The 88,611-nt window shown below is 31.9% G+C and carries 84 protein-coding genes, 2 tRNA genes and 1 pseudogene (1 of these 87 cut by a window edge); 44 read left to right on the top strand and 43 right to left on the bottom strand.

Annotated elements, in window-relative coordinates; genetic code table 11:
• From H526_RS0113720 to H526_RS0113695, 5 genes are all read left to right on the top strand, one after another.
• A partial coding sequence (locus tag H526_RS0113720; RefSeq protein ID WP_027393530.1) for an integrase core domain-containing protein occupies window positions 1–237 on the top strand: 237 nt, incomplete at its 5' end.
• Between the two features lie 191 nt (window positions 238–428).
• Window positions 429–998 carry an REP-associated tyrosine transposase gene (locus H526_RS0113715; protein ID WP_027393529.1) on the top strand — a complete coding sequence of 190 codons (570 nt, stop codon included), beginning with the start codon at window positions 429–431 and terminating at the stop codon, window positions 996–998.
• Between the two features lie 345 nt (window positions 999–1,343).
• Window positions 1,344–1,583, top strand: coding sequence for a DUF7660 family protein (locus H526_RS0113705; RefSeq protein WP_027393528.1), 240 nt, complete (start codon window positions 1,344–1,346; stop codon window positions 1,581–1,583).
• A gap of 19 nt (window positions 1,584–1,602) precedes the next feature.
• Complete coding sequence (locus H526_RS0113700; RefSeq protein ID WP_027393527.1) at window positions 1,603–2,055, top strand: hypothetical protein; 453 nt, start codon at window positions 1,603–1,605, stop codon at window positions 2,053–2,055.
• Between the two features lie 316 nt (window positions 2,056–2,371).
• Window positions 2,372–3,262 (top strand): hypothetical protein, encoded by an 891-nt coding sequence (locus tag H526_RS0113695; RefSeq protein WP_027393526.1) that lies wholly within the window; start codon window positions 2,372–2,374, stop codon window positions 3,260–3,262.
• A 79-nt stretch (window positions 3,263–3,341) separates the two neighbouring features.
• On the opposite strand, the gene H526_RS0113690 is transcribed toward H526_RS0113695, so the two are convergent.
• From H526_RS0113690 to H526_RS0113680, 3 genes are all read right to left on the bottom strand, one after another.
• Entirely contained in the window at window positions 3,342–5,525 is a 2,184-nt protein-coding gene (locus tag H526_RS0113690; protein ID WP_027393525.1) for a KAP family P-loop NTPase fold protein, read from the bottom strand.
• A 3-nt stretch (window positions 5,526–5,528) separates the two neighbouring features.
• On the bottom strand, window positions 5,529–7,190 hold the full coding sequence (locus H526_RS0113685) for a GmrSD restriction endonuclease domain-containing protein (protein WP_027393524.1): 1,662 nt from the start codon (window positions 7,188–7,190) through the stop codon (window positions 5,529–5,531).
• 153 nt (window positions 7,191–7,343) lie between these two features.
• Window positions 7,344–8,117, bottom strand: a complete 774-nt coding sequence (locus H526_RS0113680; RefSeq protein WP_027393523.1) for a hypothetical protein — start codon at window positions 8,115–8,117, stop codon at window positions 7,344–7,346.
• Window positions 8,118–8,456: 339 nt separating this feature from the next.
• On the opposite strand from H526_RS0113680, the gene H526_RS30910 reads away from it, so the two are divergent.
• From H526_RS30910 to H526_RS0113645, 7 genes are all read left to right on the top strand, one after another.
• Entirely contained in the window at window positions 8,457–8,762 is a 306-nt protein-coding gene (locus tag H526_RS30910) for a helix-turn-helix domain-containing protein (RefSeq protein ID WP_051336155.1), read from the top strand.
• Between the two features lie 34 nt (window positions 8,763–8,796).
• A complete protein-coding gene (locus H526_RS0113670; protein ID WP_027393522.1) occupies window positions 8,797–9,027 on the top strand; it encodes a helix-turn-helix domain-containing protein in 231 nt (76 codons plus the stop codon).
• A gap of 83 nt (window positions 9,028–9,110) precedes the next feature.
• Complete coding sequence (locus H526_RS0113665) at window positions 9,111–11,240, top strand: toprim domain-containing protein (protein WP_027393521.1); 2,130 nt, start codon at window positions 9,111–9,113, stop codon at window positions 11,238–11,240.
• A gap of 596 nt (window positions 11,241–11,836) precedes the next feature.
• Window positions 11,837–12,187: a hypothetical protein gene (locus tag H526_RS0113660; RefSeq protein ID WP_027393520.1), complete on the top strand. Its 351-nt coding sequence runs from the start codon at window positions 11,837–11,839 to the stop codon at window positions 12,185–12,187.
• 12 nt (window positions 12,188–12,199) lie between these two features.
• Window positions 12,200–12,448: a hypothetical protein gene (locus tag H526_RS0113655; protein ID WP_027393519.1), complete on the top strand. Its 249-nt coding sequence runs from the start codon at window positions 12,200–12,202 to the stop codon at window positions 12,446–12,448.
• Entirely contained in the window at window positions 12,432–12,635 is a 204-nt protein-coding gene (locus tag H526_RS0113650; protein WP_027393518.1) for a hypothetical protein, read from the top strand. Before H526_RS0113655 ends, H526_RS0113650 begins: the two co-directional genes overlap by 17 nt.
• Before the next feature lie 26 nt (window positions 12,636–12,661).
• Window positions 12,662–12,841: a hypothetical protein gene (locus tag H526_RS0113645; protein ID WP_027393517.1), complete on the top strand. Its 180-nt coding sequence runs from the start codon at window positions 12,662–12,664 to the stop codon at window positions 12,839–12,841.
• Between the two features lie 50 nt (window positions 12,842–12,891).
• On the opposite strand, the gene H526_RS0113640 is transcribed toward H526_RS0113645, so the two are convergent.
• From H526_RS0113640 to H526_RS0113615, 6 genes are all read right to left on the bottom strand, one after another.
• Entirely contained in the window at window positions 12,892–13,311 is a 420-nt protein-coding gene (locus tag H526_RS0113640; RefSeq protein WP_027393516.1) for an energy transducer TonB, read from the bottom strand.
• A gap of 6 nt (window positions 13,312–13,317) precedes the next feature.
• Complete coding sequence (locus H526_RS0113635) at window positions 13,318–13,614, bottom strand: hypothetical protein (protein WP_155839695.1); 297 nt, start codon at window positions 13,612–13,614, stop codon at window positions 13,318–13,320.
• 274 nt (window positions 13,615–13,888) lie between these two features.
• Window positions 13,889–18,154 (bottom strand): DUF6443 domain-containing protein, encoded by a 4,266-nt coding sequence (locus tag H526_RS0113630; protein ID WP_162144496.1) that lies wholly within the window; start codon window positions 18,152–18,154, stop codon window positions 13,889–13,891.
• A gap of 13 nt (window positions 18,155–18,167) precedes the next feature.
• The gene (locus tag H526_RS0113625; RefSeq protein ID WP_027393513.1) at window positions 18,168–21,512 is read right to left on the bottom strand and encodes an RHS repeat domain-containing protein; all 3,345 of its coding nucleotides are present in this window, start codon (window positions 21,510–21,512) and stop codon (window positions 18,168–18,170) included.
• 738 nt (window positions 21,513–22,250) lie between these two features.
• The gene (locus tag H526_RS0113620) at window positions 22,251–22,718 is read right to left on the bottom strand and encodes a hypothetical protein (protein WP_027393512.1); all 468 of its coding nucleotides are present in this window, start codon (window positions 22,716–22,718) and stop codon (window positions 22,251–22,253) included.
• A 28-nt stretch (window positions 22,719–22,746) separates the two neighbouring features.
• Window positions 22,747–23,142, bottom strand: a complete 396-nt coding sequence (locus H526_RS0113615) for a hypothetical protein (protein ID WP_035085566.1) — start codon at window positions 23,140–23,142, stop codon at window positions 22,747–22,749.
• 143 nt (window positions 23,143–23,285) lie between these two features.
• On the opposite strand from H526_RS0113615, the gene H526_RS30905 reads away from it, so the two are divergent.
• Window positions 23,286–23,768, top strand: coding sequence for a hypothetical protein (locus H526_RS30905; protein WP_051336154.1), 483 nt, complete (start codon window positions 23,286–23,288; stop codon window positions 23,766–23,768).
• 8 nt (window positions 23,769–23,776) lie between these two features.
• On the opposite strand, the gene H526_RS0113605 is transcribed toward H526_RS30905, so the two are convergent.
• Window positions 23,777–24,043 carry a hypothetical protein gene (locus H526_RS0113605; RefSeq protein ID WP_155839694.1) on the bottom strand — a complete coding sequence of 89 codons (267 nt, stop codon included), beginning with the start codon at window positions 24,041–24,043 and terminating at the stop codon, window positions 23,777–23,779.
• A 16-nt stretch (window positions 24,044–24,059) separates the two neighbouring features.
• Entirely contained in the window at window positions 24,060–24,575 is a 516-nt protein-coding gene (locus tag H526_RS0113600) for a hypothetical protein (RefSeq protein WP_035085564.1), read from the bottom strand.
• Window positions 24,576–25,160: 585 nt separating this feature from the next.
• Between H526_RS0113600 and H526_RS0113590 the strand changes: the two genes are divergently transcribed.
• The 3 genes and pseudogenes from H526_RS0113590 to H526_RS32655 form a co-directional block, all read left to right on the top strand.
• Window positions 25,161–25,367 (top strand): hypothetical protein, encoded by a 207-nt coding sequence (locus H526_RS0113590; protein WP_027393508.1) that lies wholly within the window; start codon window positions 25,161–25,163, stop codon window positions 25,365–25,367.
• Between the two features lie 249 nt (window positions 25,368–25,616).
• Window positions 25,617–25,811, top strand: a complete 195-nt coding sequence (locus tag H526_RS0113585) for a hypothetical protein (RefSeq protein WP_027393507.1) — start codon at window positions 25,617–25,619, stop codon at window positions 25,809–25,811.
• A 6-nt stretch (window positions 25,812–25,817) separates the two neighbouring features.
• Window positions 25,818–26,648: pseudogene (locus tag H526_RS32655) on the top strand (recombinase family protein); the annotation flags it as partial.
• Window positions 26,649–27,384: 736 nt separating this feature from the next.
• Here the strand turns inward: H526_RS32655 and H526_RS0113580 are convergent.
• From H526_RS0113580 to mutS, 3 genes are all read right to left on the bottom strand, one after another.
• Window positions 27,385–27,468, bottom strand: a tRNA-Leu gene (locus H526_RS0113580).
• Between the two features lie 17 nt (window positions 27,469–27,485).
• Window positions 27,486–27,557: transfer RNA gene (locus H526_RS0113575), tRNA-Gly, on the bottom strand.
• A gap of 96 nt (window positions 27,558–27,653) precedes the next feature.
• Window positions 27,654–30,245 carry a DNA mismatch repair protein MutS gene (gene mutS / locus H526_RS0113570; RefSeq protein ID WP_027393506.1) on the bottom strand — a complete coding sequence of 864 codons (2,592 nt, stop codon included), beginning with the start codon at window positions 30,243–30,245 and terminating at the stop codon, window positions 27,654–27,656.
• 290 nt (window positions 30,246–30,535) lie between these two features.
• Between mutS and H526_RS0113560 the strand changes: the two genes are divergently transcribed.
• Window positions 30,536–31,078, top strand: coding sequence for an RNA methyltransferase (locus H526_RS0113560; RefSeq protein ID WP_027393505.1), 543 nt, complete (start codon window positions 30,536–30,538; stop codon window positions 31,076–31,078).
• A gap of 18 nt (window positions 31,079–31,096) precedes the next feature.
• The gene (locus H526_RS0113555) at window positions 31,097–32,410 is read left to right on the top strand and encodes a dipeptidase (RefSeq protein ID WP_027393504.1); all 1,314 of its coding nucleotides are present in this window, start codon (window positions 31,097–31,099) and stop codon (window positions 32,408–32,410) included.
• 1 nt (window position 32,411) lies between these two features.
• Here H526_RS0113555 and folK read toward each other — a convergent pair whose 3' ends face one another.
• A complete protein-coding gene (gene folK, locus H526_RS0113550; RefSeq protein ID WP_027393503.1) occupies window positions 32,412–33,539 on the bottom strand; it encodes a 2-amino-4-hydroxy-6-hydroxymethyldihydropteridine diphosphokinase in 1,128 nt (375 codons plus the stop codon).
• Between the two features lie 110 nt (window positions 33,540–33,649).
• Between folK and H526_RS0113545 the strand changes: the two genes are divergently transcribed.
• From H526_RS0113545 to H526_RS0113500, 10 genes are all read left to right on the top strand, one after another.
• Window positions 33,650–34,357, top strand: coding sequence for a queuosine precursor transporter (locus H526_RS0113545; RefSeq protein WP_425387478.1), 708 nt, complete (start codon window positions 33,650–33,652; stop codon window positions 34,355–34,357).
• A 79-nt stretch (window positions 34,358–34,436) separates the two neighbouring features.
• Complete coding sequence (locus tag H526_RS0113540; RefSeq protein WP_035085561.1) at window positions 34,437–37,067, top strand: AsmA family protein; 2,631 nt, start codon at window positions 34,437–34,439, stop codon at window positions 37,065–37,067.
• A gap of 394 nt (window positions 37,068–37,461) precedes the next feature.
• Window positions 37,462–38,730 (top strand): hypothetical protein, encoded by a 1,269-nt coding sequence (locus H526_RS29155; protein ID WP_051336153.1) that lies wholly within the window; start codon window positions 37,462–37,464, stop codon window positions 38,728–38,730.
• A 130-nt stretch (window positions 38,731–38,860) separates the two neighbouring features.
• Window positions 38,861–39,205: a hypothetical protein gene (locus H526_RS29150; RefSeq protein WP_155839693.1), complete on the top strand. Its 345-nt coding sequence runs from the start codon at window positions 38,861–38,863 to the stop codon at window positions 39,203–39,205.
• Window positions 39,206–39,488: 283 nt separating this feature from the next.
• The gene (locus H526_RS0113525; RefSeq protein WP_027393500.1) at window positions 39,489–40,745 is read left to right on the top strand and encodes a hypothetical protein; all 1,257 of its coding nucleotides are present in this window, start codon (window positions 39,489–39,491) and stop codon (window positions 40,743–40,745) included.
• A 30-nt stretch (window positions 40,746–40,775) separates the two neighbouring features.
• Window positions 40,776–41,216, top strand: coding sequence for a hypothetical protein (locus H526_RS0113520; protein ID WP_027393499.1), 441 nt, complete (start codon window positions 40,776–40,778; stop codon window positions 41,214–41,216).
• 469 nt (window positions 41,217–41,685) lie between these two features.
• On the top strand, window positions 41,686–42,960 hold the full coding sequence (locus tag H526_RS29145) for a hypothetical protein (protein ID WP_051336151.1): 1,275 nt from the start codon (window positions 41,686–41,688) through the stop codon (window positions 42,958–42,960).
• An 86-nt stretch (window positions 42,961–43,046) separates the two neighbouring features.
• Window positions 43,047–43,493 (top strand): hypothetical protein, encoded by a 447-nt coding sequence (locus tag H526_RS0113510; RefSeq protein ID WP_027393498.1) that lies wholly within the window; start codon window positions 43,047–43,049, stop codon window positions 43,491–43,493.
• A gap of 119 nt (window positions 43,494–43,612) precedes the next feature.
• Window positions 43,613–44,245, top strand: a complete 633-nt coding sequence (locus tag H526_RS0113505; RefSeq protein WP_027393497.1) for a LysE family transporter — start codon at window positions 43,613–43,615, stop codon at window positions 44,243–44,245.
• Between the two features lie 97 nt (window positions 44,246–44,342).
• Window positions 44,343–45,797 carry a pyridoxal phosphate-dependent decarboxylase family protein gene (locus tag H526_RS0113500; RefSeq protein WP_027393496.1) on the top strand — a complete coding sequence of 485 codons (1,455 nt, stop codon included), beginning with the start codon at window positions 44,343–44,345 and terminating at the stop codon, window positions 45,795–45,797.
• Here the strand turns inward: H526_RS0113500 and H526_RS0113495 are convergent.
• Entirely contained in the window at window positions 45,794–46,588 is a 795-nt protein-coding gene (locus H526_RS0113495) for a DUF2797 domain-containing protein (RefSeq protein WP_027393495.1), read from the bottom strand. The two genes, H526_RS0113500 and H526_RS0113495, sit on opposite strands and share 4 nt — an antisense overlap.
• Window positions 46,589–46,713: 125 nt before the next feature.
• Between H526_RS0113495 and H526_RS0113490 the strand changes: the two genes are divergently transcribed.
• Together H526_RS0113490 and H526_RS0113485 are read left to right on the top strand one after the other, a co-directional pair.
• Complete coding sequence (locus H526_RS0113490; RefSeq protein WP_035085559.1) at window positions 46,714–48,246, top strand: GH3 auxin-responsive promoter family protein; 1,533 nt, start codon at window positions 46,714–46,716, stop codon at window positions 48,244–48,246.
• Between the two features lie 225 nt (window positions 48,247–48,471).
• Window positions 48,472–48,816, top strand: a complete 345-nt coding sequence (locus tag H526_RS0113485) for a hypothetical protein (protein ID WP_027393493.1) — start codon at window positions 48,472–48,474, stop codon at window positions 48,814–48,816.
• A gap of 90 nt (window positions 48,817–48,906) precedes the next feature.
• Here the strand turns inward: H526_RS0113485 and clpX are convergent, their stop codons facing one another.
• The 8 genes from clpX to H526_RS0113445 form a co-directional block, all read right to left on the bottom strand.
• Window positions 48,907–50,139, bottom strand: coding sequence for an ATP-dependent Clp protease ATP-binding subunit ClpX (gene clpX, locus H526_RS0113480; protein WP_027393492.1), 1,233 nt, complete (start codon window positions 50,137–50,139; stop codon window positions 48,907–48,909).
• A gap of 95 nt (window positions 50,140–50,234) precedes the next feature.
• Window positions 50,235–50,909, bottom strand: a complete 675-nt coding sequence (clpP, locus tag H526_RS0113475) for an ATP-dependent Clp endopeptidase proteolytic subunit ClpP (protein ID WP_027393491.1) — start codon at window positions 50,907–50,909, stop codon at window positions 50,235–50,237.
• 101 nt (window positions 50,910–51,010) lie between these two features.
• Window positions 51,011–52,333 carry a trigger factor gene (gene tig, locus H526_RS0113470; RefSeq protein ID WP_027393490.1) on the bottom strand — a complete coding sequence of 441 codons (1,323 nt, stop codon included), beginning with the start codon at window positions 52,331–52,333 and terminating at the stop codon, window positions 51,011–51,013.
• Between the two features lie 86 nt (window positions 52,334–52,419).
• Window positions 52,420–52,767 carry a phage holin family protein gene (locus tag H526_RS0113465; RefSeq protein ID WP_027393489.1) on the bottom strand — a complete coding sequence of 116 codons (348 nt, stop codon included), beginning with the start codon at window positions 52,765–52,767 and terminating at the stop codon, window positions 52,420–52,422.
• 110 nt (window positions 52,768–52,877) lie between these two features.
• On the bottom strand, window positions 52,878–54,419 hold the full coding sequence (locus H526_RS0113460; RefSeq protein WP_027393488.1) for an SGNH/GDSL hydrolase family protein: 1,542 nt from the start codon (window positions 54,417–54,419) through the stop codon (window positions 52,878–52,880).
• A gap of 7 nt (window positions 54,420–54,426) precedes the next feature.
• Window positions 54,427–55,680 (bottom strand): OmpP1/FadL family transporter, encoded by a 1,254-nt coding sequence (locus H526_RS0113455; protein ID WP_027393487.1) that lies wholly within the window; start codon window positions 55,678–55,680, stop codon window positions 54,427–54,429.
• A 111-nt stretch (window positions 55,681–55,791) separates the two neighbouring features.
• Entirely contained in the window at window positions 55,792–56,559 is a 768-nt protein-coding gene (locus tag H526_RS0113450) for an alpha/beta fold hydrolase (RefSeq protein ID WP_027393486.1), read from the bottom strand.
• A 3-nt stretch (window positions 56,560–56,562) separates the two neighbouring features.
• Entirely contained in the window at window positions 56,563–57,276 is a 714-nt protein-coding gene (locus tag H526_RS0113445; RefSeq protein ID WP_027393485.1) for a pyridoxine 5'-phosphate synthase, read from the bottom strand.
• 96 nt (window positions 57,277–57,372) lie between these two features.
• Between H526_RS0113445 and H526_RS0113440 the strand changes: the two genes are divergently transcribed.
• The 9 genes from H526_RS0113440 (at window position 57,373) to H526_RS0113400 (ending at window position 66,144) form a co-directional block, all read left to right on the top strand.
• Complete coding sequence (locus H526_RS0113440) at window positions 57,373–58,029, top strand: CBS domain-containing protein (protein WP_027393484.1); 657 nt, start codon at window positions 57,373–57,375, stop codon at window positions 58,027–58,029.
• A gap of 40 nt (window positions 58,030–58,069) precedes the next feature.
• Entirely contained in the window at window positions 58,070–58,954 is an 885-nt protein-coding gene (locus tag H526_RS0113435; protein ID WP_027393483.1) for an NAD kinase, read from the top strand.
• Window positions 58,955–59,054: 100 nt separating this feature from the next.
• Window positions 59,055–59,738, top strand: a complete 684-nt coding sequence (gene porG, locus H526_RS0113430) for a type IX secretion system protein PorG (protein ID WP_027393482.1) — start codon at window positions 59,055–59,057, stop codon at window positions 59,736–59,738.
• Between the two features lie 4 nt (window positions 59,739–59,742).
• The gene (locus H526_RS0113425; protein WP_027393481.1) at window positions 59,743–60,480 is read left to right on the top strand and encodes an undecaprenyl pyrophosphate synthase; all 738 of its coding nucleotides are present in this window, start codon (window positions 59,743–59,745) and stop codon (window positions 60,478–60,480) included.
• A 4-nt stretch (window positions 60,481–60,484) separates the two neighbouring features.
• Entirely contained in the window at window positions 60,485–63,112 is a 2,628-nt protein-coding gene (locus tag H526_RS0113420) for a BamA/OMP85 family outer membrane protein (protein WP_035085557.1), read from the top strand.
• 36 nt (window positions 63,113–63,148) lie between these two features.
• Complete coding sequence (locus tag H526_RS0113415) at window positions 63,149–64,006, top strand: OmpH/Skp family outer membrane protein (protein ID WP_027393479.1); 858 nt, start codon at window positions 63,149–63,151, stop codon at window positions 64,004–64,006.
• 43 nt (window positions 64,007–64,049) lie between these two features.
• Entirely contained in the window at window positions 64,050–64,559 is a 510-nt protein-coding gene (locus H526_RS0113410) for an OmpH/Skp family outer membrane protein (RefSeq protein ID WP_027393478.1), read from the top strand.
• An 88-nt stretch (window positions 64,560–64,647) separates the two neighbouring features.
• The gene (murI, locus tag H526_RS0113405) at window positions 64,648–65,436 is read left to right on the top strand and encodes a glutamate racemase (protein ID WP_027393477.1); all 789 of its coding nucleotides are present in this window, start codon (window positions 64,648–64,650) and stop codon (window positions 65,434–65,436) included.
• 180 nt (window positions 65,437–65,616) lie between these two features.
• On the top strand, window positions 65,617–66,144 hold the full coding sequence (locus H526_RS0113400) for a hypothetical protein (protein ID WP_027393476.1): 528 nt from the start codon (window positions 65,617–65,619) through the stop codon (window positions 66,142–66,144).
• Window positions 66,145–66,151: 7 nt separating this feature from the next.
• Here the strand turns inward: H526_RS0113400 and H526_RS0113395 are convergent, their stop codons facing one another.
• On the bottom strand, window positions 66,152–66,886 hold the full coding sequence (locus tag H526_RS0113395) for a LytR/AlgR family response regulator transcription factor (RefSeq protein WP_027393475.1): 735 nt from the start codon (window positions 66,884–66,886) through the stop codon (window positions 66,152–66,154).
• A gap of 35 nt (window positions 66,887–66,921) precedes the next feature.
• Entirely contained in the window at window positions 66,922–69,171 is a 2,250-nt protein-coding gene (locus tag H526_RS0113390) for a tetratricopeptide repeat-containing sensor histidine kinase (protein WP_245591210.1), read from the bottom strand.
• Between the two features lie 217 nt (window positions 69,172–69,388).
• Here H526_RS0113390 and H526_RS0113385 point away from each other — a divergent pair, with 217 nt between their 5' ends.
• On the top strand, window positions 69,389–70,564 hold the full coding sequence (locus tag H526_RS0113385; protein ID WP_027393473.1) for a vWA domain-containing protein: 1,176 nt from the start codon (window positions 69,389–69,391) through the stop codon (window positions 70,562–70,564).
• A gap of 5 nt (window positions 70,565–70,569) precedes the next feature.
• A complete protein-coding gene (locus tag H526_RS0113380) occupies window positions 70,570–71,082 on the top strand; it encodes a rhodanese-like domain-containing protein (RefSeq protein ID WP_081415624.1) in 513 nt (170 codons plus the stop codon).
• 54 nt (window positions 71,083–71,136) lie between these two features.
• Here H526_RS0113380 and H526_RS0113375 read toward each other — a convergent pair whose 3' ends face one another.
• Window positions 71,137–72,159, bottom strand: coding sequence for a PorP/SprF family type IX secretion system membrane protein (locus H526_RS0113375; protein WP_027393471.1), 1,023 nt, complete (start codon window positions 72,157–72,159; stop codon window positions 71,137–71,139).
• A gap of 247 nt (window positions 72,160–72,406) precedes the next feature.
• On the opposite strand from H526_RS0113375, the gene H526_RS0113370 reads away from it, so the two are divergent.
• The 3 genes from H526_RS0113370 (at window position 72,407) to H526_RS0113360 (ending at window position 74,771) form a co-directional block, all read left to right on the top strand.
• Window positions 72,407–73,312: a NifU family protein gene (locus H526_RS0113370; RefSeq protein WP_027393470.1), complete on the top strand. Its 906-nt coding sequence runs from the start codon at window positions 72,407–72,409 to the stop codon at window positions 73,310–73,312.
• A gap of 127 nt (window positions 73,313–73,439) precedes the next feature.
• Complete coding sequence (locus H526_RS0113365) at window positions 73,440–73,640, top strand: dodecin family protein (RefSeq protein WP_027393469.1); 201 nt, start codon at window positions 73,440–73,442, stop codon at window positions 73,638–73,640.
• Between the two features lie 459 nt (window positions 73,641–74,099).
• Entirely contained in the window at window positions 74,100–74,771 is a 672-nt protein-coding gene (locus H526_RS0113360; RefSeq protein ID WP_027393468.1) for a hypothetical protein, read from the top strand.
• 118 nt (window positions 74,772–74,889) lie between these two features.
• Here H526_RS0113360 and tsaB read toward each other — a convergent pair whose 3' ends face one another.
• From tsaB to H526_RS29140, 16 genes are all read right to left on the bottom strand, one after another.
• Window positions 74,890–75,549, bottom strand: coding sequence for a tRNA (adenosine(37)-N6)-threonylcarbamoyltransferase complex dimerization subunit type 1 TsaB (tsaB, locus tag H526_RS0113355; protein ID WP_027393467.1), 660 nt, complete (start codon window positions 75,547–75,549; stop codon window positions 74,890–74,892).
• A 41-nt stretch (window positions 75,550–75,590) separates the two neighbouring features.
• Window positions 75,591–76,871, bottom strand: a complete 1,281-nt coding sequence (locus tag H526_RS0113350; RefSeq protein ID WP_027393466.1) for an efflux RND transporter periplasmic adaptor subunit — start codon at window positions 76,869–76,871, stop codon at window positions 75,591–75,593.
• Between the two features lie 77 nt (window positions 76,872–76,948).
• The gene (locus tag H526_RS0113340; RefSeq protein ID WP_027393465.1) at window positions 76,949–78,400 is read right to left on the bottom strand and encodes a TolC family protein; all 1,452 of its coding nucleotides are present in this window, start codon (window positions 78,398–78,400) and stop codon (window positions 76,949–76,951) included.
• 126 nt (window positions 78,401–78,526) lie between these two features.
• A complete protein-coding gene (locus tag H526_RS0113335) occupies window positions 78,527–79,639 on the bottom strand; it encodes an efflux RND transporter periplasmic adaptor subunit (RefSeq protein ID WP_027393464.1) in 1,113 nt (370 codons plus the stop codon).
• 56 nt (window positions 79,640–79,695) lie between these two features.
• Complete coding sequence (locus H526_RS0113330) at window positions 79,696–80,961, bottom strand: ABC transporter permease (RefSeq protein ID WP_027393463.1); 1,266 nt, start codon at window positions 80,959–80,961, stop codon at window positions 79,696–79,698.
• A gap of 1 nt (window position 80,962) precedes the next feature.
• A complete protein-coding gene (locus tag H526_RS0113325; RefSeq protein WP_027393462.1) occupies window positions 80,963–82,210 on the bottom strand; it encodes an ABC transporter permease in 1,248 nt (415 codons plus the stop codon).
• Window positions 82,203–82,904 (bottom strand): ABC transporter ATP-binding protein, encoded by a 702-nt coding sequence (locus H526_RS0113320; protein WP_027393461.1) that lies wholly within the window; start codon window positions 82,902–82,904, stop codon window positions 82,203–82,205. Before H526_RS0113320 ends, H526_RS0113325 begins: the two co-directional genes overlap by 8 nt.
• Before the next feature lie 235 nt (window positions 82,905–83,139).
• Window positions 83,140–83,364 (bottom strand): hypothetical protein, encoded by a 225-nt coding sequence (locus H526_RS0113315; protein WP_027393460.1) that lies wholly within the window; start codon window positions 83,362–83,364, stop codon window positions 83,140–83,142.
• A 45-nt stretch (window positions 83,365–83,409) separates the two neighbouring features.
• Window positions 83,410–83,955, bottom strand: coding sequence for a DUF420 domain-containing protein (locus H526_RS0113310; protein ID WP_027393459.1), 546 nt, complete (start codon window positions 83,953–83,955; stop codon window positions 83,410–83,412).
• On the bottom strand, window positions 83,948–84,682 hold the full coding sequence (locus tag H526_RS0113305; protein WP_027393458.1) for an SCO family protein: 735 nt from the start codon (window positions 84,680–84,682) through the stop codon (window positions 83,948–83,950). Before H526_RS0113305 ends, H526_RS0113310 begins: the two co-directional genes overlap by 8 nt.
• 3 nt (window positions 84,683–84,685) lie before the next feature.
• On the bottom strand, window positions 84,686–85,339 hold the full coding sequence (locus H526_RS0113300; RefSeq protein WP_027393457.1) for a hypothetical protein: 654 nt from the start codon (window positions 85,337–85,339) through the stop codon (window positions 84,686–84,688).
• Window positions 85,340–85,449: 110 nt separating this feature from the next.
• The gene (locus H526_RS0113295; protein WP_027393456.1) at window positions 85,450–85,809 is read right to left on the bottom strand and encodes a cytochrome C oxidase subunit IV family protein; all 360 of its coding nucleotides are present in this window, start codon (window positions 85,807–85,809) and stop codon (window positions 85,450–85,452) included.
• Between the two features lie 27 nt (window positions 85,810–85,836).
• Window positions 85,837–86,820, bottom strand: coding sequence for a cytochrome c oxidase subunit 3 (locus H526_RS0113290; protein ID WP_027393455.1), 984 nt, complete (start codon window positions 86,818–86,820; stop codon window positions 85,837–85,839).
• Window positions 86,821–86,868: 48 nt separating this feature from the next.
• Window positions 86,869–87,450 (bottom strand): cytochrome c oxidase subunit 3, encoded by a 582-nt coding sequence (locus H526_RS0113285; protein WP_027393454.1) that lies wholly within the window; start codon window positions 87,448–87,450, stop codon window positions 86,869–86,871.
• Window positions 87,441–88,343, bottom strand: coding sequence for a heme o synthase (gene cyoE, locus H526_RS0113280; RefSeq protein WP_027393453.1), 903 nt, complete (start codon window positions 88,341–88,343; stop codon window positions 87,441–87,443). Before cyoE ends, H526_RS0113285 begins: the two co-directional genes overlap by 10 nt.
• 228 nt (window positions 88,344–88,571) lie before the next feature.
• Window positions 88,572–88,611, bottom strand: partial view of an energy transducer TonB gene (locus H526_RS29140; protein ID WP_027393452.1) — the final stretch only. Its footprint extends 704 nt past the window's final position; the window shows 40 of its 744 coding nt (coding positions 705–744); the start codon falls outside the window, past its right edge — the gene reads right to left on this strand; the stop codon is at window positions 88,572–88,574.

The raw sequence follows: 88,611 nt of genomic DNA, 5'->3' as shown, positions 1-88,611 counted from the left end.
GCAATAGCAGAAAGAGTGAATGGTATTATAAAGGAAGAATACCTAAACGATTATCAAGTAGAAAACATACAAGAAGCTACAGAATTATTAGAAACTGTCGTGAAGTTATATAATAACGAAAGACCACATATGAGTATAGGAAACCTTACCCCAAACCAAGTACATCAAAACAATATAAAAACTGAAAAACTATGGAAGAATTATTATATAAAAAATCCTATTATTGTAAACCAATAATAGGATTAAGAATAAGTTGTAAATCTATTTTAGGATTAATATAAAATATGTAAACTTTTTTTAGGACGAGACACCCCCGCTCCCGCTAGTCTGTGACTAGTGGCAATAACGATTGGCTAGTAAAATTAAATAATAAAAAGAGAAATCAAAAGCTACTATCATATTCTAGTAGCTTTTTGTATTTTGGTAAAATGAGTAGAAACTATAAATTTCATAATAAGTCGGGATTATATTTTGTGAGTTTTGCTACCGTTTATTGGATAGATGTTTTTACTAGAGAAAAATACCTATCTATTCTTACACAAAGTATTGATTATTGTAGAAAAGAAAAAAGTATGGAGGTATATGCATATTGTTTTATGCCCAGTCATATTCATTTAGTTTTTCGTTCTGGTAATAATGATCCTTCTGGGTTGATACGCGACTTTAAAAAATATACGGCCAAAAAAGTAATACAAGCTATAGAAGACAATCCACAAGAAAGCAGAAAAGAATGGTTGTTATGGATGTTCGAAAAAGCAGCTAAAAATAATGCTACAGTTACCAATAGACAATTCTGGCAGCAGCATAACAAACCTATAGAGCTATGGACGGATAAGGTGATACAGCAAAAAATAGATTATATCCATACTAATCCAGTAGAGTCTGGTTTTGTTCTTGATCCTGTAGATTGGAAATATAGCAGTGCCAAAAATTATCAGGATGATCATACTATTTTAGAAATTGATAGTGATGGTTTTCTGTTGGAATTAACTAAATAGGAACGCCACTAGTCACAGACCAGCGGGAGCGATGGGAATTTTTTTCCGTGTGAAATAGTAAACTTAAAGTTCAATAAATCGACAATTAAATAACTATAGATAAGATACTATGATAAAATTAAATCAGTTTTCAAATTTCGAAATAATTAATAAACAGTCTTCAAATAAAATTAAAGGTGGGAATCACGAAACTCGAAAATTTATTGAATTCCCTGGTATTCCAATTAATGAATCATCTTTTGAAACAAATGAAGGAGGGTGATTTTTAAATCCATAGTTGTATAAAGCAATGATTACTCGATAGAAACATAAACAAAGTTCAATAAAACAATAGAAACATACAGAATGATTAATATTCACACTAGAAAAGAATTTATTAATTTTCTAGAGGGCCTCTTAAAAGAGTATCAAGAACATCCAGAGAATTGGGAAAACCATAAGATGGAAGATTTTTTAGAAGCTATGATACGATATTCTGATGCTGTTCAGCAATATTATAAAAACACAAATCAAGGTATTAATGCAGATGTAGCCCAATGGAAAGTATTTGCAGATATTATCAAAGGAGCTTCTATATATGAATAATCAATATATTTAAAATAAGATGTTATCAAAACTACTAAAAAAGCCATATTTACTTTTCTGGGGTATTATTCCTTTATTATTGCTTCTTTCCTATTATGAAGCTGATCAAACATTGGATATAAATATTCATGACACTTATTATGTTTTTTCGCAACAACAATTAATGATTTTAGTAAGTATCCTTTTTGGCCTAACTGGTTTTATATATTGGTTGTTAGAACGTTTCAATTTTAAAACTGTAACCTTATTAAATCTCTTACATTTAATTTTTACGATTGGAATTATCTTGATAAATAGCATCCAAGAATTTTTAGTAGAATATTTTCTAGGCAAAAGCTACTATATGAACTCTCATGTTCCCAATTCATCCATTTGGCTCTTTATTTTGATTATCAGCATAGGACAAATCATTTTTGTAGTAAATATTTTTTTAGCTATTCTGAAAGGAAGGAGTTATACAACTAAAGTCTAGTAAACTGCCTATGTTGGGGTCTTCTGTTCTTGAAAGCCTTACCTAACTTACCGAAGTGCATTTCTCCCTAAATCGAGTAATCGATCTAACGATTTTTTTCAAAACAAGAAAGGCTTAAAAACAAAAAAGCCTTCAAAATCAAAAGATTAAGAAGGCTTTAAGTACTCGGGACGGGACAGATATCGAACTTTTTACCTGAAGATTGTGACCTAATACTACAACATTCTACTACACTAAGAAATGCCTGTTTTCTATGAAAAAATCATAGAAAACAGGCATTTCCTTTTTATCAATCATTCATCAAAATTCATCGATTATGAAAACTTATTTTAATCAACTTGACATACACACTAATCATATATTTGACTTTGAAACCGATTGCTATTTCATTGAGCCAATAGAATACGAGAAAAGACAAACTCGTAGAATTATTGTTCAACTTATCGAAAGATTAAACATTAAAATAATTTCTTCTGTAAAATCGACAGAATCCCCCGATAACATACACTTTAAAAATATTACTATTACATCAAAGCATACTGATTTTGATTATTGGTTCGCTTTAAAATTGAGACAATATCAAATGAGTCTAAAAAACATTCCTAAATTTCTAGATTACCATCTTTCAAAATCCTTCAATAATGACAAGAAGCACTTCAATGAATTTTTAAAGCTTACCCTTTTACAGTATCAAAAGATATTTTTCAACAAAAAAGTTTCAAAAATGGTTAAGAATTATCTTAATACTAACTTGGTTTCAATTAAACACACATTTCAAAATAACAAACCACGAAAGCCTAAAACTAATTACCAAACGTTGATTTTAAAAGGTTATCAAAATGATACTTCATTTATCAAAAACAACATAGTATATTTTGTGGATATATTGTATACTCTAAAAAAAGAGAACTTTATCCATAAGAAGACGTCTTTCGAAAGTTTTAAAAACATTTTCAAAGATCAACCTATTGAATCTTCAGATAGAATCAAATGGACTGGCACGATCAAGGAGCTACAGTGGTTTGTTAAATATCTGGTATATGATTCAAAAAAAGTAGTGGATCTCGATAAAGATATCTGGTTGGTCACAATGAGATGTTTTGTTAACAAAACTGGAGAAGAATTTACAGAATCCCAATTAAGAAATGCTTCAGGGAATAATATCACTCGTAAGCGATTACTGGAATCAATCTTGGTTACTATTTAAAAAATTACAGAGATTTTGAGAAAAATCTCGACGTAACTAGTTTTATACAAATACTACCATGAATATTAGTAAACAAAACTTATTTTTGCTGTAAAATTTCCAATGTTTCAATGTCATAATAACGATTCATAACAAAATTATCTTCATATGCCTTTAAGAATAAATTGACTACTTTATTTTCATCTTCATCAATTAGTAATCTATCAAAAGCATCGAACCGTTCTTTAATAGCTTGTTTATCTAGTCCAGATAAAAGCTGATTGTCGTTTAGCTGATATCCAATACTTGATTTACCTCCTCCAGCAATTGTAAAGTAACTACTTTTCATACATATCCAAATAAGTCGGACTAAATCTTTATCTTCAACAATAAAAGATGGAAAATGTTCATCATATAAATCACTAAAATACATTTTTGTGAATCTAAGTATTGAAAATAGTTCATCCTCTCCTAACCCTCCTTTATCTTCAACTTCTTCTAAAAAAACTGCCTTAATAGCTTCTTTACGAACCTCGTTAGCTTTCTCGATGAACGCGTTATCTTTATCTTCCCTATTATCTAAAAAAAGATCATTCCACATATGGTCTTGTCTTAATTCTCCTTTATCCTTTCTGTCTTTAGCTAGAATTAAACTATCGCTAGTGAAAAAAGAAGAGAAGCTGTAGTCTTTTTCTTGATCAGTAATATGTCTTAAAATCACTCTTTTTCTTTCAGAAACTTCGTAAAATCGTGATAACATTCTTGAGCAAAATCTTTGAACAGTCATAAAATCTGAATCAAAGGCAAAAATAGATTCTTTTGTATAAGTCAACGATTCCGAAAAAGTAAAACATCCAAACATTATTTCTTCTATTTGTGATATGTCTGATGACTTACTTTTAATTTCTATCCAACGTAAAAATTGAAATAATCTATCGTTATTATGAATCTCACTGAGAATTTCAACTTTTACCTCGGTATCTGTACTATTAATAAACTTATCGAAAATTGCTTCCTGGATATCCAGATTTCCAAGTTGCAAATTAAAGTATCTGTCAAAATAATTTTTATTGGCAACTCTCTTTCCCCTAATTAAATCTTCTTGTGATGTAGAACTAAAGAAATGACCATTCACTTCGAATAACCTACTTAACAGACCTTTAGTTGTAGGATCAAAACTTGTTCCTTCAATTACAGAATTTACTGTTTCTTCTTCAACATTATTGTTATTAAAACGATAAGTTTTTACTACAGAATCATCTTTTTTGTAGATTAATAGACCCTTATTTTCAATAATAAATTCATATGCTTTTGGATTAAAAATCCTTAAAGCTTCTACAATAAAAAACTCAGACACATTGAGATCATTGTACACAGAAGCAAATCTCAATTTTATACTATTAGTAAATCTATATATGTCGCGGATTGAGGAAAAAAACTCAACAAACAATTCTTCTTTTAAACTGTTAATCACTTCGGAGAGTGTCTGTTTTACATCACCATCAGAAAAAAGTTGCAACAAACTATCTGCAAAAATCCTTTTAATATTTTCATCTGATACAGCTGGCAATGTATAATCAACTTGTACAATCTTCTCAATATATTTTTCTCCGTGATCTCCAAATTGTTCATTTAAAGCAGCTGTTACAACATCACGATCATAAGCCAGTATGAAAATCGTGTTAGCAAAATTTCCATTTAGTTTTACCATTTGGAAAATATCAGTTATTTCTGAAGGCGTTAACCTGTCAATATCGTCTATAGTTATGTATAATTTAACACCCGCTTTGATTAGTAGGTTATCAACTTCCTTTTTTAATTCTGATAATTCCTTTTTCTTGCCAGCCCTCTTCTTAAAGATTCCTTTTAAAGCACTCACTAAAGTTCCTGCACCGCTATGGAAATTTTTTATCCAGTCAAAATATTCTAATATATCAGCTATCTTCTCAGATGCTTCTTTTAATAACGTCTTGTCATTTCCAAGTTTTACAAAAAGTTTAGAAAGGAAGATTTTTTGAAGCTCTTGTTGTCCAGAAAACATCCAAGGGTTAAAATGTAATGTTATAGCGTGCTTCTCTTGTTCCAATGAAATTCTCTCTACCTCTTGAACTATGAAATTTATTAATGTTGATTTACCTGTACCCCAAGTACCGTTAATTCCTAATACAATACTATCATTATTATTACCGAAGGAATTCACAAGACCTGAAGCTATTTGCGTAGCAAATGGAAATCTTCCAAGTTGATCATCTTCACTATTTATAAGTGGTAAATCCGTATGCATTCTTTAATCGTTTTCTAGATTGTCTATGTCTTGGTAAATCAATAATTCAGTTTTATCTGCTTCTTGCGGGATAATTCTTTTTGTAAGCTCTTTACTTATTCTGTTCAATCTTGAATTGAAAAATTGCTCATAATTGTCATTCCATATACCAAATCCATTTATATCATCAATAAGATGCGTATTCATTGTTTCATTTAATTGGGCATTACAATCTTTAAACTCATTCATATACCTAGAAGGAGCTTTAGCACGAATCTTATTCTTATTTAAATACCCATCTACAATAGTAATATTAGCTATATGATTATATAGCCAATATTCCCAATCGGGCTTATTTTTCTTCATGTAGGACTTAGGAAAAAAATGATGATAGTTTTTAGATGTTGCTATTTTAAGCCAACTATTATCAATGTTCACATCCAGATGGTTATCGAAAGATTTAGGCTTGAATATGGTATATAAACATAGAATTGCTTTTGTAAGAGATTTTCCAGTGCTGAAATAACCATTGTTCTTTATGAAATCAGGCGTAGTATTAATACTCCATTCATAACGAGGGTGTTTATTTTTTAGAATCTGGTCAATCTTATCTATGTCCTGCACCAACTTACCTTCCACAGCAGATGAATATCTAAACCCTAAAGAAACTCTCCAAAAAAAATCTTCTAGAAGTTTAAGTGTCTGCCCAGTAGGATTGATTGGATGATGATAAAAGAAATAACCAAAAGGAACAATTAATGCATTGTACGGTAATAATTTTGAAACAGGTATGCCGTAACTTCTGAAAAAATCTACAGCACCTTTAACACATTCAACCGCCTTATACCAAGTATCTATAAACTCTTCTTTGCCAAGCTTAAGTATTGTTTTTCGCTTACATTCTCTTTTAATTAATAAAGAAATTAGTTGTAAAATGCTTGAAGCTGATAGTGTATCGTATTTAGATTGTGCAAGCTCACTTCTAAGCCCTTGAAAACTTTCATAGAGATCAAATTCTCTATTTGGATCATAAGTTTTTGCAACCATAATCTCAAATAGCGTAAGATCCCGCCCTCCAACATTAAGTCTTGTAAAAACTTCTGTTGCAACATCTATTTCGGCTGCTTTCAAGTTAATTCCTTTAAATTGATAAGACTGTAATATCTCTCTATACTTATCAATTACATCATCATATTTTTCCGGAAAATCATTAAAAAAACGTCTTCCTTGATTCATTAAGTCTGTAAGTTTAACGAAACTGTATTCTTCCTTTTCAGCAATTTCTATAATTACAATTTCGTCATCGTCTTTTGCTTCTAAATCAATGTAGATATTAGAGAAATCCTCTTGTTTACCATTTTCGCGTATGATAATTTCTCCTTTTAAAGATGCAAAAAGGGATGTAATTCTTTGTTGACCGTCTAGAACATAATTTACAAATTCTCCCTTTTTCGGCTCCGGAAGTTCTATATTACCAATATCTCTTACTGCTCTTAAACGTTCATTCGTTCTCCAATATATCAAAGTCCCTATTGGGTAACCCTTTAAAATGCTGTCTATCAATTTCGCAGAAGAAGATAAATCCCATACAAAATGTCTCTGGAATTGAGGTATTTTAATTTGTCCTGTTTCTATTTCAGTTAGTAAGCTAGAATATTTTTTATCTCCATTTTCAATTATTGCCATAAGTTAATGATTCAATATCAATAAGAAAATTATTTTCAAAAAACATTAATAAATTTGAATTTTCCTCAAAATAAGAAAGTTATAAGAAATATTCGAAACAAATTATTCTTTTATTCAGAACCTAACAAAACCTGACCCGAAAATGAAGTTTAATCAAACAATCATATAATTGTTTTCAAAGTTTTCACTTGTAATAGATCTTTCAATCCTCATTTTTCGGATAAGAAGTATATTGTTTAAAACAAAAATATAATCCTCTAATAGTTTAGTATTTCTAATAGCCCTTTCTGAAAGAGATTTTTTAATCAAGAGGTTCCAGAATCCAGCTAAGAAAAAACCAAATAACATAATAATTAGAAGATACTGATATAGTTCTTTCAATACTTCAATTAATGATTGCTGTTGGTAATAATAAATCATCAGACCTATTGATATAAGATATATATTCTTAGCCAAAAATTCAAAAGCTTTTATCATATGGTATTCTGGAATTTTTTCATAGCGCTGTTTTTGAGTTTTCGCTATTTCCACAAGTTGTTGTAATACTTCTATCGAGAATATTTTATATTCTGGTATAATTCGTTTAACTCTATCATTCTCTAGCTCATCACAATTCCATTTATAAAATTCCCACGCAAATGGAAGTCCTTTACTTTTTAAACTTCTTCGAATGAAAAATAGGTCTAACAAATTAGCAATTAAAAAAGAAACCATTATTCCCATTACGGGTAAAACAAAAATTGGTTTTAACTCTAATAAGGCTAAAGCTACCCCTATCACCAAAAAACTTGCAAATGAGTAATAAAAAACATCATGTTGTTTTGAGTGACCAAGTCTTCCTTCAGATTTAACATATAACATTCTTGGAGTTAAGTTCTTTTTGAAATAGCTAAAGTCTTCGAAAAAGGTTTCTCTGGATTCTTTCATGGTTTTAAGGTTTACGTATTATAACAATATACGTAGGGTATTTTCCCAATTTGTTACATCAATGTTATCATAATTTCGGCGCTACACCAAGAAAATCAAGTAATTCATAGTACTATCCAATATAGTCACTCCACGCAGAGTGCTATATTTTCACAAACATTCAATTTGTTCTTTTCCTTGTAAACACTGAATTCACACTACATTCTTTCTACATATTCACTCTGCGCAGAGTACTATATTTTTTGTAAAACCTTGATTCTCTTCGTTGTTTTGAAACAGATATCTAATAAAACAAAGCATTGCGCAATGCTCATTATTAATTATTAAAATGACAAAATAATGAGTAATCTATCAAAACCATTATACTCACTAACATTAGAGGAGTATATACAATTAAACAGAAGAATCATTAGACAGCAATTACAAGAAGTGCTATCTAATGAAAAAGAGTCAACGCTTCATAAGGCCGAAAGAGATATCATCTTTATCGATGAAGCCTGCGAACTTACTGGATACAGTAAACCTACAATGTATTCTAAAATTAGTAGACTTGAAATCCCTGTACTTTCTAAAGGGAAGCCATTGACTTTTTCTAAACAAAGTTTGATTGAGTGGATACATCAAGGCAAGCCTAATGTTCGGTAACGGAAGTTAAATACAATCAAAATTTAGATAAAATATGAAAACATATATTAAGACAGAGACAGAGCTTATTAATCCTGATGCCGAATATTATAGCCTTAATGAAATCAGGAAGTTGTTCAATCCACCAGTTTCATATACAACTATATGGAGGTGGAGAGAAAATGGAATTCTAAAATTAACTCCTTACACATATGGCAATAAAATGTATTTCCATATAGATGAAGTCAATGAGGAGTTAAAAAGACATAAGCAATTAGAAAAATAGAAAAATGAGATGTCTTATCCATGTTCAGAATATAAAATAGAGCATCATAAGGCATCTCAAAAATTTAAAAATGAAAAAAAAAGATGAAAACAGATATATTAACAAAAGAAAATATCCTGAATAAAATAGATGTACAGGATGCTTTTAATCATTACCTACAACAGTATCATAATAAGGGCATTTTAGAACACGGAAAGCTTATTTCTAATCCTTTTCTTACTCGAAAACAAAAATCTCCTTCTTTCAATATTTATAAAACCAAAAACGGAGATTGGAGATATAAGGATTTTGCTACAAATGATGAGGGAGATATTTTTGATTTGGTCATGCGATTAAAGCGATGTGACTTTAGAGAAACTCTTATTATGATCAATCAAGATTTTAGTTTGAACCTTTCCTATAGCAACACTAAAATTGACTTTGAAATACAGCATAAAAAAGCGTGGCAACCTGAAGATTTAGAATATTGGTTGCCGTATGGAATCAAAGCTTCGATACTTAAACATTTTAGCGTATCTGCCTTACAAAATTATACTAGAATCAACACCCAAGGAAAGCGTATTTCTTTTAACGCTACTTCGCAAAACCCTATCTATGGGTATAAGATTTCTGGTGACTGTTACAAAATCTACTGTCCGCTTAATACTCGCTTTCGTTTTGCGTGGCTAGGCGACAAACCTGAAGCCTATATCTTTGGATACTCACAACTACCGAAAACAGGAGATCGAGTTTTCATTACTGGTGGTGAGAAAGATGTACTCTCGCTTTATAGTCGCAACGAGTCTGCAATTTGTTTTAATAGTGAAACAGCTAATCCGCCTTTAAAAATTATCGATAACCTAAAAGCTAGATTTACAGAAGTAATCGTTTTATACGATATCGATAATACGGGTATTAGTCAATCTATAAAATTATCAAACAACTATGGTTTACAGCGAATGATACTACCTGAAGGACTTATTAAAGATAAAGGAAAAGATATCTCAGATTTCTTTGCCCTTGGTCACACATTAGATCATCCTGAAGTTGTTACGGAAGCTCCAGTACCACAACAAGAAATTCAACTACTATCTACCAAAACCATTGCAAAAGACAACGACTATATGCCTTTATTATTAAAAACTCAAAAAGTACTTACCGAGCGCAAAGCAAAGCTCATTCATAAAGTACCGCCTTTACTCTTTCACAAAGATATAGGAATCGTATATCCAAGAACGATTAACGTAATCCAAGGAAAAGCAGGTGTTCACAAAAGTAGACTGGCAGAAACTATCTGTAGTTCCTTAATAAAAAAGGATACCTATGATATGGATCTGTTAAGCTTCAGAAAAAACACACAACAGGAGGTCACTATCTGTTATGTAGATACAGAACGTAACCTCACAGAACAATTCCCGTATGCCTTACAACAAATATTAAAAAAAGCTGGGTATCAGAGAGAAGATACTCCGGAGGATTTTGATTACATCTCATTACTTCAAGTTCCCAGAAAAGATCGCTTTTCTGCACTTACTGCTTATATAAAACGTGTCAAACAAATGTATACGGGTCATGTAGTGATCATATTAGATGTAATTACAGATTGTATACAGGATTTTAATAGATCAGGGGATAGTATGCAACTAATTGATTTAATGAACGACAGTATTAATTCTGAAGATGTTACTTTTCTGGCAGTTATTCACGAAAATCCTGGTAGTACAGATAAAGCTAGAGGTCATTTAGGCACAGAACTCCTCAATAAAGCAACTACAGCTATCCAGATTGGATTTGAAAAAGATAGTAATAGACGACCTACAGATTTGATTGTTTTGAATATTTTAAAGTTACGCGGAGGCAAACGACCTGAACCATTCTATATGAGATATTGTGAGCAAACGAATGGACTTGTAGAAGCTGATGAAGATTTTATAGATGAATCTGCCAGATCAAGAAGAACAAAAGCAGATATATTCGAAATTCAACAACAGATATCTAAGATGCTAAGAAGCTCCATTCAAAGTAGAACTTTAGTAGAAGAACTTGCTTCGTTTTTTGATTGTAGTGAACGAACGATTCGTGAACGCTTACAGGAGTGCATCGATAAAAGAATTCCTATAGCAAATGGAAAAGGCATTCCTTCGGTATTACAAAAGAAAAAAGAAGGTAAGGAAGTATTTTATAGCCTTATTCCCATACAAAGAGGTCAAAAACAAAAGACAATGCAATTATAGTAAAGTTACAATGGAAGTTAGAAATGCGCACATATATAGTATTTCTGGCTTCCATTGTTTTTAACTCATTGAATTTCAGTTGTTGTAATTTCAATCCTTAAAATCTCATTTTTCCTCTTTCCAACGTAAGATTTTTTCAAGAAAATGTATGTTATAGGCAAATTAAAATAGATTGACATAGATTAAGATTCATTGAACATAGATTATGTTACATAAATATATATTGGATGTAATAAAACTTGTGTTACCATAGGTTTGATGTAAATTAATATAGATTAATTTGGATAAAAATAGATTTTAAAACATAAAACACTGTAAACAATAAGTTTAACCAGCTTAAGTCTTGATTAAGCTTTATATTGGAAGATAGAAATCATAACTCACAATCAATCAATACATATATTTTTGATTTTCAACATCTTATACATTATGGAAATTGGAAACGCTATATAAGCGTACATTTCTGACTTCCATCAAATACTTCTCTTGTAGAATTCTTCTAAAATATAGTAATCAATATTAACTTAGATTAACTTGGTTTCACATATCTATTTTCAACGTTTTCTATCATTATTTTTATTTCAAAATATAATGATATGGATCAAATACAAGATAAGTTAACAGGAGAACCTTTTACTCCTACTCGTAGTGATCAGAAATTTGCCACCCGCGAAAATCAAATTCGGTATAATAATCTTAAGGCTCGAAAAAAAAGAAGGGCTAAAGCAGAAATCGATCGCACTCTTGATACGAATAGAAACATTCTTAAAAGACTTTTAGAGGAAAAAAAAGAAGTTGTTAAATCTCGTGATTATCTGTTGGGAGCAGGATTTCATTTTGGTATTAGCACTCATAAAATTGAAAAAAATGGTAAAACATGGAGCTGTGTTTATGAATATGCATTAATGGGTCTCAAAGATAACCGCCTCTTAATTACAAAAGCATAAGACTATCTTATTATGAAAAACCAAAATATCATAGACTGCTATAAGTTAGACCTTGTTAAAGATATTCCTGAAGAACTCAAATTAACTAAAAGCCATAGGAATGATCTTTTTTTAAAAAATCAAAGACTTAAAAGCATAATCTGGACATTAGGTATTAGTTTAGGATGCCTACTTGCCTACAACCTACTTAAAAATCATGGAAAGAAGCAGAAAGAACATCAGGGTAAATCCATCTCAAGAGAGAATGAAACAGAATATTAATACCATTAAAAAAATTACTAAAGAAAGTGAACCTTTCTTTAAAAAACCAATTGTAAAAACAGTCACTAACACCATCGTAATTGGTGGAACTATTTTTGGAGTGCTATACCTCTCTAAGTACTTCTTTAACGCCACTGCAAAAATGATACGATCATTTAAAGAAGTACGTGATGCTTGTAGAGAGTAAATTTATATTAGAAAAATCACTATAAAATGAATAAAATCTTAGGGAATACTCCTGAAAAAGATACTATCACAACTGTACTGAAAATTGTATCTGCTGTTTATCTTGTAATGAATACCATTAGATTAGGTATAGATTTACACGAAAAAATTATAAAAAAAAGCAAGCTAAATCAACACAATATTAACATAGCAAAAAAATTAAACTAGTTTTTGCAAATTTATACGCTTAAGGAAATAGTGTCAACGATGTCATTCACTTAATCAAAAGTTATGTAGTCAAGTATTACAACTTTAACTTGTTTCTTTTTATTAATGGCTGGTTTCCATTTAGGCATTAAACTTATTAGCCTTACTACTTCTTCATCATAATCAGTACCAATAGATTTAATTATTTTATAGTCATAAACTTCGCCTTTTTCATTTATATATAAATTGAAATATACAGACTTACTAGGAACTTCGAAATCCTTTACTTTAAATTGAGAATTGTTTTTGTAGAATTTAAATAATTCGGATTCTCCACCTTTAAATGTTGCTTTTTGATCTACGACTTCATTATTGTATGTCTTTACTTCATTTTTAGGTTTATTAAAAAAAATCTCCTGTTCCTGGTTTACCTGAGATGTACACGCTATATTGCATAAAACACAGACTATAATTAAAAGTATTCTTTTCATGAAAAGTTATTTTCTAAACTTATTAAAAGATCTAATTTTTTTCTTTTCTTCAATTAACCAAACAAAATAAATCAAACTTGGTATAGCTATTCCTATTGGTAATACAAATAAAGAATAAATACCTCCTTTATCTAAGTATTTTAAAAGAAAATTAGCAATAATAATTGTCCCAATAATCATACCAATTAAAAAGATCAAATTTAAAATACCATTTTCTGCAAACACATCGTTCAAGGAACGTTCTTGAGTTTTTAAACAATGCTTACAAGTCAAAATAAGTGGACTACCTTTTTCTTTAGCCAACTCCACTCGATCAGAAGCATAACTATTTATTTTATTGGATTTCGAGCAATATTTACAATAGATTCTTAATATCATTCTAACAACATGCTTAAATTTAGAAATTCAATATTTATACTTTATTATACAAAGTAATAATTCATTACAAATCTATACAAATAGAATCAGATCTCGCCTTCATATTTCTAATTTAAGATTCCTGATAATGTCTGTCCCTGAAATATTAATATACTAAAAATCCTAATACATTAATATTTCAAGACAAACATTTGTAAAATTAGTTACTTGTATTACTCTGAAGTCTTTTATAATCCTTCGATGCCTTTTGCAACCAATTCTTACCAGTATAAGTTCCTTTAGTAAGATTTAAAAAACTGTTCCAAGAATTCTTTATTACTTTAGCTTGAGCCTTACTCGTTGCATTCGAAACGGGTTTGCTTACAGACTTGCTTATAGAACCTGATTTGGAAGTTGTACTAGCAGATATTGACTTGAAAGCTGGTGCACTGCGAAGTGCTGATTTGGAAGAATTTCTTAAAACACTTCTAGCTGATGACTTAGATCCATCTAACGCGTCTCCCAAGGAAGAACCGTGCTTTCTTAGCGCATTATAACCTCTTTGGGCCACTCCTCTAGTCCCTCCATCCGGTGAAAAATAATGTTGAGCACCAAACCAGAATGCAGAATTAGTTCCCCATTGTCGTTCATATGCATCAACTGCAGTTTTACTATGGATAGGTTCAGCATTCCCTGAAGCTTCATTTTCTCTTATTTGCCCCCAAAATACGCCTCCTAATTCTTTTAATTGATGTCTTTTCTTGAGGTCTAATCCTGTATAATGATATCCTGATTTTGAATTATATCCTTCTGGTATATCGGAAGTAGCATCGTAACTAGATACAAAAACACTATTTTCAAGTTCGGTTACGTGAAATTCATTTCCAGTAACAGAAGCCATTCCTAAATTATCATTATTACTATTAGTAATCCCTACAAACTGGACTTCACTACCTCCAACATCACTTACCCAGGTTAACTGATTAGAATCAATATCATATAGCCAAACATCATTTCCATCAGGATCAATAAAATAGTTGGGATTGTTAAGAACATAATTGTAAGGACTCCATTCTAAATAGTCTTCACTCATATTATCGATATTCATCCACCTCCCTATAGATGAATCATAATTTCGAGCACCGAAGTCTAACCAATTTAATCCTAACTCATTTTGCTCTTCTTTGCCGCCAAATCCATACTTATGTTCTGATACAATAAGATCATTATATCCTTTATGACTCATACCAAAGGGATAATAATTCTTCTCCTGCATAATCTCGTGCGAATAGTCCTCATCACCATCTACGTCTACGTTGTTTCTAAGCACATCTATTTTTCCGTCCTTGTCCTTGTCTGAATACAGAACTCTTATGTTTCCGAGATGGTCTTTAAGCTGGTATACATAGTCAAAATCATACAAAATAAGGTTATCATTTTTATCTGTATAAAACAAAGGTTCGGTATATCCTTCGGCATGATTTGAAAATTTTAATTGGAAATTTTCATAAATATAACCACCATCATATTCAGTTGTAATTCCACCATCTCTTGGATTTGATAAAACGAACTTTTTTAGTTTGTTACCAGAAGCATCATACCAATATTGGATATACTTAGTGCCATTTTTATTAAAAGTTATCTTTTCAGGCAGATTTAAGTGATTATAGGAAATATTAAAAATCTCTTTGTTACGATCAATTATTAAATTTCCATTATCGTCATAAACATAATCATCATTAGTATTGACACCATCTTTAAAACCTTGTATTTTATAAACTGATGTGGTAGCATCTCTTACTTTTAAAAGCTTATTATTCTCATATGTATAGTAAAGCTCATCTATTAGTTGAGAGGAAGATCCTGTAGGTCTTCCATTCCTTGCTATCCTTCCGATATTTCCATTTTTATCGTAAGCAATACCCCAAACGCTATAGGAATCCTCTGTCATTAAATTATTACCTCTAGATCTATGTCCTCTGGTAATTCTATTTAATGCATCATAGTTATACGTATAAGATCGTTTTACATGGTCATTGGCTGTTCTCCATATAGTTTGTGATATATTTCCATTGTATAAGGAAGGTGCACTATAACTCCCTTCTACAGTATCATAATTAATTTTGAAGGTAAACAAATCGTTTCCAATCGCATTGACGTCATTAATATCTGTAAGCCATCCTCGCACATTGTACTTGTAGTCTACTATCTGCAATGGTGCTTGTTCAGCATTCCCTACTTTTTTACTTTCTAACTGTCCAAGGTCATCATATAAATTCTGAGTAATTAACTCTTCTGCTAAGTTATTGATTTGCTGTTTTTGGGTCAATAATCTCCCCATATGGTCATAAGAGAAAGTATTAACTGTAACAATAGGTAGATTATTATCCTTAACATGAGTTATTTTTGTCACCAAAGGTTTACCTGTAAAATCTAATTTAGTCTCAGTAATATCAACTGTTTTTAAATAAGTATTTGTACTATGCACATAAACTGGTCTTCTTTTCTCATCATAATAGGTTACTGTAGTAATCCAGTCATTAGTATCTAAAACTCTTACTTTAGATCCTGTATCTAAGCCCCTTATACTAGTACTTATATTTTGTCCATAAACAGATCCTGGATTAGGAGCATTATGGTCAAAAGTATAATCATCAAAATAATTTACAGTAAGAATCCTATCCATAAATCTTGGGATAGCATTGTTAGTATAATATATATTGGTACCAGCAACGGGGTTAGCACCAGTCTGTTTATCCTCATATTCTGAATAAAATGGATTGTTCGCAGAACCTTGTAAAGCTAATCGATCGCTATCATTTTTTATAATCCCTGTATAGGTTTCTCTACCAAAGGCATCGTATTTAGTGAAAAACCATTCTTTGACAGGTTTTAATCGCTGATTTGCATCCTGTGTTAAAACTGGTTGATCCGATTTATTATACACTATGTATTCCCATCCTTTACCGGGAATTTTCTTTTCTACTAATCTATTAAGGTAGTCATAGATATACTGATAGCAAAGTTCGTTTAACTCGTTAGTGTCTATACCATTACTAGTATCTACTTTAGGAGGAATTACATAAGTCAGATTCCCAAAATCATCATATACGTAATAAGTATCGTGAGGATCATTATTGTTAAAAGCTCTTTTTAAAACAACTCTTCCTAGCTTATCAGTATATTCTTCTGTAGTATTATTTTTATCATCTGTACTTTTCCAATTCTCATCTTTAGTAATGTTTACATACAATTCATTAGCTGAGTAATTCCTAACTTTAACTAAAGAAGGTTTTTCAGTATCCTCATTAGTGAAATTTACCTTAAAAAATATTACAGCGTCATCATTGTTATTGGGTCTTCTGTTAAATTTAATTGTATGATCGTTTCCACTAGATTCTGCAATCCAACTTAACCCTGGTGCAGCTTGCTTGAGAGGCTTATTTAAAGGGGAATCTTCAAAAATAGTTTCTGAATATGGGTTTGGGGTATTCTGATACTTTGGGGTATCATAAAAAGCATTCAACTCTATCAATGGATCAGTATATATTGCTCCATTTTGCGTCTGCTCCGAGGCATACGGTAAATATTCTTTAGTCTGTCTACCATGGTTGTCATACTCATAATGAGTAACGATGTCTTTAGGTTTAGAAACTTCGATGAGCTTAGCTATAGGCTCTAAATCATAATCTGTTTGTACTGCTATCGGATTCCAAAAGTATTGATGTGTATTTACATCGGTACTATAGAAGAAAAAACTTCGAAAAGAAGTATAATTATAATTAGATCTCCATTTAAAATCTACACCGTTTCTTACTCTATTTCCATTGATATCATACACACCACTCATCCCAGTATTATCTCCTACATAATTATGCGGATGTACAATTCCTACAATCAGATACCAAGTATCTAACTGTGGCAAATCTCCAGACCAGAAATAAGGATTATTATTAGCAGTTCCGTTCATATTATTTACATATCCGGGACCGTGATACGTAGTACCGTCTTGGGATCCGGTGCGCTTTACCCAAACGGTATATCGGTAAGTGACTGTATTATCAATAGGGATATTATCGGTATACCAACCTCCATCTCTATCGCTCCAAGAGTCATTACCACATTTCCATAACAGAGATTGTTCTCCGAAAGGATTTGTTCCTATCAACCTTTGATTATCTGATTCAGGACCATTCATATTAAACAGAGGAGTAGAACCTGTTCCTACTTTCCATTCATCCGTCCAATCTAAAACATTGGTGTTTTGCTGTTGTCCACTAGCTCTTACTGCAACAGATTGTTTGACTCGTCCTAATCCATCAAAATAATTAACTGAGATAATTTTGTCACTCTCCAGTACCTCTGATTGTTGCCCTTCTTGCACTTCTGTTTGATAGATTGTTGTTTTTACATAATTCTCCGTCTGTGTCTGTGCTCTTAATACTGTACATACTAATACAGCGATTACTAAAAATAAGTTTCTCATTTTCATTATTGTATTAGTTATTTATATAATTATAATCGTTCTCTGACAGTACATTTCCGTCCTGATCCTTTACTTGTTTCAATCTATTAAAATCATCATAATTGTAATAAACTGTATATCCCGTAGGATCGGTCATACTAGTTATTCCAACCAAGGGATCGTAGGTATAAGTGCTTATAATAGCTTTTGGCAAAGAAGCTCTAAGTTTATTTAAAGCGGCTCTCAGTTTACCTTCGTTTCCAATATTTCCAATTGTTCTATCATTATCTTTATTAGATGTTCCTTTCAGGTTAAGATTACCCATAAGTGGTATTACTTGATCGTAATTAGCATTTTCTATCTTGGCTATAGGATATGTGTCATTATAACCCCAAACATAGAATGTATGAGCTCCTTTTGGAGATGAGGAAGTTTCTAACAAGTGACCTGTTTCATCATATTTATAAAATATATCTCTATTAATAAAAGTCGTATCTGCTTTTGCAAACTGAGATGCTTTAACTACTACTTGATTAGTATTATTTTCATTTTCCTTGTAAAGGTGTCTGATTTTAGAAGTTTGTTTACTACCGTTATTCTCTACTATTAAAACTGGTTCCATTCGATTTAATAGTTTTAAATTATTTAATGCATCTTTTTCTGCATTCGATAAATCGTTTATTTGGTAGTCATCTAGAGGGTAATAAATCTTACTTCGCCTAACAACATTATCACTATTTATTATTTCGGTATCTGTCACTTGCATATGTTTATTACTATTTCTTTTATATGTCATAGTCTTCTCAGTATAATTATTTCCTAGCAAATCATATGTTCTAGTCTTGCTTTTCTTCAAATACGGAAACCAACTTTTAACTTCACCAATATCAATTGTATACTCAGGAAAATCACCAAAGAAAGTTCCAGTATTGATATCATACCTTGTCGTATAATCAGATACTCTCTTGACCTTTATTATATTGTTTCTATGCTGATTATGATTTGTAGGATTGTTTTCATATTCATTAAAAGTAAGAGAAACTATATCTCCATTTTTATTGTAGGTTGTTATACTAACTGGAAGTCCTCGTAAAGCGTCTTTAGGAATATGCATATTATCGTGATAAAGATCCGATCCGTTTTTATCACGTTGAGGATATTTAATTTTATTAGCTTCTTCATCTGGATAATCCTCTGGATTTCTGAATGTATAAACTATCTTTCCATTCCCTAATTCAGCAACCGTAACTTTATCATATCCCACAAGCCCCCCTTTAGTTCTTTCAAAAGGATACATATTATGAGAACTCCTTTTTACAAAAAGATGTCTATCCCAAACACTGGAAAATTTCCAATAAGTAAAATACGCATCTTGCTGAAAATGCCTCCACCAGTTTATATCTAAAAAATTAGTTGATCTACCAGAAGAAGCATTAATCTCGCCATAAGCATAATTTTTTATAATATCATTTTGAGAAGAAGAACTGTCATGAGTGATAGTTTTTGAAACTCTTAAACCTCCCATTGGGCGATTTAATCTATATTCCCTATCTCTATAAGTATTTATCTCGTAAAATATTTCTGAGTGACCACCGGTTGGATATATAATTTTTTTAAGCATTGCTGTTTTCATTCTCGTTTCATCTGGTTTTCGATTTGCTCCAGAAAATGAAACTCCGTTTCGTGAAGTCGCAGGAATTAAACTATTTATAGAATTATTATTATAATACCCCCAGTAATCCTGTTTAAAGGAGCCTCTTGAGGGTAGATTCAAAGATTCTTCATATTCAAATGAAAATCTTTTACTCTCAGATTCTGTAATAATCTCTTCAAAGCTTTCTAGCTTTAGTCTAGTACTTTTTTCTGCATTTATATAAGGCTGAGCAATAAAAGAATTATAGTTAAATTTAAAATTTTTTATTTGTTTGTTAAAATTATCGAAAACAATAATTCTATCTAAAGCCTTATTTTCTTTCATATCGATTCTTTCATTATCTGAAGGATAAAGTTCGACTTTTCCATTAGAAAACCTAATACGTTTTATATACTTTGGGTTTTCGATAGTTCTTAAAAAAGGATTCCAATAAGATTTACCTGATTTAGCAAAAGTATTATAAGCGGGGCTATTCGTTGGGAAACTTGTAAATGAAGTTGTAGTATTTTCTATTTGCTGTGGATTACAGGCATCTATATTGGTAAAAGAATCTGTAAAAGATTTAACGTATTCCATCCTTTGTTCCTGAAGATGATAATTTTCTATAGGACCCTGTGAGTCATATTCAAAATTGATTTCTTTATCATACTTTGTAGATTTCATCTTAGACACATACCAAGTATTTATAACTTTATTTTCAAGTCTAGAATTACATATAGTTCCTCCCGGGACTGGATTATAAGTAGGAGATATATCTCGGCGTTTGAATTGTTCTTTGGTTTCTCCTTCGAACCCCCAAATACTACAATGGTTTAAACCTAAGGAAGAATTTTTAGTGGTTTCTGTAAAACTTTCGGTATTGGGGAAAGTATAAACGACACCCTTATTAGATATGATTTCCCAACCAGAAGAATTTGCTAGCGGTCCAATAGCTGGTCTTATCACTACATCTGTACTTCCCTCAAGAATTATAGGATTGCCTGTTCTGTCAAGAATAAAAGAACCAAAAGCTGTAGGAGTGGAATAATGAAATACATCTGGCTCCGTGTCTCTATGCTTATTCCAAAATGTTTGACCACTTCTTCCATCACTCGCTATAATCTTATCAACAAGTTGCATTTGGCAATATTCACCACAGTTTTCTAAATTTCCATTCTGTTCCTGTTGTAAATCGCAACTAAACAAATCATTATTGACAATCATGTCTACATAGTCATCCATAATTAATGTTCCTCCAGTATTGCCTAAAGGAATTTCATTATTAAAATTTTCAACGTCAATTAGACCGTAAAATCTTCCAAAATTTTGATAGTATACATTACCTTGTTCACTAATTGCCGTAATAGGTTCGTCAGGATTTCCTCTTACTTCTCTTCTGATATAACCTACTCCATTAAGTTGCCATCCGAGACCAACCCAACTAGCATCTTCTTCTACTAGTATTCCATCTTTCTTATAGTCTAAGAATAAATTAACACTTAAATCGGCTGATTTAATAGTATAAACAGGTATGCTTACATCAACCATACCTGTGTATAAATCAACAAGTTCTGTATTAGAATAGTTCGAAAATCCTCCGGTAGAAGGATTTGATAAAAAGCCTTTTGTGTTATCAACTCCAGGTAAGGCAGAAAAAGACTCTTGAGATTTTGCTGTATTAATTAGTAACAAATAGAACAAGGCAAATATGCTTGTCCTCAGTATTTTGTTAATTGGGTTTTTCATAATTAATGGTTTTTGAATAAAAGTTATATGATTTTTAAGATTCAGTTATTTTGAGTTTAGGCAGTTCTATTCCAGGCTTTCCAAAAGCTATTTTTTTATTTTTTTATTTTTTCAAAAACTGGATGACACTGTTAGAACTTACATACTAATTCTCGTTGCGTATAAATCGGTTTTTAATCCTATTGTTAATATTTGTATTTTATTATTTTTCAGCTACTAAAATGTTATTTTAAAGTTTGTCGTTAAATACATATTTTGATGCTGTTTTATTAAGTGTCATTAATAGTAGATTTGTTACTTGCTATTTTTTATTTTTTTTAAATTTTAACATTTAAAATGCTTCTTACTTGATATTTAGCGCAAAATAATCCTATCATAAAGTATTTAGAAACCAATCGAGTAATCCATCCTATAGTTACAGTAAATTATTTTTAAATTTTACCCTCTTAGAATTACTCAAATATTAATTTAGACTACAATAGTACTTCATATATTTTGTCCTTGGTTACAGAATTCCGTAATGTGCCTTCATTTTTTTATTTTAATATAGTGTGTCGTGAAAATTCCCCACCCTTCAAAACGTTTTTCTGTTAAGCAAAAATAATTTTAGTTATACATTTCTAAAACCAAATCAAAGAGTCGCTCCCGTAGTTGCAGTAAAATTTATTTTTAGAAGTTATTTTGCTTCCTTATTATTCCTGAAAATCATACCCCTTTTTCATTTAATTATAGTGTTATTTATGGATCAACTTTATCCAATAATTCTAATAACAATAATCGACCAGTCTTGGGATTTCTGTCTAGTACTAAATGGGTTTGTGTAAATTCATATATAATGTTTTCAATAATGGAACCTTTAAAACACTCCAATAAACTATTCTTATCAAGAATATGTACTTCATGGGTACTGGGTCGTGAAAAATATAGTTGTTCTTTAGATTGAATTTCAGTGTTGGAGTAATTATATATCAATAGGAATTGACACGAATCATCAAGATAGCAGTACTCTCTATCTCCTATGGATACTGCATTCTTAATGATAAATTCAATCCTTGCTGTTTTTTTGAAAATAGTAGCATTAACAGGCGAAGGATGATCAAGTAACAGCCCTTCTATTTTTTGCAATAAATCAAATGCTTCAATTTTTGCAAGCCCGTCAAGTTGATCTATTATATTCGCTATGATTTTTTCTTGATATGTCGACATAATTTGAGCGAATGGGTTAATTATTTAGCTATAAATTCTCTAAAGTTGTATTCTTCTCTCTATTAAGAAGTTCTAAGAAGTCAACAGCCATTGTTCCTATTTTAAACGAACCATACAATTGAGTTGCTATCATTCTTTGTATATACTCCTGCACTAGACGTTTTTCTTTAAGATTTGATTTTATGTATAATGGATGAAATTGAAGCTTATCAGCAATTTGATGATACTTTTTTATAAACCCTCTTTTTCTCTTAGCACAACACGTAGCATTCTCACTAATTTCTTTGAAAACTTTTTCAGAGACCATTTCATTATTGCTATTAAAAATGCTCACTATATCTGTTGATTGTTTTACAAAGTTTAATGAATTTAGATACGTATTACATTCAAGAAGGTTTTGAATACTATAATAGACTACATCCATTAAACACTTAATTTTATAGTTATCAGGTACACGTATCATATGGATTCAATCATTATATTTGTTAAAATGAGGATTTCTATATTTTTTGTAAATTTGAAAAGTATTAGACACAAATTTAAAACATGTTTTAAATAAAAACAAAAATGTTTGTTTTTATTTTCAGATATTTTGGTTTTATGGAACTACCAGGCTTAAACAATAGAATACTAAAACTAATAGAAGAAGAGACTTTTGGAAAGGTGAAGCCATTCGCTGAACTAATTGGTTTTGCGCAGCCTCAAAAACTAAATAGATTATTCAAACCCGATAGCCGTAATGGGGAATACCCAATTCCAAGTACAGATATCTTATTAGCAATAGTAGAGAGGTTTTCTGATATTAGTTTAGAATGGTTGCTATTAGGTGAAGGAAGTCAACGCAAGTCAAGTACTGTTCGTTCAAGTCCAGATAGTCCAGACACCCCTAGTGAAGGGGATATTATGAAAGTAATAGAAATGATTTATCTGCACGAAGACGTGTTAAAAAACAACAAAATGTTTTTAAATTGGCTTAACGAAAAGGAAAATCAAGTAGAAAATCGATTGCTAAAAAAACTCAAAGCCATGGAGAAAATAAAAAGCAAATAAAAAGGATTTCATTTCTTCCCGTAATGCGTGATCAATTCATTGTAGATTTTTTGATTTTCAAATCTCAAAGTATTAAGATTTTCCTCTAAAATTTTCGCCTTCCTATTAATTTCAATTAATTTTTTAATTTCTTTTGAATAAACATACAACTCCTTGTCTTCCTTAGCTATATTCTGCTGAATTTTAGAATAGTTTTCTATAACTTCATTCAATGAATCTAGAGCATCTACATCAGAGATTGAAGATTCTTTAACTAAAGACCTAATTCTTAACATTTTATGAATACTATTTTTAAGCATCTTTTAAAATTTTTCTCTTTAGTATTTCTATCGTTTCCTTGGTTTCTTTTATAAATTCCTTATTTTCATTCTCCCTAAGAATATGATAATTTTTCAATTTTTTAAATAAGTATAATAAGGAAACAAATAACAAACATGTTCCAATCGCATATGTTTGTAACAAAAAATCATCAAATTTAATAGCAGGTTTAAAAACCCAGTACACTTGGATAAAATAGATGTATACCGGTATAGCATAAGATGATCTATAGGGTTTAAGCAAGGTAGCAAATGCCATAATAAGAGGACCTAAAGATTGGCTTAATACCCATATAAAAGTTTTGGTAGATTTAAATCCGTAAGTATTGTCAAGAGAAATATTAGTTACTTTATCGGTAAACAAAATCAACCCTGACAAAATAACCAATACACTCCCAAGTATTTTTAGATTTAACCCAAAACTCAATCTAGCTCCCACCTTGGTCGCCAGGTCTTTCAATCTCATCTCTATCCACTGCGATAATTTCATTTAATTCTAAATTTGATGTTTCTTCTTCTATTGTGGGGGTTGCACAAGACATAAAACAAATTGACACTAAAACCGTTAAAACAACTATTTTTTTCATAAGATAAATTTGATAAAGTTAAAATTGTTCAAATTTACCTATAAATAAAATTCACTTGTTTTCAATTTCTTTTAACAAGTAATTCTATTGACACAAAAATATCAAACATTTTTTAAATTTTTTATTAGTAATACCTTGAAATACATACGGTTTAAACGTAATTTATTTAATACAAAGAAGGGATATTTTAGTAAAACACATCTATTTTTAAGATAATACAACTATTATAAAGCAACTTTGTTGAAAAACGGAAAATTTATTTTATCGCCTTTATCTTTTTCGTAAAACCAAAAATATTCTTTGTAATTCCTTGTTTTTTAAACAATAATGTTTTTACCTTCGTAATTCACATTTCAAGTCATCATTATGACTCTCGATACAAGAGAATAATGATTTTAATACCAAAAAAAGAGGTTGGCTTGATCTATAACCCTTCCGTATTCCCACTGCGATGAAACAGACGAATACGACCTAAAACATTAGCAATTATGTTAGTGAAAAAGGATCGTATTGATCGTTCAGACCATAAAACTATATTAAAAACCCCTAAAATGACCTCAGCGTACCTGCGGTCTTTTCAAGGATTTGAATCTATAACCGATGATGAAGCAGAAAAAACAATTCTCATTCTGGAACAGTTTTGTGAGATAGTTTTGAAACACACTTTATCATCTCAAAATCAAGAACAGCAATGAAAATAAATTGTATAATAACCTCTATTTAACTAGATATATGTATCAATACTTTGATATTTTTTGGATTTTGTAAGAGAAATTGCATAAGTTTGTATGAGACACAGGAAACTACAGTTTCGCTTTTAAAAGTTAAACTTGGTGTGTTCTAAAAAAGACAGACGGCCGCTACAAGCCGCAGTAATATTAATCTTATACGTGTTCTTACCGACGCTACAATCGGATTTTCACGACTGAAAAACATTAGCAACTATGTTAGTGAAAACAGATCGTGTTCAAATAAAAGAACAATTAAAACAGATCCAGAAAATTAAGAAAATGACCCCTGAACGTTTAAGATCGTTCATTGGTTTTGAAGATTTGTCTAACGAGGAAGCCGAACAAACCATTATTATAATGGAAGAATTTTGTAAAATAATGTTTAACCACATTACAAAGGGAAAATAAAAGAATATGGAAAACTTAAGAGTATTTCAAAAATTTGCTAAAAAGCCAAGCACCCCTAAGATAGAACAAACAAACAGAGCTGTTATCTATACGAGGGTATCGACAAAAGAACAGGCAATGAACAATGCCAGTCTGGAAACTCAAAAACAATACTGTGAAGATTATGCCGACAAAAACAACCTGCAAGTAGTATCCTATTTTGGTGGAACCTATGAATCTGCAAAAAAAGATGATCGCATAGAATTTCAAAAAATGCTACGCTACGCAAAAAACAAAAACAACAAGATATCATTCATACTGGTATACGCTTATGACCGCTTTTCAAGGTCTGGTGCAAGTAGCATAGGATTAAGTGAGGAGCTTAAAACCAAAGGTATTTTGATTGTCTCAGTAACCCAGCCTGTCAATTTCAATGACCCAATGAGTAGTGTGGTCTGTGAAAACTTGTTTCACTTAAATAGTCATATTACTAATATGGGAAGTAGAAACAGAATTATCACCGGAATGAAATCCAAACTTTCTAAAGGACATTGGCTGGGTGTTGTTCCCTTTGGATACACAAACTTAAATCCAGGCAAAGGAAAAGTTCCAAATATTGTTATCAATGAAGATGGCAAGCTTTTAAAACTAGCTTTTCAATGGAAGCTTCAAAAAAACATGACTTACAAAGAGATTGCTGAAGGGTTGGAGAGGAAAGGATTAAAAATAAGATCAAAAAAACTAAGTGACTATTTTAGAAACCCTTTTTATTGCGGCGTTATAGTTCATAATTTACTTGATGAACCTATTTTAGGAAACCACGAGCCATTAGTCTCGAGAAGTGAATTTGCGAAGATTAACGATCTCTTATATCAAAACGGAAAGAAATATACTAAGGATGATGAAAACCTGCCTTTAAAACAATTTATAACTGCCGCTTCTTGTGGAACTAAGTATACAGGATATTTAGTAAAGCGAAAAAATCTTTATTATTATAAAAATAACCGCGTGGGAAGCAAAGAAAATCGGAGTGCCAAAATAATGCATCAAAAGTTTGAGGAGGTTTTACATCAAATCCAGATTAAGGACAAAAAGTATATTGCTCCAATGAAGGAGATTATGAAATATATTTTTGTTCAAGAACATGAAGAGCAACTTAAAGAATATGAAATCCAACAAAAGAAATTCGACCAAATTAAAAGTAAACTTGATATCCTTGAAGAAAGGCACGTATTTAGAGAAATTTCAGATGAGCAGTTTCATAAATTTAATACTAAACTAAAAAAAGAGTTAGATACGATTCAGGTTTATAACGCTAAAAACAACTTTAATTTATCGAACCTTGAAAAATCCATTAATCTGGCATTACGCTTTTCTTATAACTTGCAAGAAATCTGGAGTTTAGGAAATCTAGAGACTAAAAAATCGATTCAACACATGGTGTTCCCTGAAGGAATTCTGTTTGATTATGAAAATGACTGTTATCGAACTCAGCGAATTAATTCGTTATTTGGCGTAATACCTTCATTATCAAATAATTTTACATCAAATAAAAACGGGATAACATCTAAAAAAAAAGAGTTATCCCGTTTCGTACTCGGGACGGGACTTGAACCCGTACGTCCTAATGGACATTGGATTTTAAGTCCAACGTGTCTACCAATTCCACCACCCGAGCGTGGTATATTTCCTCAGAGCGAAAGACGAGATTTGAACTCGCGACCCTCACCTTGGCAAGGTGATGCTCTACCCCTGAGCTACTTTCGCAGTAATTTTATGAACTTCGCAATTCGTTATTGCGGATGCAAATTTAAAACATTTCTAGTAATACCAAAGTCTTTTCGCAAAAAAGTGTAAAAAACTTTACACTGTAGAAGCTTTCTTCCTGGTTAACATACGTTTAATCTCATTTAATTTCATCAAAGCTTCTACAGGAGTAAGCGTATCAATGTCAATATTTACAATTTCATCCTTAATTTCTTCCAATAGTGGATCATCTAGATTAAAAAAGCTTAATTGTAGCTCATCCTCTTCCTGAATCCCTTTTATCTTATCCGTAAGCTCTTCGCTACTATGCGATTTTTCTAACTTTTTAAGCATCTTATTTGCTCTATGCAATACTTGTTGAGGCATTCCTGCCATTTTAGCTACATGGATTCCAAAACTATGCTCACTGCCTCCAGGAACTAGTTTACGAAGAAACAATACATTATCTTTTAACTCTTTTACCGCTACATTATAATTTTTAATCCTCTTAAAGGTTTCACACATTTCATTAAGCTCATGATAATGTGTAGCAAATAAGGTTTTTGGTCTCGCTGGATGTTCATGAAGAAATTCACTAATTGCCCAAGCAATAGAAATCCCGTCATAGGTACTTGTACCACGTCCTATTTCATCAAGCAATACCAAGCTTCTGTCCGAAATATTATTTAGAATATTTGCGGTTTCATTCATCTCTACCATAAACGTGGATTCTCCCATAGAGATATTATCGCTTGCTCCTACTCTAGTAAATATTTTATCTACTGCTCCAATTTTAGCCTCATCTGCGGGAACAAAACTTCCCATTTGTGCTAATAAGACGATTAAGGCTGTTTGTCTCAATATTGCAGACTTACCACTCATATTAGGTCCCGTAATCATAATCATCTGCTGATCTTCCTTATTTAAAGAAACATCATTAGCTATGTACTGTTCTCCTGGTGGTAATTGTTTTTCAATTACTGGATGACGTCCATTTTTAATTTCTAGCGTATAGGAATCATCTATCAACGGACGTGTATAGTTGTTTTCTTCAGCTAATTGAGCATAAGAACATAAACAGTCCAATTGTCCGATCAAACTAGCATTTAATTGCACCGGCTTGATATACTCATTCATCCAAATAATTAAATCACTAAACAACTGTTGTTCTAGCATTAGAATTTTTTCTTCGGCTCCAAGAATTTTAGCTTCGTATTCTTTTAACTCTTCTGTGATATATCTTTCTGCATTAACCAGTGTTTGCTTCCGTATCCAAGTTTCAGGAACTTTATCTTTATGGGTGTTACGTACTTCGATATAATACCCAAAAACATTATTGGAGGCTATTTTTAAAGAAGTTATTCCGGTAGCTTCTGTTTCCCGCTCTAACATCTTATCTAAATAATCTTTCCCAGAAAATGCAATCGAACGTAATTCATCTAATTCGTCTAAATAACCATCCGCTATGGAATTACCTTTAAGGATATTTACAGGAGCTTCTTCATTCAGCGTTTCTTTTATTTTGTTACGCAACAATTCGCAATCATGCAAGGTATCCCCTATTACTTTTAAGGCCTCATTATCACTATTAGTTGCTTGCGCTTTTATGGGAACTATTGCTTCTAAAGAGTTTTTTAATTGAATAATTTCTCTGGGATTGACTTTTCCTGTAGCAACTTTAGAAATCAAACGTTCAATATCTCCAATTTGTTTAATCTGATGTTGGACCTTTTGGTGTAGTGTTCCATTATCTAAAAGGTATTGAACTACTTCATGACGTTTTTGAATACTAACTACATTTTTAAGTGGTAAAGCTAACCAACGTTTTAGTGTACGTCCTCCCATTGGAGAAATTGTTTTATCAATAACATCTATTAACGTTACAGCATTGACTGCATTAGGGTTATACAATTCCAAGTTTCGAATTGTAAAACGATCCATCCATATATACTCATCCTCTGCAATCCGTTGTATGGAAGTAATATGTTGTAATTTATGATGCTGCGTTTCTCCTAAATAATGAAGAATTACCCCAGCCGCTATAACACCTTCTTGTAAATGATCTACTCCAAAACCTTTTAGAGATGTCGTCTCAAAATGAGCATTTAATGTCTCATTTGCATAATCCGTTTTAAAAACCCAATCTTCTAGAAAAAAAGTATGAAAATCATTTCCAAAATCATTTTGAAAAGCTTGTTTTTTAGGTTTAGGTATTAACACTTCACTTGGGCTAAAATTACGTAGTAATTTATCCATCTGTGCTACATCGCCTTGAGCAGTCAGGAACTCTCCTGTAGAAACATCTAAAAATGCAACACCTAATTCTTTTTTACCATAATGCAGCGCACACAAAAAATTATTAGTTTTACTCTGTAATACCTCATCATTTAGAGCAACTCCAGGAGTTACCAATTCAGTCACTCCCCTTTTTACAATCGTTTTTGTCTGCTTAGGATCTTCTAATTGGTCACAGATTGCTACTCTTTCTCCAGCCTTAACTAATTTAGGCAAGTATGTGTTTAGAGAATGATGCGGAAATCCTGCCAATGCAGTTTCGTGTTCACTTCCATTACCTCTCTTGGTCTGTACAATATTAAGAATTGCTGCTGCCTTAATAGCATCTTCTCCAAAAGTTTCATAAAAATCACCTACTCTAAATAGTAATAATGCATCCGGGTATTTAGCCTTAATAGCATTATACTGCTTCATTAGCGGTGTTACTTTCTTTTCTTTTTTTACTTTTTTTGGTGCCAAGAGTATCTAATTTTTCTACTGTGGCTAATGTAGGTATTCTCCATTTTTTTTTGAAACCTAACCAACAGGAGTTATTCATTTTTATTCACAATTTCTCTAAAGGAGAGGGCGGTATTAAGCTAAGAACAATCATCAAGTAACATATCACCCCAGCGTAGACTGGGATCCATTATATTAATCAAGCGATTTCTATATTTTGGATTCTGACCTTCGTTAGAATAACAATAAATAATACTTTTGCTGTAATGAAAGAAAATAGAAAACTAAAAAACAGCGAACTTGATCGTAAAACGGTTGCTGAATTCAAAGAAGCTAAAAAAACTCCTTTGATAATCATTCTAGATAATATTAGAAGTCTCAATAATATTGGATCTGTCTTTAGAACTGCAGATGCTTTTTTAATCAAAAAAATATATTTATGCGGTATTACTGCTACTCCACCACATAAAGACATTCAGAAAACTGCATTAGGAGCTACAGAAACTGTAGATTGGGAACATGTAAAAGAGACTATAGATCTGGTTGCAAAATTACAATCAGAAAACATAAAAATTCTATCCATTGAACAAGCAGAAAATGCTACTATGTTACATGATTTTAATCCTGAATCTAATCAAACCTACGCGGTGATTTTTGGAAATGAAGTAAAAGGTGTTCAACAAGATGTAGTTTCTGCAAGTGATAGTGTTATAGAAATCCCTCAGTATGGTAGTAAACACTCTCTAAACATTTCGGTTAGTACTGGAGTAGTAGTTTGGGATTTGTTTTGTAAGTTTAAGGCTCACTAACTCAATTATTATTTCATAATGAAACACATCTCTATACTATTGGTCATCTGTTTAACTTTAATTGGTTGCAACCAAAAAAAAGAAGAACCTAAAAAAGAAGAATCTATGACAGAGGCTCAACTAATCTCCAAGGCAAAAGAAATACATAAGAATGTTATTACATTAGACACTCACTGTGATATTAACATAAAAAACTTTACCGACTCTATTAATTACACGCAAGATTTAAACTCTCAGATTACATTACCAAAAATGAAAAAAGGTGGTTTAGATGTAGCTTGGTTTATTGTATACACAGGTCAGGATTCATTAAATGCAGAAGGTTTTAAAAAGGCTCATAAAATTGCTATGTCAAAATTTGATGCCATCCATCGATTAGTTGACACTCTAGCTCCTGATCAAATAGCATTAGCAAGGAATTCTGATGATGTACGCAGCATTCATAAATCAGGTAAAAAAGTGGCTATGATAGGTATTGAAAACGGATATCCTGTCGGAACCGATATCAGCAATGTAAAAAAGTTTTATGACCTTGGTGCCAGATATATGTCATTATCCCATAATGGTCATAGTCAACTGTGTGATTCTAATACTGGAGAAGCAGACGACGTTTGGCTACATAACGGACTAAGTGATCTTGGAAAAGAAGTTGTTGCAGAAATGAATAAATGGGGTATTATGATTGATGTGTCTCATCCATCAAAAGAATCTATGCGCCAGATGATCGAGCTTTCTAAAGCTCCCATTATAGCTTCTCACTCATCAGCTAGAGCTTTATGTGATCACAGTAGAAATCTAGATGATGAACAACTACAATGGTTAAAAGAAAATGGCGGTGTTGTTCAGACAGTAGCTTTTACCTCATATCTTAATACAGAAAAGTTTGAAAAGAGAGTCGTTAAAGAAGTAGAAATCGGTAAACAGATAGCCGATTCTATGGGAGTAACTTGGCTAGAACGAGAAGAAGTAATGAATCTTAGTTCTGAAGAAAAAGAGACTTATTACGACTTTTTAGGAAAAATGGCAGCGATACGAAGAGCTAAAGTTAAAACAATGAATGATCTTCCTCCCGCTGTTGATGTTGTAGATTTTGTAAATCACATAGATTATATGGTTGATAAAATTGGTATAGAACACGTAGGTATTAGCTCTGATTTTGATGGTGGTGGTGGAATTGAAGGCTGGAGTGATGCTTCAGAAACTTTTAATGTAACCCTAGAACTAGTAAAACGTGGATATACTGAAGCGCAAATAGAAAAACTTTGGAGTGGTAACTTACTTCGCGTTTTAGACGAAGTTCAAAAAATTGCTAGTGACCTTCAAAAAGGATAATTTAATCTTTTAATTGATCTAAAATCCAGATATAATCTAATCTGTTTGAAATAAAATCCCTTTCGGATATATCTATAATCTTAACATTAAGGTGTGACTGTGCTTTTATAAATCGCAAATACCCTTTATTGATTTTATCCAGATATTCGGCAGGGATTTTCTGCTCATAATCACGTCCTCTTTTTTTAATGTTTTCAAGCAAACGCTCTGTATTTTGATACAAGTATACATAGAGACCTGGCTTAGGTAAATCTCTGTACATTATATCAAAAACCTTTTTGTACAATTTATATTCATCTTCCTGAAGCGTTACTTGGGCAAAAATCAGTGATTTAAAAACATCATAATCACTTACCACAAAATCTTTAAAAAGATCAAACTGACCAATATCATCCTGCAATCGCTGATATCGATCGGCTAGAAAGGACATTTCTAAAGGAAAAGCGTATCGCTCCATATCCTCATAAAACTTTGGTAAAAAAGGGTTATCCGCAAAACGCTCTAACACCAATTTTGCATTAAACTCTTCTGAAATCAAATGAGCTAAACTTGTTTTACCCGCACCAATATTACCTTCTATGGTTAAATATTGAACTGCAAATAATGAGTATTCATCTTTTGGATTTAGTATAGCCTCCTTTATCCTTGTTACCTCGGATGCGTCCTGAGTACTCTCTAACAATTGACTCACTGTTTGTTCTAAAATCGGATGTTTATATCCTCCTGATATTTCTTCCAGAGGTTTAAGCACAAATACTCGATCTTGCATTGATGGATGTGGAACCACGAGCTTTTGAGTTTGTATAATTCCTTCAGAGGAAAAAACAACGTCTAAGTCTATTGTTCTAGCTTCATAACCTTGTTTATCTGTTCTGTTTCTTCCTAAAAAGTTCTCAATCTCCAATAATTTATCCAAAACTTCTTCAGTTGTATAAAAAGTATTTATTAAGACACAAGCATTATAAAAATCATCACTACTAAAACCCCAGGCTGGAGTTTGATAAACCCCAGAAATTTTCACAACATCACCTATAGTATGATAAACAGCTTTTATGGCTTTTTGAAGATAATCTAACCGGTTTCCGATATTACTACCTAATGAAATATGTATATGATTGGGTGTTTTCAATTTCGGGTTTTTTATATTCTGATAATAACTCCGTATTTTTAAGAGCAAATTAAGGAAAACAAAACCACTTCACCTTATTTTTGCGCGAAGTATTATGAACTAATTGTATTTTGAATAACACTCCTCTGAATCTAAAAGACAAAATCGTAGCATACAGAATTTACTTAATTCTTGGAGCTTTATTTATTTCCTCATTAGTAGCCTCAAACCTTATATTTCAGAAGTTTTTTTATTGGGATTTTTTCGGTGTGTATACTTTCGAGATTTCTGTTGGAATATTACCGTATCCTATTACTTTTTTAATAACAGATATTATTAGTGAAGTATATGGAAAAAGAAAAGCTAACCAAATAGTTACCGCAGGTATTTTTGCTTCTTTCTTTTCGCTACTAATTATCTATGCTTCTAAAGAAGTTCCTGCAACCAGTTGGTCACCGATCAATGATGAAACATTTACAGAGGTTTTTGGTGCAACCGCAATAGCTGTTTTTGCATCGATGATGGCATATCTTTTTGCTCAATATATAGACATTCAGGTTTTTCACTTTTGGAAAAAAGTTACGAAAGGAAAACATCTTTGGATCAGAAATAACTTCTCTACATTTTCTTCGCAATTTATAGACACACTTACCGTCCTGGTATTATTATGCTCTACAGGAATCATCGATTGGGATCGTTTTGGAATACTTTTACTTAATGGTTTTTTATTTAAAATATTAGTAGCCGCATTAGACACTCCTATTCTTTACCTAAGTGTTTTTATACTAAGAAAAAGGTTCAAATTAAAACAAGGAGGAGAATTAGCATTAGAAATTTAAAAAATCTAACAAATAGTTAACTCAAATACCGCAACATTGTACCTTTGTAAATCGTTACTTTACACAAAAAGCAATCATAATGGTTAAAAAAGTCCTCAAAATCTTCGGTATTCTTATAGTTATTCTTGTAATAGCAGTTATTTCTATTCCTTTACTTTTTGGAGGAACCATTAAAGATAAAATACGATACTTAGCAAACGAACACGTAAATGCAAAAGTCGATTTTGCAGATGTAGACATTAGTTTACTCAGAAGTTTTCCGAAAGCATCTGTAATCATTGATGAGCTTTCTATTATTAATTTTGCCCCTTTTGAAGGAGATACGCTAGCGTATGCTAAAAAGATATCTCTGGACATGTCCATAAATGAACTTTTTAAAGGCGCAGAAGAAGCTATTAGTGTTCAAAAATTCATAATCGACGAAGCCAATATTGCTATAAAAACAGACTCTTTAGGAAATTCCAATTTTGATATAGCAAAAGAATCAGGAGAAACAAAAACTACCGATAACGAACAAGGAGGTTCTTTTACTTTCGAATTAGATCATTACGAAATAAATAACAGTAAGCTATTGTACAAAGATGATGTAGGAAAGATTGCTTTACTTATGACTAATGTAAATCACAGTGGTGACGGATCTCTATCTGGAGAAAATATTATATTAGACACTGAATCTAGTTCTGAAGTCTCTTTTAGCTTAGATGACACCCAATACCTGAATAAAAATGCACTAAAACTTGATGCAGAATTAGAACTAGATCTAGAAAATCAACGATACGCTTTTAAAGAAAATAAAGCACTGGTAAATCAATTGCCATTAGAATTCGAAGGATTCGTGCAATTATTTGAGAAGTATACCGATGTTGATCTTAGTTTTAAAACACCAACTTCAGATTTTAAAAACTTTCTAGCGGTTATACCAGAAGTCTATGCTAAAAACCTAGATGGCGTACAAACCACAGGAGATTTTTCGGTTAATGGTGTTATTAAAGGAAAAGCTGATGATGTATATATCCCAAAAATGGATATCCAAATTGCCTCTCACAATGCTTCTTTTAAGTATCCAGATCTTCCAAAGAGTGTTCAAAACATTAATATCGATACTCAAATAAAAAATGATACTGGTTTAGCAGATGACATCTATGTTAACATCGGAAATCTTACTTTTAAAATTGACCAAGATACTTTTGCTGCCAAAGGAAGCCTAAGAAATGTTACTACAAATATGATTGTGGATATGGCAGTAAACGGGACTTTAAATCTTGCTAATTTGGATAAAGCATACCCTTTAGAACTAGAACAACAACTTAATGGAATACTTAAGGCAAATGTAAATACGAAATTTGATATGCTATCTTTAGAAAAAGAACAATATCAAAACGTAAAAAGCGCTGGAACCATTAGTTTGGATAAGTTCACGTATGCATCACCAGAATTACCGAGTGAGATAAACATAGAAAAAGCAAATGTAAATTTTAAACCAGAGACCATTACACTGGATAAAATGCAAGTGACTACAGGAAAATCGGATCTTGCTGCTCAGGGAACTATAAACAACTTAATGGGGTTTCTATTTTCAAAACAAGATCTTAAAGGAACCTTTGATGTTACTTCCGAAGTTTTTGCGGTAAATGATTTTATGGTCGCTGGAAATGAAACAGCTGAAGAACAGACTGAAGAAGAAACATCAAGTGACCCTCTTAAAATCCCATCTTTTATTGATGCTACGTTGAATTTTGATGCAAAAAAAGTAATTTACGATAATCTAGAATTACGAAATACCAAAGGGAGTGTAAAAATAAATGACGAAACAGCATATTTACAGAACGTAACATCTAACCTTTTTGATGGTGGATTAGCGTTTAATGGGAAAGTATCTACTAAATCCGAAACTCCAAATTTTGGGATGAATCTAGATCTAAGTAAAATAAATATTGCCAAATCATTTTCAAGCCTAGAGCTATTGCAAGGTCTAGCACCGATCGCAAAAGCACTAACAGGAGCATTAACAACACAAATCAATATAAATGGTAACCTAAACAATGATCTTACTCCAGTTCTTAATTCTGTAAAAGGAAATGCACTAGCAGAAATATTAAATGCTAAAGTAAACACTGCGCAAACACCACTACTATCTAACTTAGATAGTCAGTTAAATTTTTTAGACCTGGACAAGCTAGACTTAAAAGACATTAAGACATCTCTTAGTTTCGATGATGGAAACATCAATGTAAAGCCATTCGATTTTGATATAGAAGGTATTAAAATAACTGCAGGAGGAAGTCACAGTTTTGATATGAACATGGATTATAACGTATCATTGGATGTCCCTGCAAAATATTTAGGTAACCAAGTTGGTGGATTACTCTCTAAACTTAGCGATCAAGAATCTAAAGACATGACAGTAGCACTTCCGATTGGAATATCAGGAAATTTTTCGAACCCGAAAATCAATCTTAATACTGGTACAGCAGTTAAGCAACTTACACAACAAATTATAGACAAACAGAAGGAAAAAGCAACCGGCAAAATCGTTAACGAAGGAACTAAGGTACTTACAGATTTATTAGGTGGTTCTAAAAAAGATAAAGACTCAACAAAAACGACTACGGACAAACCAGAAGATAAATTAAAAGATGCAGCCAAAGATATTTTAGGAGGTTTTCTGGGCAAGAAAAAGAAAAAAGACACAACAGGAACTAAGAATTAAACTTGTTTTTATCTATCCTATATAGAAGATTCTTATCATTTTTTTAATTATAATGTGCTAATACTCCATTTTGCATAAAAATTACTATTGGAATTAACCATCATTAGTAATAAATTTTTTTTATGTTTATTTCTTAGTACATTAGTACTGGGAAAACTACAAAAAAGCATGGGATTTTAATTGGATATAGCAATATTTATAAACCTTTTAAAATCAAAATATTAAAACTTCGCAAACGATATCTCGTATATTAAAAAGTTATTTCATTAAAGAAATAATGGTTGTCGCACAATAAATTTGTTAAAATTGGATTAACTATTTAGTAAAGTTAGATCCAATACCTCTAATTCTTATAATTATAATTTTACCCGAAAAATAAACCCCGCAAAAAGTTATGAAACCAGCTATTTTCCCCCTTGCATTTCTTATATTTTTCCCTTTGTTTTTATCATCTCAAAACGCAATGAATGATAATCCTATGAAATGGACAAAAGGATGGACCAACTTTGACCCTAATCACGAAGCATATCCAGAACCTGATAGCGACATTCCCAATATCATTGACAGAGACACTTATTTATCAAATGATTCAGTATACCTATTGTCTGGTAATACTTATGTAACCAACGGAGCTACGCTAACTATTCAAGAAGGCACAATTATTAGATGTGATAATGAAACCTCTACAAGCTTAGTAATTACTAAAGGATCGCAACTAATAGCAAGCGGACTTAAGGGGCAACCTATAGTTTTTACATCTAGCAAATCTCCTAAAGCGAGAAAAAGCGGAGATTGGGGAGGAATAGTAATTGCGGGATCTGGGATTATAAACTCTCCATCAGAAGCAGGAATTATTGAAGGAGATTTTCTTCCTCATTATTCATTATATGGAGGAAACGATGATCAAGAAATGACTGCAATTATGACTTATGTGAGAATTGAGTATGCAGGAAAAAAAATCAATCAATCAAAAGAGTTAAATGGATTATCTCTGTATGCTTTAGGAAAGAAATCTATTCTAAACAACATTATGATTAGCCATTCTGCCGATGATTCTTTTGAATTTTTCGGAGGTACATTTAATATAAATAATCTAATTTCTTATAAAGCCAAGGATGACGATTATGATTTTACCTTAGGATATAGAGGAGAATTATATAATATTGTAGCCGTTAGACACCCTTATATATCAGATGTTAGTGGATCTTATGCAATTGAGATAGATGGATATGATAAAAAATTAGGGTTGACCTCTAAAAAACTCTCTTATGTAAAAATTTCGCAGGCTACTTTAATTAATCTCTCTGACAACAGCAATTACCAACATACTACTGCTGCGATTTCTTCAAAAAATTTAGCAAAACTAAATTTTCTAGATTCAAAAATATCGGGATTTGCTAATGTGGTAAAATTTGACAATTCTTATAGATCTTTTACTGAGTTAGCTAATTCATTTTCTTTAGAAAATAGTATCTTTAACGTACACGATGCAAATGTTTTAACCAATTTAGAACCAAAATCAGAAGCGCAGAAATTATTAAAATATAATATGTTTACAACACAGTTTAGAAATGTTTCTGATCTATTTGAGAAACCTCTAGACAATAAAAACCCAGAATTTACATTAAAACAAGCACGTGATAGTTACACAGTAATGCAGTAAAATAAAATTTACGCTATAATTATTTAACAACCTAATGATGAAATCGATTACTAAAATATTTTTTTTCCTTTTTATAGTTACTACCAGTTTTGCTCAAACTAAAAACAATATTCTTTTTGACCAGAGCACAATGATTAACAAGTTTCACACTATTGATGAATTAGAAAATCTAAAAAAGGGACAACTTGTTAAATTATATATAGAGAGAGCAAATGAAATCATTACCGTACTTCCATATATAGCATTAACTAATGAAGCTAATGTTAGTCTTTCAGATATTGGAATAAAAGAAAACTCGGACAATCAAAAACTTCTAAAAAAACATCACGAGACAACTACGGATGCCTTTGGAAGAACTAGTAATTTAATAACAGAGTTCGTGCCTTATGCTGATACTGAAAAAATAATATGGTCCATTTTATATTATGAAGAAATGATCAAAAAAATTCGGATCGGAGTCAACGGAAATTTTTAGAACAATATTAAAAACAGCCTGATGGCTGTTTTTTTTATCCCAAAACCCCCTATCCTATCTCAACTAATCTCAATTAAAAAATCTTGTACTATAACTTAGAAACAGTGTAGTCAAGAATCCTTTCTACTTGCTAATTCTTACAAAAAAATGTTAATAAATCATTTTTTCTGTAATCTTTATTACGTCTTATCGAACTAAATGGTGTTACTAGTTAACAAACCTTGATAGAAAAACTGATCAACTACAAAAGATCTAGTGAAGGTATAACTTAAAAAAAGAAGTTATGAAGACAAGAGCAATATTAAGTTTATTTTTAATTATTACAATATCAGTTTCGAGCTTATCTCAAAATGATTTCAACCCAAATACCATGAAATGGATGAAAGATTGGACCAATTTTTCACCAAATAACACCAATTACCCAGATTACGAAGAGCAATTACCAAACATTATCAACGAAGACACCTTTTTGAGTAGTGATATTGTCTACTTTATTTCTGGTGATGTATATGTTGTAAACAATGCCACTTTAACTATAGAAGAAGGAACACTAATAAAAGCAGACACTGAAAAACCAACAAACCTCATCGTATCTAGAGGAGCTAAACTTATCGCCAATGGAACTAAGGCATCACCCATCGTATTTACCTCTAACAAATCCAGAAACTCAAGAAAAAGTGGAGATTGGGGTGGAATAACTATTATTGGATCCGGTAAAGCCAATACTGTAGAAGGAGAAGGAAGTATCAAGGGTAAATTTAATCCTCTATACACCATATTTGGAGGAAACAAAATGGAAGAAGAAACTACAATATTAAAGTTTGTAAGAATCGAATATGCAGGTAAATCTACAAATGGATTATCCTTATATGCACTGGGAAGCAAGTCTGTGGTAGAAAATGTAATGATAAGTTATTCTGCAGATGATTCTTTCGAATGGCACGGAGGAGCCTCTACCTCTAGAAATCTAATCTCATATAAATCAAATGATGATGATTTTGATTTTACGCAAGGATACCGAGGAGAGCTTATCAATATTTTAGCAGTTAAACACCCATATATCACAAGTAATAATGGATCATATGCAATTGAAGTAGATGGTTATAATAAAAACCTAGGTTTTGACAATTCCAAAATATTATCCAGTATTGATATCACCGGAGCCACATTAATTAGTTTAGCAGATGAAAGCAATTACAACCACACTAGAGCTGCAATTTCAATAAACAACTTAGGTGAGCTTTATCTTAATAACTCCAATATATCTGGATTTTCTGATGTAGTAAAACTAGATAAAACATTTTCTACCCTTAGAATGATAGAAACGGCTTTTAAACTAGACAATAGCTTTTTTAATGTACACAAGGAAGGTGTAGTTACCCATAACAATATCAAAGATGACACATTTAACCTTTTGAAATACAATCGATTTACTAAAACATTTCAGCAACCAGAAGAAATATTTAGTGATCCATTAGATAAATCAAACCCAGATTTTTCATTAAAAAACTCACTAAATAATTACATGGTAATCCAGTAAGTAATCCAACCACAAACAAAAAAAAGAACCATGAAAAAAACATCTATACTATTACTATTAGTGCTTACAATAGGTACTTTAAGTGCACAAACTAAAAAGAAGGGAGTCCTCTATAATGATGATAAACTAATTAATAGATTTCATACTATAGATGAACTACAAGATCTTAATAAAGGAGCCTTAATTGAATTATACTTGGAACGAACAAGAGAGATTTTTATAGTACTACCATACTTATCGTTATCGAATCAACCGGGAACTAGTCTAAGTGATATTGGTATTAAAGAAGACTCTGATAATATTAAAGTTGTAGAAAAAAATAATGAAATAGCGGATAGAGCTTTCGTTTATACTACAAACACTGTAAAAGAATTAGTCCCCTACTCAGATACGGATAACATTATATGGGCAATCTTATATTTTGAAGAAATGATTAAAAAGATGAGATTAGGCAAGGATGGAAATATATAAATTATTGCTCAGCCAAAAAGGGAATTAATCATCGACAAAAGGTGCAAAAATCACGTTTATAATTCACTGAATTAAACGTGATTTTACTTTTTTAATAATGAAACATTTACATAAAAGAGAAAAATTAATCAAATTTCAAAAAAACGTAAAAAACATAAATACCTAAAAATCAATATTTTAAATAAAAAAAGATTTTGAAAATAAACTAAAAAACTCTTTAAGATCATTATTGTTTATCTTTTTCATTAAATACTTAAACAATACATAAAATACTGAAAATCAACATCGTAAAATCTTATTAAGTAGGAATAATACTCTTAAAATTTTCATAATTACATGTAAAATGACGACGAACGTACATATTTTACGGTAAAAACGTAACCAACTATCAGAAAAGTATATTAACTTAGTGACCCTAAAGTAGAAGAGAGAATTTTCTTCTAAATTTTAACCCCAAAATTAAACTTTTATGAAACTAAGATGCGCCTTAATTACGTCTATTCTTTTATGCATTACTATTTTAAACTCTAACGCACAAGATTTCAATACTAATGACAGCAAATGGACTAAAGGTTGGACCAATTTCACTCCAAACAGCACAAACTATCCTGAAGCAGAAGAAAAACTTCCAAACATTATAGCAGAAGACACTTATCTAAGTAATGATACAGTGTATCTATTATCTGGTAATGTATATGTAATAGGAAATGCAATATTAACCATACAAGAAGGAACCGTAATAAGAGGAGATCATGAAAATCCTGCGAATCTAATTATTAGTAAAGGTTCTAAACTTATTGCGGTTGGTACAGAAGCCTACCCAATTGTTTTTACCTCTAACAAAGCTCCTAAATCAAGAGCGAGTGGAGATTGGGGTGGTATCATAATAGCTGGCTCTGGAAACGTAAATTCAGTTTCTGGAAATGGTATTATAAAAGGAGACTTTAACCCTCAATATGCCGTATATGGAGGAAATAATCCAGATGAACAAACTACAGTACTAAGATATGTTAGAATAGAATTCCCAGGTAGCAAATCAAAGGGAACTGATCAATTAAACGGTTTATCGTTATTCGGAATTGGTGCCGCTTCTATTGTAGATCATATAATGGTTAGCTATTCAGGTCAAGATTCATTTAATTGGACTGGAGGTAATAACAACATAAGAAACATGATTTCTTATAAAGCAGAAGACGATGATTATCAGATTTCTGAAGGTTTTAAAGGAGATCTTGATCAACTTATGGCAGTTCGTCATCCATACATCAACAGCCCAAAGGGATCTTTTGCTATAGAGATTGACGGATATGATAAAAATCAAGGATTCTTAAAGCCAAATGCAATTACTGATGTAACTATTACTAATTCGACTTTTGTTAATTTATCTGATAACTCGAATTATATGCATACGGCGTCTGCCATTTCTGCAACAAATTCTGCTTTGGTGTATTTACACAATTCTAAAATTTCAGGATTTTCTAATGTTGTAAAATTCGATGAATCATATACTTCTCTAGCTGTACTAGAAAGAGCTTTCAAAATGGACAACAGCTTTTTCAATATTCATGGAGAAGGTGTAGAAGTAAGCTACAAACCAAATGCTGGAGTTTTAAATATTTTGAAATACAATCGATTTACTAAAGACTTTGTTAGTGTTGATAAATTGTTTGAAGACCCTACAAGTAAATCAGCACCAAAGTTTCATCTTAAAAAGGCAATGAATAATTATATGGTAATGCAATAGATGCTGACCATACCTATTAAAAATAACATTTTTTTGTCCCAGGTTCCCCAAATCCTGTAAACGAATTTAATCCGGCAATACAAATTATGCTTAAATCAAAACTATTAGTAGGTTTCATCTTTTTCTTGTCCATCCATTATATCAATGGCCAGCAAAAAGATGAAGCCGTTTTTTTCAATCAAAGAGACCAAATAACTAAATTTCATACTATACGTGATTTAGAAGATCTAAAAAAAGGACAACTCATTCAACTTTATCAAGATCGTATAAAGGAAATCATTACTGTTCTTCCGTTTCTATCTCTTACTAATGAGCCTGGAGTTAGATTAAGCGACCTAGGAATTAAAGAAGATTCGGGACACATAAAATCTCTTAAAAAAAGTGTAGAAACTAACAAAGAAGCAATCAACGTAACTCAGAATTCTATAGAAGAACTGGTCCCCTACGCGGATACAGAAAAAATCATACTAACAATTTTATATTTCGAAGAAATCATAAAGAAAATGAGAATCGGAGTTACTAAAAACTTTTAACTTGAGGTTTAAATAAAAAATTAAGAAAAAGACAGTATTTATACTGTCTTTTTCTTTTGCAATAGATAAAATATCGTATATTATTGTAAGGGTATTTTAGAATTCACTACTAAGAAAACATGATTACATTTTATCTGTTTTTGGGAATATTAACTTCGATCGCTGGCGCGCTTCCACTTGGAGCTGTAAATATTGCTGTAATCAATACTACTATTAAAGAAGACACAAAAAAAGCTTTCCGAATAGCTTTAGCTGCTGGTGTTGGCGAAGTACTATTAGCTCTTTTCGCATTACATTGTAGTATGGAATTGACAGATTTTTTTGAAAACAATCGATGGATTCAGATAGTAATTATTTCTATATTCTTAATTATCGGAGTTTATTTTTTAGCAAGAACTAACAAAACAGAAACTGTCAAAGAAATTAAAAAAAATAAGTTTGGAAAGTCTAAATTCTTAACCGGTTTTTCCCTTGCCTTTCTAAACCCACCTGTTATCATATATTGGATAGTAGCAATATCATTAACCAATAAACATCTATTTGAGCTTACGCTATACACACCACTAATTGCCTTATTTCTTTTCTTTTCTGGTATATACTTAGGTAAAATTGGAACGCTTTATTTATACAGTAAATGGGGTAATAAAATGGCAAGTAAATCTAACAACTCTAAGACTAAATTATTTAAAATTATTGGAATTGCTTTAATAGTAATTTCAGTTGTTCAGGGATTAAAATTCTTCATAGTCTAAAGGCACAATTAACATATACTTTTTTAAAACTGTTTTATACCTATTTTAATATTCAAAAACAGTCTACATTTGCATACGATTTTGATAAAAAGATGCAATGAAGGAAAACCACCTAAATCCAGAATTAATATTGTCCAAGGATGATATGACACAATATGGATATACAATAATAGATCATATAGTAGAACATTTTGACAATCAAGACTCTAAAAAACCAGTAGCAATAGCAACTCGCGAAGAAATGGATAATCTACTAACTGAAGATATTCCAACCAATCCTACCGATGCCAATAAAGTTCTTGATTTTGTCATGAAGGAGATTATACCACAAAGTACGATTGTATCCCATCCAAAATCATTTTCTTTCGTTCCGGGACCAAGCAATTACATAAGCGCAATGGCAGACACGATAGCCACGGGTTTCAATATCTTTTCAGGTGGTTGGGCGGCTTCTCCGGCAGCAGCAGAATTAGAAATTCTTACCATGAATTGGTTATTAGAAATTTTTGGGTTTGGTACTAAACAAGGAGGTGGTATTTTTACTAGTGGTGGATCTATGGCTAATCTAACTGCTCTAGTAACCGCAAGAAGAATTAAATGCGGAGATGACTTTTCTAAATCAGTAATCTATTTATCGGATCAGGCACACTCTTCGAATATTAAAGCGATCAAAGTAATTGGCTTCAAAAAAAGTCAAATAAGGATTATACCGACAGATCTCGAGTTTAAAATGTCTTTAAACAAATTAAAAAATGCGATTGCCAAAGATCGTCTACAAGGGTTAGAACCTTTTTGTATGATAGCTTCTGCAGGAACCACTAATACAGGAACCGTAGACCCATTAGACGAAATTGCAAAAATCTGTACCAATGAAAAGCTATGGTTTCATATAGATGGAGCCTACGGAGGAGCTGCAATATTAGCTGATAATGGGAAAGAATTACTAAAAGGTATTGAAAAAGCAGATTCGTTAACAGTAGATCCTCATAAATGGTTTTTTCAACCATATGAAATGGGATGCTTACTTGTAAAAGACCACAATTGGCTAAGTGGAACATTTAGCGAAAAACCTGAATACTTGCGAGATGTCGAGGGAAATGAATCAGAAATCAATTTTTATGATCACGGGATTCAATTAACTCGCCGTTTTCGTGCTCTAAAATTCTACATGTCATTAAAAACTTTTGGTTTAAATTCTTTCAAAAAAGCGATACAATACAATATAGAATTAGCAGAACAAACTGAAAATATTCTCAGAAAAAGCTCTAAATGGGAAGTAATTTCTCCAGCTACGTTAGCCGTTATTAATTTCAGGTATCATCCAATTGACAAAAATTTATCTGAAAAAGAAATTGATATTATCAATCAGAAAATCTCTGAAAAAATAATGAACTCCAGAGAAGCATTATTAGTTACAACAGTGCTTTTAGGGCAAGTAGTATTAAGAATGTGTTTAATAAATCCTAGAACTACAATTACTCACATAACTGAAACCATTGAACAATGCGAATTATATGGAGATGCTTTACTTTCCTTAGAGGAAGTCAATTAAAGCATGGTTAACTGTACCACATACCCTTCATTATTTCTAACATTAAAAACGGTATCATCTTCAAAAATTAGATATTGACCTTTGACACCTTTCAGAATTCCTGAGTATTCGGGTGTTTTCTCTAAATTTAAACTTTTTAATTTATTAGGGTAGTCCAATACAGGAAAATCAAGTTCTGTTTCTTTATTATTATCTATAAAATATTCCTTAGCCTCTTCGGGTATGAATTCTTTTAGCTTATCACGGTATTCTTTTAAATCCTTATCTTCAATCTCATTCTTAAGCATTTTACGCCAATTCGTTTTATCAGCTACATGATCCTTAAGAGCAACTTCGGTAATTCCGGCTAAATATCTATTGGGAACCTCAACAATCTCTATTGCCTCGTGCGCTCCTTGATCAATCCATCTCGTTGGCACTTGAGATTTTCTTGTAACTCCCACTTTTATATTACTCGAATTAGCTAAATACACAATATGAGGTTGAAGTTGAGCTTTTTTCTCAAAATCCAAATCTCTATCTTCTATCCCTAAATGTGCCTTACTTAATTCTGGACGCATCACCCAATCTCCAACCTGAGGTTGATTATAAAAATCATCATAACAATATCCTTGTCGATAAATTTTTTTGTTTTTGCCGCAAGCCAAACATTTATACCCAATAAATTTTATGCTTAAGGATTTATTCAATAACTGATTTACATGGATAAAGTCCGAATCAAACACTAAATAATACTGAATTGGACTCCCTATCTCTGTCTGCATTTTAGTAAGTACTCCCTGATATTGCATAAAAAGTTTAGTTATAAGTTAAATCTTATAAAAAGAATGTTATTATTTTTATTATTTTAGTTTCCGATGAAAGTCAATCACACAATCATATTAATGCTAATTTCAGCTCAAAGATACATCAAAAAATGCCAATCCCTTTAGTCAATTCTATAGCTAGCTGGTTCTTAAAAAAGCGTTTTCACCAGATGGAGCTCTTCCTTAAGTACCCCAATGAAGTACAGCTAGAATTATTACATGTTCTACTGGAAACAGCCAGAAATACTGAGTTTGGCAAAACCTATGACTTTTCTTCTATCCATAATTACGAAACCTTTAAAGAACGAGTTCCTATTAGATCTTATGAAGATTATGAAGAAATGATCGAACGGAGTAGATTGGGAGAACACAATATATATTGGCCTACCCCAATTAAATGGTTTGCCAAATCTAGTGGAACTACAAATGCAAAAAGCAAATTTATTCCTGTTAGCCAAGAATCTCTAGAAGATTGTCATTATGCCGCAGGGAAAGATCTATTATGCATGTATCTTAATAACAACGAAAATTCTAAGCTATTTACAGGAAAAAGTCTTCGGTTAGGCGGAAGCAAAGAATTATATAAAGAAAACGGCACCTCTTTTGGTGATCTGTCAGCTATAATCATTGATAATATGCCCTTTTGGGCAGAATATAGCTCAACTCCAAGCAATGAAGTTTCTTTAATGAGTGATTGGGAAACGAAGATGACGGCGATCGTTAATGAGACTATTCAAGAAAATGTTACAAGTCTAGCTGGAGTTCCATCTTGGATGCTAGTTTTATTAAATCAAGCACTAGAGACCACCGGACAAGAGCATTTATTCGAAATATGGAATAACATAGAAGTATACTTCCATGGAGGAGTTAGTTTTGAACCATATATTGATCAATACAAAAAAATATTGCCAGGAGATTCCTTTAAGTATTATGAAATCTACAACGCATCAGAAGGTTTTTTTGCAATTCAAGATCAAAACGAATCTTCCGAGCTTTTATTAATGCTCGATTATGGAATCTTTTATGAATTTATACCTATGAATACCTATGGCACAAATAATGAAAAAGTAATTTCTTTAAGTGACGTAGAAATTGGCATCAATTATGCCGTTATAATTACCACTAATGCAGGTCTATGGAGATACAAAATTGGAGATACCGTACGTTTTACTTCTATAAATCCTTATAGAATTAAGGTCTCCGGAAGAACTAAACACCATATTAATGTGTTTGGAGAAGAATTGATTATAGAAAACGCAGAAGAAGCTTTAAGAAAGACTACAAAAGATACTGATTGTGAAATTGTGGATTATACAGTAGCTCCTATTTTTATGGAAGGTAAAGAAAAAGGAGCTCATGAATGGATGATTGAATTTAAAAAACAGCCTAAAGATCTTACGCTGTTTACCAAAATCTTAGATCAAAACCTTCAGAATATCAATAGTGATTATGAAGCTAAAAGATATAACAACACTACTTTAAATATATTAAAGGTTAACAAAGCAAGACCTCAATTATTTTATGATTGGCTTAAGAAAAATAACAAATTAGGAGGTCAGCATAAAATCCCAAGGCTTTCTAATTCTAGAAAATATCTTGATGAGTTATTACAATTAAACAAGGTAAATTCTTATTCGATTTAAGGATGTTATAAATTGTAATTTAGCGAAGTAAATTTCCCAGAACCTATTTTTTAAAATACGGTTTTACCACAAAAACAATACGTAATAAATTCTGTTTTTTGTTAAAAAACAAGTATTTCATCGGCAAAAAAAAACGATTTGTCTAAAAAATAAAAAATATCTTTCGTACCCTTTATTTTCATATTAAATTTGTTTTCAGTTAGTTACAAAACAAACGTCCCAAATATGAAAAAGTTTTTACTCAGTATTGTTTTTATTTCGTTCTCTATCGCTGCAAGTGCACAGGAAATCAACACAGAAAAAAACATTGAAGAGAATACCACTTCTAAAGAGTTACCTTTGATAAGTAATCATATATCTTTATCGACAATCAATACTACAGCAAAAACTACAAAACTAGATAATGTATGTTACGGAGAGACTTCTAAAGTTGCATTTTATGAAGTTTTAATATCTAAAAATGGTTTTGATATAAACCTTAAAGATAGCACTGATCTTGTTATAAAAAACACTGAGGAAATTATTTCAAAAAAAATAGAAGAGACTTTATATTCTGAAGAAGAAGAATAGTAACCAACCATATATTGTAAAGCACAATAAAAAACTCCTTAGATGTTAAATCTAAGGAGTTTTTTATTTCTATTAGGTAAAGAACTTACTCTATGAAACTGCTTTAAGTTTATTGATAGTAGATTTATTTAGTTTTTTCTCTGCATAATCTTTAGTTACCCTTAATTCAGTTTCTTCACTTTCTGGTAACTCATACATTGCATCTGTAAGAATCGCTTCGCACAATGAACGTAATCCTCTAGCTCCTAACTTATACTCTACAGCTCTTTCTACAATATAATCTAAAGCTCCAGGTGTAATCGTAAATTCGATATTATCCATTTCGAACAGCTTTTTATACTGCTTTATGATAGCATTCTTAGGCTCTGTTAAAATTGCTCTTAATGTATGATTATCCAATGGATTCATATGAGATAATACTGGAAGACGCCCTATAATCTCGGGAATCAACCCAAAATCTTTTAAATCCTTAGGGATTATATATTGTAATAGATTATCCTTCTCTATAGTATCCTCTGACTTAGATGCGCTAAAGCCCATGGCCTGCATATTCAATCGCTTCTGTATAGCATTTTCGATACCATCAAAAGCCCCTCCTGCAATAAAAAGGATATTCTCTGTATTTACCTCAATAAACTTTTGATCTGGATGCTTTCGTCCTCCTTTTGGCGGAACATTAACTACAGTTCCTTCTAACAGCTTCAATAAAGCCTGCTGCACTCCTTCTCCAGAAACATCTCTTGTTATACTAGGATTATCACTCTTCCGTGCAATTTTATCAATCTCGTCAATAAAAACTATACCACGCTGTGCTTTTTCTAAATTATAATCGGCAGCCTGCAATAAACGCGTAAGAATACTTTCTACATCTTCACCAACATATCCTGCCTCAGTAAGAACAGTAGCGTCAACTATTGCTAATGGTACGTTTAGCATTTTAGCGATAGTTTTAGCTATCAAAGTTTTACCAGTACCTGTTTGCCCTACCATAATGATATTACTTTTCTGTATTTCAATATCATCATCAGTACTTGGCTGTAATAAACGTTTATAATGATTATATACGGCAACAGACATCACTTTCTTAGTGAATTCTTGACCAATTACATATTCATCCAAAAACTTTTTAATAGCCATAGGCTTACGAAGCATTAATTCAGAGCTCAGTTCTCCTGTCTCTTCATCTCTAGCCTCTTCAACAACAATTCCGTGAGCTTGAACAATACAACGATCACATATGTGAGCGTCCAAACCTGCAATCAATAAATTGGTCTCTGGCTTTTTTCTTCCACAAAACGAGCATTCTAAATCTTCTTTCGGCATAATTATCTATTTCAAAAACTTGTTTGCTATTCAAAATTATAACAAACATTACTAGGGGCGCAAAATATAAACTTTGCTTTTATTTTAATTATATATTATTCTCTTGTAAGTATTTCATCAATCATACCATACTCAAGAGCTTTATCAGCTTTCATCCAATAGTCTCTATCACTATCTTCATAAACTTTATCATATGTCTGACCTGAATGTTTTGCTATAATTTGATATAGTTCTTCTTTTAATGTCAATATCTCTCTAGCAGTTATTTCGATATCACTTGCCTGACCTTGGGCTCCTCCAAGAGGCTGATGAATCATTACTCTACTATGAGGTAATCCAGAACGCTTTCCTTTTTCTCCAGCACATAATAATACAGCCCCCATAGATGCTGCCATTCCTGTACAAATAGTAGCCACATCTGGTTTAATAAACTGCATTGTATCGTAAATCCCTAAACCTGCATAGACACTTCCACCAGGAGAATTTATATATATCTGTATATCTTTAGAAGAATCAACACTTTCTAAAAACAAAAGCTGCGCTTGTATAATATTCGCTACCTGATCGTTAATACCAGTACCCAAAAAGATAATACGATCCATCATTAATCGAGAGAATACATCAAAAATGGCCACATTCATTTGACGTTCTTCTATAATATTAGGAGTCATACCTACTGGATACATACTACTTATAATTTGATCATAGTAATTACTATTGATACCGTGATGTTTCGTAGCGTATTTTTCGAATTCTTTTCCGTAATTCATATGTTCTTTTTCTGAAATTTTGTTTTTATAAAAAAGGCGTTAACCAAAACTTGGTTTAACGCCCTAAATATAAGTATAAATTCCTTATTAGTATGTGTTGATTATTTGTAAACTTCTTTTACAAAATCATCAAAACTTACTTCTTTTTCTTTCAATTTAACATTCTCTTTATAGTATCCAAGTAATTTCTGGCTCATAAGTTGCTCAGAAATCCTTTTTACCTCATCCTGATTAGATAAAATTCTTGCTGCTATATCTTCTAACTCTTTATCTTCTGGAGACATTTGACCAAACTGAGCCATTTGTCCTTTTATCAGGTTTTTAGCGAATTCTTTTAACTCTTCAAAAGTAACCTGAAGGTTATTATCATTGATTAGTTTTCCTTCGATTAACTGAAAACGTAATCCTTTCTCGCTTTTCTCATACTCATCTTTCGCCTCATCCTCTGTCAAAGGTTGCTCTCCAGTAGCTTGAATCCACTTTTGTAAGAACTCAGCAGGTAAATCAAATTTAGTGTTTTCAAGTACACTTTCTGTCACATCATTTAGTAACTGCTGATCCGACTGCTGAACAAACTGGCGATCTGCATCTTCTTTGATCTTTTCCTTAAGTTCAGTAACAGTTTTTACTGTATCCTTACCGTAAATTTTATCAAATAAATCTTGATCTAATTCAGCTAACTCTTGATTATTAATTTCAGAAATAGTAAAAGTTACTTCAACTTCTAACCCATTAGCATCCTCTTGACTCAATTTTAACGCATTTGCCAAATCTTGATCATCAGAAAACAGACCTTTTGTTTTCAAAGTAAGTACATCACCAACTTTAGAACCAATAAACTTATCTAAGTTTCTTTTTCCTTTGATCTTATCTAAAGAAATAGTAGTTTGATTGTTAATTTCTTTTTCTTCGTTAACAAAAGCACCAGCAATTAAATCATCCTTCTCTGCAGCATCCTTTGGCACTAATTTACCATATTGCTTTTGGATTGTTTTGATTTGATTATCGATCATTTCGTCACTAGCTACAATCTTGTAATGTGTTATAGCTTTCTTACCATTAAGTTTTACCTCAAATTTTGGCGCCAAACCTAATTCAAATTCAAAAGAATAATCATCAGAATCCCAGTCAAAGTTTTCTTGCTCTTTCGGTAATGGATTTCCTAAAACATCTAATTTCTCCTCTGTTAGATACTTATTTAGAGCATCTTGCAACAATTTATTTACCTCATCTACTAAAACTGCTCTCCCATATTGCTTTTTTACCAATCCCATAGGAACATGGCCTTTTCTAAAACCAGGAATATTGGCATTTTTGCGATAATCTTTAAGAATGTTATCTACCTTATCGCTATAATCTGCTTTTGCAATATCTACTGTCACTACAGCATTTAAATCGTCTAATTGCTCTTTTGAAATATTCATTATCTCTACTTTTTTGTACTAAAAATCGGGTTGCAAAAGTAATACTTTTTTACAACTCAACAAAGTTTTAACTTCCTGAAAAACAGTTAGCTTTTATCTTTCTTTAAAATAGAGTACAATATAGATTGAAACACGGATAACAAAACACTAAATATTAATGCCCATAACCAACCGTTAACTCCAAAACCTGAAACAAAATGATCTGCTATTAATATTATCGCCGCGTTAATTACCAATAAAAACAATCCCAAAGTAACAATAGTAACTGGAAGCGTTAAAATAACCAACAAAGGTTTTACGACAGCATTTAGAACTGCCAAAAGTACCGCCACAATAAGAGCGCTAACATAACTATCCACATTAACTCCCGGTAAAATCTCTGCCAACACCAATACAGCAATTGCACTGAGAATCATTTTTAATAAGAATTTCATTATATATAGGTTTAGATTGATTCTCAAATTACCAAAAAACAATACAATAAAAAAACCTGCTATTAAAATAATAGCAGGCTTATATATTTTATATAATAACTTAAAGCAAATTAATTCACCTCATTACTAAGTGTAACAGTTCCGTAATCTCCAGGATTAACAGAAGGCAAAGTAGCTCCATAAGTTTCTTCGATTTCTTCTAACACTGCATTCGTTAAAATCGCATGTGCTCTTGGTGTAGGATGTACTCCATCTAAAGAGAATCCACCACCAGTTACAAAAGTTGAAGTTACAACTCCAGAATCAAAAGGAATACCGCTACCCGCAGCCTGACTTAAGATTGACTTTACATCTACAAAAGCTAGACCATTAGCAGCCGCTAATGCTCTTATAGTAGTATTAAAAGAATCCTGAGCACTAGTTACAGCAGCTTGTTCTGCTTCTGTCAATACATCAGCATCTCCTAAAGGAACAGAAACCCCAGTAATCAAACTACCGTCTCCTGTAAGATCAACACCTATATTACCTGCTGATGTTAATGGAATTAAATCTGAAGAAGTAGCCTGTCTTAATTGACCTAAAAGCCCAGCTGTTTGAGCATCTAAGTTAAAAGGAGCTCCTTGTATAATTGTTGAGATATCAGTTAATGATTCATCTACTATAGTTACAAAGTTCTGACCAGCTACAAAATTAATTTGTCTGCTTCCAGCTTCTTCAGCAGTTATTACACCAAGTCCCGCCAATCCAGGAAGTATTTGAGTATTATAAGCAGCAAATTGCGAATTTAAAAACGCAGCAGTCTGCGCATCCAAAGGTACTGCATTAGTTGGTACAGTTGTAAAAAATGGAAGTGATGTTACACTTGGCAAATTAAGAACTACACCTTTTGCTCCATTTGCAGTAAGAGCATCTAACAAATTACTATAAACAGAAGCAAAAACATTACTATTAGTAATATCACTTCCTCCATAAGTAGTAGGATCTATATTTCCAGTAACATTGTGATCTTCTCCCACACCTCCGGAAGTAGCATAACTTAAGATGTCATTATTACCTATCCATAAACTAAAGAATGTTGGACTTTGGGCAACTGCATCTGCAATAACTGTAGCATCAGCAGAAGAAGCAAATCTAGCAAAATAAGGGTTTGCTAAACCTGCAGCAACACCTGCAACATTTCCATATCCAGAAGCAGCTAAATGAAAACTTTTAGCTCCTGGAACACCCATGTTATTAAAAGAAGCACCTAGGTTATTTGATATTTCAGTTGTCGGCATCGCGCCTGTATAAGGTGTTGGGCCTGGATTACCATCTGCATCAAAAGCTAATACCAATCTATTTCCTAAAATCTGAGTCCCTCCCAATAAGGCTCCACCAGCATTATCCGCCATTAAAGGCTGGGTAAAGTCTCCTCCACCTGCTAAAGCAAATTGTTGAGATAATATGTTTGGGTATGAATTCTCTTGCCCCGTTATATACAAAGCATTATCTGCAAAACCAGCAGTTAGCGAATTTCCTAAAGCTACATAATTAGAAAAATCAGCTTCTCCACTAGTATAAACACCAGCATCATCAATTGGATTGTCAAACTCTGGCTCACAAGCTACTAAACCTAATGCCAGAATTGCTAAATATTTTATATTGTTTTTCATCTTCATTTTATAATTTATAAGTTAAACCAAGTCCTGGCGCAAATGCGCTTGATTTATATGTTCCTCCAAATGGAACATTCTGCCCATTTTCTTCATAAAAATCGTAGGATGCATCAACCTCTTCAAACCTTAGATAAAAGAAAGAAGCGTCAATTGCTAACTTAGGAGTAATTGCAAAACTTACACCTCCTGAAAAACCTTGAGAATCGTTACGAGGTGTTTCTGGTGCAAAAAATCCAGATTGAACAGGAGATTCATCAATATAGTATCCTGCACGAAGTGAAATCTTAGAAGTTGCGTCATATTGCAATCCAAAACGATAAACCGAGGAGTTCTTATAATTACGTGGATTAATAGAAGTTGCTCCATTACCAAACTGTAAATCTAAAGATTCGTACACATCCCAGAACTGTCTGTTATAATCAAAAGCAAACAACCACTTATCATGGAACTGATAAGAAAGTCCTACTGTCAATTCCGCAGGCAATGGCAATTCTGCGTTAAAAGTAGTAGTTCCATTTGCAGGAACACCGGGAGCAGTAGTAACAGGGAAATTAGAAAAAGTCGCCTCTCCACCTTCTGCTTCAAGAATAATTTCACTACGGTAACTAAATCCTAATCTAAAATTTTCTGTTGGGTTAAACATAGCACTTACGCTCCAACCCCAATTATTAACTCCAGAATCATCTATAGTAATATTAGCACGATTTCCATCAATATCCGTAGTCGTTCTATTAGCATTTCTATTAAAATTCACAGAACCTGTAACAAAAATAGGTCCTCCCCCAATACTAAACTGGTCAGATAATTTAATAGAAACTACAGGCTGAATATAAATTGCAGCTAATTCAATATTATTTACTAAATGAGAACCAGCCCAATCTGTAGGCCAAGTTACCTCACTACCATAAGGAGTGTACACCCCAAGTCCTAGTGCCAACCAATCATTTACCTTATAAGATCCATATAAGTTAAGTGGCGTACCGACAGAACTATCAGTTTCTGAAGAAATCCCAAGATCTGAATTTTGATAAATAACGTCAGTAAAAATACCGCTCGCACCAGCACTTATATTCAGCTTATTTTCTAAATATACAAGACCAGCTGGATTAAAGAATACTAACTCCGCACTATTTACCACGGCAACACCTGTGTGCCCCATAGCCATAGCTCTCTGTCCTTGCACACTAACTCTATATCCACCGGCATATGTGACCAATGTCACTAAGGCGAATAGAACTAATAATAGTAGTTTTTTCATAATAAATTAAAATTGTTTTTGTTTTTATAAGAATAAAGCACCAAATTTAGTAGAAAATACCAATTATCCAACTAAATCATTAAAATATTATGCATACATAACATTTTTTGTTCAATTTTTGAGAAATTCCAACAAAGTCAATAAAAATTCTGAAGGGTTCTCGGCATGCAACCAATGTCCAGCGTTAGAAATCTCCCCTATTTTTGACTTAGGAAACTGTTTCTTTATAAGATCTATATCTTCGTCTATTATGTAATTAGATTTTTGTCCTCTCAGGAAAAGAGTATCGCCAGCGTACAAGTATTCTTCCGATAACGCAACCCCTATTTCAGAAGAATTACGAATCAAACTATTTAAATTCATGCGCAAACCTAGTCGACCTTTTTCTTTCCAAAACAGATTTTTCATTAAAAACATACGGACACCAGCATCTCTGACATAAAGCTCTAATGCTTTGTCAACATCTCCTCTACTTTTTAAAACTTCAAAATCTAAAGAATCCAATCCATCTAGGATATCCTGATGATGTAACGGATAATATTTCGGACCTATATCCGCTACCACCAATTTATCAACAATGTCAGGATACTTCGCAGCAAAAAGCATTGCCGTTTTACCACCCATAGAATGACCAAGCAACACTATATCCTCAAGCCCATGATCTCTACAATACTCCAACAGATCTAAAGCAAGAATTTCATAATTAAACTCATCACTATGTGGACTCCGCCCATGATTTCTCTGATCGATCAAATGTATTTGATAGCCTTGTTCAGATATTTTCTTAGCTAGGGTCTTCCAATTATCTCCCATACCAAGAAATCCATGTAATATTACAAATGGAGTACCTTCTCCAAAAACATTTGCATGTAACTTCATTATTTATTTGAGTTTATGTAGATACATATTTACCACATTTTCTAATCCAAGATATAGTGATTCACTTATCAGAGCATGTCCAATAGAAACCTCAAGCAAACCAGGAACATTTCCTTTAAAAAACTTGATATTATCCAGCGAAAGATCATGACCTGCATTCACACCTATATCAAGATCCATAGCAATCTTAGCACACTCCGCATATGAACTAATAACACTTTCATCTCCCTTTGTATACGCTGATGCAAAATCTTCAGTATATAATTCTATTCTATCAGCTCCCGTTTCTTTTGCACCTTCTACCATATTCTTTATTGGATCCACAAAAATCGAAGTTCGAATACCATTTCTTTTAAATTCTGATATAACTTCAGACAAAAAACTCTTGTTTTTTATAGTATCCCAGCCTGCATTACTAGTTATAGCATCTATTGAATCTGGAACTAATGTTACTTGCGTAGGTACAATATCAGTAACCAATTCTATGAATTTTGGAATTGGATTCCCTTCAATATTATATTCTGTATGTACAATTGGTTTTAAATCATAAGCATCCTGATATCTTATATGTCTTTCATCAGGCCTAGGATGTATAGTAATACCTTCTGCCCCAAAATTCTGAACATCAGCAGCAACTTTGAGTAAATCTGGAGTATTACCTCCTCTAGAATTACGTAATGTTGCAATTTTATTGATATTAACACTTAACTTTGTCATAGTTTTTGATATAACTTTAATAAATAACAAAAATACGAACTTGAGAGTGCCTCGGTTACATATTTTTGATTAATTTGCACAAAAAGCCCCGGGAATATGAAGACAAGTTTATACATAGTAAATGAAATAGCGCCACTTGCCACTTCTGCTAAAGTTGTGGATGCACAATTATTATTTAATGAGCTTACGTATACTCATTTCCCTGTTTTGAATGACAAAACGTATGTAGGTTGTATTTCTGAAGCAGACGTTAGGTGTTTCGAAACTGAAAAAAAATTAGAATCCTATGTATACGCTTTGGAAGGTTTTTTTGTTAGAACTGATGCTAATTGGCTTGATATATTAGAATCATTCGCTCAAAACCACTCTAATATTATGCCTGTTCTTGATGATGCAAACAATTATCAAGGGTATTTTGAATTAAGAGACATCATGAATCTCTTTAACGAAACTCCATTTCTTAGTGAACCAGGCAATATTTTGATTGTAGAAAAAGGTGTTTTAGATTATTCTTTTAGTGAGGTTTCTCAAATTGTAGAATCTAACAACGCTAAATTACTTGGACTTTTCATTTCTAATATGGAAAATGATGTAATTCAGATTACGTTAAAAATAAATGACAGTGACATCAATAATATTGTACAAACCTTTAGAAGATATAGCTACAATATTGTTTCTAAACACCACGAAGATTCTTTCCTAAACAACCTTAAAGAAAGATCTCAATATTTAGAAAAATACCTTAATATATAAATTAAGACATCGAGTAATAACTTAAACAAACTAAATTATAATGAAGATAGGTATTTACGGCCAGTTCTATCATGAAAAATCTGGGATATACATCCAACAATTACTCGAAGCTCTGGACAAAAATAATATCGAAGTAGTAATTGAAAAGAACTTTCTTGAGTTAATTGATCTTCATGATGATATTGACAAAAGTTACTCCCATTTTAGCACGTTCGAGGAATTAGACCATTCTTATGATCTTTTCTTTAGTATCGGTGGAGACGGAACAATATTAAGGACCATTACTTATGTAAGGGATTTAGGAATTCCAATTGCCGGTATTAATACGGGAAGATTAGGATTTTTAGCAACTATCCAAAAAGAAGAGATAAAAGATACTATTGATTTAATTCTAGATAAAAAATATTATATATCACCAAGAACAATTGTAACTATAGATACCGTTCCTCCTTCTAATAAATTCGGAGTGTTAAATTTTGCTATGAACGAAATTGCAGTCAGTAGAAGAAATACAACTTCTATGATTACTGTACACACAAGTCTTAATGATGAATTTTTAAATTCATATTGGGCTGACGGCTTAATTGTATCATCGCCTACAGGCTCCACAGGATATTCGCTTAGCTGCGGCGGTCCAGTCATGATGCCAGATGCAGAAAGTATGGTACTTACACCTATAGCTCCTCATAATCTTAATGCTCGGCCGTTAGTTATTCCTGATGACAAAGAAGTCAAACTACAGGTTTCTGGAAGAGAAGACACTTATCTCGTATCGTTAGATTCAAGAATACATACCTTACCAAATGAAACCACTGTTGTTATCAAAAAAGCTCCTTTTAAGATTAATATGGTAGTTTTAGAAGGTGATAGTTTCCTAAAAACATTGAGAAAAAAAATGCTTTGGGGTGAAGATAAACGTAATTAAACAATAAAATCTACTAAAAAGTGTTTTTTAATTCATACTATTTTACTCAAATTCTTGTGTAGTAAAGTTAATTGTTATATTTGCAAACTTTTGAAAATCTATGAGATACTTAGCATCCTTTGTATTAATTTTGTTTTTTGGACAAACTATCAACTGCCAAACCTATGAGGTTGGGCTAATGCTTGGTGGTTCTAACTATATTGGTGATGTAGGATCTTCCTATTATATAGCACCAAATGCGCTTGCTATTGGAGCAATTGGAAAATGGAATAGAAGTAAAAGACATGCTTTTAGAGCATCCTTTTTATACGCTAATCTAAAATCAAATGACGCTAACGGTGATGATAGAAGAGTCCAAAGAGGTTTCAGTTTTAACAATTCTGTAAAAGAATTTTCTTTAGGATTGGAGTTTAATTTCTGGGATTGGTATCTATATGATTCTCAACCACAATTTACTCCATATCTATATACAGGTTTAACCGGTTTCAATTATAGTGCAAAAGCAGTTGATCCTATCAATGGAAATCAGATTAGCTCCTACAGCGAAAGATGGAGCGCATCAATTCCTATGGTAGTTGGAATTAAGAAAACAATTGGAAGGCACTGGGTACTTGGTGCAGAAATTGGAGCAAGATATACATTCACTGATAATTTGGATGGTAGTGATCCAGACAGTGCATTTGGGACAGGATTTGGTAATTTGGATAATAATGATTGGTATGTATTTACTGGAATAACATTATCCTACACATGGGGAAGAATACCATGTTATTGTGCATTTTAAAATAATGATTAATAAAGAACAACTTAACTCTAACATTCCAGAACACGTAGCCATCATTATGGATGGTAACGGAAGATGGGCTAAAAAGAAAGGGCTTTTTAGAGCAGTAGGTCACGAAAATGGAACAAAAGCGGTTAGAGAAGCAGTAGAAGGGGCTGCCGAAATAGGTATTAAATATCTTACACTATATGCGTTTTCTACTGAAAATTGGAACAGACCAAAGTTAGAAGTAGAGACTTTAATGAAGCTTTTAGTAAGTTCTTTAAAAAAAGAAATTAAAACGCTACAAAAAAACAACATCCGCTTAAATGCAATTGGAAATCTCCAATCTTTACCTCAAAAAGCAAGAAAAGAATTACTGGAAGTCATTGAAAAGACTAAGGATAACAAGCATATGACACTTTCATTAGCACTTAGTTATGGTAGCAGAGAAGAGCTAATAAAAACTATTCAAGATATAAGTATTAAAGTTAAAAATAATGTACTTTCGCCACATCTTATAAATGAAGCAGTCATTAATGAGCATTTGTATACCAAAACACTACCAGATGTAGATTTATTAATACGTACCAGTGGAGAACAACGTATTAGTAATTTCTTATTATGGCAAATTGCGTATGCAGAATTATATTTTACTGAAATATTATGGCCTGATTTTAAAAGAACAGATTTGTTTGAGGCCATTTTAAATTATCAACAAAGAGAGAGAAGATTTGGAAAAACTAGTGAGCAGCTTAGTTAAAAAGATGACAAAAAAATTACCTTTTACGTATTTAGCATTCATTGTAATCTTATTAAATACGGTATCAATTTCAGCACAAAATTTGCCTGGAACTTCAGGAAAAGAGTATATCATTGGCGATATAAAAGTTACAGGTATATCTACTTACAGTGAGAACACTATTATTACCTTCACAGGTCTTAAGAATGGTGAGCGAATTGCATTACCTGGAGACAAAATAAGTGCGGTAATAAAAAAATTATGGGATCTTGAATTATTTAGTGATATTAATTTTTACATCACGAAAGTTGAAGGAGAAAAAGCATTTCTTGAGATCAATATTCAAGAGGTTCCGGAATTAAATCAAGCAAGAATTGAGGGTGTTAGAAAACGTAAAGCTGAGGATTTAGTAAAAGACAATAGTCTTAATCCAGGAGCTAAAGTAACAGAAAACCTAATTACTACCACTCGAAATTTTATTACCAATAAATATCGTAAAGATGGTTTCCTTAATACAAAGGTTATTATTAACACTACTCCTGTAAAAGACACTATACCTACCAATAAAGTTAATATGTTGGTTCGCATAGATAAAGGCGATAGAGTAAAAGTTGATAAAATTAGAGTTGAAGGAAATGAGCAATTCTCTGATGGTAAGGTGAGAGCAGCGATGAAAAATACCAAGCAGAAAAAATTCTGGAGATTCTGGAAACGCTCAAAGTATATCAAAAATGACTATCAAGATGATAAAGAAAGTATCATTAGCAAGTATAAAGAAAAAGGATATAGAGATGCGCGAATTACTTCTGACTCCTTAATCGTAGAAGACGACAATAGTGTTTCTTTAAATCTTGCCATAGAAGAAGGGAACAAATATTATTTTGGAAATATTAATTTCCTAGGTAATAGCGTCTATACAGATAATCAGTTAGCAAGACAATTGGTAATTAAAAAAGGTGATGTCTATAATGGGGTTTTACTAGAGAAACAGATTGCAGACAATACCAAACCAGATGCAAATGACCTTACCAATCTATACCAGAACAATGGATACCTATTTTCTAACATTGATGCGGTAGAGACGAATGTAAAAAATGACACTATCGATTTTGAAATACGAATTCGAGAAGGAAAATTAGTTCACTTTGATCATATTACTGTAACTGGAAATGACAAAACAAATGATCATGTTGTTTATAGAATCTTAAGAACAAAACCTGGTCAGATTTATAGTAAAGATTTAGTTGTTAGAACAGTTAGAGAAATTGGACAATTAGGATTTTTCGATCCAGAACAATTAGAACCTCAATTTCAAAATGCAGACCCTCAAGCAGGAACTATAGATATTAATTATCCTGTTGTTGAAAAAGGAGCGAGTCAGATTGAGCTTCAAGGTGGTTTTGGTGGTGGAGGTTTTGTTGGAACCTTAGGTTTAGCCTTTAGTAACTTTTCGATCAGGAATATTTTCAATAAAGAAGCATATAGTCCTTTACCAATGGGAGATGGTCAGACGCTTCGTGTTAGAGCTCAAGCCAGTCAATTCTTCCAAACATATAGCTTATCATTCATCGAACCTTGGTTAGGAGGAAAAAGACCATTTCAGCTTTCTACCTCTTTTTCTCATACGATTCAGTTCAGATTAGACCCAAGATCACGTGATGTAGATAGAGATAGTAAGTTTTTGATTACTGGTGGATCTATTGGTATTGCAAAAAGATTAAATTGGCCTGACAACTACTTTACTTTATCTCAGGCAATAAGTATACAACATTACAATCTAAAAAATTATACTACAAGAGGATTATTCACCTTTGGTGATGGTGCATCTAACAATCTTGCATACACTATAGGGATCAATAGAAATAATACAGCTGTAAATCCTATTTTCCCAACATCCGGATCAGAATTTAATCTTATTGCTAAACTTTCTCTCCCCTATTCAATATGGGATGGTACTGACTATAGTGATTTAGCAGAGAGACGAAATCAAATTATAGAAGAAAATCCAAATATTATTGCTAGTCGAGGAGCATCAAACCCTGAGGCATATCAAGAAATCGGCGAAATAGATCAAGAACGATTTGATTGGTTAGAATATTACAAGATAAAATTTGATGCTACTTGGTATACAACTCTTGCCAAAATAGGAAAACAACCATTGGTATTGAGAACCAGAGCTGAGTATGGTTTTCTTGGAGCTTATAATAATGATCGAGGAAATATTCCTTTTGAAAGGTTCTTCTTAGGAGGAGATGGATTAGGAGCAACATCCTTGGACGGAAGAGAAGTTGTAGCACTTAGAGGATATCCAAACGAATCGCTAATACCATTAAGTAGAGCAAATGATCCAGATTTTATAGAAGATGGGGCAACAATTTATAATAAATATTCGTTAGAGCTTCGTTATCCTATTACTCTAAAACCATCAGCTTCTATTTATATGCTGACGTTTTTAGAAGGTGGAGCATCTTATGATAGCTTTAGAGGATTCAATCCATTTCAATTAAATCGTTCTGCTGGAGCAGGTTTACGTATCTTTATGCCAGCCTTTGGATTGCTGGGTATTGATTTTGGGTACGGTTTTGACCCAATTCCAGGTACGACAGGAAATAATGGATGGGAGACTCACTTTATCATTGGACAACAATTTTAATTTTGGCACGATTATTTCTATAAACAAAACAGGATCATGAAAACAAAAGTTCTTTTAGTATTAGCAGCTATCCTTTGGTTATCTTTCTCCAATACAGCTGAAGCTCAAAAAGGTATAAGAGTCGGATATATCGATATGGATTATATTTTAGAAAATGTACCTGAATATAATGAAGCCTCTGCAGATTTGGAGACAAAAGTTCAGAAATGGAAAGTCGAAATTGAAGCTGAATTAAAAGAAGTTGAAGAAATGAGAAAAGACCTCAATAATGAGCGTGTTCTTCTCACTAAAGAATTAATCGAAGAAAGAGAAGAAGATATTTTCTTTAGAGAAAAAGAGATCCTAGAATATCAGCAAAAGCGATTTGGTCCTAATGGCGATTTATTTATTCAAAAGAAACGATTAGTGCAACCAGTACAAGACCAAGTTTTTGTTGCAGTACAGGAAGTAGCAAAAAATAAAAAATATGATTTCATATTTGACAAATCGGCAGACTTAGTAATGCTTTATTCTGCTGACAGACACGACATAAGTGATCAAATATTATTAAGAATCAATAGAGCTTCTAAAAGAAAGCAAGTAAACAGTAAAAAAGAGAAGAAGGCATTAGAACGAGCTGAGAAAAGAAATTCTGAACAAGAAAAAGAAGTAACAGATAGAGAAAAGTCAACTTCTAAAAAACAAGCTGAGAGAGAAAAGCTATTAGCCGAAAGAAAAGCTGCAAGAGATTCTATCAGAGCAGCAAAGAAAAAAGAATTTGAAGCTAGAAGAGCTAAACTGTTAGAAGCGCAAAAAAGAAAAAAAGATTCTATAACAGCATTAAAAGAAAAATTGAAAAATGACTCTCAATCTGACGATGATGATAATAAAGATGGAGAAACTAACGATAATTAGAGAAATTAATTTTTAAATTTATAACACACTTAATATTATTAAAATGAAAAAGTTTAGAACCCTATTAGTAGCTTGTGCATTAATCCTTGGAGCATCAAGTTTCGTAAATGCACAATCCAAAGTAGCTCATATTGCATCACAAGAGCTTGTGGAGGCAATGCCTGCTTTTAAAGCTGCCAAGAGTGAAATTGAAAAACTAAACAAAACATACGAAGCTGAAATCAGAAATATGGTTTTGGAATTACAGAATACAATGAAAAAGTACCAGGCAGAAGCTCCTTCTAAGACAGAAGAAGAAAACGCTAAAAGAGCACAAGAAGTTCAGGCTACTGAAAAAAGTATCGGTGATTACAGACAAAATGCTTTACAAGATCTTCAGAAAAAAGAAATTGAATTGTTAAAGCCGATATATGAAAACGCTCGTGTTTCTATCCAGAAAGTTGCGAGAGCACAAGGATTTCAATATGTATTAGATTCTACAACAGGAACAGGAGTTATCCTAGCTGATGGTAAAGATTTAATGGCAGATGTAAAAAAAGATTTAGGTATCTAAAAAATTACTTTTAGAACATAAAATAAAAAAACAGTGAGTCCAAATACTCACTGTTTTTTTTATTTTTGAGAAGTACATCATTATAAAAATGAAAAAACAAGCAATCGGTATTTTTGATTCAGGAATTGGAGGGACATCTATCTGGAAAGAAATTGCAATTGCGCTTCCGAATGAAGACACAATTTATTTAGCTGATAGTAAATTTGCCCCCTACGGAAAACGTAGTAAAGAAGAAATAATATCATTAAGTATTAAAAACACAAAAAAACTCTTAGAGTTAAATTGTAAAATAATTGTTGTGGCCTGTAACACCGCGACGACAAATGCTATAAAAACTCTTAGAAATCAATTCGATGTCCCATTTATTGGCATAGAACCGGCAATAAAACCTGCCGCTCTTAAAACAAAAACTAAAAAAATAGGCATCTTAGCCACTAAAGGCACCTTATCTAGCGAACTCTTTGCTACTACATCAGATTTATACACTAATAACACAGAAGTAATAGAAGTAATCGGAACAGGCTTAGTAGAACTCATTGAAGCTGGTAAAATCTATAGCGAAGAAATGCTTACCCTCTTATCTTCCTACATCCAACCTCTTGTAGAAAAAGACATAGATTACCTTGTATTAGGTTGTAGCCATTACCCCTATCTAATTCCGGTTTTAAAAAAGATTCTTCCTAAAAACATCATAATTATCGATTCTGGTGAGGCCGTAGCAAGACAAACTAAAGTTATTTTATCAAATAATGATTTATTAAACGAAAACGCTTCAGAAGGATCACATATATTCTTTACTAATGGAAGACTTTCGGTTCTTCAAAATATCCTTAAAAAAAGTAATATCTCAACAGACACTAATCAATTAGAGTTTTAAAAGTATCTTAATTAAAAATCTTCTTTTTAATAATTTTAGTTAAAAAAAGCGCATTTTGTTGATTTTTAACACTTCATATATTCATTAAGATTATTTTTTTGTTTAATTCGATAATCTATTAGTTGTTAAACACTTACAGCCAACAAGATATTAATAAACCTTTTTACCCCTATAGTAATTATGAAGAGGAGCATTATAGCGCTTTTTGGATTATTATTTTGCGCAAATACCATTATTGCTCAAAATGATGTCAAAATTGATGGAAGACTGAAACCACACTTAGATAAATTCTTTGAATATTGTAAAGAATACAATATTCAATATTACGATAAACTATTTAAACTTAAAAATATTGATATAGTCGATACTCTTACCGTCTCATCCAAAGGATCTACACTAGGTATGTTAACCAGAGATAAAAACAACAACGTAGAAAATATAATAATTAACTGGATTACAATGTTAGATCCAGAAATATTGAAAGTAGTTGCATTTCATGAATTTGCACATTATTTTCTGGAGTATCAAAAACATATTTGTGATGACTGCAACCAAATTATGGCTGTAGTAAATACTAGTTATTTCGATATTATAAAAGATTGGGATAATCAAGTAAAAACATTATTCTTAGATTCTCCTGCTTATAAAACAAGAAAAACGGTAGCATATATTGAACCCTACAACACCAAAAACACCATAGCTAATTGAGTCTATTTTACTTAAAGTAATCGAGTAACGTACCTTTTTTAGAAGAAGATACCATAAGCTCTTTTCCTGATGATAATTGGACACTACCTCCTTTACCCTTTTTATATTTTACTATAGTGTTTACATTAACCAAATAACTCTTATGGATTCTAACAAAACCGTGTTCTTTTAAAGAATCCTCGAAATACTTCAATGTTTTGCTGACCAACTTTTGTCCTTGATTGAGAAATATCTTTGTATAATTATCATCGGCCTGACAATATAAAATTTCGGAAACTTTTAATACCTCAAAGCCATCTTGTTGTGGTATCGTAATCTTGCCATCAACTGTAGGAGATATTTTTGGAGTTAATACTTTATCTTGTAACTCCTTCTCACGTTCTTTTATATGACCAACATGATCTACTGCCTTTATTAGGTTATCAATTGCTATAGGTTTCAATAAATAATAAGTAGCTTGTGCATTTAAAGCATCTACAGCATAATGATCATAGGCAGTTACAAAAACAGTTTCGAATGTTCTATCTGGTACTTGCTCCAATAAATCAAAAGCATTTCCATAAGGCATTTCTACATCAAGGAATAACAAATCCGGATTATTAGATTCCAAAAGTTTCAATGTTTCCTGAACACTGGCTGCCTCTCCCAAAACCGTCACAGATGGGCAATATTTATTCAAATAATTTTTAAGAATCGCTCGGCTATTTGCCTCATCATCCACTACAATTGCTGTTAAATTCACAGTTTTAATTTATTTATAAGTTATTTTTTTTTTAATCAATTATCCTTGTTAAGTAATAATTTAACTTTAGTTCCTGCTCCATCCTCCTGATGAGCTAAATCGGATATAAAAACATCAACTTTATCTTTATACATAGTATTGAGTATCTGAATTCTTTTTTTGATATTACTCATCCCTTGTGATTTCTGCTTCTTTTGGTTTAGTGTTTTTAATGACATTGACTTTTCTCTTCCAATTCCATTGTCTGCTATTATTATTTCGATAGTATCGTTATCCTTCTTTTTAAAATCTATAGACAACAACCCTTTTTCCGATTTATATCGTAATCCATGCCAAACAGCATTTTCCACATATGGCTGTAATAACATTGGAGGTATCATATATTGTTTAATATCTATTTCTGGATCAACATCTATCCTATACTCAAACTTATCCTGAAACCTAAAATGTTCTAATTGCACATATAACTCCAGTAATTCTATTTCTTTTTCCAAGGGAATAAAATCTTCTTCACTATTTTCTAAAACAGCTCTCATTAACAATGAAAAATCAGTAAGATATCTATTTGCTGCTCTTTCATCGCTGGTTGCTATAAAAGTGTTAACAGAATTTAAAGCATTAAAAATAAAATGAGGATTCATCTGAGAACGCAAAGATTTAAGCGCTAATAAATTATTAGCATACCGTTGTTGTTTTATGTTTCGGTACATTAAATAAGCAGCAAAAAACAATAAAACAGATAAACCAATCAATGAGTAGATAATTACTTTTTGTTGTTCAGCTAATTCTTGAGATTTAAACGCTAATTGATACCTACTCTCATTAAGCTCTCTATCCTTTTCTAAAGTTGCTATACGATTAGCTTTTTGAACAAGTTCGCGATTAAATCTTGTCGCTTGTGATATTTCTTGTTCTTTTTGAATATATAATTTATCTATGATAACTTCATATTCTTCAAAAGCTTCAGAAGCTTTTCCTAATTCTCCCTTTTCTCTATAAACCTCACCTAATTTCCTTGTAGCATCTTTTTGAACAACAAGATCATTTTCTGAAGCAGCTTTCTTAATACTTTCTTCTAAATAAGGTATCGCTTCATCATATTCTGATTGAGCAGCAAATGCATTTGCTATTTTATAATTCTGAACCTGCGAAGTAATTGCTCTGTCCTCTGTAGCATTAGATTCGAGTGTAACACTATCTTTTTTGATTGGACTAAACGCTTCTTTCTCTTCTATATCCTGAATATCCTCTAGAGCTTCTTTACGTAACTGTATCTCTTTATCAAAGCTATTATTCTTATTATAAAAATCAGCGGCTTTTGCCCGTTGTATGGCTGAAGATTTTTTACTTCTTTTACTTGCAAGCTGCACGGAATTTCCAAGATATTCTTCAGCATCATCAAGATTTCCTTGAATCTGAAGCATTACTGCAAGTTTAGAATTTAATTCAATAACATTGTCTTCGGCATTGTTCTTTTGAGCAAACGACAGTGCTATGTTATAATTACTAATTGCATTCTCGTTATCTCCATTACCTTTATAACTATCTCCTAATCCTCTATAAATTTGTATTCGTTGTGTCGCGTTTAATCTTGATTTCTTTAACTGATTAAAAGTTCGCAGAGAAGCATCATAATCTTTAATCTGTAATTGAGCGTTTCCTAACTTAATTTTTACGTCGGCGTTAAACTTATTACTTAAACTAGTTATATAGTTAGTTTCTGCTAAATCCGGTTGTTTCCAATATGCATAAATATCACCCAAAGTCTCAAAAAGTTCAGCCTTTTTCTCATCTCCAAAAGTATCACCATCTTCTATGGTTTCTAAAGCTTTTGTTACATAATCAATACTAGTGGTTGCATCTTTTTTCATAGAACTTCTTGCAGCAGCAAGATGTAATCCATATTCTGCGGATAATTTCTTTTGCTTTCTATCACTTCCTCTACTTAATGATTCTGGATCTTCTTGAACTTTTACATCAATTCTTTCTCTACTTTGAATAGTATGATAAACCGTGTTAAAATTATCGTGACTAATAATAATCTGATCTCCTATTTTAGCTTGTATTTTAAAATCCCCTAAATTATCAGTGCGGTATGTCTTACCACCTATAACTCTAATTTCTACATTTTTTAAAGGACGCAGACTTTCATCTTCCTTTACAGTACCTCTTATTGTAACAGTATTATTACTGGCATTCTCAAGTGTTCGTGCATTATCCTGAGCGTACTCAACATTTGGCAAAAACCACATTATCAGTAAAATAAAATAAAATTTATTCATCATATATTAAATAGTCAAGGTAAACTTAATCCAATTATATGGGATATTAAAATCCGAATTTGACGAGAATTCCTATTTTCATCCATTTCTATATAAAAAAAAGATACTTCCCTAACTCAATAGCGTTTTTCACTCATCCATAATAGTTTCTTACTCATTAATGATTTTTATCTAAAAAAGATCATCATAGTTTTAGCCTAAATTAAAAAAAGTAACAATTATGAAAACAATATATGTATGGAGTCTATTATGCTTATTAATCGTTCCTATCTCCTGTAATGCTAAAAACAATAATGATTCTAACCTAGCATTAAAGACCGAAAAATCATATGAAATTTACACTACTAAAACAGATCCAGATACAAGAAACATTCAGGTTGCTCTGTTATTAGACACTAGCAACAGTATGGATGGTTTAATTGATCAAGCAAAAGCTCAATTATGGGAAATCGTAAATGAGTTATCCTATGCAAAATGTGGTCATTATAATATAAAACTTCAAATTGCTTTATATGAATATGGTAACGATCGTTTACCTTCTCAAGAAGGTTATATTAGACAGGTACTACCTTTTTCTGATGATCTAGATGAAATATCTAAAGAACTTTTTTCTTTAACGACGAATGGAGGAAATGAATATTGTGGTAAAGTAATTAACACATCAATAAATCAACTTGATTGGAAAAAAAATAATGATCACCTTAAATTAATTTTCATAGCGGGTAATGAACCATTTACTCAAGGTCCAATAAATTATAAGGATGCTGCCACTAATGCAAAAGAGAAAAACATTACTATTAACACTATATTTTGTGGTAATTATAAGCAAGGCATCCAAACTAAATGGAAAGATGGAGCCAACCTTACTAATGGAGAATATAGCGCTATTGATCATAATAGAGAAACTATACATATAGCTACTCCTTATGACGATATTATCTTACAACTAAATAGAAAACTAAACAATACATATATCTACTACGGTAACGAAGGTTCTAAAAAAATCGGTTTACAAGCGGAACAAGATCGTAATGCGAGATCATATAGCGCAGCTAATGCTGTTAGTAGAACTATTAGTAAAAGTTCTGGATTCTACAAAAACAAAAGCTGGGATCTTGTGGATGCAGCCGAAGACAAAGATTTTGAATTAGAAGAAATTGAAAAGGAAGAACTACCACAAGAGCTTAAAGATAAATCCAAAACAGAAATAAAACAATATGTAGCTCAAAAAAGTAATGAACGAAAAGAAATACAGAAGAAAATACAAGAGCTAAATAAGAAGCGTTTGGTGTATATCAAAAATAATAGCAAAAAAGATGATGCCAATTTAGAAGCCGCATTAATCAAAGCGATTAAAAACCAAGGAGAAAGAAAATCTTTTAGTTGGAAAAAATAAAACATATGAAAACGATAAAAAAAAGTCTAGTCATTTTACTAATCCCAATAACTATGATCTCTCAAAAAAACAATGAACTACAACACTCAAAAGTTGATTATAATTCATTTATAGAAATTACAGAAGAAGTTATGGAACATAGACAATCGAGATTAATACACTTAGATACGTTCCTTGATTTTGCCACCGAACCAAATACCATTTTATTAGACACTAGATCCGAAGCAGCTTTTAACAAAAAACATCTAAAAGGAGCAGTCAATTTAAATTTTTCAGATTTTACTAAAGAAAAATTAGCGAAACTCATCCTTAACAAGGAAACCAGAATCTTAATCTATTGTAATAATAATATCGATGGGGATACTATAAATTTCCCTTCAAAAAGTATTCCTTTAGCGTTAAATATCCCTACATATATTAACCTATATGGATATGGTTATAAAAACGTTTATGAATTATCATCTTTGGTTCCAATAAAAGACAAACGACTAAAATTTACCGGAACAGACGTTAAATAAAAAAAGCAAGCTTTGAAAAGCTTGCTTTTTTGTTTTTTATCAATGTAAATATTCTTAATTGTTAACGGCAGGACAATGACAATTCCATCTTTCTTTTCGTTTGCCAAAGTCATATCCTAATGTCAGCTGATGAAAACCTCCATTACTTAAGACAACTGAATTGGATTGATAACTATAGGTGTACCCTACCATCCAATTCTTATAATTTATTCCTAGAAAAGGAGTTATATATTGAAGTTTTTGACTTTCAATTTCTACACCTGTTTGAGAAAATTCTGCACCATCAAAACTTCTTCTATAAGACAGTCCTCCCCACAATGTAGCCAATTCTCCAAATCTTCTATATACTTTTAAATTTCCATCTATCGTACTTTCTTTAGTTTGATCTGTTGATTGATATAAAATTGATGGCTCTAAGCTCCAAGGACCATTTGATAGTCCAAACACATATCCTACCGAAAAAATATATCTTCTCTGGTTATTTGATTCTAGGATAGTATTATTAGCATTATCAAAAATTTCTCTGGTAGAAGGTAAAATATTCTTAACCGTAAAATGAGCATACCAATCAAGATAATGGTAAGACATACCTACATCCAAATTAAAATATCCACTTTTTTGTTCTCTTCCAATAATAACAGGATCTGGATCTAATGGATCATCTAGTCCTCTTTCATCTACATTAGACTGTATAAAAGCTCCACTAATCCCAAAAGACAACATATTAAGATCAGTTCGATCTCTCGAAAACAATAGATGATACGCAAAAGTCGTAAATACTCCTGTTTGCGAGAAACGCCCATTCTCATCTCGATATACAATAGCTCCCAGACCGACTTTATCACCAGTTCTAAAATTAACATTAGCCGATTGTGTACTAGGCGCATTATCAACATCAAACCACTGTTTTCTAGCAGTAAGTCTTATTTTATTCGCATTAGAAGCTCCTGCCATAGATGGATGAACCAAATATAGATTGTCAGAAAGATAATCTGCATAAACTGGAATTCCTTCCTGAGAAAAAATAAGTTGTGAGGTCAATATAGCAAACAACAAATAATATTTCTTCAAATTCATTAGAGGCTTTAGGTTTAAAAAAAAGGAAAAACTAGGTTAATTATTTCAATATAAACTATTTAATACAGCTTATATTGTGGGGCTTTAATATTTCTTTTCCCAAATTAAAATATTATTTCTTGCCAGCTTCAAATATATAAATTTTTACAAGAACATATCTTTAAAGCCCAGTATTAAAACATTCTTAATCTTATAAACCCTACTCCATATGGAATTACTTTTTAGTAAATTTGCCAAAAATTAGATTATGGAAAAGATTTTTGAAATAAAAATAGAACCAACTTCTAATGCAAGTATTATAAAGTTTGAGGCCAATTATTTTTTAACTCAACATACTAGCTATGAATTTGAAAATATAGATCACGCCAAAAATTCTCCCTTGGCACAGCAGTTATTTTACCTTCCTTTTGTAAAAAGAGTATTCATTGCTCAAAATTTTATTGCCATAGATAAATTCGATATTGTGGAATGGAGTGATGTACAAGACGAAGTTGCAGAACAAATAAAAACCTATTTAAATAGCGGGCAACCTGTTATTAGCGAAACTTCTTCAACAAAAAAAGTACCTATTACTATTTATGCAGAAAGTACACCTAACCCTGCGGTACTTAAATTTGTAGCAAATAAAAAATTAGTAACAAGTGGGCACGAATTTAAGAGCATTGATGATACTAAAGAAGCTCCTATCGCAGAAAAACTATTCCATTTTCCTTTTGTAAAAGAAGTATACATTGATGAGAATTATATCTCAATTAATAAGTACGATATGGCAGATTGGAATGATATCACCTTAGAGATAAGAGAGTTCTTAAGAGAATATCTAGAAGAAGGTAAAGAAGTTTTATCAGAAAACGCTACTTCATCAAAAAGCCAAGTAGAGAAACAGGCAGAGGCTGATTTTGAAAAACTAGATGACACCTCTAAAGATATTGTAAATATTATAGAAGAATATATTAAACCCGCTGTTGCTAGTGATGGAGGTAATATTATGTTCGATTCTTATGATCCAGAGAGTAAAGGTGTAAAAGTAATTTTACAAGGAGCCTGCAGTGGATGTCCATCCTCTACTTTTACATTAAAAAATGGTATCGAAAATATGCTAAAAGAAATGCTAAAAGACAAAGTAGAGTTTGTAGAAGCTATAAATGGGTAGTTTATCGAATAATCTTTAATGATATCGAAAAAACCATAAAAATAATAGCGGTAAATATTAAAAAAAGAACAAAGTATCTTGTATATTAGAGATTCTTTTATAAAATATTAACCAAAAAATTATTAAAATGGCAATTGTTAAAGTAATAGAAGTAATAGCATCATCAGAAAAAGGTTGGGAAGATGCAGCTAGAAACGGTGTCAAAGAAGCTAGTAAAACAGTTAAAAACATCAAATCTGCTTGGGTATCTGATCAAAAAATGATTATTGATGACAATCAAATTAAAGAGTATCGAGTAATTTTAAAGATTTCTTTCGAAATAAAATAATTAATTACTTCTATATTATAAAAAGCATCTCACAAATAATGAGATGCTTTTTATATATCTCATTAAAAAGATATAAATCTATTTCATTCATTCAATTATCAAAAATTTAATTTTTTTTAAAAAAATATATTATTAATTCAATCCTATTTTTATAGCCTCTCGTAATATTTGTTTTAATAAGTAAATCAAGCTTTTAGCTTTTTATTTGAAGTTTTTTCTTACAAAATAACATCGTTTTCGTTCATTTTTTACTGTTTTACCACAGAAAAACGATGCTAATTTTTTAATAAAATTCAATATTTCTAATTGATATACCGTAAAAAATGTTATTCTATTAAAGAATTGATAAAAATTATGTATTAAAACTTATATTTTTGCATTTAAACTCCCTTTTCATTAAGTTTAATTCACCTAAATCAATATACCGTGAGAAAAATATTACAATTTCTATTTCTAATAATGTCCCCGGTTTTATTTGCACAATTACCGCAATCTTTATTAAAACCAGCCAAGAGAGTTACTACTTTTGATGAGTATGATGGTTCCATATTTAAGAGCCTTAAATACAAAAATGCAAGTGTCATAGATGAAAAGTCTGGAACTTTTGACACCAAGCTCCGTTATAATGCCTATAATGATGCTTTAGAACATAAAAAAGGTTCAGAATTATTTGAACTATTAAAGAATCCAACTGCCCATGCGAGGATAGACGGAGATTATTATTACTACTGCAACTTTAAAACCCAACGAGGTTTAAAACGAAGTGGATACTATGTTCTTGTTGAACTAAATGAACAATACAGAATATATAAAAAGTATAACGTAAAAATTACTGAACCGGATAAAAGAGGATCAGCCAGTGGTACGGCTACTCCAGGAAAGGTTCAGATAAAAACCAAATACTATTTAGAAGAACGTGGTGTAATCATGGAACTTCCCATGAATAAAAAGAAGGTTTTAGCCGCTCTTGGCGATAAGGAAGAGGAGTTAAAAATGTATATGAAAAAGGAAAAGATAAAGGTTAGAAAGGAAGAAGATTTAATCCGTCTCGTTTCTAGATATAATGCACTAAAAAATATGGATGGCAATCCTTCGAGAAGTCTCCTAAGCACTAGAAGTAGAAGGAATTAAAAACCTTAGAAAAATATAAGCTCTAATAATTTAGAGTAAATAATTAAAAAAGCTGTCTATGTAGATGGCTTTTTTGTTTATTATATCCTTTCACAACAATTAAGGAATGGTATATCTATTAACCTGCGACAAAATCTTTTAAGTAATAAGGCTCAAAATAACTAACATCTTCAAAATCCTTTTCTAAAAACTTAGTATAGCCTAAGATTCCCATCTCCACAGCGGATGGTAACTTATCAGTTATAAACTTAGCATTCTTATGATTACAGATCTCTTCGAACTTAGCTACCCCATTACCTATAAAAAATACTTGCTTGTTTTCTAAATACGTACTAAAAGAGTCCTCTGAAAGCACTTCTGCTTCAATGGTTCGTACTTGTTTATAATCACTTGAAAAAACCGCAGAATATACTTCCATTCTCCTTGCATCTAGCATAGGAACAACAAAACCTTCCATTGATTTTACTTGTAAAGCAAGTCCTTCTAATGTACTAACAGATATTAGAGGAATATTTAAGCCAAAACACAAGCCTTTTGCAGCAGAAACACCAATTCTAAGACCTGTGTACGAGCCGGGTCCTTTGCTTACAGCAATTGCATCAAGTTTATCTAAAGCTATCCCAGCTTCTTTCATGACAATTGTTATGAACTGATGTAAACGTTCTGCGTGAGAATATTTAATGTCGTAATCTTCCTTAAAAGCAATTACTTTACCATCTTTAGACAAAGCAACCGAACAATTAGTTGTAGAAGTTTCTAAACAAAGAATATAAGGCATCTTTTAAAAAAATTTATGCAAAGATACCCTTATTTATTATATTATTCTTTAGTCTCTTTCTTATCGCTTTTAGAAGATACTTTATCGCCTGTTTTTAGTGTTTTGGTCACGACATTATAAGGTCCTATAATAACATCTTCTCCAACCTCTAAACCTTCTGTAATTTCTATATTACTATCGTCCTGAATACCTGTTTTTATCACTCTTAATTTAGCCGCTCCTCCATCTTTCACAAATACACATTCGAACTTTTCATCAGACTCCTTTAGCTTTTCTTTCGTATAAGATCTCTTCACATTACTAGAAGTGTCACTTTTTATAACTATCGCACTGATAGGTACACCGATCACTTGTTCTCTTTTATTGGTAATAACATCCACAGTTGCGGTCATTCCTGGTCTAAAAGGAGAATAGCTCTCTGGTTTATCTTTTATTAAGTCTTTATATGATTCTTCAAGAATACGAACCTTTACTTTAAAATTAGTAACCTGATCTGCACTCAATGTGCTTTCTGCAGAATTTGCAATTTCCGTAACTAACCCTTTAAACTGCTTTTTAAGATAGGCATCAACCTCTACTATAGTAGAATCACCTAGGGATATTTTTACAATATCATTTTCATTAACATCTACTTCAACCTCCATGTTACTTAAATTGGCAACTCTCACTATTTCCGTTCCTGCCATTTGTTGTGTTCCTACAACTCGCTCACCTAATTCTACAGACAATTTAGAAACGGTCCCGCTCATTGGAGCATAAATAGTTGTTCTACTCAGGTTATCTTTTGCTTCATTTACGGTAGCTTGAGAACTCTTTACGCTATAAAAAGCCGACTGTTTTGCCGCTTCGGCCACTTCATATGCAGAAACTGAACTATCCCATTCTGCTTTAGAAATAACTCCTTTATCAAACAACTCTTTATTACGATCATAACTTAATTTTGCTTCTTTAAGACTAGCCTCTGCTTGTCTTAAACCAGCTCTCGTATTTTCTAAAGCCGCCTGAGATCTATTCAATCCTGATTGGATAATATCTGGATTAATTCTAACTAACAAATCTCCTTTATTTACTTGTTGTCCTTCTTTAATTGGCAAATCAATTATTTCACCCGAAACCTCAGAGGATAACTTAACCTCTACTTCAGGCTGAATTTTACCTGTTGCGGAAACAGTTTCAATAATATCAAGTTTTTCAATTGTTGATATTTCCACTTCTTTCAAGTTTCCGTCTTTACCAAACAATCCCGCCTTTTTACCAAAGACCAATCCTACAACCAAAACGACAACAATTATTAATATGATTAGTAAAGTTTTTCTACTCATGGCTTACTTTAAAAAATTAATTCTATTGGATGAAATTACGATCTTTTGGGTAACAGCCCAAATAGACCATTATTTATTTACAATTTAATATCTGCTATTTTTATTCCAAAATAAAGCTCTAACACCTTAATTTTGAATATATAATCAAACTTTGCTTGCACCTCATTACTTTGTGCATTTTCTAATCTAAACTTTGATTGACTAAAATCAAAGGCATTAGTTCTTCCTACATCGTACCTATCTTTAGCGTACTCATATGCCCTTTCTTGAGCTTTCACTGCAACAAGAGAAGCTTCATATGCTTCTGCGGATCCCTTGGCATCTAAATATGCCTGATACACATTACTATCAAGATCTAATTCTGCCTGCTCTAATTGAAACTCAGTTCGTTTCACATTGATTTTACTTCTTTTTACATTATTTCTAGTAGCAAATCCATTAAAAATTGGAACAGAAAGAGATAGCCCATAAGAGAGTGCATCATTCTGATAAAGCTGCTTTATAAAAGGTGTTGGACCAACTTCTTGAATAAGAAAATTTGGACTGTTTTGGAAAACCGCTTCTCCCGAGCCTCCTACAAATCCTATTTCTTGAACAGTGATAGGATTATCTGGATCAAGACCTCCATTAACAAATGAATTATTCCCTACTTCGCTTGTATTGTACCCAAACGAACCACTTAATGTTGGGTAATAAGCTCCTCTTGCTATTTGCAAATCTTTCTCTGCTATTAATTTATTCTGTTCTGCTATTTGAACTTCATATCTCGCTGCTCTAGCACTAGACCTAATTTCTTCAATCGGCTTATTAAGTATAGAAGCTGAAGGTATTAGATATTCCTGTTCTGCAATATCAAATTTCTCATAATCCTTAATTAACAACGTTTGTGCTAACCCAACACGAGCAATCAATACAGCATTTTCTGCCTGTACTATACGTGTTAATTCATCTGCCGAAGTAGCCTCTATTTCTAATAAATCTCCTTGCGGTAACACACCAGCTTCCACCAAGTCCTTAGTCCGCTTAAGTTGTTCTAAAGTAATATCATGTTGCTTTTCTATAACTTTTAATGACTCTTTATTTAAAAGTACTTGTAAATAACTATTAGCTACAAACAATGCAATATCATCCTTTGATTTGCCAAGGTTATATTGACTCAGCAATTTATTTAGTTTGGCTCTCTGAAATTGTTTTACATTTCGTAAACCATCAAACAGAGTGATTCCGACGTTTAAACCATAAGATGAACTTCTAAAAGTTTGCGTACTATTAGTGTTCGTAATTGGGTCAGTAGCTAAACCTGATCTCCAGAAATTTGAAATTGAACCATTTAAAGACGGTAAAAAATTACCTAGGGCATCGCTTTTATCTATAGCTGCATTTTCTACATTAAGGGCAGATTGCTTAATTGTAATATTATTTTCTAAAGCATATTCTACACACTCCCTTAACGTCCACTTTTTTTCCTGCGCTTGCATAGTGATCATCCCAAGAAGGATACAGCAAATAATTGAAATTTTAACTTTCATCCGTTTTTCTTTATTTTAAGAGGTCAGAATGGAGGCTCACCAAAAACAATAAAGTTTTTTAGTTTACTTCACAATACCTATTTGTATACTATTGATTGTTATTGTTACACTTTTTGTTAAAAAAAATTAATTCCCAAACTCTGGCTTCTTAATTTGATTCCAAACTTTGATTTTATCTTCTTTGGTAATTCCACTTTTTACTTCAACATTAATCCCGTCACTAACACCTAACTCTACATCTCTATTTTCAAATTTTTGTTCTCCTATAGCTACTTCTACAAAAGGTTTTTGGGTTTTAGGATCATATTGGATAAGTGATTCCTTTAAAGCCATCACGCTATCGACTTTTGCTAAAATTATGGATGCATTAGCACTTAATCCAGCTCTTATAAAAGTTGTGTCTTTTTTATTTAAAGTTCCTTTTATTTCAAATTGAATTGCTCCATTTTCTTCTTTTCCTTTTGGTGCAATATAATCTAAAACCGCATCAAATTTTTTATTCTCTATGGCTCCTACCGTTATTTCTAAAGGTAAATTTTCTTTTATTTTTCCTACTTCACTTTCGTCAACATTACCCTCAAAAATCATCTGACCTACATCAGCAACCGCGGCAATTGTAGTTCCATCATTAAAGTTATTAGACTCTATAACCTGATTTCCTTCTTTTACAGGAACCTCTAGAATCATACCTGTTACAGTCGAACGAATTAAAGTATTTGCCGCACTTCCCAAACCTCTGGTAGTACCAGTTCTTACAATCTGATAATTCTGTTGAGCAGCTTCATAGTTCTGTTTTGATTGTTTGTATGTAACATCTGCACCATCAAATTCATTCGCCGATATTACTCCTTTGTCAAATAGTTCTTTCTGACGATTAAAAACCTTTTCTTGATTATCTAAATCTATTTTTGCAGTTTGTACTGCATTTTTAGCACTCTGTAAAGAAGATACATTAGGAATCACCCTAATTTTAGCTATTAAATCTCCTGACTTAATCTGATCACCAGCCTCGATATAAATTTCTTCTATTATTCCAGAAATGTTCGGCTTTATTAAAACCTCTTCTTTAGGAACTATACTTCCGGTTGCAACGGTTTTTTTTATAATTGTTTCTGTCGTGCTCTGCTCTGTTTTATAGGTAACAGGATCTTCTTGGTTTTTTTGATATAAATAATACAAGGCCCCTCCGAATATAACTACAATGAGAAGCAAAATAATAACAGTGATTGTTTTTTTCATTTTCAGTATTTATTGATTCTTTACTATTGTAACAGTAAATTTGATTGATTTTACATTTAATCTGCTCTTAAAGCATCTATTGGTTTAGTTTTTATAGCTACTTGCGCTGGTATCAAACCTGCTAACAGCCCACTAGAAATTAAAATTAACAAAGCTACGAAAACCACTGTAAGGTCCACACTAGGATTAGCAAACATGGTTTCATCACTTGCCGGCATTCCTTCTAACAGTTTATTTACCAAAAATATAACACCTGTAGAAACAGCAATACCTGTCATTCCTGATATGATTGTTAGAAAAATAGATTCTAATAATATTTGCCCTCGCACGGACCAAGGTGACGCTCCCAAAGCTCTACGAATACCAATTTCTTTGGTCCTCTCTTTTACTACAATCAGCATAATATTACTAATTCCAATGATCCCAGACAACAACACTAAAGTTCCAACAAAATATGCTACTCCCCTAAGTGCTATAAAAAGTCCATTAATTTTGCTAAATTCTTCATACAAATCGAAATTTCCAACTGCTCTATTATCTTCTGGGTGAATTGTATGATTCGTTTTCACAACATCGATAATACTTTTTTTAAGACTTGTAATTGAGTTATCATCCTCTGCGGTAATTGCCATCCAACCGACATTATCTGCACGATTAAAAGCTTGCGAAAAAGAAGTAAAAGGAACAAATATCTCTTTCTGACCTTGTTCACGGTCTCCATTATTAGATTTTTTCATGTAAGTTCCAATTACCATAAAACTTACTCCTTGTATTTTTATATACTCTCCTATTGGTTCTTCCCCAAATTTAAATAGCTCTTTCTTCACTCCTTCTCCAATTACTGCTACTTTTCTATTATTATCTATATCACCATAGTTAATAAACCTGCCAGAAGTAATTGTTATTGGATCTTGATTAATTATTTCTGGATAATCTCCATATACATTGAATGCACCTGCATTAAGACCTCTAATAACATTGTTTGTCCCACCAAAACCTCCTAATTGGTTTCTGGGTGATATATATTTCAATCCAGGAACCTTTTCTCTAATAGAGCCAACATCTCCTATCTTAAAATTATATCTTCTCCCTTTTGGTAATCCTTTATATGGCTTAGAAGCAACTTGAGTCCACATAAACATCGTATTAGTCGCTATATCTCCAAAACCGCGCTTAACACCATTTTCCAAACCTTTACCTGCTGCTAATAAAATAACAAGTATAAAAATCCCCCAAAACACTCCAAAAGCGGTAAGTAAAGTTCTAAACCAATTCGCTGTCAGCGCCTCTATAATTTCATTCCATCGATCTCTGTTAAACATATTATTCGTCTCTAAGTGCTACAATAGGTTTAATTTTTGCTGCTCTCCAGGCAGGAAAAAACCCTGCAATTGCTCCTGCAAAAATCAATATAAATACGGTCGTCAAAGCGACATTAAAATTAACCGAGGGACTAGATATAAAATCAGTTTTAATCATTGGGCCTAATAGCTCTAATAAAATTAATCCAAAAATTAATCCTGTAAACCCAGCAATAGCGGTCACAAATATTGCTTCGTGTAAAATCATCCCAATTATAGAAGAAGGCATTGCTCCTATTGCTTTGCGAATACCAATTTCTTTAGTTCGTTCTTTAACAATAATAAGCATGATATTACTTACACCTACTACTCCTGCAATAATTGTACACACACCTACCCACCAAAAAAATGCCTTAATCATAAAAATTAGACTATAGAACCTTTTAGCTTGTTCCAAAGAATTCCCTATACCAATAGCTCGTTCATCCGTAGGTGCTATTATATGCTTATTTTTCAAATATGTAGTTATTCCTGCAACGAATTCTTCTGACTTAGCAACAGCCGTTTCAAAATCTTTTTCTGGTTTAAGAGTATAAGACAAGTTGTTGATATTTTGCCCTCTATTAAATACTTGTTGCGCTGTGGTGGATGGAACAGAGACCTGTTCTTCTTCGCGTTCACCACCTTTATCAGTATATACTCCAACTACTTTAAAAGGGATATCATTTAATTTTATATACTTTCCAATAGGATCTTCATCATTTTTGAATAAAGCTTCCTTTACTTTGTTACCAATTGCTACAATTTTCCCTTTTTCATTAATATCTTGTTGATTAATGAATCTACCTGAAACCATTGATTGATTTTCTATAAATTGAAAACCCGGAAAAATCCCTTCTATCCTATAATTCCCTGACTCCTTTTTGTAAGAAATAACCGAATTCCATATTCTAACTCTAGAAGATTCATACTCGATCACATCCTCATTCGTTTTATGAATAAAGTCAAAATCCTCATTAGTCATACTAAAAAATCTCCCTGGATTTAAGCCTTTGTATTCTACAGAAGTTGGTCTTGTCCAAACCCAAATACTATTGGATGCATCCCCTTCAAATTCTTGAGAAATTCCATTCTGCATTCCCTGACCTACTCCAAGAAGAATCACTAGAATAAATATCCCTGAAGCAACTGAAAGTCCTGTTAAAAAAGTACGTAGTTTATTCTTAGCAATCGTATCAAATATTTCTTGCCAACGCTCTATATTAAACATATGAATTTGCTCTTACTTGTTCTACTATTCCATCATCAATGATAAGACCATCCTTAAGATTTACTATTCGTTTACTCATATGAGCTATATCTTCTTCGTGGGTTACAATAAGAATAGTTTTCCCTTCGTCATTAATTCCTTGTATTAACTCCATAACCTCATAAGAAGTTTTAGTATCGAGTGCTCCTGTAGGCTCATCTGCTAACAAAACCTTTGGCTCAGAAGCTAAAGCTCTAGCAATCGCCACACGCTGCTTTTGTCCTCCCGATAACTCATTCGGAAGATGAGTTGCCCAATCAGCCAAACCAACTTTTTCTAAATAATGAAGTGCTTTATCTGTTCTTTCTTTTCTCTTAATACCTTGATAATACAATGGCATTGCTACATTATCTAGCGCATTTTTATAATTAATAAGATTGAATGATTGAAATATAAACCCTAAGAATTTATTCCTATACCTAGCTGCTATTTTTTCATTCAAGTCTTTAATAGGTATGTTATCCAAAAAATAACTTCCTGTATCCGCTTCATCTAACATTCCAAGAATATTAAGCAACGTAGATTTTCCAGAACCCGAGGATCCCATAATAGCTACAAGCTCACCTTCTTTAACATTAAAATTGATTCCCTTAAGGACATGAAGGGAATTGCTTCCCATTTGGTAAGATTTATGTAAGTCTTTGATTTCAATCATAATACTAGATTAAGATTTAATAGACATCAAATGATGCCAGCTTCAATTTAAAACAAGACTTACACTATACGGTGTAATACATTATAATTGATGAATTTCTAGTCTCCCCTCTAGAAATAATTTAAATTGGTTAGTGTAGTCTTATACCATAAGACTTCTCCTACACCACATTCGTTACACTTCAATATGTTATGAATATGTTAAAGATTTAAAATCAAGAAAAATTAAAATAAAATCAGTCTTTGACAGGCTTCTTTTTATTTCTGTAAATGAAGTACCCTACAACCCCAATAAGAACATAAGGAACAATCATTAAATACACGATTCCATTGTTAATCCCTTTAGCTGTGTTTTGTCCTTCTTCACTTTCTAATACCGCTCTGCACATAGCACATTGCGCATCCATTGAAACTGTAAAGAATAACAACAAAACTAATATGTAGAATATTTTTGTTCTCATTTTGAAATATTATCTAAGTGAATATGATCAATTAGACTTTTAAATTTACGTATAATATGGTGAAATCATCAAATAAACTATTACCCCGGTAATTGCTACATACAGCCATATCGGAAATGTAATTTTTGCAATCTTCCCATGTCTATCAAAATTTTTAGCCAAAGCTCTAACATATGTTATTAAAACAAATGGGATCACAACAATAGATAAAACAATATGTGTAATTAGTATGAAGTAGTAAACATATTTAATCAATCCTTCTCCACCAAACTTTGTAGAATCACTTGTCATATGATATGCTACATACATCACTAAAAACAAAACAGAACATGTAATCGCAAATTTCATGAGATTTTCGTGTAATTGCAACTTCTTATTTTTAATAGCCCAAAGTGCTGCTATAAGAACCACAGCAGTCAATCCATTAATACTCGCATAAATTGGTGGCAAAAAGGTAAGCGGTTCAACATCATAACCCAATTTACGAAGGTTTACACCAAATAATGCTGCTACAGCTAGCGGTATTACTATGGACAATATAACAATCCATTTATTATATTTTTTTTCTACCTCAGAAGTACTTTTACTCATTTTCTTTTAATAACTTTTTAATATCCTCCAATAGGATTGTTACCTGTTCTTCTTCTCCGTTTTCGTCCTTTTTTTCATCAACTCCGATAGTTCCTCTATAATAAATGATAGGGTTTCCGGAGGCATCATAACGTGATCTAATGTAACCTTCTTGATCTATTAGTGCAAAATACCCATTATGTTCAAATCCTCCTGGAACCTCTGGGTTTTCTGCTGCATAAATATTAAAACCAGCATTAGCCAATTCATATAAATCTTCTCGCTCCCCTGTGAGCAAATGCCAATCTGGATTTACTATTCCATAATTCTCTGCATACTTTTTAAGAATCCGTGGTGTATCTCTTTTGGGGTTAATCGTAAAAGATGCAATTCCAAAATTTTGATAATCTTTAAGTTTATTTTGTAAATAAACCAGATTGCGACTCATTTTTGGACAGATAGTAGGGCAGCTAGTAAAGAAAAAATCTACTACATATACCTTTCCTTTATAATCATGATTAGTAATTAACAAACTATCCTGATTTAAAAATGCAAACTCCGGAACTTTTCTAGGCTTACCATTAATCTTTATGTATGAAAGTTTTTCATTAGCCACAGGATTATCCGCACTCATTCTATCATTTTTAACAATAGAAGTATCCTTTACTCTATTTACAATTTTAGGGATAAAAATGATCCCAAAAATCAGAATTATAAATGATATACCAACGTATGAATATTTTTTCATCCCTTATTTTTCTTTTCGATCTGCTTTATATTTCTTAAGAGCTAAACGGTACTCAGCTAAGATAACTTTTACGTCATCAACCATTACATTATTTAAATCCGCAACAGAACTAGTATCATATCCATAGACCTCTAACTCATTTTTCTCTTGATTCTCTTCTCTACCCCTTAGATTTACATTCTTATCTATAATAAAAACAAAATTAGAAGCATTTTTTTGATTGAGTTTATAAGGCGTCTGAAGTCCTTTAAACAAGCGTTGTACACTCTCAGGTGTTCCGAAAACAAATTTCCAACCGGATACATCAGTAATGTCATCTAACTCTTCTAAAAGATCTTTTACTGCATTCTCGCTACCATATGGCAATGCCATTACTAATTGAAAATCCCTGAATTCGCGATTTTTATTATAAATCTTTTGATTTAAATTAAAAACATTTCCTTTTTTATCCTGAATATCTTCTCCAAAAAAACCTAATATTGTAATCTTATCTTCTAATGTAATTTGTTCTCCTGTAAGGCTTTCAAAATCATCCAAATTTCCTATAGACTCTTTTAGCACAGGAAGTTTAGAAAAATTATCAACTGCTGAAGCAAAAAACAGATACATCACTATTGGTAGTATAAACAGTATTCCAAGAACTAAAAATTTTTTCATTAAATCGTTTACTTTACTTCGATTACAAAAATAAAAAAGACGGCTGAAAACAACCGTCTTTTACTATCTTTTATTATGCTTTTAACTTAAAAACACAAACGGATTTTAAATTAAAAGTCCCAGCTTTTGTGTCCAGCTTTAAATACTTCATAAATATAATCACCTTCTGTTAATAATATAAATATTAAATAACTGATAAGGAATACTGCTGTCCATACTACTGCTCTACGCAAACCTTTAGTTTCACCTTCCATATGCATAAAAGACCAAGTAATATAATACGCCTTATATATAGTAAGAATTATGAAAATCCAATTAAGTAATTTCATACTAATTACTGTAGTCTCTATCAAAAATGCGGGTTTAATAATACCCAAAATTACTTCTACTATCGTAACTACAGATAATAAAATAAATACTTTCCAGATTTTAGCCGTATTCGATTCGTGATGTGCTGTATCGTGTGCCATAATATCTATTATAAATTCTTTTAATTATTAAACTAGGTAGAAGAACGTAAATACGAATACCCAAACTAAATCTACAAAGTGCCAATAAAGCCCTACTTTTTCGACCATTTCATAGTTCTTCCTTCTCTCGTATGTTCCCAAAATCACATTGAAAAATATGATGATATTAATTACAACACCTGATAATACGTGAAATCCATGGAATCCAGTAATAAAGAAAAAGAAGTTAGCAAATAGAGGTGTTCCGTACTCGTTATGAACTAGGTTAGCTCCTTCTACGATACCAACAGCATCCGTATTCAATCTTCGTAAAGATTCTTCTCTAGATAATATTGTTTTTTCTCCTTTTTCAGTAAGTATCTGCGTTCTTATAAGAAGATCACTTCTTTTAGAAAACCCTTCTCTGATCTCATCAACAGTATATGTAGGTAGTGTACCTTCCTTATCATACCAAACACCCAATTTACTTTCATGCTGAAGCCTTTCTTTGTGATTATCCACTACAGCAATATCATGTAATGCCACTCTATGACCATCTTTATCAACAAATTGTAGTATTTGACCACCCTTTGTTTCGACAGCACCATATTCTCCTTTAATGAAATTTTTCCACTCCCACGCCTGTGAACCAACAAAAATAGCTCCTCCGATAATAGTAAGGAACATATATAGTATTACTTTCTTTTGTTTCATTTGATGGCCAGCATCAACGGCTAACACCATAGTTACAGAAGAAAATATCAATATAAATGTCATCAATGCAACATAGTACATTGGTGCATCTACACCATGAAGAAACGGAAAGTGATTAAACACTTCATCCGCTATTGGCCATGAATCAATAAATTTAAATCTTGAAAAACCGTAAGCAGCAAGAAACCCAGAGAATGTAAGCGCATCAGACAGGATAAAAAACCACATCATCATCTTACCATAACTCGCCTTGAGTGGTTGATTGCCTCCGCCCCAAGTTTTACCTTCTGTACCTGTATTAGTAACAGTTGTTTCCATATAAAGAATTTGGTATTGTTAAATTTTCCACAAAAGTAATCAATTTTATTATCTCACGAAATATAAAAATAAAAAGAGATAAACCCACAAAACATCTACGAAATGCCAATACATAGCACCCAGTTCTAAACCAAGGGTTTGCCCTCTTTTATACTTTTGTTTAAAATGATTATAAATTACGACTAAAAGTACTAGTAGCCCAACAATTACGTGAACTATATGTAATACTACAATGATATACAAAAAAGTTGGAACAATGTTAGCAGATGGCCCTGTAAAATAATAGCCTTGTGACATAATATCTTCAAAGCCCTGAAACTGCATAAAAACAAACAGTACTCCTAAACCAAATGTAGTTAACAATAATAATGTTGCTAAACCTCGGTTTTCATTATCAATAGCCTTTTTAGAAAGAAAAAAGGATATACTACTAGCTATAATTATCAATACACTTAAAATAAAAGCATTTGGAAAAACTAAGTCTGTTAACCAATCTTCTCTTGTTTTACTTACTACATAAGCACTGGTAAGACCAGCAAATGTCATGGTCATGCTAATCATAGCAAACCACATCATGGTCTTTTTTGCTCTTTTTTGTTTTTCGCTTGTTGTTCCTTGGGTTAAATCCATGCACGAATAAATTTATCTGCTACATATATAATCTGTAACAATGTAATATAAGACACACTAGCTAACATTAATTGTTTTGCTGTCTTAGCATCTTTGACTTTATATAAACGAATTGCATATCGCAATAAAAAAGCTCCTAATATTAGTATCAAAACTCCAGAAACAGGAGTAATATATAATTTACCAGTAACACCAAACACTGGTATTAGTGAAGTTACTACTGTCCAAACAGTATATATAACAATCTGCGTTGCTGTACTTTTATCCCTTTTACCGGTAGGCAACATAAAGAAACCTCCTTTTTTATAATCATCAAACAAGAACCAACCTATTGCCCAAAAATGAGGGAATTGCCAAAAAAATTGTATCATAAACAAGGTGCCAGGTTCTATTCCAAAATCATTAGTAGCTGCAACCCAACCTAACATAAACGGAATAGCACCAGGAATAGCGCCTACAAATACAGACAAAGGCGTTTTCGTTTTTAACGGTGTATATAGACTTACATAAATAAATATAGAAATCGCACCAAACATTGCTGTTTGAGGATTAATAAAATACAGCACGGAAATACCAGAAATAGTAAAAACCGCTGCTATAATAAATGCGGTATTAACAGACATTCTTCCAGATGGAATAGGCCTATTTTTGGTCCTATCCATTAAAACATCTAAATCTCTCTCTATAATTTGATTAAAGGCATTAGAGGCTCCAACCATAAAATATCCTCCTATTGATAAAAGCAGCAGTGTACTCCAAGAAATAGTATCTACTCCTAAAAGATAACCAGCTACAGAAGAGAACACTACACTTAATGCCAAACGCATTTTAGTGATCTCTTTAAAATCCTGAATAACAGAAACTTTGGCAGTATCGACTTGGGTTATACTCAAATTTTGCACGTTAACTAAATGTCTTTTTAAAAAAGTTGTGCAAAGATATGCCTTAAATGGATTATAGACAACTTATAACTATTTATAATTCACCTTTTAACAACTGTTTTATCTTAATACAGTCATTTAACCTTAATTAAAAGACTAATTATGAAGCATGATTAACTTTTAGAAAAAATACACTTTTAAAGAAAACCCATCTATCCAAGACAAATGGGTTTTTAAAACTTAATTTTGAATTTTAAATGTAATTGGTAAAATATATTTA

Source organism: Aquimarina latercula DSM 2041 (genome assembly GCF_000430645.1).
In the GTDB taxonomy this organism is placed as follows: Bacteria; Bacteroidota; Bacteroidia; order Flavobacteriales; family Flavobacteriaceae; genus Aquimarina; species Aquimarina latercula.
Note: the sequence above shows the minus strand (reverse complement) of the source record. Positions and strands in the feature narration are given on the sequence as shown.

Coding starts and splice junctions, on each gene's coding strand:
- H526_RS0113620 (WP_027393512.1), bottom strand. CDS start 22,718: ATGTCGACATATCAAGAAAAAATCATAGCGAATATAATAGATCAACTT.
- H526_RS0113290 (WP_027393455.1), bottom strand. CDS start 86,820: ATGGAAACAACTGTTACTAATACAGGTACAGAAGGTAAAACTTGGGGC.
- H526_RS0113435 (WP_027393483.1), top strand. CDS start 58,070: ATGAAGATAGGTATTTACGGCCAGTTCTATCATGAAAAATCTGGGATA.
- H526_RS0113680 (WP_027393523.1), bottom strand. CDS start 8,117: ATGAAAGAATCCAGAGAAACCTTTTTCGAAGACTTTAGCTATTTCAAA.
- H526_RS0113700 (WP_027393527.1), top strand. CDS start 1,603: ATGTTATCAAAACTACTAAAAAAGCCATATTTACTTTTCTGGGGTATT.
- H526_RS30910 (WP_051336155.1), top strand. CDS start 8,457: ATGAGTAATCTATCAAAACCATTATACTCACTAACATTAGAGGAGTAT.
- mutS (WP_027393506.1), bottom strand. CDS start 30,245: ATGAAGCAGTATAATGCTATTAAGGCTAAATACCCGGATGCATTATTA.
- clpX (WP_027393492.1), bottom strand. CDS start 50,139: ATGCCGAAAGAAGATTTAGAATGCTCGTTTTGTGGAAGAAAAAAGCCA.
- H526_RS0113305 (WP_027393458.1), bottom strand. CDS start 84,682: ATGAAAAAATATTCATACGTTGGTATATCATTTATAATTCTGATTTTT.
- H526_RS0113410 (WP_027393478.1), top strand. CDS start 64,050: ATGAAAAAGTTTAGAACCCTATTAGTAGCTTGTGCATTAATCCTTGGA.
- H526_RS0113300 (WP_027393457.1), bottom strand. CDS start 85,339: ATGAAAAAATTTTTAGTTCTTGGAATACTGTTTATACTACCAATAGTG.
- porG (WP_027393482.1), top strand. CDS start 59,055: ATGAGATACTTAGCATCCTTTGTATTAATTTTGTTTTTTGGACAAACT.
- H526_RS0113370 (WP_027393470.1), top strand. CDS start 72,407: ATGGAAAAGATTTTTGAAATAAAAATAGAACCAACTTCTAATGCAAGT.
- H526_RS0113360 (WP_027393468.1), top strand. CDS start 74,100: ATGTCCCCGGTTTTATTTGCACAATTACCGCAATCTTTATTAAAACCA.
- H526_RS0113525 (WP_027393500.1), top strand. CDS start 39,489: ATGAAGACAAGAGCAATATTAAGTTTATTTTTAATTATTACAATATCA.
- H526_RS0113650 (WP_027393518.1), top strand. CDS start 12,432: ATGAAACAGAATATTAATACCATTAAAAAAATTACTAAAGAAAGTGAA.
- H526_RS0113665 (WP_027393521.1), top strand. CDS start 9,111: ATGAAAACAGATATATTAACAAAAGAAAATATCCTGAATAAAATAGAT.
- H526_RS0113495 (WP_027393495.1), bottom strand. CDS start 46,588: ATGCAATATCAGGGAGTACTTACTAAAATGCAGACAGAGATAGGGAGT.
- H526_RS0113400 (WP_027393476.1), top strand. CDS start 65,617: ATGAAGAGGAGCATTATAGCGCTTTTTGGATTATTATTTTGCGCAAAT.
- H526_RS0113605 (WP_155839694.1), bottom strand. CDS start 24,043: ATGTTAAGAATTAGGTCTTTAGTTAAAGAATCTTCAATCTCTGATGTA.
- H526_RS0113520 (WP_027393499.1), top strand. CDS start 40,776: ATGAAAAAAACATCTATACTATTACTATTAGTGCTTACAATAGGTACT.
- H526_RS0113695 (WP_027393526.1), top strand. CDS start 2,372: ATGAAAACTTATTTTAATCAACTTGACATACACACTAATCATATATTT.
- H526_RS0113415 (WP_027393479.1), top strand. CDS start 63,149: ATGAAAACAAAAGTTCTTTTAGTATTAGCAGCTATCCTTTGGTTATCT.
- H526_RS0113440 (WP_027393484.1), top strand. CDS start 57,373: ATGAAGACAAGTTTATACATAGTAAATGAAATAGCGCCACTTGCCACT.
- H526_RS0113485 (WP_027393493.1), top strand. CDS start 48,472: ATGAAAAAGTTTTTACTCAGTATTGTTTTTATTTCGTTCTCTATCGCT.
- H526_RS0113450 (WP_027393486.1), bottom strand. CDS start 56,559: ATGAAGTTACATGCAAATGTTTTTGGAGAAGGTACTCCATTTGTAATA.
- H526_RS0113540 (WP_035085561.1), top strand. CDS start 34,437: ATGGTTAAAAAAGTCCTCAAAATCTTCGGTATTCTTATAGTTATTCTT.
- H526_RS0113600 (WP_035085564.1), bottom strand. CDS start 24,575: ATGAAATTATCGCAGTGGATAGAGATGAGATTGAAAGACCTGGCGACC.
- murI (WP_027393477.1), top strand. CDS start 64,648: ATGAAAAAACAAGCAATCGGTATTTTTGATTCAGGAATTGGAGGGACA.
- H526_RS0113690 (WP_027393525.1), bottom strand. CDS start 5,525: ATGCATACGGATTTACCACTTATAAATAGTGAAGATGATCAACTTGGA.
- H526_RS0113505 (WP_027393497.1), top strand. CDS start 43,613: ATGATTACATTTTATCTGTTTTTGGGAATATTAACTTCGATCGCTGGC.
- clpP (WP_027393491.1), bottom strand. CDS start 50,909: ATGAATTACGGAAAAGAATTCGAAAAATACGCTACGAAACATCACGGT.
- H526_RS0113340 (WP_027393465.1), bottom strand. CDS start 78,400: ATGAAAGTTAAAATTTCAATTATTTGCTGTATCCTTCTTGGGATGATC.
- H526_RS0113365 (WP_027393469.1), top strand. CDS start 73,440: ATGGCAATTGTTAAAGTAATAGAAGTAATAGCATCATCAGAAAAAGGT.
- tig (WP_027393490.1), bottom strand. CDS start 52,333: ATGAATATTTCAAAAGAGCAATTAGACGATTTAAATGCTGTAGTGACA.
- H526_RS0113655 (WP_027393519.1), top strand. CDS start 12,200: ATGAAAAACCAAAATATCATAGACTGCTATAAGTTAGACCTTGTTAAA.
- H526_RS0113455 (WP_027393487.1), bottom strand. CDS start 55,680: ATGAAAAAACTACTATTATTAGTTCTATTCGCCTTAGTGACATTGGTC.
- H526_RS29155 (WP_051336153.1), top strand. CDS start 37,462: ATGAAACCAGCTATTTTCCCCCTTGCATTTCTTATATTTTTCCCTTTG.
- H526_RS0113670 (WP_027393522.1), top strand. CDS start 8,797: ATGAAAACATATATTAAGACAGAGACAGAGCTTATTAATCCTGATGCC.
- H526_RS29145 (WP_051336151.1), top strand. CDS start 41,686: ATGAAACTAAGATGCGCCTTAATTACGTCTATTCTTTTATGCATTACT.
- H526_RS0113295 (WP_027393456.1), bottom strand. CDS start 85,809: ATGGCACACGATACAGCACATCACGAATCGAATACGGCTAAAATCTGG.
- H526_RS0113465 (WP_027393489.1), bottom strand. CDS start 52,767: ATGAAATTCTTATTAAAAATGATTCTCAGTGCAATTGCTGTATTGGTG.
- H526_RS0113625 (WP_027393513.1), bottom strand. CDS start 21,512: ATGAAAAACCCAATTAACAAAATACTGAGGACAAGCATATTTGCCTTG.
- H526_RS0113310 (WP_027393459.1), bottom strand. CDS start 83,955: ATGAGTAAAAGTACTTCTGAGGTAGAAAAAAAATATAATAAATGGATT.
- H526_RS0113500 (WP_027393496.1), top strand. CDS start 44,343: ATGAAGGAAAACCACCTAAATCCAGAATTAATATTGTCCAAGGATGAT.
- H526_RS0113385 (WP_027393473.1), top strand. CDS start 69,389: ATGAAAACAATATATGTATGGAGTCTATTATGCTTATTAATCGTTCCT.
- H526_RS0113510 (WP_027393498.1), top strand. CDS start 43,047: ATGCTTAAATCAAAACTATTAGTAGGTTTCATCTTTTTCTTGTCCATC.
- H526_RS0113660 (WP_027393520.1), top strand. CDS start 11,837: ATGGATCAAATACAAGATAAGTTAACAGGAGAACCTTTTACTCCTACT.
- H526_RS0113640 (WP_027393516.1), bottom strand. CDS start 13,311: ATGAAAAGAATACTTTTAATTATAGTCTGTGTTTTATGCAATATAGCG.
- H526_RS0113645 (WP_027393517.1), top strand. CDS start 12,662: ATGAATAAAATCTTAGGGAATACTCCTGAAAAAGATACTATCACAACT.
- H526_RS0113490 (WP_035085559.1), top strand. CDS start 46,714: ATGCCAATCCCTTTAGTCAATTCTATAGCTAGCTGGTTCTTAAAAAAG.
- H526_RS0113330 (WP_027393463.1), bottom strand. CDS start 80,961: ATGTTTAACAGAGATCGATGGAATGAAATTATAGAGGCGCTGACAGCG.
- H526_RS0113350 (WP_027393466.1), bottom strand. CDS start 76,871: ATGAGTAGAAAAACTTTACTAATCATATTAATAATTGTTGTCGTTTTG.
- H526_RS0113375 (WP_027393471.1), bottom strand. CDS start 72,159: ATGAATTTGAAGAAATATTATTTGTTGTTTGCTATATTGACCTCACAA.
- H526_RS0113420 (WP_035085557.1), top strand. CDS start 60,485: ATGACAAAAAAATTACCTTTTACGTATTTAGCATTCATTGTAATCTTA.
- tsaB (WP_027393467.1), bottom strand. CDS start 75,549: ATGCCTTATATTCTTTGTTTAGAAACTTCTACAACTAATTGTTCGGTT.
- H526_RS29150 (WP_155839693.1), top strand. CDS start 38,861: ATGATTAACAAGTTTCACACTATTGATGAATTAGAAAATCTAAAAAAG.
- H526_RS0113380 (WP_081415624.1), top strand. CDS start 70,570: ATGAAAACGATAAAAAAAAGTCTAGTCATTTTACTAATCCCAATAACT.
- H526_RS0113335 (WP_027393464.1), bottom strand. CDS start 79,639: ATGAAAAAAACAATCACTGTTATTATTTTGCTTCTCATTGTAGTTATA.
- H526_RS0113285 (WP_027393454.1), bottom strand. CDS start 87,450: ATGGATTTAACCCAAGGAACAACAAGCGAAAAACAAAAAAGAGCAAAA.
- H526_RS0113630 (WP_162144496.1), bottom strand. CDS start 18,154: ATGAGAAACTTATTTTTAGTAATCGCTGTATTAGTATGTACAGTATTA.
- H526_RS0113590 (WP_027393508.1), top strand. CDS start 25,161: ATGTTAGTGAAAAAGGATCGTATTGATCGTTCAGACCATAAAACTATA.
- H526_RS0113615 (WP_035085566.1), bottom strand. CDS start 23,142: ATGGATGTAGTCTATTATAGTATTCAAAACCTTCTTGAATGTAATACG.
- H526_RS0113555 (WP_027393504.1), top strand. CDS start 31,097: ATGAAACACATCTCTATACTATTGGTCATCTGTTTAACTTTAATTGGT.
- H526_RS0113685 (WP_027393524.1), bottom strand. CDS start 7,190: ATGGCAATAATTGAAAATGGAGATAAAAAATATTCTAGCTTACTAACT.
- H526_RS0113585 (WP_027393507.1), top strand. CDS start 25,617: ATGTTAGTGAAAACAGATCGTGTTCAAATAAAAGAACAATTAAAACAG.
- H526_RS0113715 (WP_027393529.1), top strand. CDS start 429: ATGAGTAGAAACTATAAATTTCATAATAAGTCGGGATTATATTTTGTG.
- H526_RS0113390 (WP_245591210.1), bottom strand. CDS start 69,171: ATGATGAATAAATTTTATTTTATTTTACTGATAATGTGGTTTTTGCCA.
- H526_RS0113325 (WP_027393462.1), bottom strand. CDS start 82,210: ATGTTTAATATAGAGCGTTGGCAAGAAATATTTGATACGATTGCTAAG.
- H526_RS0113460 (WP_027393488.1), bottom strand. CDS start 54,419: ATGAAAAACAATATAAAATATTTAGCAATTCTGGCATTAGGTTTAGTA.
- H526_RS30905 (WP_051336154.1), top strand. CDS start 23,286: ATGTTTGTTTTTATTTTCAGATATTTTGGTTTTATGGAACTACCAGGC.
- H526_RS0113425 (WP_027393481.1), top strand. CDS start 59,743: ATGATTAATAAAGAACAACTTAACTCTAACATTCCAGAACACGTAGCC.
- H526_RS0113445 (WP_027393485.1), bottom strand. CDS start 57,276: ATGACAAAGTTAAGTGTTAATATCAATAAAATTGCAACATTACGTAAT.
- H526_RS0113320 (WP_027393461.1), bottom strand. CDS start 82,904: ATGATTGAAATCAAAGACTTACATAAATCTTACCAAATGGGAAGCAAT.
- H526_RS0113560 (WP_027393505.1), top strand. CDS start 30,536: ATGAAAGAAAATAGAAAACTAAAAAACAGCGAACTTGATCGTAAAACG.
- H526_RS0113315 (WP_027393460.1), bottom strand. CDS start 83,364: ATGAGAACAAAAATATTCTACATATTAGTTTTGTTGTTATTCTTTACA.
- H526_RS0113705 (WP_027393528.1), top strand. CDS start 1,344: ATGATTAATATTCACACTAGAAAAGAATTTATTAATTTTCTAGAGGGC.